Annotated in this window: 95 protein-coding genes and 3 pseudogenes (2 of these 98 only partly in view); 79 read left to right on the top strand and 19 right to left on the bottom strand. The window is 62.1% G+C overall.

What is annotated here, in order from left to right:
• The 12 genes from rsmH to ftsZ all read left to right on the top strand — a co-directional run.
• A protein-coding gene (rsmH, locus tag OJA40_RS10900) for a 16S rRNA (cytosine(1402)-N(4))-methyltransferase RsmH (RefSeq protein ID WP_208426944.1) crosses the window boundary here: on the top strand, window positions 1-389 show its 3' portion. The gene continues 619 nt to the left of window position 1, outside the view; the window shows 389 of its 1008 coding nt (coding positions 620-1008); its start codon lies off the left edge, out of view; the stop codon is at window positions 387-389.
• A 40-nt stretch (window positions 390-429) separates the two neighbouring features.
• Complete coding sequence (locus OJA40_RS10905) at window positions 430-927, top strand: hypothetical protein (RefSeq protein WP_208426945.1); 498 nt, start codon at window positions 430-432, stop codon at window positions 925-927.
• A gap of 76 nt (window positions 928-1003) precedes the next feature.
• Entirely contained in the window at window positions 1004-2950 is a 1947-nt protein-coding gene (locus OJA40_RS10910; RefSeq protein ID WP_263809165.1) for a penicillin-binding transpeptidase domain-containing protein, read from the top strand.
• A gap of 4 nt (window positions 2951-2954) precedes the next feature.
• Window positions 2955-4493 carry a UDP-N-acetylmuramoyl-L-alanyl-D-glutamate--2,6-diaminopimelate ligase gene (locus OJA40_RS10915; protein ID WP_263810628.1) on the top strand — a complete coding sequence of 513 codons (1539 nt, stop codon included), beginning with the start codon at window positions 2955-2957 and terminating at the stop codon, window positions 4491-4493.
• Window positions 4494-4550: 57 nt separating this feature from the next.
• A complete protein-coding gene (gene mraY, locus OJA40_RS10920; RefSeq protein WP_208426816.1) occupies window positions 4551-5708 on the top strand; it encodes a phospho-N-acetylmuramoyl-pentapeptide-transferase in 1158 nt (385 codons plus the stop codon).
• 74 nt (window positions 5709-5782) lie between these two features.
• The gene (gene murD / locus OJA40_RS10925; RefSeq protein WP_263810629.1) at window positions 5783-7150 is read left to right on the top strand and encodes a UDP-N-acetylmuramoyl-L-alanine--D-glutamate ligase; all 1368 of its coding nucleotides are present in this window, start codon (window positions 5783-5785) and stop codon (window positions 7148-7150) included.
• 73 nt (window positions 7151-7223) lie between these two features.
• Window positions 7224-8393, top strand: a complete 1170-nt coding sequence (locus tag OJA40_RS10930; protein WP_208426814.1) for an FtsW/RodA/SpoVE family cell cycle protein — start codon at window positions 7224-7226, stop codon at window positions 8391-8393.
• Between the two features lie 61 nt (window positions 8394-8454).
• The gene (murG, locus tag OJA40_RS10935; RefSeq protein ID WP_263810631.1) at window positions 8455-9567 is read left to right on the top strand and encodes an undecaprenyldiphospho-muramoylpentapeptide beta-N-acetylglucosaminyltransferase; all 1113 of its coding nucleotides are present in this window, start codon (window positions 8455-8457) and stop codon (window positions 9565-9567) included.
• 79 nt (window positions 9568-9646) lie between these two features.
• The gene (gene murC, locus OJA40_RS10940) at window positions 9647-11074 is read left to right on the top strand and encodes a UDP-N-acetylmuramate--L-alanine ligase (protein ID WP_208426812.1); all 1428 of its coding nucleotides are present in this window, start codon (window positions 9647-9649) and stop codon (window positions 11072-11074) included.
• 147 nt (window positions 11075-11221) lie between these two features.
• Window positions 11222-12001, top strand: a complete 780-nt coding sequence (locus tag OJA40_RS10945) for a cell division protein FtsQ/DivIB (protein WP_263810632.1) — start codon at window positions 11222-11224, stop codon at window positions 11999-12001.
• 130 nt (window positions 12002-12131) lie between these two features.
• The gene (gene ftsA / locus OJA40_RS10950) at window positions 12132-13391 is read left to right on the top strand and encodes a cell division protein FtsA (RefSeq protein ID WP_208426810.1); all 1260 of its coding nucleotides are present in this window, start codon (window positions 12132-12134) and stop codon (window positions 13389-13391) included.
• A 207-nt stretch (window positions 13392-13598) separates the two neighbouring features.
• Window positions 13599-14918 carry a cell division protein FtsZ gene (gene ftsZ / locus OJA40_RS10955; RefSeq protein ID WP_263810633.1) on the top strand — a complete coding sequence of 440 codons (1320 nt, stop codon included), beginning with the start codon at window positions 13599-13601 and terminating at the stop codon, window positions 14916-14918.
• Between the two features lie 468 nt (window positions 14919-15386).
• On the opposite strand, the gene OJA40_RS10960 is transcribed toward ftsZ, so the two are convergent.
• Together OJA40_RS10960 and OJA40_RS10965 are read right to left on the bottom strand one after the other, a co-directional pair.
• Window positions 15387-17081 (bottom strand): S8 family peptidase, encoded by a 1695-nt coding sequence (locus tag OJA40_RS10960; RefSeq protein ID WP_263810634.1) that lies wholly within the window; start codon window positions 17079-17081, stop codon window positions 15387-15389.
• Between the two features lie 38 nt (window positions 17082-17119).
• Window positions 17120-17731: a hypothetical protein gene (locus OJA40_RS10965; protein ID WP_263810635.1), complete on the bottom strand. Its 612-nt coding sequence runs from the start codon at window positions 17729-17731 to the stop codon at window positions 17120-17122.
• A gap of 167 nt (window positions 17732-17898) precedes the next feature.
• Here OJA40_RS10965 and OJA40_RS10970 point away from each other — a divergent pair, with 167 nt between their 5' ends.
• A complete protein-coding gene (locus OJA40_RS10970) occupies window positions 17899-19101 on the top strand; it encodes a glycosyltransferase (RefSeq protein WP_263809170.1) in 1203 nt (400 codons plus the stop codon).
• Between the two features lie 33 nt (window positions 19102-19134).
• The gene (locus OJA40_RS10975; protein ID WP_263810636.1) at window positions 19135-24195 is read left to right on the top strand and encodes a C25 family cysteine peptidase; all 5061 of its coding nucleotides are present in this window, start codon (window positions 19135-19137) and stop codon (window positions 24193-24195) included.
• On the opposite strand, the gene OJA40_RS10980 is transcribed toward OJA40_RS10975, so the two are convergent.
• Entirely contained in the window at window positions 24185-25333 is a 1149-nt protein-coding gene (locus OJA40_RS10980; protein ID WP_208427080.1) for a glycosyltransferase, read from the bottom strand. The two genes, OJA40_RS10975 and OJA40_RS10980, sit on opposite strands and share 11 nt — an antisense overlap.
• Before the next feature lie 203 nt (window positions 25334-25536).
• On the opposite strand from OJA40_RS10980, the gene OJA40_RS10985 reads away from it, so the two are divergent.
• Window positions 25537-26496, top strand: a complete 960-nt coding sequence (locus tag OJA40_RS10985) for a glycosyltransferase family 2 protein (protein ID WP_208427081.1) — start codon at window positions 25537-25539, stop codon at window positions 26494-26496.
• Between the two features lie 57 nt (window positions 26497-26553).
• Here the strand turns inward: OJA40_RS10985 and OJA40_RS10990 are convergent, their stop codons facing one another.
• Window positions 26554-27291 carry a glycosyltransferase family protein gene (locus tag OJA40_RS10990; RefSeq protein ID WP_208427082.1) on the bottom strand — a complete coding sequence of 246 codons (738 nt, stop codon included), beginning with the start codon at window positions 27289-27291 and terminating at the stop codon, window positions 26554-26556.
• A gap of 418 nt (window positions 27292-27709) precedes the next feature.
• On the opposite strand from OJA40_RS10990, the gene OJA40_RS10995 reads away from it, so the two are divergent.
• Window positions 27710-28780, top strand: a complete 1071-nt coding sequence (locus OJA40_RS10995; RefSeq protein ID WP_208427083.1) for a mannose-1-phosphate guanylyltransferase — start codon at window positions 27710-27712, stop codon at window positions 28778-28780.
• A gap of 18 nt (window positions 28781-28798) precedes the next feature.
• On the opposite strand, the gene otsB is transcribed toward OJA40_RS10995, so the two are convergent.
• The 5 genes from otsB to OJA40_RS11020 all read right to left on the bottom strand — a co-directional run bounded on the left by otsB (window position 28799) and on the right by OJA40_RS11020 (window position 34849).
• Window positions 28799-29497: a trehalose-phosphatase gene (gene otsB / locus OJA40_RS11000; protein ID WP_208427084.1), complete on the bottom strand. Its 699-nt coding sequence runs from the start codon at window positions 29495-29497 to the stop codon at window positions 28799-28801.
• A gap of 97 nt (window positions 29498-29594) precedes the next feature.
• Window positions 29595-30959, bottom strand: coding sequence for an alpha,alpha-trehalose-phosphate synthase (UDP-forming) (locus OJA40_RS11005; protein ID WP_208427085.1), 1365 nt, complete (start codon window positions 30957-30959; stop codon window positions 29595-29597).
• 206 nt (window positions 30960-31165) lie between these two features.
• Window positions 31166-31486, bottom strand: coding sequence for a hypothetical protein (locus tag OJA40_RS11010; protein WP_208427086.1), 321 nt, complete (start codon window positions 31484-31486; stop codon window positions 31166-31168).
• Between the two features lie 54 nt (window positions 31487-31540).
• Window positions 31541-32497, bottom strand: coding sequence for a glycerophosphodiester phosphodiesterase family protein (locus OJA40_RS11015; protein WP_263810640.1), 957 nt, complete (start codon window positions 32495-32497; stop codon window positions 31541-31543).
• Window positions 32498-32509: 12 nt separating this feature from the next.
• Complete coding sequence (locus tag OJA40_RS11020; RefSeq protein ID WP_263809515.1) at window positions 32510-34849, bottom strand: S9 family peptidase; 2340 nt, start codon at window positions 34847-34849, stop codon at window positions 32510-32512.
• Between the two features lie 279 nt (window positions 34850-35128).
• Between OJA40_RS11020 and alr the strand changes: the two genes are divergently transcribed.
• The 4 genes from alr to OJA40_RS11040 all read left to right on the top strand — a co-directional run bounded on the left by alr (window position 35129) and on the right by OJA40_RS11040 (window position 41232).
• Window positions 35129-36307, top strand: coding sequence for an alanine racemase (gene alr, locus OJA40_RS11025; protein WP_263810642.1), 1179 nt, complete (start codon window positions 35129-35131; stop codon window positions 36305-36307).
• Window positions 36308-36473: 166 nt separating this feature from the next.
• A complete protein-coding gene (locus OJA40_RS11030) occupies window positions 36474-37187 on the top strand; it encodes a response regulator transcription factor (protein WP_112903136.1) in 714 nt (237 codons plus the stop codon).
• Window positions 37188-37239: 52 nt separating this feature from the next.
• Window positions 37240-38700, top strand: a complete 1461-nt coding sequence (locus OJA40_RS11035) for a sensor histidine kinase (protein WP_251941221.1) — start codon at window positions 37240-37242, stop codon at window positions 38698-38700.
• Window positions 38701-39000: 300 nt separating this feature from the next.
• Window positions 39001-41232, top strand: a complete 2232-nt coding sequence (locus OJA40_RS11040; protein ID WP_263810645.1) for an alpha-ketoacid dehydrogenase subunit alpha/beta — start codon at window positions 39001-39003, stop codon at window positions 41230-41232.
• Window positions 41233-41248: 16 nt separating this feature from the next.
• Here the strand turns inward: OJA40_RS11040 and OJA40_RS11045 are convergent, their stop codons facing one another.
• The 6 genes from OJA40_RS11045 to OJA40_RS11070 form a co-directional block, all read right to left on the bottom strand.
• The gene (locus OJA40_RS11045; protein ID WP_263809511.1) at window positions 41249-41851 is read right to left on the bottom strand and encodes a DUF2231 domain-containing protein; all 603 of its coding nucleotides are present in this window, start codon (window positions 41849-41851) and stop codon (window positions 41249-41251) included.
• A 260-nt stretch (window positions 41852-42111) separates the two neighbouring features.
• The gene (locus OJA40_RS11050; protein WP_263810646.1) at window positions 42112-43677 is read right to left on the bottom strand and encodes an SDR family NAD(P)-dependent oxidoreductase; all 1566 of its coding nucleotides are present in this window, start codon (window positions 43675-43677) and stop codon (window positions 42112-42114) included.
• Between the two features lie 56 nt (window positions 43678-43733).
• On the bottom strand, window positions 43734-44948 hold the full coding sequence (locus OJA40_RS11055; RefSeq protein ID WP_263810647.1) for a glycosyltransferase family 4 protein: 1215 nt from the start codon (window positions 44946-44948) through the stop codon (window positions 43734-43736).
• Between the two features lie 9 nt (window positions 44949-44957).
• A complete protein-coding gene (locus OJA40_RS11060; protein WP_263810649.1) occupies window positions 44958-45596 on the bottom strand; it encodes an acetyltransferase in 639 nt (212 codons plus the stop codon).
• Window positions 45589-46209 carry a sugar transferase gene (locus OJA40_RS11065; protein ID WP_263810650.1) on the bottom strand — a complete coding sequence of 207 codons (621 nt, stop codon included), beginning with the start codon at window positions 46207-46209 and terminating at the stop codon, window positions 45589-45591. Before OJA40_RS11065 ends, OJA40_RS11060 begins: the two co-directional genes overlap by 8 nt.
• Before the next feature lie 5 nt (window positions 46210-46214).
• The gene (locus OJA40_RS11070) at window positions 46215-47378 is read right to left on the bottom strand and encodes a DegT/DnrJ/EryC1/StrS family aminotransferase (protein ID WP_263810651.1); all 1164 of its coding nucleotides are present in this window, start codon (window positions 47376-47378) and stop codon (window positions 46215-46217) included.
• Between the two features lie 442 nt (window positions 47379-47820).
• Between OJA40_RS11070 and cysD the strand changes: the two genes are divergently transcribed.
• The 4 genes from cysD (at window position 47821) to hepT (ending at window position 51779) form a co-directional block, all read left to right on the top strand.
• Window positions 47821-48732: a sulfate adenylyltransferase subunit CysD gene (gene cysD / locus OJA40_RS11075; protein ID WP_183957174.1), complete on the top strand. Its 912-nt coding sequence runs from the start codon at window positions 47821-47823 to the stop codon at window positions 48730-48732.
• 209 nt (window positions 48733-48941) lie between these two features.
• Window positions 48942-50861, top strand: a complete 1920-nt coding sequence (gene cysN, locus OJA40_RS11080; RefSeq protein WP_263810653.1) for a sulfate adenylyltransferase subunit CysN — start codon at window positions 48942-48944, stop codon at window positions 50859-50861.
• Between the two features lie 92 nt (window positions 50862-50953).
• A complete protein-coding gene (gene mntA, locus OJA40_RS11085) occupies window positions 50954-51373 on the top strand; it encodes a type VII toxin-antitoxin system MntA family adenylyltransferase antitoxin (RefSeq protein ID WP_251941211.1) in 420 nt (139 codons plus the stop codon).
• Complete coding sequence (gene hepT / locus OJA40_RS11090) at window positions 51366-51779, top strand: type VII toxin-antitoxin system HepT family RNase toxin (protein WP_263810654.1); 414 nt, start codon at window positions 51366-51368, stop codon at window positions 51777-51779. Before mntA ends, hepT begins: the two co-directional genes overlap by 8 nt.
• A gap of 46 nt (window positions 51780-51825) precedes the next feature.
• On the opposite strand, the pseudogene OJA40_RS11095 reads toward hepT, so the two are convergent.
• A pseudogene (locus tag OJA40_RS11095) lies at window positions 51826-52565 on the bottom strand (IS1 family transposase).
• Between the two features lie 134 nt (window positions 52566-52699).
• On the opposite strand from OJA40_RS11095, the gene OJA40_RS11100 reads away from it, so the two are divergent.
• From OJA40_RS11100 to OJA40_RS11270, 34 genes and pseudogenes are all read left to right on the top strand, one after another.
• Window positions 52700-54535 carry an SLC13 family permease gene (locus OJA40_RS11100; protein ID WP_263810655.1) on the top strand — a complete coding sequence of 612 codons (1836 nt, stop codon included), beginning with the start codon at window positions 52700-52702 and terminating at the stop codon, window positions 54533-54535.
• Between the two features lie 108 nt (window positions 54536-54643).
• Window positions 54644-55006, top strand: a complete 363-nt coding sequence (locus tag OJA40_RS11105) for a nucleotidyltransferase family protein (protein ID WP_251962928.1) — start codon at window positions 54644-54646, stop codon at window positions 55004-55006.
• The gene (locus tag OJA40_RS11110; RefSeq protein ID WP_251962927.1) at window positions 55003-55491 is read left to right on the top strand and encodes a ribonuclease toxin HepT-like protein; all 489 of its coding nucleotides are present in this window, start codon (window positions 55003-55005) and stop codon (window positions 55489-55491) included. Before OJA40_RS11105 ends, OJA40_RS11110 begins: the two co-directional genes overlap by 4 nt.
• Window positions 55492-55630: 139 nt before the next feature.
• On the top strand, window positions 55631-56659 hold the full coding sequence (gene rfbB, locus OJA40_RS11115; RefSeq protein WP_263810656.1) for a dTDP-glucose 4,6-dehydratase: 1029 nt from the start codon (window positions 55631-55633) through the stop codon (window positions 56657-56659).
• Between the two features lie 227 nt (window positions 56660-56886).
• Window positions 56887-57819, top strand: coding sequence for a glucose-1-phosphate thymidylyltransferase RfbA (rfbA, locus tag OJA40_RS11120; RefSeq protein WP_263810657.1), 933 nt, complete (start codon window positions 56887-56889; stop codon window positions 57817-57819).
• Between the two features lie 29 nt (window positions 57820-57848).
• The gene (gene rfbC, locus OJA40_RS11125; RefSeq protein WP_263810658.1) at window positions 57849-58409 is read left to right on the top strand and encodes a dTDP-4-dehydrorhamnose 3,5-epimerase; all 561 of its coding nucleotides are present in this window, start codon (window positions 57849-57851) and stop codon (window positions 58407-58409) included.
• Between the two features lie 12 nt (window positions 58410-58421).
• Window positions 58422-59330: a dTDP-4-dehydrorhamnose reductase gene (gene rfbD / locus OJA40_RS11130; RefSeq protein ID WP_263810660.1), complete on the top strand. Its 909-nt coding sequence runs from the start codon at window positions 58422-58424 to the stop codon at window positions 59328-59330.
• 196 nt (window positions 59331-59526) lie between these two features.
• Window positions 59527-62619 (top strand): SLBB domain-containing protein, encoded by a 3093-nt coding sequence (locus OJA40_RS11135; RefSeq protein WP_263810662.1) that lies wholly within the window; start codon window positions 59527-59529, stop codon window positions 62617-62619.
• Window positions 62620-62812: 193 nt separating this feature from the next.
• Window positions 62813-63817 carry an NAD-dependent epimerase/dehydratase family protein gene (locus OJA40_RS11140; protein ID WP_263810663.1) on the top strand — a complete coding sequence of 335 codons (1005 nt, stop codon included), beginning with the start codon at window positions 62813-62815 and terminating at the stop codon, window positions 63815-63817.
• 133 nt (window positions 63818-63950) lie between these two features.
• Window positions 63951-65849 carry a hypothetical protein gene (locus OJA40_RS11145; RefSeq protein WP_263810664.1) on the top strand — a complete coding sequence of 633 codons (1899 nt, stop codon included), beginning with the start codon at window positions 63951-63953 and terminating at the stop codon, window positions 65847-65849.
• Window positions 65850-65900: 51 nt separating this feature from the next.
• The gene (locus tag OJA40_RS11150; protein WP_263810666.1) at window positions 65901-67346 is read left to right on the top strand and encodes a nucleotide sugar dehydrogenase; all 1446 of its coding nucleotides are present in this window, start codon (window positions 65901-65903) and stop codon (window positions 67344-67346) included.
• A gap of 319 nt (window positions 67347-67665) precedes the next feature.
• Window positions 67666-67983 (top strand): DUF4258 domain-containing protein, encoded by a 318-nt coding sequence (locus OJA40_RS11155; protein ID WP_263810667.1) that lies wholly within the window; start codon window positions 67666-67668, stop codon window positions 67981-67983.
• On the top strand, window positions 67980-68207 hold the full coding sequence (locus OJA40_RS11160) for a DUF2283 domain-containing protein (RefSeq protein ID WP_183956682.1): 228 nt from the start codon (window positions 67980-67982) through the stop codon (window positions 68205-68207). The genes OJA40_RS11155 and OJA40_RS11160 overlap by 4 nt, the downstream gene beginning before the upstream one ends.
• 641 nt (window positions 68208-68848) lie before the next feature.
• Window positions 68849-69079: a DUF2283 domain-containing protein gene (locus OJA40_RS11165; RefSeq protein ID WP_162891514.1), complete on the top strand. Its 231-nt coding sequence runs from the start codon at window positions 68849-68851 to the stop codon at window positions 69077-69079.
• Window positions 69080-69135: 56 nt separating this feature from the next.
• Complete coding sequence (locus OJA40_RS11170) at window positions 69136-70380, top strand: Wzz/FepE/Etk N-terminal domain-containing protein (protein WP_263810670.1); 1245 nt, start codon at window positions 69136-69138, stop codon at window positions 70378-70380.
• 67 nt (window positions 70381-70447) lie between these two features.
• Window positions 70448-72247 (top strand): ABC transporter ATP-binding protein, encoded by a 1800-nt coding sequence (locus tag OJA40_RS11175; protein WP_263810671.1) that lies wholly within the window; start codon window positions 70448-70450, stop codon window positions 72245-72247.
• Between the two features lie 123 nt (window positions 72248-72370).
• Window positions 72371-73810 carry a nucleotide sugar dehydrogenase gene (locus tag OJA40_RS11180; protein ID WP_423816493.1) on the top strand — a complete coding sequence of 480 codons (1440 nt, stop codon included), beginning with the start codon at window positions 72371-72373 and terminating at the stop codon, window positions 73808-73810.
• Complete coding sequence (locus OJA40_RS11185; protein ID WP_263810672.1) at window positions 73807-74802, top strand: NAD-dependent epimerase/dehydratase family protein; 996 nt, start codon at window positions 73807-73809, stop codon at window positions 74800-74802. Before OJA40_RS11180 ends, OJA40_RS11185 begins: the two co-directional genes overlap by 4 nt.
• Window positions 74803-74836: 34 nt before the next feature.
• Window positions 74837-75994 carry a LegC family aminotransferase gene (locus OJA40_RS11190; RefSeq protein ID WP_263810673.1) on the top strand — a complete coding sequence of 386 codons (1158 nt, stop codon included), beginning with the start codon at window positions 74837-74839 and terminating at the stop codon, window positions 75992-75994.
• 49 nt (window positions 75995-76043) lie between these two features.
• Entirely contained in the window at window positions 76044-76919 is an 876-nt protein-coding gene (locus OJA40_RS11195; RefSeq protein WP_263810674.1) for a GNAT family protein, read from the top strand.
• An 11-nt stretch (window positions 76920-76930) separates the two neighbouring features.
• Window positions 76931-78091 carry a UDP-N-acetylglucosamine 2-epimerase gene (gene neuC, locus OJA40_RS11200; RefSeq protein WP_263810675.1) on the top strand — a complete coding sequence of 387 codons (1161 nt, stop codon included), beginning with the start codon at window positions 76931-76933 and terminating at the stop codon, window positions 78089-78091.
• A gap of 16 nt (window positions 78092-78107) precedes the next feature.
• A complete protein-coding gene (locus OJA40_RS11205) occupies window positions 78108-78371 on the top strand; it encodes a phosphopantetheine-binding protein (RefSeq protein WP_263810676.1) in 264 nt (87 codons plus the stop codon).
• On the top strand, window positions 78368-79759 hold the full coding sequence (locus tag OJA40_RS11210; RefSeq protein ID WP_263810677.1) for an ANL family adenylate-forming protein: 1392 nt from the start codon (window positions 78368-78370) through the stop codon (window positions 79757-79759). Before OJA40_RS11205 ends, OJA40_RS11210 begins: the two co-directional genes overlap by 4 nt.
• Window positions 79759-80505, top strand: a complete 747-nt coding sequence (locus OJA40_RS11215; protein ID WP_263810678.1) for an SDR family NAD(P)-dependent oxidoreductase — start codon at window positions 79759-79761, stop codon at window positions 80503-80505. Before OJA40_RS11210 ends, OJA40_RS11215 begins: the two co-directional genes overlap by 1 nt.
• A gap of 14 nt (window positions 80506-80519) precedes the next feature.
• The gene (locus OJA40_RS11220; protein ID WP_263810679.1) at window positions 80520-81200 is read left to right on the top strand and encodes a PIG-L deacetylase family protein; all 681 of its coding nucleotides are present in this window, start codon (window positions 80520-80522) and stop codon (window positions 81198-81200) included.
• 3 nt (window positions 81201-81203) lie between these two features.
• Complete coding sequence (gene neuB, locus OJA40_RS11225) at window positions 81204-82280, top strand: N-acetylneuraminate synthase (protein WP_263810680.1); 1077 nt, start codon at window positions 81204-81206, stop codon at window positions 82278-82280.
• Window positions 82277-83266 carry a methionyl-tRNA formyltransferase gene (locus OJA40_RS11230; protein ID WP_263810682.1) on the top strand — a complete coding sequence of 330 codons (990 nt, stop codon included), beginning with the start codon at window positions 82277-82279 and terminating at the stop codon, window positions 83264-83266. The genes neuB and OJA40_RS11230 overlap by 4 nt, the downstream gene beginning before the upstream one ends.
• 10 nt (window positions 83267-83276) lie before the next feature.
• Window positions 83277-84326, top strand: coding sequence for a nucleotidyltransferase family protein (locus OJA40_RS11235; RefSeq protein ID WP_263810683.1), 1050 nt, complete (start codon window positions 83277-83279; stop codon window positions 84324-84326).
• Window positions 84323-85036, top strand: a complete 714-nt coding sequence (locus OJA40_RS11240) for an acylneuraminate cytidylyltransferase family protein (protein ID WP_263810685.1) — start codon at window positions 84323-84325, stop codon at window positions 85034-85036. Before OJA40_RS11235 ends, OJA40_RS11240 begins: the two co-directional genes overlap by 4 nt.
• Window positions 85037-85134: 98 nt before the next feature.
• Window positions 85135-86029: pseudogene (locus tag OJA40_RS11250) on the top strand (transposase).
• A gap of 27 nt (window positions 86030-86056) precedes the next feature.
• Window positions 86057-86884 carry a sulfotransferase family protein gene (locus OJA40_RS11255; protein WP_263810689.1) on the top strand — a complete coding sequence of 276 codons (828 nt, stop codon included), beginning with the start codon at window positions 86057-86059 and terminating at the stop codon, window positions 86882-86884.
• A 21-nt stretch (window positions 86885-86905) separates the two neighbouring features.
• A complete protein-coding gene (locus OJA40_RS11260; RefSeq protein WP_263810690.1) occupies window positions 86906-88297 on the top strand; it encodes a CDP-glycerol glycerophosphotransferase family protein in 1392 nt (463 codons plus the stop codon).
• Window positions 88298-88313: 16 nt separating this feature from the next.
• Window positions 88314-89471 carry a glycosyltransferase family 4 protein gene (locus OJA40_RS11265; protein WP_263810692.1) on the top strand — a complete coding sequence of 386 codons (1158 nt, stop codon included), beginning with the start codon at window positions 88314-88316 and terminating at the stop codon, window positions 89469-89471.
• 352 nt (window positions 89472-89823) lie between these two features.
• The gene (locus OJA40_RS11270) at window positions 89824-90828 is read left to right on the top strand and encodes an IS110 family RNA-guided transposase (RefSeq protein ID WP_263810694.1); all 1005 of its coding nucleotides are present in this window, start codon (window positions 89824-89826) and stop codon (window positions 90826-90828) included.
• A 78-nt stretch (window positions 90829-90906) separates the two neighbouring features.
• On the opposite strand, the gene OJA40_RS11275 is transcribed toward OJA40_RS11270, so the two are convergent.
• The gene (locus OJA40_RS11275) at window positions 90907-91845 is read right to left on the bottom strand and encodes a transposase (protein WP_263810695.1); all 939 of its coding nucleotides are present in this window, start codon (window positions 91843-91845) and stop codon (window positions 90907-90909) included.
• A 182-nt stretch (window positions 91846-92027) separates the two neighbouring features.
• On the opposite strand from OJA40_RS11275, the gene OJA40_RS11280 reads away from it, so the two are divergent.
• Window positions 92028-93311, top strand: a complete 1284-nt coding sequence (locus OJA40_RS11280; protein WP_263810696.1) for an IS110 family transposase — start codon at window positions 92028-92030, stop codon at window positions 93309-93311.
• A 413-nt stretch (window positions 93312-93724) separates the two neighbouring features.
• On the opposite strand, the pseudogene OJA40_RS11285 reads toward OJA40_RS11280, so the two are convergent.
• Window positions 93725-94814, bottom strand: a pseudogene (locus OJA40_RS11285) (IS701 family transposase).
• A 118-nt stretch (window positions 94815-94932) separates the two neighbouring features.
• Here OJA40_RS11285 and OJA40_RS11290 point away from each other — a divergent pair.
• From OJA40_RS11290 to OJA40_RS11380, 19 genes are all read left to right on the top strand, one after another.
• Window positions 94933-96159 carry a hypothetical protein gene (locus tag OJA40_RS11290; protein ID WP_263810698.1) on the top strand — a complete coding sequence of 409 codons (1227 nt, stop codon included), beginning with the start codon at window positions 94933-94935 and terminating at the stop codon, window positions 96157-96159.
• A gap of 44 nt (window positions 96160-96203) precedes the next feature.
• On the top strand, window positions 96204-97781 hold the full coding sequence (locus tag OJA40_RS11295) for a right-handed parallel beta-helix repeat-containing protein (protein WP_263810700.1): 1578 nt from the start codon (window positions 96204-96206) through the stop codon (window positions 97779-97781).
• 26 nt (window positions 97782-97807) lie between these two features.
• Complete coding sequence (locus OJA40_RS11300; protein ID WP_263810701.1) at window positions 97808-98644, top strand: glycosyltransferase family 2 protein; 837 nt, start codon at window positions 97808-97810, stop codon at window positions 98642-98644.
• 107 nt (window positions 98645-98751) lie between these two features.
• The gene (locus tag OJA40_RS11305) at window positions 98752-99786 is read left to right on the top strand and encodes a glycosyltransferase family 4 protein (RefSeq protein ID WP_263810703.1); all 1035 of its coding nucleotides are present in this window, start codon (window positions 98752-98754) and stop codon (window positions 99784-99786) included.
• Complete coding sequence (locus OJA40_RS11310; protein ID WP_263810705.1) at window positions 99783-100553, top strand: class I SAM-dependent methyltransferase; 771 nt, start codon at window positions 99783-99785, stop codon at window positions 100551-100553. Before OJA40_RS11305 ends, OJA40_RS11310 begins: the two co-directional genes overlap by 4 nt.
• A 77-nt stretch (window positions 100554-100630) precedes the next feature.
• A complete protein-coding gene (locus tag OJA40_RS11315; RefSeq protein WP_263810706.1) occupies window positions 100631-101566 on the top strand; it encodes a sulfotransferase family protein in 936 nt (311 codons plus the stop codon).
• A gap of 1550 nt (window positions 101567-103116) precedes the next feature.
• Complete coding sequence (locus OJA40_RS11320; protein WP_263810707.1) at window positions 103117-104331, top strand: alginate lyase family protein; 1215 nt, start codon at window positions 103117-103119, stop codon at window positions 104329-104331.
• A 4-nt stretch (window positions 104332-104335) separates the two neighbouring features.
• Window positions 104336-105310 carry an NAD-dependent epimerase/dehydratase family protein gene (locus OJA40_RS11325; protein ID WP_263810708.1) on the top strand — a complete coding sequence of 325 codons (975 nt, stop codon included), beginning with the start codon at window positions 104336-104338 and terminating at the stop codon, window positions 105308-105310.
• A 7-nt stretch (window positions 105311-105317) separates the two neighbouring features.
• On the top strand, window positions 105318-106559 hold the full coding sequence (locus tag OJA40_RS11330) for a glycosyltransferase family 4 protein (protein ID WP_263810709.1): 1242 nt from the start codon (window positions 105318-105320) through the stop codon (window positions 106557-106559).
• 27 nt (window positions 106560-106586) lie between these two features.
• Window positions 106587-107435, top strand: coding sequence for an XrtA system polysaccharide deacetylase (locus OJA40_RS11335; protein ID WP_263810710.1), 849 nt, complete (start codon window positions 106587-106589; stop codon window positions 107433-107435).
• The gene (locus tag OJA40_RS11340) at window positions 107432-108211 is read left to right on the top strand and encodes a methionyl-tRNA formyltransferase (RefSeq protein ID WP_263810711.1); all 780 of its coding nucleotides are present in this window, start codon (window positions 107432-107434) and stop codon (window positions 108209-108211) included. The genes OJA40_RS11335 and OJA40_RS11340 overlap by 4 nt, the downstream gene beginning before the upstream one ends.
• 27 nt (window positions 108212-108238) lie before the next feature.
• Entirely contained in the window at window positions 108239-109348 is a 1110-nt protein-coding gene (wecB, locus tag OJA40_RS11345; protein ID WP_263810712.1) for a non-hydrolyzing UDP-N-acetylglucosamine 2-epimerase, read from the top strand.
• 39 nt (window positions 109349-109387) lie between these two features.
• Window positions 109388-110371 carry an NAD-dependent epimerase/dehydratase family protein gene (locus OJA40_RS11350; protein ID WP_263810714.1) on the top strand — a complete coding sequence of 328 codons (984 nt, stop codon included), beginning with the start codon at window positions 109388-109390 and terminating at the stop codon, window positions 110369-110371.
• A 202-nt stretch (window positions 110372-110573) separates the two neighbouring features.
• Window positions 110574-110819, top strand: coding sequence for a type II toxin-antitoxin system Phd/YefM family antitoxin (locus OJA40_RS15510; protein WP_118840772.1), 246 nt, complete (start codon window positions 110574-110576; stop codon window positions 110817-110819).
• Window positions 110816-111256, top strand: coding sequence for a type II toxin-antitoxin system VapC family toxin (locus OJA40_RS11360; RefSeq protein ID WP_263810715.1), 441 nt, complete (start codon window positions 110816-110818; stop codon window positions 111254-111256). Before OJA40_RS15510 ends, OJA40_RS11360 begins: the two co-directional genes overlap by 4 nt.
• Before the next feature lie 250 nt (window positions 111257-111506).
• Window positions 111507-111794, top strand: coding sequence for a nucleotidyltransferase family protein (locus OJA40_RS11365; protein WP_118838278.1), 288 nt, complete (start codon window positions 111507-111509; stop codon window positions 111792-111794).
• The gene (locus OJA40_RS11370) at window positions 111791-112138 is read left to right on the top strand and encodes a HepT-like ribonuclease domain-containing protein (protein WP_103016365.1); all 348 of its coding nucleotides are present in this window, start codon (window positions 111791-111793) and stop codon (window positions 112136-112138) included. The genes OJA40_RS11365 and OJA40_RS11370 overlap by 4 nt, the downstream gene beginning before the upstream one ends.
• A gap of 208 nt (window positions 112139-112346) precedes the next feature.
• Window positions 112347-112484, top strand: a complete 138-nt coding sequence (locus OJA40_RS11375; RefSeq protein WP_013061245.1) for a hypothetical protein — start codon at window positions 112347-112349, stop codon at window positions 112482-112484.
• 651 nt (window positions 112485-113135) lie between these two features.
• The gene (locus OJA40_RS11380; protein WP_162862918.1) at window positions 113136-113519 is read left to right on the top strand and encodes a type II toxin-antitoxin system VapC family toxin; all 384 of its coding nucleotides are present in this window, start codon (window positions 113136-113138) and stop codon (window positions 113517-113519) included.
• A 63-nt stretch (window positions 113520-113582) separates the two neighbouring features.
• Here OJA40_RS11380 and OJA40_RS11385 read toward each other — a convergent pair whose 3' ends face one another.
• Window positions 113583-114779, bottom strand: a complete 1197-nt coding sequence (locus OJA40_RS11385) for an RNA-guided endonuclease InsQ/TnpB family protein (RefSeq protein WP_263810717.1) — start codon at window positions 114777-114779, stop codon at window positions 113583-113585.
• A 329-nt stretch (window positions 114780-115108) separates the two neighbouring features.
• On the opposite strand from OJA40_RS11385, the gene OJA40_RS15515 reads away from it, so the two are divergent.
• A protein-coding gene (locus OJA40_RS15515; protein ID WP_118838283.1) for a UPF0175 family protein crosses the window boundary here: on the top strand, window positions 115109-115343 show its 5' portion. It continues 23 nt past the right edge of the window; 235 of the gene's 258 nt are visible here — the first part of the coding sequence; the start codon lies at window positions 115109-115111; its stop codon lies off the right edge, out of view.

The following is a 115343-nucleotide window of genomic DNA, read 5'->3' on the forward strand; positions in this document are numbered from 1 at the left end:
ATTGCGTGCCGCCCCCCGACGTGGTCAAGACCCTGACCCGCGTCTTCCAGGCGCTCCGCATCGCGGTGAACGCCGAGCTCGACGAGTTGGAGCACGTGCTGGAGCAGGCCACGGAGGTGGTCCGCACGGGGGGGCGCATCGCGGCCATTAGCTACCACTCGCTGGAGGACCGGCGCGTGAAGCGGTACCTCCGCTACGGCAACTTCGAGGGCAAGCCGCGCCGCGACCTGTACGGCACCCTCGTGGCGCCCTGGGCCGAGACGCCCCGCGGCCCCATCGAGGCCGGCGAGTCGGAAGTGGAGGCCAACCCCCGGGCGCGAAGCGCGCACCTCCGGGTGGCCGAGCGACAAGACGACGAGGCGGGGGCTCCGCTCCCGCCGCTCTCTTGAGGCGGACCCGCACCCGCACCATTCGATCCGATACAACATCATGAGCAGACGAACCGGCTCCTCACATGCAGGACGATCGTCCACGGGCGCCCCCCTGCGGCCCGGCCGCGGGGACGGGGCCCCGAGGGATGCCGCCGCGCCGAATGCGGCCTCCGGCAGCGCGTCCGACGGGTGGGTGCGGCACGGCACGGCGCTCCCGAGCTGGACCGACCTCGAGCCGTCGCGGAACCGGCGCCGCAAAACGCCCCCGGGCGCGTTCCTGGAAAACGTGTCGACCCTTCGCTTCTCGCTCCTCATCCTCGCGGTGGCGGCGGTGTTCACCCTGTACGTGGGGCACGTGCACGCCACGACCGACCTGTACAACCGGCTTCAGCAGGCCCGGACCGAGAACCAGCGCCTGCACCTTAAGCACAACCGCCTCCAGGGCGAGTTCGGTCGCCAGGTGGGCCCGTCGGTCATTTACGAGCGCGCCCGCGAGCTCGGGTTGAAGGGGAGCGTCACGTACGGGCCGCCCATCACTGTCGAACCGGTCGAATAATGTCGAATAGTTCTGTCCAGCGCGCAGGGGCGTCCCGACGTGCCGGCGCCCATTCCCACTCGAACCACACACGCCCATGAAGCCCAAAGACCAGATTCTGGCCCGGATGTACGTGGCGCTGACGCTGCTGGGCCTCGCCCCGCTGGCCGTCGCGGCGCAGATGGGCCAGATTGTGGTGACCGAGACCGACGCGCTCCGCGACCAGGTGCGGGCGCAGGCCCGCTCGTCGGTGACGATTCCGGCCATGCGCGGCGCCATCCGGGACCGGGACGGCCGGGGCCTCGCAACGAACACGGCCCGGTACGACCTGGCCGTGGACCCGACGGTGGAGGGGTTTCGGGGGCGGGCGGGGACGTTCTTTGACAAGCTGGCCGGCCTGACCAACGCGTCGGCGTCGCAGTACCGGCGGCGGGTGCGCGGCCGGCACAGCCCGCAGTATGTGAAGCTGCGGGAGGAGCTCACGCCCCGTCAGTACGAAGCCATTCGGGGGTGGGAGGTGCCGGGCGTGATCCTCACGCCGGAGTTTGGGCGGCGCTACAACTACGGGTCGACGGCGGCCCACGTGATCGGACACGTCGGGAGCAGCGGGAACGGCCTTGCCGGGCTGGAGCTGGCGTACGACGACACGCTGACCGGCACGCCCGGACGGCGCATCGTGCGGCGGGACCGGAGCGGGCGCATCGAGGCGTACGTGGGCGGGAAGGTGGTGCAGCCGGAGCGGGGCGACGACCTCGTGCTCACGATCGACCTGACGCGGCAGGCGGCGCTCGAAAACGAGCTTCGCCGCGGCGTGCGGGAAAGCGGGGCCGAGTGGGGAACGGCCGTGGCGATGGACCCGAGCACCGGTGCCATCCTCGGCATGGCCAACGTGCCGACCTACAATCCCAACCGACCGGGCCGGGCCCCCAGTGAGGCGCGGCGCAACCGGGCCCTCACCGATCGCTTCGAGCCGGGGTCCACCTTTAAGCTCGTCGGGGCCGTTGCGGCCATCGAGCAGGGCCTCGTGTCGCTCGACGACTCGGTGGAGACCGGCGACGGGTGGGCCGTCTTCCACGGCTACACGATGAAGGACGTGCAGGCGCACGGGACGATCTCGTTCGCCGACGTCATTGCGAAATCGAGCAACGTGGGCATGGCCAAGACGGTGGACGAGCTCGACCGAGGCACCTACTACCAGTACGCCCGCAACATGGGCTTTAGTCAGCCCACGTGGATCGACCTGCCGGGGGAGGTGGGGGGCGTACTGAAGCGCCCGCCCCAGTGGAGCGCCACGACCCAAACCTCGATGGCCATCGGCTACGAGGTGTCGATCACGCCGCTGCAGCTGATTACGGCCTACAGCGCGCTGGCGAACGGCGGCCTCCTCAAGCGCCCCTACGTCGTCGCCGAGCGGCGGGACGTGACGGGGAAGACCCTCTGGGAGAACGAGCCGGAGACCATCCGGCGGGCCTTTCGGGAAGAGACGGCCGATACGCTCCGGTCTGCCTTTAAGCGCGTCGTCGAGACCGGGACGGGCACCAACGCCCAGATTGACGGACTCCGCGTGGCCGGCAAGACGGGCACGGCGCTTCAACTCGCGGGCGGGGAGTATTCGGCGGACGAGACCCGCGCCTCCTTTGTGGGGTTCTTTCCCGCCGACGCGCCGGAGGTGGCGCTGCTCGTGGTGCTGGGATCGCCCCAAGGAGGCCCCCACGGCGGGGAGGTGGCCGCGCCGGTGTTTCGGCGGGTCGCGCGCCGGTGGGCCGGCACGTTCCCCGCGGTGGTGGACCGGATGACGCCGGAGTCGCCGCCCGCACCGACCGGGGCGCCGACGGGGCCCCGTCCGCCGGCGGACACGCTTCCGTCGGGCCGGCCGGACGCGATGCCCGACCTGACGGGACTCAGCACGCGCCGGGCGGTGGCGTGGTTGCGGGGGCGAGACATTGAGCCACAGCTTCGCGGGGCGGGCAAAGTGGTGCGCCAGCGGCCTCGTCCTGGGGCCCCGCTTCCAGAAACTCGTGCCCTTCTCACGGCGGCCCAGTGAGCCGATGCCAGGCCCTACGTCTGCACACACCGAGCGGGTTTCGGAGTGGGAGCCCGATCCCCTCCCCTGGGCGGCGCTCCGGCGTCGGCTGCGGACGGCGGATTTGCTGGACGAAACGATAGCGGGGGCCGAAGCCCCCGATCCCGACACCCTCGCGATCGGCGGCCTGACGGACGACAGTCGGGCGGTCACGCCGGGCGGCGGCTTCGTCGCGATTCGCGGCGTGGACGCCGACGGCCACTCGTTCATTGACATGGCGGTAGACAACGGCGCGCGCCTCGTCGTGTGCGAAGCGCTGCCGACCCGAGCGCGCGAGCGCTTTCCCGGGGTCGTGTTTGCGCGTGTGACAGACACGCGGACGGCCCTGGCCGAGGGCGCCGCGGCCCTGCATGGGGACCCGGCCGACGAGCTGCGTCTCGTGGGCGTGACGGGGACGAACGGAAAAACCACGGTGGCCTACCTCGTCCACCACTTGGTGGAGGCGCTGGGAGAGACCGCTGGGCTGCTCAGCACGATCGAGGTCCAGGCGGGCGGCGAGACGACGGCCCCCGCCCTCACGACACCGGGGCCGCTGGTCCTGCACCGCACGCTGCGACGCATGGTGGACCGGGGCTGCACGGCCTGCGTGATGGAGGTGTCGTCCCACGCGCTCGACCAGCACCGTGTGCACGGGCTCGACTATGAGGTGGCCATCTTCACCACCCTTTCGGTCGATCATCTCGACTACCACGACACGCTGGACGACTACCGGGCGGCGAAGAAAACCCTGTTCGACGCCCTCGGGCCCGACGCGACGGCCCTCTACAACGCCGACGACGAGGCCGGCCCCACGATGGTGGCCGATACAGAGGCGCGGGTCGTGTCCTTCGGGCTCGACCGAGACGCGGACATCGAGGCGGCTGTGCTGGAGGCGCGGCTCGACGGGCAACGGGTGCGGCTCGACGGCCACGAGCGGGACACCCGACTGGCGGGGCGCTTCAACGCCTCCAACATGGCGGCCGCCTACGGGACCGGCACGGCCCTCGGCCACGCGCCGGAGGCCGTGGCCGACGCCCTCGCCGACGCGCCGCCGGTGCCGGGCCGGGTCGAGCCGCTGCGCTTCGGGGACGGCACCACGGTCATTGTCGATTACGCCCACACGCCCGACGCGCTGGAGAACGTGCTCCGCACGGTGCGCGACACGACCCCGGCGAAGGCCGCGCTCTGGTGCGTGTTTGGGTGCGGGGGAGACCGCGATGCGGGCAAGCGGCCCACGATGGGCCGCATCGCCGAGCGGCTCGCGGACCGCGTGATCGTGACGAGCGACAACCCCCGCACGGAAGCCCCGGTGGCCATTCTGCGGGACATCCGCGACGGGGTGGAGCGGCCGGAGTCGATGCGCTGGATTGTAGACCGGGAGGAGGCCATCCAGGCCGCGGCCGACGAGACGATGCCGGGCGACGTGGTCGTGATCGCGGGCAAGGGCCACGAGACGACACAGACCATTGGCACCGACACCCGCCCCTTCGACGACCGCGAGATGGCACGACGATACTTTGGCTGACGACGCGTCCGGGCGGGTGCGATCGAAGTTCGATCCCCGCCCGGGCGCCCACACACAATGCTCTACTACCTCATCGACTACATTGAGCGGCTGTACCACCCGCCGGGGTTTCAGGTGATCCGGTTTATCACCGTGCGGGCGGCGCTGGCCTCCATCACGGCGCTCGGCATCGCGCTGGGGGCGGGGCGGGGCATCATCCGGTGGCTGCGGCAGCAGCAGCTCGGGGAGCAGGTGCGGGAGGGCGAGGCGGCCGGGGCCATCAGCCACGCCCACAAGGCGGGCACGCCCACGATGGGGGGCATCATCATCCTGCTGTCTGTGGGCGGGGCGACGCTGCTCTGGGGGGCCGTCGCCAATACGTACGTGTGGCTCTCCCTCGTGGCGATGGGTGGGCTCGGCGTGGTGGGCTTCGCCGACGACTACGTGAAGACGGTACGGAAGCAAAAGGACGGCCTCAATGCCTGGTACAAGGTGGCGGGCCAGGTTGCCGTCGGGCTTTTCGTGGGGGGCGTGCTGTACTTCCATCCCGACTTTGCGGCCTACAATACGTTCACGTTCATTCCCTTTCTGAAAGATCAGGTGCTCGATTATGACCTCTTTCGGTTTCTAGAGCTGGGGGTCGACCTCGGATGGCTCGTCTACCTTCCGGTGGTCGTCTTCATTGTGACGGCGGTCTCCAACGCCGTGAACCTGACCGACGGCCTCGACGGCCTGACGACCGGCGTCACGGCGTTCGTGTCGCTGGGGCTCGTCGCGCTGGTGTATGTGTCCGGCAACGCGGAGTTTGCGACGTTCCTGAACGTCATGCACCTGCCGGGCACCGGGGAGCTGACGGTGTTCGTGGCGGCCGTCACGGCGGCCTGCTTCGGGTTTCTGTGGTACAACGGATACCCGGCGACCGTCTTTATGGGCGACACCGGCGCCCTCGCCCTCGGCGGGGCCGTGGGGAGCACGATCCTCATGGTGCGCAAGGAGCTGCTGCTGCCGCTGCTTGGCATCGTGTACTTTGCCGAGGCGCTCTCGGTCATCGTGCAGACAAGCTACTTCAAATACACCCGACGCCGCACCGGCACCGGAAAGCGCGTCTTCCGGATGGCGCCCCTGCATCACCACTACGAGGCCCGCGGCCTCCACGAGGCGAAAATCGTGACGCGCTTCTGGATTGTGACCGCCATCACCGTAATCGCCGCCCTGCTCATCCTTCGCATTCGCTAGCACAGCCCCCGCCGCGGCGGGGAAGCGACCTGTTTCCACACTCACTCTCACCCCCTGAAATGACACCGGACGAGGTGCGCACAAAACGAGCCACCGTGGTGGGCGGCGCCCGCAGTGGGCGGGCCGTGGCCCGGCTGCTGGCGAAGGTGGGGGGCGAGGTGTTTCTCACTGAGCAGGACGCCCCGTCGGACGGGGCCGCGGCGGCCCTCGACGCGGCCGGCGTCGAGTACGAGTTTGGGGGGCACACGGCCGCGGCGCTCAACGCCGACGTTCTTGTGCTCAGTCCCGGGGTGCCCACGCAGTCGAACATCGTGCAGCAGGCGCTGCGGGCGGGGCTCGACGTGTACTCCGAAATTGAGGCGGCGTCCTGGTTCTGCGACGCGCCCATCGTGGCCATCACCGGGACCAACGGCAAGACGACCACGACGAGCCTCACCGGGCACGTCTTCCGAACGGCCTTCGCGGACACCCCGGACCGCGAGGCCCTCGTGGCGGGCAACATCGGGTACCCGTTTTCCGACTACGTGCTCGAGACGGAGCCGACAGACGTGGTGGTGCTGGAGGTGTCCAGCTTCCAGCTCGACCACGTGGAGACGTTTCGCCCGCGCGTGAGCGTGCTACTGAACATCACGCCCGACCACCTGGGGCGCTACGACCACGACTTCGAGGCCTACGCGCAGGCCAAGCACAACATTTTCCGCAATCAGGGCGAGGGCGACGTGGTGGTCTACAACCGGGACGATGACGACGTACGGGACGCCGTGGAGGAGGCGGCCGCGGAGCAGGGCGTCCGCCCGATGGCCATCACCAGAGAGGGGGTGCCGGCGGCCGGGGCCGGACTGCGAGACGGCCGCATCGTGCTTCGAACCGACGACGAAGACGCTTCGCTCATGCCTCAGGACGAGCTCGCCCTTCGAGGGCGTCACAACATGTACAACTCGCTTGCGGCCGCCGTCTCGGCCCGTGTGATGGAGGTCGAGAACGACGTCATTCGCGAGAGCCTGTCCGGCTTCGAGGGCGTGCCGCACCGGCTGGAGGCGGTGCGCACGGTGGACGACGTGCTGTACGTCAACGACTCGAAGGCCACCAACGTGAACGCGGTCTGGTACGCCCTGGAGAGCTTCGACCGGCCCATCGTCCTGATTGCCGGGGGCCGAGACAAGGGAAACGACTACACGGACCTCAAGCCGCTCGTTCGCGAGCAGGTGCGGGCGGTGGTGGCCCTCGGGGAGAGTGCCGAGACGGTCGGCCGGGCGCTCGGGGACGAGGCCGGCCGGCACCGCCGGGCCGACACCATGGAGGACGCCCTGAGCCAGGCCCAACGCGCGGCCCAGCCGGGCGACGTGGTGCTGCTGAGCCCGGCGTGCTCCTCCTTCGACATGTACGCAAACTACGAGGAGCGGGGCGACACCTTCCGCCGCCTCGTGGAGACAATGCTATAGCCATTACGCGTTGCGTACTGCGTAGCCGATCGTCCCGACGACTCAATTTTTTTCGACTTCACACTGACGCTCGATGAGCATCGTCCAGTCCCTCACACAGAAAGTGACCGACCGCGCCCCGGCGGACAAGTACGTGGTGTGGGTCGTGTTGGCGCTGTCGTCCGTGGGCGTGGTGGCGGTGTATAGCGCCGTCACGTATCTGGCGGAGGTGCGGGTTGGAACCGAGCCGGTGCACTTCCTGCTTCGCCACCTGGCCCGCGTGGGGATTGCCCTCGGGGCGATGGGGGTGGTGAGCCTCATCGACTACCGCACGCTGGCCCGGTACAGCCGGCTGGCGCTCGTGGGCACCCTGCTCCTGCTGGTCGCCGTCAAGGTCGTCGGTCTGTTCTCGGGCGGGGCCGACCGCTGGCTGCAGATTGGCGGGGTCGGGTTTCAGCCGTCGGAGTTCGCGCGGGTGGCGCTCGTCTTTTACGTGGCGGTGCTGTTGGTGCAGAAGCAGGACTACGTGAAGAGCTTCAGCCGCACGTTCCTGCCGGTGCTGTTTTGGGTGGGGCTGACGGTGGGGCTCATCGCCCTTGACGACCTGTCGACGGCCCTCGTGTTGCTGCTCGGGGTGCTGCTGATGAGCTTCGTGGGGCGCGTGAGCGTTCTGCAGATCGGTGGGCTCGCCGTGCTGGGGGGCGTGATGGCGTTCGGCGTGCTGTCGACATCGCCCGACCGGGCCGCCCGCCTAGAGGCGTACCTCGGGATGGACTTGTTTCCGAACACCGACACGGAGCAGGTCATGGACGCGCGGGGGGAGCAGTATCAGTCCCGGCAGGCCCGGATGGCCTTCGCGGTGGGCGGGTTCACCGGGGTGGGGCCGGGGAAGAGTGTCCAGCGCGACTTCCTTCCGGAGCCCTATAACGACTTTATTTTCGCCATCATCGCGGAGGAGTACGGCATCTTCGGGGCCCTGGCCCTGTTGGCCGGGGTCTTCGTGCTGCTCTTTCGCGGGTACCTCCGCATTGCGCGGGACGCCCCGGACCCGCTCGGGCTCATTCTGGCGGTGGGGATGACCACGCTGGTCGTGACGTACGGGTTCGTGCACGCCGGGGTGGCCAGTGGGCTGTTGCCGGTGACGGGCCTGCCCATGCCGTTTGTCTCGTACGGAGGGACGTCTCTGCTGGCCAACGGCATCATGATTGGAGTCCTGTTGAATATCTCCCGTCACGCGGGACAGCGTTCCGCCGAGCGGGTTTGAATTGCTCCCTTGTGAAATTCTTTCGGGTCTTCGGGCCCGTTGATGACGTTCTTGAGCTGCCATGAGCACGCGTGCGCCACACATACTGATGGTTGGGGGCGGCACTGGGGGACACGTGTACCCGGCCATCGCCATTGCCGACGCGGTGCGGGCCCTTCGTCCGGACGCCCAGGTTGTGTTTGTGGGCACGCAGGACCGGCTCGAAGCGCGGGCCGTGCCGGAGGCGGGGTATGCCCTCCACCCGATTACGGCGCAGGGCCTTCAGCGACGGGCCGTGGCGTCCAACCTGCTGCTGCCGTTCCGCGTGGCGCAGGGCCTGGTGCAGAGCTGGCGCCTCGTGGGGGCCATCGAGCCGGACGTGGCGGTGGGCACGGGCGGGTACGTGGCCGCCCCGGTGCTGATGGCGGCGTGGCTGCGCGGGCGGCCCCTCCTGATACAGGAGCAAAACGCCTACGCGGGCCTCACCAACCGGGTGCTCGCGCGCCTTGCGCTGCGCGTCCACCTCGCCTTTCCCGAGGCGAAGGACTGGGTGCCCTCCGAGCACGCGGTGGTGAGCGGAAACCCCACGCGCCAGTCGTTGCGGGACGCAGACCCCGACGCGGCCCGGGCGGCCTTCAACGTCCCGGAGGACGGGCGTGTGCTGTTGGTCATGGGGGGGTCGCTGGGCAGCGCCGCGATCAACGGGGCGATCCAGCGGATCCTGGATCCCCTGCTGGCCGAGGGCGACGTGTACGTGGTCTGGCAGACGGGAACCCGGTACTACGACGACCTGACGGCGGACCTCGACGAGCACCCGCGACTTCGCGTCGTCGAGTACATCGACCAGATGGGACACGCCTACGCCGCGGCCGACCTCGCGGTGTGCCGGGCGGGGGCGCTCACCTGCAGCGAGCTGACGGTCACGGGCACGCCCGCGGTCCTCGTGCCCTCGCCCAACGTGACGGCCGACCATCAGACCAAGAACGCACGGAGCCTGGAACGGGCCGGCGCCGCCGTGTGGCTGGACGAGGCAGACCTCGACGCGCACCTGGAGACGGTGCTGCTCGACCTGCTCGGCAATGCCGACCGGCGCGCCCGGATGGCCGAGGCCGCCCGCGACCGGGCCCGCCCCGACGCCGCGGAGACCATTGCCCGCGACGTCCTGGCCCTTGCCGATCGCTACCGCACGAACTGATTCTGAATTTCTCTTCTCGGCCCGCGGGCACCGGCCCCGGGCCCCGGAGACGACCCCCCGACTGATCCGAACGTTCTCGATGGCTGAACTCCGTACACAACCGGCTTTGGGCCGCATCCGCCAGGTCCACATGGTGGGCATCGGCGGCATCGGCATGAGCTCCATCGCCGAGGTGCTCCTGAACCGCGGCTACACCGTGACGGGCTCGGACCTGGAGCGCAGCGACGTCACCGAGCGCCTGGAGGCGGAGGGGGCCACGATCCACGAGGGGCACGCCGCTGAGCAGGTGGGCACGGCCGACGTGGTGGTCTACTCCAGTGCCGTCGACCCCGACGAGAACCCGGAGACCCGCGAGGCCGAACGCCGCCGCATCTCGCTCATCCCGCGCGCCGAGATGCTGGGGGAGCTGATCCGGATGAAGTTTGGCGTCGGCGTGGCCGGCACCCACGGCAAGACGACCACGACCTCGATGGCGGGGCTCGTGGTGGCCGAGGGGGGCTTCGATCCGACCGTGATCGTGGGGGGAAAGGTGACGGCCTTCGGCTCCAACGCCATCACGGGGGAGGGCGATGTCCTTGTGATTGAAGCCGACGAGTACGACCGCACGTTCCTGCGCCTGACGCCGTCGCTGGCGGTCATCACGAGCATCGAGGAGGATCACCTCGACGTGTACGAGGACCTGGCGGCCATCCAGGCGGCCTTCACGCAGTACGCCAACAGCGTGCCGTTCTTCGGGGCGGCCATCCTGTGCCTCGACGACCCGAACGTGCAGGCCATCGTCGGCGACGTGGAGCGCCGCGTCGTGACCTACGGCACGACACGCCAGGCGGAGGTGCGGGGCGAGAACGTCCGGCGGGAGGGCATGACGACCCGGTTCGACGTGGTGGTGCGCGGAGAGCGCCTCGGCACCCTCGAGCTGCACGTGCCGGGCCTGCACAACGTGCGCAACGCGCTTGCCGCCGTGGCGGTGGGCCAGGAGCTCGAGATTTCGTTCGAGCGGGTGCGCGACGGGCTCGGCACCTTCACCGGCGTCCGCCGCCGGTTTGAGAAGAAGGGAGAGGTGGGCGGCATCACGGTGCTCGACGACTACGCCCACCACCCAACCGAAATTGAGGCGACCCTGGACGCGGCCCACCAGGGCTTTCCCGACCGCCGTGTCGTCGCGGTCTTTCAGCCGCACATGTACTCCCGCACTCAGAACTTCATGGACGAGTTCGCCCGCGCCTTCTTCAACGCCGACATGCTCGTCCTGACCGACGTGTACGGGGCGCGCGAGACGCCGATCGAGGGGGTGAGCGGCGGGCGCCTGGCTGAGCGGGCCGAGCAGTTTGGGCACCGGGCCGTGCACTACGTGCCGGAGAAAACCGACCTCCCGGGCCGCCTGCAGGAGCTCGTGGGGCCGGGCGACGTCGTTCTGATGCTGGGCGCGGGCGACATCTGGCGCGCGAGTGAGGCCTTCGTGGAGCTGCTTGAAAACGGTGGTGAGACAGAAATTGAACGCGACTGAATTTTGATTGACGGTGTGATGCGTGAGGCGTGACGTGTGAACCACGATGCGTGAGAACAGGGCGTTCGCCCCCTTCACGCTTCATGGTTCACGAATCACGAATTCCCCGGCCGTTTCAACAAGCACGACGACCATTTTTCGACACTCATGACACGGGACCAAACTGCGACATTTGGACGCCATGCCCTCCGCCTCGCGGGGAGCGGGCTCCTCGTGGCGGGCGTCGTGGCGCTGGGCCTCCTGGGCTGGCAGTGGCGGGCGGACGTGACGGTGGACCGGGTGGCCGTGACCGGGGCGCAGCACGCCCCGCCCGACACGCTGCGCCGCCTGGCCCGGGTGGGCCGCGGCACGGCGATGAAGGCCGTCGCGCCGATGCTCGTCGCCGACCGGGTGGCCCGCCACCCGTGGGTGAAAGAAGCGACCGCCGAGACGCAGTGGATGCAGGGCGCCCTGAGGATTGCGGTCACCGAGCGCACCCCCGCGGCCCTCGCGGTGGACGCGCAGGGCCGTCCGGCCTACTACCTCAACCGGAGCGGCCACGCGATGCCCCTGCCCGACCGTGCTGGGTACGACGTGCCGCTCGTGCGGGGCCTCGAGGCGGAGGCCCCCTGGACGCAGCCCGACACCGCACAAACCCCGTCGTCGCTGCGTCGGGTGCTTCGGGCCCTTCCCGAGGCGGGGGTATCCAACCTCGTGGCCGAGATTGAGATGCAGCCCGACGATGCGATCGAACTTACGACGACCCCGATCGGCCCGCACGACGCCCTGCCGGTGCACCTCGGGAGCGGCAGCGTGTCCCGAAAACTGCGCACGCTCCGCGCCTTTGCGCGCCAGGTGCTCGCGTCGTCGCCGGACGAGCCGATCGAACGCATCGACCTCCGCTTCGATGGACAAGTGGTCACCCGAACGCGCCCGCTCGACGGATGATGCATCCGATCCGGTCTTCATCGTGCGCTGTGATCTGCTCAGTGATGAGTGACGCGCGAGCCGCGGGACGGCACGCGCCATCGCGCATCACGAATCACGACTCAGCCTGACATTGATCCCCCAAACTGCCATGAATGAAAACATCGTCGTAGGAGTCGACATCGGCACGACCAAGGTCTGTGCCGTCGTCGCCGGCAAGGATGACCTCGACCGCGTGAACATTCTTGGGGTGGGCATGGCCCCCTCCGACGGCCTCAACCGCGGGGTGGTGGTCAACATCGACCGCACCGTGGCGGCCGTTCGGGAGGCGGTGGAGGAGGCCGAGCGGGCCGCCGGCGTGGAGGTGCAGAACGTGGTCGTGGGCATCGCGGGCGACCATGTGCAAAGCTTCCAGACGCGCGGGGTGGTGACGATCAACGCCAACGAGATTACGCAGAACGACGTGCAGCGCCTCCTCGAGGACACGACGCACGTGGCCCTGCCCGCCGACCGCGAGATCCTGCACGTCATCCCGCAGGAGTTCATCGTGGATGGGCAGGACGGCGTGGCCGACCCCGTGGGCATGAGTGGGGTGCGCCTGGAGGCGGACGTGCACATCATCACCGGGCTCGTCTCCGCCGCCAAGAACATCTACCGGTGCATCGAGAAGGCGGGCTTTCGGGTGTCCGACCTGGTGCTGGAGCCGCTCGCCTCCTCGTTTAGCGTGCTGCACGAGGACGAGAAGGAGGTGGGGGTGGCCCTCATCGACATCGGCGGCGGCACGACCGACATTGCCGTCTTTGAGGACCACACGATCCGCCACACGGCCGTCATCGCGGTGGCCGGCGACAAGGTGACCGACGACATCCGAAAGGGCCTCGGCGTGATGCGAGACCAGGCCGAGCAGCTGAAGCGACAGTTCGGCGTGGCCCTCGCCGAGGAGGCGGACTCGGACGAGAAAATCGAGATTCCGGGCATCGGCGGGCGGGACGAGAAGACGATCGGGCGCGACGCCCTCGCCCAGATCATTCAACCGCGCCTGGAAGAGATTCTGGAGATCGCGGCGATGGAAATCAAGCGCAGCGGCTACGGCCGGCACCTGGGCGTCGGGACCGTGCTGACCGGGGGCGGGTCGCTCGTCCCCCACACCGACGAGCTGGCCGCCGAGGTGCTCGGCATGGAGGCCCGCGTGGGGCGCCCCATGGGCCTGAGCGGCGGGCTCGTGGAGGAGGTGAGCGACCCCAAGTTCTCGACCGGGGTGGGCCTCGTCCTCTACGGCATGCGCCCCGACATCATCGGCGGCACCACGCTCTCCGAAGAGGTGCGGGCCCACCAGAACGGGCAGGCCGGCGGCGACACGCTCATGGCCCGCATCGCCAACCGCATGAAGGCCTGGTTCGACGAATTGTAAATCGGCGGTGACGGGCAGGGGGAACGCCCAACCGTTCCGCCAACCTGTTCCCACGCCGCCCGCCGTCTACGGTCAGACCCACACGCCATACCCACTTAGCACAACACCACTTCGACAGGCCGGCACGCACGCGCTTGGAGCCGCTCACTTCAGGCCCGCCGGGCTGTGCTCTCATACTCTCAACACCACAGACCCACTGGAGGGACCATGGACCAAGACTTTAGCTCAAAATTTTCGTTCGACGATGCCGCAAACGAGGAGGCCAAGATCTGCGTCGTCGGGGTCGGCGGCGGGGGCGGCAACGCCATCAACAACATGGTGCAGAAAGGCATCCACGGCAGCGTGGAGTTTATTGCCGTCAACACCGACTCGCAGGCGCTTAGCGAGAACCGCGCACCCCAAAAAATTCAGGCGGGCCAGGACCTGACCAGTGGCCTGGGGGCCGGGGCGCGGCCCAGCGTCGGGGCCGAGGCCATCGAGGAGAGCAGCGAAGAAATCCGGCAGGCCCTCGACGGCTACGACATGGCCTTCATCACGGCCGGCATGGGCGGCGGGACCGGCACCGGCGGCGCGCCCGTGGTGGCGGCCATCGCCCGCAGCCTCGACATCCTGACCGTCGCCATCGTCACCAAGCCCTTCGACTGCGAAGGGTCGCGGCGCATGAACACGGCGCAGGAAGGCATTGAACTGCTGCGCGAAAATGTCGACACGCTCATCGTCATTCCCAACGAGCGGCTGCTCGACATTGCCGACCCGGACACGAGCCTCATCGAGGCGTTCGAAAAGGCCGACGAGGTGCTCTACAACGCCACCCGGGGGATCAGCGACCTGATCACGGTCCACGGCCTGATCAACCTCGACTTCGCCGACGTGCAGACAACGATGAAGGACGGCGGCACGGCCCTGATGGGCTCGGCCACGGCCACCGGCGAGAACCGCTCGGAGAAGGCCGCCGTGCAGGCCATCAGCAGCCCGCTGCTCGACGGCCTCTCCATCGCCGGCGCCACCAACGTGCTCGTCAACATCACCAGCGGCCCGTCCCTCGGCATCCGCGAGGCCACCCAGGCCACGAGCGTCATTCAGAAAGAGGCCGGCGAGGACGTGGAGGTCATCTTCGGAACCGTCATCGAGGAGGACATCGAGGACAAGCTCCGCGTGACCGTCATCGCCACCGGCTTCGACCGCGACGAGGAGCCGGCGGACGCGGGCGACGACGGGCGGCGCACGGTGCCGCTGGAAGACCAAAGCGAGGACGACGACCCAGCGGACTACAAGGGCGAAACCAACCTCCGGCAGCTCGACACGCCGGCCTACGAGCGCCGCAACGCGCCCCTTCGTTCCGAACCGTCGGAGGACGAGCCGACCGACGAGACCGGCGAGGAGAGCGGGGACGACACTCCCAACATCCGTCGCCTAGAGGCCGACGACCTGAACGAACGGACGGACCGCGACGAGCGCTCCCGCTCCGACGAGGAGACCGACGACGACACCGACACCCCGGCGTTCCTCCGCAAGATGATGGACTGAGTAGCGCCGGAGCGCATGCCTCGAGCAGAAGGGGACCGCCGTGCGAACCCCGACTCGATCCGTTATGTCTTCGTCGAAAGCCGACCCCCAACCGCATCGAAAAGTGGGCCCTCCAGCCCCACCACAGGCCGTCCGGCGCCGCGGCGGGACACTGTCCTCGTTTGGGGCAGACCAGGTCCTGTCGGGTCTCGTCCCGTCGGCCGCCCGGATGCCTGATCGCAGCGTTTGAGCAGCGTTGCGGTGCTGTGGTTGTGCACGAGAAGTCCTGGGAGGTCCCCAGCGGCTTCTGTGTCGCACGCGAGAGCCACGCCCGGCCCTGCGCCGGCGCGTGGCTTTTCGTGTTTGGGAGGATGGGGAGGGGGCCGGCCGAGCGGAATCCCGGCCCCGTCCCGCGGAACGCGCTTTCGCGGAACGTCCTCTCGCAGAAGGGCTCTCGCCAGCGGCTCCCCCCCGGACGGCCGCCGCAACCTACTGTGCGGCGACCCGGTCGGCGGCCCGGCGGAGGGCCGCGTGGGCGTTCACGACGGCACCGGTGTCGGAGAGCGTGCCGAACGGAACGGTCTCGCCGTCCCCGGGACGAGCGACCGTCCGGTTTCGGTAGGGGGTCGCCGTCTCGAGGATGATGGTGCGGACGTCCGTGGCGGTCAGGGACGGGTAGTGGGCCATGATCAGGGCGGCGAGGCCGCTCACCATGGGGGCCGCCATGCTCGTCCCGTCGTTGCGCTCGTACGCGTCGTCGGGGACGGTCGAGTAGATGGAGTGGCCCGGGGCAAAGACGTCCACCCGCTCCGCGCCGTAGTTGCTAAACGAGGCGGCCAGCGTTTCGCCCCCTTCCCAGGAGGAGGCCCCGACTTCGATCCATCGCTGCGCCCGGCCGCCGTCTGCGTAGTAGGGCGACGGGAAGTTGTCGGTCGAGTCGACGTTCGCCCCGTCGTTGCCGGCGGCGTGGACCATGAGGACGCCCATCGAGTCGGCGTACTGCACGGCGGCGTCGACCACGCCTTTGTGCGGGGAGTACGACTTGCCGAAGCTCATGTTGATCACGTCGGCCCCGTTGTCGACCGCGTAGCGGATCGCGTTGGCGACGTCCTTGTCGCGCTCGTCCCCGTTCGGCACCGCACGGACGGACATGAGGCGCACGCCCCGGGCGACGCCGTCGATGCCGATTGAATTGTCGCGGGTGGCGCCGATGATGCCCGCCACGTGCGTGCCGTGTCCGGGGTCGGGGCCCTCCGCGTCGTTGTTTCCGTACCGCCGTTCGGTCTTGTCCGCGTAGTCGTCGCCCACGATGGGGCGCGGATTGAAGTCGGGATTGTAGTTGTATTCGACCTGGCGCTCCAGCTGGTTTTTGTAGTCCTTGAGGTCGGAGGGGGAGAGGTCCTGATCGTAGAAGTATTGCAGGGTCTGCTGCGCCCGACGCACATCGCGGCGGGAGCTCGTTACCGATCGGACGGCCGACTGGGTAAGGCTGTCCGTGCCGAGGTGGGACTTGAGCACGTCCACGGACGCCTGCACGGCCTTCTGGGCCTTTCCGACCTTTGCAAGCCGCTTGCGGGCCTCGCGTCGTTTCTTCCGAAACGTGCGCTTGATGTCCTGATACCGGCGGTACCGGTCCCGAGCGTCGGGGCCGACGCGTGCCGAGTCGACCCCGGCGAAGCGCTCCTGAAGGTTCACGTAGATCCGGGTGAGCTCGTACGTGTCCTGCTCTACGTTCTTGCCGTCGGGGCCGCCGATGAAGTTCCACCCGTGCACGTCGTCGACGTAGCCGTTGCCGTCGTCGTCGACGTCGTTGCCGGGGATTTCGTCGGCGTTGGTCCACAGCTTGGCCGCGAGGTCCTCGTGGTCGGTGTCAAGGCCGGAGTCGATAACGGCGACCTGGACCGTGTCTTGGGGCGGCCGGCCCTGAAGCACGTCCCGGTAGGCCGCCCGTGTGTCGAGGCCGGGCCCGCTTCGTGGAACGCGGTCGAGGTGGTACCAATCCTGCGGGGCGCGAGAGGGGGCCGGCGGCGGGGAGTCGGCTGCCTGGGTGGTCGTGTCCGGGGCCGCCGAGTTGGATGGCGCAGGGGAATCGGAGGTCGTCGGCGTGGTGGGGGGGCGGCTCCCGGCGCAGCCAATCAGCAAGAACGCGAGAGCAAGCGTCGAGAGGAGCGCGGTGGGCTTCATGGAGCGGAGGGTCCTGACGAGATGGAGGGGACGGGGGGCTACGCGACGATCGGGCCCTGCAGGTCGCGCTTCAACTCGGGCGGGAGGCCGAGGTGCTCGTCGCGGAAGCCGCCCAGGTCGTCGAGCGTTTCGCTGGAGAGACGCTGCGCGAGGGCGTCGATCGCGGGGCCGCCCATCAAGAGGGGGAGGTGGGTAAGCAGCAGCTCGTCCCCTTGGCAGTGCGCGATGACCTGATACTCCGTAAGCTCGTCCCGGGGCGTGCCGTGCACCACGCACTGGCGCGTCCAGTCGGCCGGGTCCCGCGAGTCGGCGTCGAGGAGCCGCCCGGTGCGGGCGGCCAGGTCCACGTGCTCGGACAGGTACGCCTGACACCGGCGCTTCGAGGGTTCGGAGAAGGACTGCCGCATGTCGGCGTGGCAGTCCATACAGATGGCGTACTCGAAGACGGTTTCCTGCACGTCGTAGGCCTCGTACTGGCGGTAGCCCTTTTCGACCAGGTACTCGGTGGGCCCGTCCAGCAGGGGCGCATCGCAGGCGAGGCACGTGGCGATCGGGTCCCCGGTCTCGATGGAGTGAAGGGACTCGGGGATGGGAATCCGTTCGGGAAGCACAGTCGAGGCCCGGTGCGTGGGGGGAGCGTACGAGGGCACCGCCTCGCTTGAGGCAGTGCTCCCTTGTAAATGCGAGCGTTCGGGAAGGTTCAGCGGGGCTCCCGCCGCCCTGAATTGAGCCCCGTGGGCTTTTGTTGAGGAGACCGAGCGCCAGAGGGCGATCCGAACACCGAAGAGGGCAGCGTGTAATTTCATCGCTCGTCCACATGGAGGGATCTGTAACGGACCGCCCAATCCTCATGCACGTCCTCGTGGTTCCGTCCTGGTACCCCACCACGGAGGCGCCCCTGAACGGGATTTACTTTGCGGAGCAGGCCCGTTGCCTGCAGTCTCGTGGAATGAACGTGGGGGTGGTCTACCCGGAGCACCAAAGCCTGCGTCGATGTGCGGCGACCACGCTCCGGCGCAAGCACTGCCAGACGGAATGGACGACGGACCACGGGATTCCGACCCTCCGCCGGTACGGGTGGAACGTATGGTGGCGTTTCCCGCCCGGCCTGCGGTGCCGGATCCGCAGCGCCGTGCGGCTCGCGCGCAGGTACGTGGAGCGGCGCGGGGTTCCGGACGTGATTCACGCCCACAGCGCCCGGTGGGCCGGTGCGGCTGCAGCCCGGATGAGCGATGCGCTCGGGGTGCCGTACGTGCTGACCGAGCACTTTAGCGGCTTCCAGCGGGGAAGCATTCTGCCGTGGCGTCGGCCGCTCGTGGACCGGGGACTCCGCCACGCGAGGGGCCTCGCGGCCGTCAGTACAGGCCTCAAAGAGGCCCTCACGGCCCGAGACGGCATCGAGTCTCAGAACGTGGCGATCCATCCGAATCCGGTCCGTGCCTCGTTCTTCACGCGGCCCCCCGAGGGGCGTCCGTCGAGCCCGCCGTTCCGATTCGTGACGGTCGCGGGGCTCAATCCGCGAAAAGACATAGGCGGACTGCTCGAGGCCTTCGCGCAGGCCTTCGGGGCCTCGAACGGAGCCTCCCTCACCATCGTGGGCGAGGGGCCGCGGCGGGCGGCGCTGGAGGCGCGGGCGCGCAGGCTCGGCGTTGCAGACCGCGTTGCTTTTCGGGGACGACAGGGCCGCTCGGGCGTGCGGAGGGCACTCTGGGACGCCCACGCCTTCGTGCTGCCAAGCCGGCACGAGACCTTCGGCGTGGCGCTCGTGGAGGCGATGGCGACGGGGCTGCCCGTTGTTGCGACCCGGTCTGGAGGGCCCGAAGACATCGTGACGACGGAAACGGGGCGCCTCGTTCCCCCTGACGCGCCGGCCGCCCTCGCCGGCGCCCTCCGCTCGATGCGGATGCGGTCGGGCGCACACGATGCCGGGCGCATCCGGGCACATGCGGTGAACCACTACGGGCCGGCGCCCTTCGTCCGGCGCACGCACGCATTCTACCGCCGCGCCTGTGCTGCCTAATCGGGGCGGTTCCGCTCCTCTTCTGCTTCTGTCATGGTCGACCTTCGTATTACTTTGTGGGGGGCGGTGGTCGGGGGACTCTTGCTTCTGGCCCCCGTGGGGGCGGTCGGGCAGGTGGGCGATGGCTTTGATCCGGGGTGGTACGACCCCGGAGCCCCCCATCTCCAGATTGGCGTTACCACCGACGGGGTGTACCGCGTCCCGGCGGAGGCGCTGGAGGGGGCCCTCCCGGACGGGACGAGGCTGGCCGACATTTCTCCGGGGACCATCCGGCTCCTCGAAAACGGGGAGGAGATTCCGATCCAGGTTGAAGGGGCGGCGGACGGGACCCTTGATCCCTCGGACACAATCACGTTCGTGGGCCATCGAAATCGGGGCACGGATGAGCTTTGGGCCTACGACGGAGACGCCGCGGCGCAGAGCAGCGCCTACCGCAGCCTCTACAGCGACACGACCCACTACTGGATGACGTGGGGCGGGAAGGAGGGGCGTCGGTACGCGGAGGCGTCGCCGGGCGCGTCCCCCACGACGACGGCCCTCCGCGACACGGCGCGCATCGAGCGGGACGAGACGTACTACTTTGGGCGCCCGGGCAGCACGGGCAATCCCCTCTACACCGAGTCGGAGGGGTACTACTGGCGCCAGTTTCGGCACAACGACACGTCGCCCCGTTCGGCCACCTATGCCCTGCCGGTGGGGCGGCGGGCGGGCACGGGCGCGTCGCTCGACCTGCGTCTTCGAGTGGACGGCGCGTCCAGCTCGTGCCATCGCGTCGAGGTGGAGGGGCGGCTCCGGCAGCCGGGCGGCTCGCGCGCCTTCGAGTCGATCGCGACCGTGGAATGGAAGAACCTCGCCCGGCGGACGATCGAGGCGTCCGTCGCGCAGGACCGCATTCCCGACGGGGGGCTGGAGCTGCGGCTCACCTCCTACAACGACGGCTTCTCGGGCGATCTCGACTGCCCCGACCCGTCGAGCACGCCCAACGTCGTGCTGTTCGACTGGGCGGAGGCGGCCTACACGCGGACGCTCGCGGCCCGGGCCGACGATGCGCAGCGCTTCGTGCCCCCCACGGCCGATGCCCGGACCGTCGCCCTGACGGGCCATTCGGGGGACACGGTCCACGTGTACAGCCCCGCCGGTGCCCGCCGGTACGCGGCGCCCGTGGAGGGGAACACCGCGTTCGTACGGGCGAATCCGTCGACGGCCCGAGCGCCCCACTGGGCGGTGGGGGCGGACGGCTACAAGGCGCCCGCCGCCATCCAGTCGGACGCCCCCAGCAACTGGTCGGACCCCGACGCCCACGCGGCCGACTACCTGCTCCTCACGACCGAGGCGCTGCTCCCCGCCGCCCAGCAGTTGGCCGACTACCGCCGCTCGCACGACGGCTATGAGGTGGAGGTGGCCCTCGTGCAGGACATCTTCGACGAGTTCGACTACGGCCGGCCCACCCCCATCGCCATTCGGCGCTTCGTGCGGTCGACGCAGGCGTGGCCCACCGCGCCCGAGTTCCTTTCCATCTTCGCCGATGCCCAGTACCCGATCCGCGACGGCTCGGTCGGCACGCTCTACCCGGAGTGGAGCGTCCCCTCGTTTGGCTACGCGCCCTCGGACGGCTGGTTTGCGATGCAGAGCGACGGGCCCGACGACTGGTCGGAGCTCCTCGCCGTGGGGCGCATCCCGGTGCGCTCGGTGGCGCAGGGCGAGCTCTTCGTGGACAAGCTCCAGACCTACGAGGCGGCGCCCCTGCAGCGGTGGCAAAAGCGGATGCTCCTCCTCGCGGGGGGGACCACCGAACGCGAGCAGGATCGGCTGCAGAAATATTCTGACTGGTGGGGGGAAATCGCGTCGGACACCGTTGCCGACCCGGAAAACCGGAGCTACACGGGGCCCGTCCACACCGGGGCGGACACGCTCCGGTACTACAAGAACGTCAACGATCCCCTCGACGCCAGCTTTCAGGACTCCCTGGCCGTCGATTTGGAGCGGGGGGCCGGGTGGCTCAACTACTTCGGCCACTCGGGGGCCCAGACCTGGGAAATCGTGACGGACCCGCCCGCCGAGTTCGACAATGCCGGCCGGCTGCCCGTCGTCGTCTCCCTCGGCTGCCGCACCGGGTCGTTTGCGGGCGGGCGGTTTGAGGAAAAAAGCGCGCCGTCCCTGGGCGAGCAGCTCGTCGTGGGGGCCGTGCGGCCCGACGGCACCCCGCGCGACGGGGCCCTGAACGGCGGCATCGCCCACTTTGGCGAGTCGGCCCTGGGCAACCTCGTGCCCTCGGCCCGCCTCAACGACGCCCTCGTGCAGCGCGTCTTCGTCGACACGATGCGCGTGCTCGGGGAGGCCATTCGCGCGGCGAAGGCGGAGATTGACGCCGACTTCGGGAGCAGCGACTTCTACGTGAAGCACCTCCTGCAGTACGGACTGATCGGCGACCCGGCCACGACCCTCGCCCTGCCTGCCAAGCCCGACCTGCACGTCTCGCCCGACCTGATCGCGACGGAGCCCACGGCCCCGGTGCCCGCCGACGAGCTCACCACCACGGTCCGGGTGCAGAACCGCGGGCTCATTCCCGACGACAGCGTCAGCACCCGGCTGACCTGGGAACAGCCGGACGGACGCACGACCCGGCGCACGCGTCGCCTCGATCGGTTTGCGCTTGAGCGGACGCTGTCGTTCTCGGACTCTCTGGACGAGCGGGCCGTCGGAACCAATACGTTCCGCGTTACGGCCGACCCGACGAACGAGTACGAGGAGGCCAACGAAACGAACAACACGGCCGAACGGAGCCAGGTGGTGTTCGACGCGGGCGTCTCGCTCCTCGCCCCAAGCGATTACGGGACGGTGGATCCCGAGCAGCCGTCGCTGGAGGTTGTCGTCTCCGGCCCGGCGACCGATCGGGAGACGGTTGTGCTCCAGCTCGATACGGTGCCCGACTTCTCGTCGCCGGCCCGGCGGGCGGCAAGGCGGGCGGTGGACGGGCTGCGCGGCACGTGGGCGCCCTCCGGCCTGGCTGCCGGCACGACCTACTACTGGCGCGCCCGGCTGGCCGGGGGCGACGCGGAGGCGTGGCGCACGGCCCGATTCACCGCGGCCCCCGACGGGGGCGACGGCGCCTGGCTTCAGCGCGGCCAGTTCTTCGCAACAAATGAAAACACCCGGCTCCAGCGCACAGATCAGTCGTGGCAGTTTGGGACGTATGCCCGAAATGTGCTGGTCTTCTCCGAACGAGGACAGGGATCCAGGACAGACGGATTTGTCGTTGATGGGACCTCCGACTACGAGTATCTGAAGTTCGGATTCGGAGTGCTCGTCGTCGATGGCCTCACGGGCGAGGTGCGGGGAAGCGAGTCGTTTCCGACCTATGATCTCCCGACGCAGTGGGAGGACTATCTGAAAGAGAGGGGAGAATTTATCGGTGATCAGCAAGAGGCGATCGACGCCCTTGCCACCTTCCTCGATCAAGTGCCCGACCAAGGGGATTACATATTCGTCCGTACCCGACACCTCGCTCGACAAAGCAACGCATCGATTCCGCAAGAGGTGAAGTCCCTCTTCCAAAACTTGGGATCGTCGGCCATCGACACCCTCACGTACAACCACGTTTGGGCGTTGAAGGCCCGAAAGGGAGAATCGGGCGAAACCGTCGAACGGGTCTCTCCACCCTCGGAGGCGGATGAGGTAAATGAGATTGCAATCGAAGCAGAACCGGACTTCCCCCATGCCTCCGGAGCTACCCTCTCCCCCCGGATTGGGCCCGCCAGTGAATGGGGACTGGTTCAGTGGGACGGAGCAGTCTCGGACGCGGCGGACGCACTTGAGATCGACGTGCTCGCTGCGGACTCGACCGTCCTCCTCGACGATCTCACCGGGGGGGCGGGGGAGCAGTCCCTTGAGTCGGTTGACGCGACGGCGCACCCCTACCTGTACCTCCGCGCTACGCTGTCGGACACGACGGCCCGGACGGCCCCGCAGCTCGACCGGTGGGGGGTGTCGTACACGGGCGTTCCCGAGCTCGTGCTGGACCCGTCCGGCCTGGCCGCGCTTCCCGACACGGTTCGGCAGGGGGAGCCCGCCACGGCCGCCCTGCCCGTCGTCAACGTCGGCCCGGTGGAAAGCCGCCCCGTTCGCGTCCGCGCACTCTTGGAGGACGCCTCGAATGTCGCCACCCCCGTGCTCACCGACACGCTTTCGGCCCTCCCCCCCAATGGCGGCCGGGATACAACCGCCCTCGACGTGTCGAGCACGGAGGTTCCGGGCGACAACGTGCTCCGGGCCGAGGCGACGACCGACGGGCCGCCGGAGCGCCTCCCGAGCAACAACACCGCCGTCCGAAACCTCTACGTGCGAGCGGACGAGGAGCCTCCGTCCCTCCGCGTGCTGGCCAACGGGCGAGAGCTCCCGCCGACCTCCGACGACGTGACCAACCTCCAGGCCCCCGAGCTGCCGTTTGTCTCGACGGAGCCGACGCTCGAGGTGCTCGTGCGCGACGACAATCCCTACCTTGCCCTCGACGACACGAGCTACGTCGACGTGTACCTGAAGGGCGGGCTGCCCAGTCGCGGGCCGGGCCTGGGCAGCGACTTTCGGCGCATTTCCTTTGCCGACGACGCCCTGACGCTCGTGCCGCCGGACTCCGGCACCGCCGACCCGCTCCGGCTCCAGTTTGAGCCCAGTCTGGCCACGCGGGACTCCACGTACACCCTGAAGGTGGAGGCCGAAGACACGCGCGGCAATGCGGTGGAGCCCTATCAGGGCAGCTTCCGCGTGCAGCAGGCACAGGTGATCCGGGACGTGTACCCCTATCCCAACCCGATGAACACCCACACAACATTTGCTTTCCGGGTGGAGGGCGGGCGGAACGAGGCGCTTCGCGACTTCGCCCTGCGCATTTATACCCTGTCCGGCCGCCTCGTGCGCCAACTAGAGGCCCGTCACCTCGACAGCCCCCTGCGTGTCGGGTGGAATACGCTGCGCTGGGACGGCCGGGACGAGGACGGAGACCGGGTGGCGACCGGCGTGTATCTCTACCGGGTACGCATCGAAGGCGACGATCAAACGTTCCGGGGCGATGTCGAAAAAATCAGCGTCATCCGGTAGGGGGCGCCCTGTGCGCGCTGCCGCGAAGCACGTCACGATAGAGTTTCGTGAGGCGCTCGCCCATCTCGGCCCAGCGATACTGCGACGCGGCGGCGCGGGCGTTTTCGGCGCACCGTCGGTATCGCTCTGGATGGGCTTGCCATTCGTCGAGCACGTCGAGCACCGCCGCCGGATCCCCCGGTGGCACCACGGCGCCGCACCCGTGCCGCTCCACGAACCGCCGCCACAGCGGAATGTCTGAGCAAATCAGGGGCAGGCCGTAATGCAGGTATTCGTAGAACTTCGTGGGGATCGAGCCCGCGTGGTTGGGGTGCTGTTCGAAGAGGGCGAGGCCCATGTCGGCCCGGCGGCGATGAGGGGGCATGGCTGAGGGGGACACGTAGGTGTCCCAGCCGACGCGCTCCATCACGGTGTGGAGCCCTTCGTTCCGAATCTGGGCCTCTGCTCGGGCGCGCTGGTGCTCATAGCGACAGATGCCGACGAGGTTGATCGTCTCCGGACGTCCCTGGCGTTTCACCATGGCGGCCAGATCGGTCATCGTGTGGAGGCCGCGTCGGGCCGAGAGGGTGCCGGTGTAGAGCAGGCGCGTGGGGGACGTGCGGATCGGTGCGGCCTCCTCCGAACGCTCGTCCCCCCTCGGGCGGAAATAGTTGGCGATGTAGGTGTGAGGCACCGCGTAGCCGTTCAGGATGGACCGGTAACTCGCCTCCGCAATCAACACATGATCAAGCCACCGGAAGGCCCAGCGCTCCAGGCCGCGAAGCGTCCGGCCCAGCACGGCGCCTTTCGAGCGGTAGTTCTCGTGCATGTCGTAAACGATCTGGGCCCCGGTCGTCGTTTTCAGAAGGAACGCGAGAGGCAAAAGCTCCGGGTCGTGAACCTGGTACAGATCCGCGTTTAGCGCCTGCGCCATCCGGAAGGCAGTGGGATGGAGTGCAATCCGCCGCCAGCGGGCCGGGGGCCGGGGGAGGGCGTGAATCGAGATGCCCTGCACCTGTTCGGTGCGGCCGTGGGGAGCAATGAGATGCGTGTCGAAACCGGCGTCGCGGAGTGAGGCAAGCTGCTTGTAGAAGATGCGCGGGTCGAACGGCTGGTGCACCGTTGTGACGTGCACGATGCGGTCCGGCTGTGCAGTCATGACCGTGACGCTCTCGCTGAGTGGGCGTCGAAATACGCTGTCCCGTGCCTAGGCCTGTGGACAAGACGCGGGAGTGTGAGCCTTTCGGTGGGCGTCACTATGTTACCTGCCCTATGTTATTCGCATTCCCCCAACGCCCCGTTCTCTGTTCGTGTTCGAGTCCCTGGGACAGGTCACGGTGACATTGTTTCTCCGTTTGCAGCATGGTCATGACTCTTGAGCACACCGACGCCTTCGAGGCAGTCGTCATCTGCACGCGAAACCGCCCCGAAGAACTGGAGGAGACGCTCGATAGCATTGCGGCACATCCCCCGTCGACCAATCTCCTGCTTGCCGTAATGGACGCGAGCGACGCCGAGACGAAAGCGCAGGTCCAGTCGGTCGTCGAAAACTTCGATGTGGTTCCGAGTGTGCATTGGTCGTACACGGACCCTCCGTCGCTGGCCCGGCAGCGCAACGCCGCGCTCGACCGCCTACCCACCGCCGTCGAGGTCGTGCACTTTATCGACGACGACGTGACGGTGCACCCTGGCTACTTTGAGGCGCTATCGGCAGTGCTCCGCACAAGGCCGGACGTAGGGGGGGCGGGCGGCCTCGTCCTGGAGCCCTCCAAGGACGCCCCCTCGGCCCGCAACGAACGACTCCAGTCTTTCTTTTTCCTGAGCCACACTGAGGACGGACGCGTACTGCCGTCCGGCTGCACCACAAGTGCACAGCAGCCCACCCGACACGATACGTCCGGTCTTTGTGACACGGAATGGCTGAACGGGTGCTCCTCGTATCGCCGCTCCATTCTGGATCAGCACCGCTTCGATGAGGTGCTCACCGGATACTCGATGCTCGAAGACCTCGACTTGTCGTACCGAATTCATCGGCAGGCGCGACTCGTCGTCCAGCCCGAAGCCCGCTTGACGCATCGACGGTCCCCCAGCAATCGCTTCGGTGCCGAGCGGTACAATCACGCCCTCACTGTGCACCGCCGCTGGTTTATCGAGAAGCACTTTGGCGACGTGACGTCTCGGCTGGCATACTGGTGGAGCCTCGTGGGTCGTCTCCTCGCCACCACGGTGTCATCAGACCCGCCTCGCCCCGCGGCTCGACGCGGCCTGCTACACGGTCTACAAACGGTTCTCACACGCAATCATCCCCTGCTCTCCGACTGAGCCCCCGGGGCCTGCAAACGGTGATCCTGCTAAGCTGCTAAGCCCTGGATACACATTCTAGAGCATCGGTAGTCTTTGCAACAGTTTTTTTGCTGCTTTCGCGAGCAGTCCGCCCGTTCCGTGCTGGCGTGCCATTAAACGAATCCATGTTAAGATCCTTGTCAAGAACGGCGGCTTTGGATCGACAAACAGTGCACCTCCCCACCTGTAGTGTAGTCGCACTTCGTGAGAACGGTTAAGCTTCGAAGTCGCCTCGTGGAGATCAATGCTCTTCGCCGCTCGGTCAACGAGCGGACCGTGGAAGATTTTCACCGGTCCGTCGACAACGTTTTTCCAATGAAACTGGCAGTTGTACCGATTGGGGAGGGGGGTAAACCGGACCTCGCTATGATACAATGCCGGGCGCAGGGAGCGTTGATCAAACTTGTCGGTGGGACGACAGCGTCGCTCCCAATCTTCGAGCATGTCCATAACGCCCCCTGTAGACTGGTAAGCAATCACCCCCGAATTGAATTGAGGGAATGATCTGGGGAGCTGGCTACTTTCGGGGACGTGGCTCTGGCCTTGGTCGCGCCGAACACCGAGCTCGAATGCGTCGAGGATGTCAAAAAGCCCATCGACACTGTCGGCGAGATAGGTATCAGTGTCAAGGTAAATTGTCTGCCTGTAGGGGGTTTGCTGCAGTGCCCGAGGTTTATCGCGCTTCTGGAATGACGATTTATCGATGATCACCGTATCGAAGCAGTCAGTGTCGGGCTCACGATCGGTAACGATGGCAATCGGATACTCAGGCATAACTGTCGCCGTCTGCTGGGCCGACCGTTCCGCTTCGGTAACGAAGGGTTCCCCCTTTGCAAGATACAGAAGACCCCGATTCATGAGAGACCACCAAGATGCTTGTTTGTACGGCGAATTGAGAAAAGATCCGCGAGGAGTCTTTGTCCCCCGTCAGTCGTCTTCAGTGGAGAGCTTGGTTCGTCCTCCCGTGTCCCGAGAGCCGCTCCGGCGGATGTCCACTTTAACGCTCTCCGACCTGATCGATGGAAGTTCTGATGCAACTGGTACCGTTGGGGGGCTCTGAAGGGGAACTGAAAGATAGTTTTCGGTCTCCAAAATCACCAGACGCGCACAGTGGATCGGGTTCTTCACTCTTCCCAGTCCAGTCGCTATGTTGGAGACGATCACTCGATTCCAGATTCAACTCCTCGCTAACATGAAGTACGCCGTCATCATGGCCGGGGGCATCGGCACCCGCTTCTGGCCCGTCAGCCGCAAGGAGCACCCCAAGCAGTTCCTGGACATCTTCGGCGACGGGACGCTTATCCAAAACACCATTGCGCGGCTCCAGGGGCTCGTGCCGCCGGAGCGGTGCCTGGTGGTGACCCACGACCGGTATGTGGAGAAGACGAAAAAGCAGCTTCCGGCCGTCCCGGAGGCGAACATCCTCGCGGAGCCGATCAGCCGCAACACGGCCCCCTGCATCGCCTACGCGGCCACGACGCTCGCGAAGCGGGACCCGGACGCGACGATGGCGGTCCTCCCGGCCGACCACGTCATCGGGAACGTGGCCCGGTTCCACGACACGCTGGACGTGGCGTTCGGCGCCGCCCAGGAGCGCGACGCCCTCGTCACCATCGGCATCGACCCCACCTACCCGGCCACCGGGTACGGCTACATCCAGTACGACGGCTCCGGGGCGGACCCGCCGGCCCTGGAGACGTATCCGGTGCGCACCTTCGCCGAGAAGCCGGACCAGTCCACGGCCGAGCGGTTTATCGACGCCGGCGACTTTCTGTGGAACAGCGGCATGTTTATCTGGCGGGCGGACACGATCCTCGACCAGATTGAAACGCATCTGCCCGACGCCCACGAGGCATTCGCCCCGGTCCGTGCGGCCGACGGCGCCGCCGACTCCGAGACGCTTACCGAGGCCTTTCGGGAGAGCCCGCGCATTTCCATCGACTACGGGGTGATGGAGCAGGCCGACACGGTCCGCGTGGTGCCGGGCACGTTCGACTGGAACGACGTCGGCGACTGGCGGGCCGTCTACGACCTGAGCGAAAAGGACGAGCACGGCAACGTCATCGAGGGGGAGGTCATCATGCAGGACTCCAGCCGGTGCTACGTCCAGACCGAGGACCGGCTGGTGGTGCTCGTGGGCATCCACGACAAGGTGGTCGTCGATACCGGCGACGCGGTGCTGGTCTGCAACCGCGAGAGTGCCCAGCAGGTGAAGCAGGTGGTGGAGTACCTCCACGCCCACCAGTTTGAGGAGTACGTGTGACCCGGGCGGCGGCCGGGCCTACACGTACCGGCGCAGGTACGCCATGACGGCGTCGGGGCCGTCGAGCCGGGCGTTGGCCCGCGTGTCGCCGGGGCCGACCTTAATGGTGACGGCGTCCCGGTCCATCCCCTGGAGCGCCGCGAAGGCGTCTTCGTCCGTTACGTCATCTCCGATGTAGACGGGCACACGATCGGGGTGCTGTGCCGCGATGCGGCGCACGGCGGTGCCCTTCGTCAACCCGTCCGGCCGGAGCTCCACCACTTTCTTGCCCCAAATGGCGTCCAACACGTCCGGCAGGTCGGCGAGCCAGCCCTTGAGCTGTTCCCGTGCGCCGGACTCGTCCGTGGCCTCGCGGTAGTGCACCGCGAAGGAGCGCGCCTTGTCCTCCACCCGGAGCCCGTCAACCGACGGCACGGCTTCGCGGAGTTCCATGAGGGCCGCGGCGGCGGCGTCCGACATGCGGCTGTGGGCGTCGCGGCCCACGACGCCCTCCTGCGCCCCGTGCAGCCCGATCGCCGAGTACGGGCGGTCGAGAAACGAGGAGAGGGCCTGCAGGTCGCGCCCCGTGACGATCCAGAGGGGGAACTGCGCGTCGAGGTCGCGGAGCAGGCCCGGGGCCTCGGGGTGGGGCACCGCCGCGGCCGGGTCGTCCACGATGGGGGCAAGGGTGCCGTCGTAGTCCAGAAAGAAGAGCGGGAAATCGACGACGGGCGGCATGGGAGTCCGTTCGTATTTCGTATTGCGTATTTCGTGTTTTCCACAAACTGCCCTGTGCATTGCGCAATACGCGCTACGCAATACGCGTATTCACGCCTCACTCCTGAATCGAGTCCAGGAAGTTGCCCGCCCAGTTGTGCACGTCGAGGGTCTCGATGGTGTCCTTGAGCCCGGCGAGTCGCTCTTCGCGCTCGCCCGTCGGCATCTCGAGGGCGGTGCGGATGGCGCCGGCCACGCCGCCGTGGTCGTAGGGGTTGACCTGCACGGCCTCCGGCAGCAGGTAGGCGGCCCCGGTCAGCTCCGAGAGGATGAGCACGCCGTCCTGCGAGGCGGTGACGAACTCTTGAGTGACCACGTTCATGCCGTCCCGGAGGGGCGTGATGAGCGCCGCGTCGGCCGCCCGGTAGAAGGCACACAGCTCGTACTGCGTGTACGTCCGGTAGCGGTAGTTGACGGGCACCCAGCTGTCCTGGGCAAAGCGGCCGTTGATGCGGCCCACCACCTCGTCCACCTCACGTCGGATCTGCTGGTACGACTCCAGCTCCGTGCGGCTCGGGGTGGCGATCTGAAAGAAGCTCACGTTGCCGTGGTACTCGGGGTTCTCCTCTAGGAACTTCTCGAAGGCCAGCATGCGCGACCGAATGCCTTTCGTGTAGTCGAGCCGGTCGATGCCGATGACGATGTGGTCGGAGCCGAGGCGCTCGCGGAATTTCTGGGCGTCCTGCTCGATGGAGTCGTCCCGGGACATCTCCTTGAAGCGGTCCACGTCGATGCCGATGGGGTGGGCCTCCACCCGGGTCTCGTGCCCGTTGTGCCGGACGCGGTGGCCGTCGACCTCGGCGCCGAGCAGCACCGCGGCGCTCTCGATGAAGTTGTCGACGTACTCCTGCACGTGAAAGCCGATCAGGTCGCAGCCGAGCATGCCGCGCAGCAGCTCGCGCGACCACGGCAGGATGCGGAAGATCTCCATGGCGGGCCACGGAATGTGCCAGAAGTGGCCGATCGTGGCGTCCGGGCGCTCCTGCCGGATGAGGGTGGGCGACAGCATCTGGTGATAATCCTGGATCCAGATGACGTCCTCGTCGCCCGTCTCGGTTTCCGCGAGGACGGCCTCGGCGAAGCGCTCATTTACCTGGCGGTACGTCTCGATGAACTGGTCGTCCAGGTTGAGGTGCTGGATCAGGTAGTGCGACAGCGGCCACAGGATCTGGTTGGCCATGCCGTAGTAGTACCCCTCAAGTTCCTGCGAGCTCAGGGGCACGCGCCGCACGAGAAAGTCGGGATCGTCGGCCGGGTACTCCTGGCGCTCGGGCAGGTCCGGGTCTTCGCCCATGCCTACCCACATCCCCCCTTCCTCTTCGAGCACGGGAAGGAGGGCAGTGGTGAGGCCGCCCACCGACGTTTCCCAGCCGTCGTCGGTCTGTCGAATGGGGACACGGTTCGCGACTACAGTCAGGCTCAAGGCGATGGGGGCTGCGTGGTCAGAGAAGCAGTGATCAGGCCCCGGACCCGCCCGCCCGAAGCGACGGTCGGGGCGCGCGTGGGCGTCACGCACGGCGACAGGGCGCTACCAGCATACCGGTGCGGACGAACGAAGGCAAGGCCCGTGGCGGGTGCTTTTCCGCCGCGGTCGACGTCCCCTGGCGGATCCTCCGTCCCGTCGTCTCCTCATTGGAGCCCCTCCGCACGCCCGGCATCGTCGGCCGCGGCCTCCTGCTCGTGCGCCCATTCGTAGAGCGCGCGGTGCTTGATGGCGTCGCCGAAGAGGCACAGGCCGGCGTTGAGCGCCACGAGGCTGGCCGTGCCGGCGGCCACCCATTTCCAGGTTGGCGCGCCGCGGCCCTTGAGGAGGGTTGACTGCCCAACGCCGCTGGCGCCGAGGCCGGTGGCCAGGAGGCCGAGCGGGGCAAGAACCGTCCAGGTCCGGTAGTGTCGCTCGGCGGACGTGTCCGTGTCTGGGGCGTCCGTGTCTGGGCCGTCGCGTGTCATGGAAGAAAGGGGGAATGAATTAGAAATGGGGAGCGCCGGAAGGCCGGAAGAGGGTCACTCGCCGGCGGACATGGCCTCGACGACGTCCATGCCGGTGTCCGGGTAGTCGGTAATGAGGCCGTCGACCCCGAGGCGAATCAGGCGGCGCATCGTATCGCGCTCGTTGACGGTCCAGGGGACCACCCGGAGCCCGCGGTCGTGGGCGGCCCGCAGCAGCCCCGCGTCGACCGCAGTGTGGGCGGGGCTGTACACGGCCGGCACGAAGCCGAGGGCGTCGAGTTGGTCCGGGAGGGCGTCCGCCGTGCCGTCCGTTGCCAGAAGGGCAAGCTCCACGGCCGGGTCCGCGTCCCCACGCAGGCGCCGGGCCGCTCGGAGGGCCCGTTCGTCGAACGACTGGATCGTCGTCCGGGCCGCGACGCCACGCCCACGCACCACCTCGAGGACACGCTGCGCGAAGGCCTCCGGCTCGGGATGAAACGTTCCGTCCCACGCGGGCCGCGACTTGATCTCGATGTTGTAGAACGCGGGGGGGCGGTCGTGCTCCACCACGTAGGTCTCCGCCATTTGAATCACGTCGCGGAGGCGGGGCTTGACGGCCGGCTGGGGGGCCTGCCGGGGAAAGTCAGGGTGTCGTCGCCGCCCGCAGTCGTACCGTGTGATGTCGACGTACGGCATTTGGTAGAGGTTGTGCCCGCGTGCGTCGCCTTCAGGCACCGGGGCCCCGGACGGGAGCGTGCAGATGTCGGGGTGCATCCACGGCTCGTGCGACACGACGACCGCCCCGTCGGCACTGATCACAACGTCCATCTCCAGCGTCGTCGCGCCGACTGCCAGGGCCCGACGGAACGCCGGAATCGTGTTTTCGGGGGCGAGGCCGCGGGCGCCCCGGTGGCCCTGCAGGTCGAAGGCCTCTGGCGGGGCCACCGAGTCGGGGGGAGGGGCGGCGCCTGCGGGGGCGGGCATCCCGATCCCGACTGTGGCGAGGAGGGAGAGCAGTAGGGCCGGCGTCATCGTGGGGGGAGGCTATTTCGCGTGTTGTTGGGCTTGTTGGGCGGTTTCGTCGGAGGACAGGTGTTCGGTGAGGTGATTGGTGATCATGGTGAACAGGTGCAGTCGCGTCCGTCCCCCCGCAATGCCGTGCTCGTGGGTCGGGTACATCATAAACCGGAACTGCTTGTTGGCCGACTGCAGCTGGTTCACCATCTGGACGCTGTTTTGGAAGTGCACGTTGTCGTCGTCGTCGCCGTGCACGATCAGTAGGTTCTGGTCCTCGCGCAGGCGGTCGGCGTAGGCCTGTGGGGCGCCGTTCTTGTAGCCGTCTGCGTTCTGGTCGGGCGTCGACATGTAGCGCTCGGTGTAGATGGTGTCGTAGAGCCGCCAGTCGGTGACGGGGGCCACCGAGACGCCCGTATCGAACGTGGAGGGGCCCTCCTCGGTCAGCATGGACATGAGGGTCATGTACCCGCCGTAGCTCCAGCCCCAGATGCCGATGTTGGCGTCGTCGACCCACGCGGAGTCGGCCAGGGCCTGTGCCGCGCGGATCTGGTCGGCCGCCTCCGGCTGGCCGAGGCGCTGGTACGGCACGTCCTGGAACGCCTTTCCACGCCCGCCGGTGCCCCGGTTGTCGACGCTGACGACGACCATGTCGTGCGCTCGGGCCAGGTACTGGTGCCACAGCTGCCGGCTGCTGCCCCACTGGTTGGTGACCGTCTGCACGCCGGGCCCGCCGTACACGTACATCAGCACCGGGTACGTCCGGGCGGGGTCGAAGTCGTTGGGCTTGATGATGGACGCGTTGAGGGCGGTGCCGTCGGCCCCCGGGAGGCGCGTGAACTGCTTCGGGGGAAGATTGAGGCTGTCAAGGCGCTCCGCGAGCGTGTCGTTGGCCTGGAGCGTCGTGAGGCGGTCGCCGGACGCCTCGTGGAGGGCCCAGGAGGGCGGGGTGCCCGCCGCCGAGTGCCGGTCAATGTAGTAGTCGCGGTCCGTCGACAGGTTGATGGCGTGCCACCCCGGTCGCGACGTCACCTTGCGGGCGGGCGGGGCCGCCTCGTGCGGGTCGAACGACACGTCGGTCGCGTAGAGGTGCCGCTCCAGTGACGTGTCGCGGGTGCCGCTGACGTAGGCCGTCGAGGCCTCCGTGTCCACGCCATGGAACTGCGTCACCTCCCACGCGCCCCCGGTGATTGGGCCCAGCTCCGTGCCGTCGGTGCGGTACAGGTAGGCGTGGTTGTACCCGCTCCGTTCCGACAGGAAGACGAAGTGCTCGCCGCCGTCGAGGTAGGTGAGCTTGTCGTCCGTGACGTCGATGTACGTATCCTGCGTGTCCTGGAGGACCGGTTCCGTGCGTCCGGTCTCGGGGTGGCCGTACAGGAGATCGAGGACGTTCTGGTTCCGGTTGAGGCGGTATATCCAGACCCGGTGTGTGCCGTCGATCTCGGGGGTCCAGCCCATGCGGGCCAGGTACTCGTGCGTCCGCCCCCCGGCGTTCCACGTATTGGTGTCGAAATACCGGATCGCCTGCGGCTGGCCCCGGGCGGTGGTGTCGACTGCCGCGAGGTCGACCACCCCGATCTTGATCTCGCTGTTCTGTTCGCCCGCCTTCGGATAGCGAAACGTCGTGAGGTCCGGGTAGCGCGCGGTGCTGTTCATCAGCGGAAACGAGCGGGTCCCGGACTCGTCGAGCTTGAAGAACGCGATGCGCCGGCCGTCTGGGCCCCACTGCCAGCCGTCACGCACGCCAAACTCCTCCTCGTAGACCCAGTCGAACGTGCCGTTGATGATGGTGCCCTCGTCGCCGTCCGTCGTGAGGGCCGTCTCCGTCCCCGTCGTCAGGTTCACGACGTGCAGGTTTCGGTTCCGGACGAAGGCCACCTTCGTGGCCGACGGATTGAACTTCGCGAACATCTGGTAGCCCGCATCGCGGTCGGAGACCGGCGTGAGCGTCTGGGTTTCCAGGTCGTAGACGTAGTAGTAGCCCTTCGTGTTGGCGCGCCACACCTCCTTCGAGTCCGTGTAGATCAGCACCTTGTCGCCCGCCGGGCCAAAGGTATAGTCCTCAATCGGCACGACCCGGTCCACATCGCCCGCGTACAGGGTCGTCCCGTCAATCACCCGCGTCTGCTCGTCCGTCCGCAGGTTGTAGCGCATGAGGTGCGTCGCGTCGGCGGAGTCGGCGGCCTCAATGTACGTGATGACCGGGCCCTGGTCCGCCCATTTCCCGCCCTGAAAGGTGCTGGCGCGGAGCGTAGCCGAGGCGTGGATGCTTTCGAGGGTAAACTCGGGGCCGTCCTGCCCCTGCACAGGACCTGTGGGGGCGGAGAGCACCAGAAGAGCGACGAGCGAAAGGGCGATGCGGCGCATCATCAAGGAAGGGCAACGGGTGAGGGAGAAATGACCGGCACGACTGCCGAGAACATATTCGTCTCGTGGGGCATTTGCAACGCCGGTTGACTCAACTGGTCGGCGCCCTGTGGGTTGCGAGGCCGGCGGCCGCGGCGAACACGTCCGTCGGGCCATCGGGGCTGGGAGCGTTGGGAACCATCGTCCGGGTGGACCCCTATCATGCGTCTGCTCGCTCATTTTCGCGCGCAGCCCCGCCCTTTTGCCATCGATCGGTCGTCCCACACAGTCGGAGCCGCGCCGGTGACCGCCACCGTAGACCTGGCGGCCATTCGGCACAACGCGGGCGTGTTGCAGGAGCGAGCCGGTGGGGCCGACGTGATGGCCATCATTAAGGCCGACGCGTACGGACACGGCGTGCGCCCGGTGGCCCGGGCGGCCCACGAGGCGGGGATTCGTCACTACGGCGTGGCCCGGCTGCCGGAGGGCGTGCACCTGCGGGAGGCCGGGCACAGGGGACGCATTCTTGTTCTGGGGGCCCCGGCCCCCACGCAGCTGCCGCGGTACGCCGAATACGACCTCGACCTGACCGTCCCTTCGGCCGATATTGCGGCCGCGGTCGTGCGGCACGCGTCGCCGGAGGCCCCGCTCCGGGTCCACGTGACGGTCGATACGGGCATGGGGCGCCTCGGGCTGGCCCCCGACGACGTGCCGGCGGTGATGAGGCGCCTGGCCGACGCCCCGGGCGTCCGCCTTGCCGGGCTGTGGACCCACTTCGCGACGGCCGACGCCCCCGGCAGTTCGTTTGCACAGACCCAACTCGATCGCTTTCGGGCGGTCGTCGACGCGGTCGACGTGGACGTCGAGCACGTGCATGCGGCCAACACCGGGGGGCTCCTCACCATCGGGGCGCCCACCCACGACTTCGACGCGTCCCTTGTCCGGAGCGGCATTGCGCTGTACGGCCTGGCGGCGACCCCGGAGCTGAGCGCCCGCCTCGACCTGCGTCCGGCGATGCGGCTTGCGGCCCGGGTCACCCACCTCAAGACGGTCCCGGCCGGCACGCCGATCTCCTACGGGGCGCAGTGGGAGGCCCCGCGCCGGACCCGCATCGCGACGCTAGGCATCGGGTACGGCGACGGCTACCCGCGCCGGTGCTCCGGCCGCGCCTCGGTGCGGATTGGGGGCGCCTCGTGTCCCATCGTGGGCACCATCTGCATGGACATGTGTATGGTGGATCTTGGGCCGCCAGACGAGGCCCCGGCCACGCGGGTCGACCGGGGCGACGAGGCCGTCCTGTTCGGCCCCGCCGGGCCCACCGCGTACGACGTGGCCCAGTGGAGCGACACCATCCCGTACGAGATTCTGTGCGGGGTGTCCCCCCGTGTGCCCCGACGGCACGTAAATTGCATCGACGAAAATGGCACCGACGACATGCGGGCTCCGTCCCGTCTGACACGGCCCACCGCGTCGGGGGGCTGAACGATACACGCTATCGTTACATTTAAGTCGGCAGTCACAATGCAGATGCTGCATCCCATCCTGTGGCTGTCGCATAGGATGTAAGGCGAATGAATCGTTCGTTCCCGATCTGCGATCAGAACGATCTATAAAAGTTTATTTCTACTCATTAATCCCCTTATAACCAATGCCCATTACTGCCGACCCCAGCGACATCGATGTTCTCGTCGTTGACGACGAAAAAGATGTCGTCGAAGTCGTAGGTCATTTTCTTGAGGAGGAAGGATATACTGTTCACACGGCGTTCGATGGGGAGGAGGCCCTCGAGACGGCCTCCGGAAAAATCGACCTGATCGTCCTGGACATCATGCTTCCCGGCGTGGACGGCTACGAGGTGTGTCGAGAGCTCCGAGACCGCGTCGAGACCGAAGAGATTCCCATTGTCTTTTTGAGTGCAAAGACCGAAGAGGAGGACCAGATTGAGGGCCTGATGCTTGGGGGCGACGACTACCTCACCAAGCCCGTCTCGCCGCAGGTGCTCGTGGCGCACGTGAAGGCCGTGCTCCGGCGCTCCGGCGTGGAGGAGAGCAGCATCCTCGAAGTGGACGGCCTCAAGATCTACGAGGACGAGTACCGCGCGGAACTGAACGGGGAGGACCTGGGCCTGACCCTGACGGAGTTTGAGCTGCTTCGCTACCTGGTGCGCCATCCGCGCAAGGCCTTTACCCGCCAGCAGCTGCTGGAAACCATCTGGAAGGACGCGATGATGGTGACCGAGCGGACCGTGGACGCGCACATCAAGAACCTGCGCGAGAAGCTGGGCGACTTCGCCAAGCACATCCAGACGGTTCGGGGCGTTGGGTACCGGTTCGTGCAGGAGGAGGAATCGGCCGAAGCGTAGTCCCATCGGGGTTCGCCTGTGATTCGCGGGAGTTGGCTCTTGCCTGCGCCGTATGTCTTTCGTTCGGTCGATTCGGGACGCGCTCCTGCCCCGCCGGGCCTCCACGCAGACCTGGATGGTCTTGACGTTTGCCCTGTTCGTGGGCACGGCCGTCGTGGGCGTGGGGCTGTACGTGATGCTGGTCCTCCGGGGAGAGATGCGGACGGCCATGCAGGAGACGCTCCACGACCAGGCCGACCGGATTGCGGTGCAGGCGGAGCAGGAGCCGGACCCGGTGCGGCGTGGGCGCATCGTGGACAACCTGACGGAGCTGCAAGACCTGCACGTCGCCCTCGTTACCCCCGACACGACCTACCGCCTCTCCCCGCAGACGGCCCCCCCGTTCCCGGCCGACACGCTGGTCGAGGTGTCGGCCCTCCGGAACATGACGGAGGAGACGGTCCGGTTTGCACGGCACAACCCCGACGACGGGCAGCAGTTCTTCCTTGCGGCCCTCTACCGCCCCTCCGCGAACCTGATCGTGCAGGTGGGCCAGCCGCCCCCGCCGCTGTACTCGCTGGCCCAGCGCTCTCAGGTCGTGCTCGTGCTGGGGATGATTTTGGCACTCGTGCTGGCCCTCATCGGCAGCTTCATCGCGGCCTACCAGGTCACAACCCCCCTCACCCGCATTAGCGAAACGGCCCGCCGGGTGGCGGATGGAAAGTTGACCGGCAAAATTCAGGTCGAGTCCCGCGCGGCGGAGTTTCAGGACCTTGCCGAGAGCCTCAACCGGGCCTCCGACACGTTCCGGGAGAAGATCGAAGAGCTGGAGCGCATGACCCGGCTGCAGAGCGAGTTCATCGGCAACGTCTCCCACGAGGTCCGCAACCCGATCTTTTCCATCAGTGGGTACCTGGAGGCCCTCGGGACGCCCGGGCTCGACGACGAGCAGCGGAAGATGTACTCCGAGAAGGCGCTCACCAACCTAAACCGCCTCCAAAACCTCTTCAACGACCTCATCGACATTGCCCGCCTTGAGTACAAGGAGGACCTCATCAACCGGTCGGTGTTTGACCTGAAGGACCTGGTCGACGAGGTGGCCGAGATGCTTCGGCCCAAGGCCGAGGAAAAGGGGCTCGACCTGGAGGCCGACGTGTCGCGCTTCTTCGTCCACGCCGATCGCTCCCGCGTCCGCCAGGTACTGACCAACCTCATCGAGAACGGGATCGCCTACACGGGGGGCGGGTCGGTGCGGTGCCGGGTGCAGCGGCGCCTCGACAAGGTCCGCGTGGAGGTCGTGGACACGGGGCAGGGCATCGACGAAGACCACCTCGACCGCATCTTCGAACGCTTCTACCGGGTGGACCCGGACCGCTCCCGCGAGAGTGGGGGAACCGGGCTCGGGCTCAGCATCGTCAAGCAGATCCTGCAGGCCCACGGCGAAGACATCCACGTCGAGAGCACCAAGGGACGAGGGACCCGATTCTGGTTTGAGCTTCCTTACGAGCCCGAGCCGGAAGCCGTTGAGGCGTAGCCCGACGTGTGGCCTGCGGCCGTCGTTGCGCGGTCGCCCTGCCTTCCCGACCGGCCGCCGCAGGGGGCTTTTTGGAGTCCCGAGAATTTTGTATACTCCAGGAGATGGGGGACTTGCCCTCTCTCCCCCGGAGAACGGACGCTCCGGAAGCGCTTTCAAGTGGGGGTGACGCAGTACGCGCCCCCATGGCGGTCATGGCGTCCTAGAGAACGCATGGGCGGGAGGCAGGCGGGGACGAACGGCGGAAGGGGATCCTTTGGCGCTCGACGCCGTGTCGACTCATCCAGCTGGCTTCGACCAATGGCTACACCCGAGATGCAAGACACGAACGACTCGGACCGTGACACTCAGACGAATGCATCGTCCTCGCCGTCCGGCGCGGCGGGGGGCGTGGAGACGGCCGCGGAGGAGATTCCGGCCGAAAACCTCATGCACGGGGACGGCCACGCGGCCATCCCCCAGATTCCGTCCATCACGTCGGACGGATCGATCGAGGTCGACGAGCTGTCCCCCGCCGATTTTGAGCCCGACGACCTGCGGCAGCGGCTCCGCACGATGATGCTCTCGCGGCGGCTCGACGAAAAGATGATGACGCTGCTCAAGCAGGGGGAGGGACACTTCCACATCGGGTGTGCCGGGCACGAAGCCGTGCAGTCGGCCCTCAGCCGCTACTCCCGGCCCGGCGAGGGCCCCGGCCACGACTGGTTCTGTTTCTACTACCGGGACCTGTGCATGGCGCTCTCCCTCGGGATGACGACAAAGGAGGCCCTGCTGGCCCACCTCGCCAAGGCCGACGACCCGAACTCGGGGGGGCGTCAGATGCCGGAGCACTTCGGCCTGAAGCACCTCAACGTCATGACGACGGCCTCGTCGGTCGGGGCGCAGTTCAACCCCGGGGTCGGGTTCGGGTTTGGGATTCAGCAGCGTGGGGAGGACAGCTACGTGTACATCTCGTGCGGCGACGGGGCCACCTCGCAGGGCGACTTCCACGAGGCCCTCAACTGGGCGGCCCGCGAGCAGGCGCCCGCCCTGTTTCTGGTGCAGGACAACAAGTACGCCATCAGCGTCCCCATCGAGGAGCAGACCGCGGGCGGCACCCCCTACAAGCTGGCCGCGGGCTACGAGGGGCTCAGCCGGATGCGCGTGGACGGGACCGACCTTTTCGCCAGTGCCGCCGCCGCGCAGGCCGCCATCCAACACATCCGCGACGGCAAGGGGCCGGTCTGTCTCGTGGCCGACGTGGTGCGCCTGCTGCCGCACTCCTCCTCGGACGACCACACCAAGTACCGCACGCCCGACGAGCTGGAGGCCGACCGCAAGATCGACCCCATTGACCGCCTGGAGGCGGCCCTCATCGGCGAAGGCATTCTGGCGGAGGCGGATGCCGAGGCCCTGCAGGAGGAGGTCCACGAAGAGGTCGACGAGGCGACCGAGTGGGCGAAACGGCAGGACGACCCCGCCCCGGAGACCGCCGGCGACCACGTCTTCTTCGAGGGCGACCTCGGCCTCGACTACAATTCCGAAGACGACCTCGACGAGGACGCCGAGCCGATGGTGATGGTCGATGCCATCAACCGCACGCTCAAGGAAGAGATGGCGCGTGACGAGTCGGTCATCGTGTACGGCGAGGACGTGGCGGGCGACAAGGGTGGCGTCTTTACCGCGACCAAGGACCTCACCGACGAGTTTGGCGGGGACCGCTGCTTCAACTCCCCCTTGGCGGAGGGGTCCATCATTGGCACCGCGGTGGGGTACGCCGCGAGCGGCTTCACGCCGGTCGTCGAGATCCAGTTTGCCGACTACATCTGGCCGGCGATGCAGCAGCTGCGCAATCAGGTGGCGCCCTTCCGCTACCGCTCGGACGGGGAGTGGAGCTGCCCGATGGTCGTCCGCGTGCCCTGCGGGGGCTACATCCACGGCGGCCTGTGCCACTCGCAGAACATCGAGTCCATCTTCGGCCATACGCCGGGCCTGAAGGTGGCCCTCCCCTCCACGGCCGCCGACGCGAAGGGCCTCCTCGCCACCGCCATCCGCTCGGAGGACCCGGTGCTCTTCCTGGAGCACAAGGCGCTCTACCGCGCCGCGTCGGCCCGCACCCCCACGCCGCCGGAGGACTACACCCTGCCCTTCGGAAAGGCGCGCATCGCCCGCGAGGGCTCGGACATGACGATCATCACCTACGGCATGATGACCCAGAAGTCGCTCAACGCGGCGGAGGAGCTGGCGCAGGAGGGCGTGGACGTGGAGGTCGTCGACCTGCGCACCATCGTGCCGCTCGACTCGGAGACGATTCTGGAGTCGGTCCGAAAAACGAACCGCGCGCTCGTCGTCTACGAGGACCACGAGTTCATCGGCTTCGGCGCCGAGCTTTCTGCTCAGATCGCCGACGACGCGTTTACGTACCTCGACGCCCCCATCCGCCGCGTCGCCGGCGAGTTTACGCCCATTCCGTTCGCTCACTCCCTGGAGCGGAGCGTGCTGCCGAGCGACGAGGGCATTCTGGAGGCGGCGCGTGACCTCGCCGCGTTTTAAAATCCGTTCGGCGGGGCTACGGGGCCCCGGCGCCGGGGGCGGATGAGCCGCCTGCTGCCGGCGCGGGAACCCGCACCGTGTCCCGGTGCACCGTGTCCCGGCGCGTGGAATCCGGGGCGGGAGAAGACGGGGCCGGTATTTCCTGCGTGCGCGTGACGCCGACGCCCCGCTTGTACACCATAGCCCCGCCGTTCTCCCCGGTCTCGTGCATCGGAACCAGGGTCCCCAGCCCGAGGAGGAACAGGACGGCATGGGCGGCGCGCCGGGTCCGGACCCAGGGAATAAAGAGCCCGGCGGCCCGAAGGAGGGCGTACCCGCTCGTCGAGACCATCGTGTACCACGCCCAGAACGAGTGCGCCGACAGGGTCTGGGCGGCGCCGGGCGTCACGATGGAAACCGTGTCGATCGCCCAGGTCCCGCTGTAGTAGCTTACGACTGCGCTCAGCCCCGTCGCCGCGTAGAGCCCCGTCGCCACCTCCTGGCCCGTCTCCCAGCGCTCCCCAAGCCACAGGGCGAGGGCGTCGGCGGCGATGGCCACGAAGATGAGGGCGATGGGGAAGTGCACGATGAGCGGATGTGCGTTGGGCACCCACTCGGGCAGTAGAAAGTCGGGGACCACGGCGGGATGAGCGGATTTCAAAGGTGGCGCTAACGCTTCTGAAAACCCGCCGTCGCGAAAACATGGTTCCCGCAGATCGTAATCAACTCGACATTGTCCGGCCGGAGCGCAACGGGCCCGGACTCCGTGACTGCCCTGGGCTCCCCCGGTAAAAACGGCCCGCGTCGAGACTCGGGGAAAAGGGGTGCTCGCGACCGGGTTGACGTTCGGGCCCGGCGTCGGTGAAAGCCGGCGACGCGGCGGAGCAGTGCGCTCGGCCCCTACGACCCGAGGGGGGACGACGGCGCGCCGTTCGTTTGGCGCCGGCCGCCGGGGCAGGTGTCCAGAAGCAGGTGCCGCAGCCGGGCCCGTGACTCGTTGGCCGCCGCGGCCCGGAGCCGCTGGAGGTGGGCGTCGAGCACGGCACGAGTGTGCGGCGCCGGCCCGTCCAGGCCGAGGATGTTTGGGTGCTCGGTGGGACGCACCGTCTCGTCGTCCCGCACGAGCTGTTCGCTGAGCTTTTCGCCGGGGCGCCGCCCCACGTACTCGATCATCGTCTCGGGGTCGACGTGCGGGTGGTGGCGCTGGATCAGGCGCTCGGCCAGCCACTGAATGCGAATGGGATCCCCCATTCGAAAACTGTAGGTGGGGACGGCGTCGAGGAGGAGGGTGTGCAGGATAAGGCCGCAGGCCTCCTCCGGGCTCATGAAGTAGCGCTCCATGTCCGGGTGGGTCACGGGGAGCGGCTCGCCCGCGGCAAGCTTGTCTTCGAACCGGGGCACGACGCCCCCCTCCGTCCCGAAGACGTTTCCGAAGCGGACCGTCGTGCACCGCGTCGAGGCCGGCCCCGTGCGCATGTACCACTCGGCCAGTTGCTTGGTCGCCCCGAGGATGCTCGACGGGTGGACGGCCTTGTCGGTCGACACAAAAACGAACCGGTCCACTGCGTGCTGCTCGCAGAGCTGAAGGAGCTGGACGGAGGCCTGCGTGTTGTTGCGGAACGCCTCGGCGGGATGGCGCTCCATGAGGGGGACGTGCTTGTAGGCCGCCGTGTGGATCACCACGTCCGGCGGGTGGTGGGCCAGAAGAGCGTCCATCCGGGGGGCGTCGCGCACGTCGGCGATGCACAGGTCCAGGTCGCCGCCATAGCCGTCGGCCCGCAGGGTCTGCTCAAGCCGGTAGAGGTTGCGCTCGCTCACGTCCACGAGCACGATCCGGAACGGCGCCAGGGCCAGCAGCTGCCGGCTCAGCTCCGCCCCGATGGACCCGCCCGCCCCCGTCACGAGCACGGTGCGGTCGGACAGCGCGGCGCGCAGGGCGGCCCGGTCTATGGCCACCGGGTCGCGGGGCACGAGGTCCTCCAGGCGCGCGGGGGAGGGGGACACGCCGAGCACCGAACGGTCGGGCGGGGCGGACCGCATGGCGAGAAGCCCCCGATACCCCACCCGAACGCCCGGAATGCCGATGAGGGCGACGGCGCCCAGCACCGCAAGGACGCTGCGGGGCGGCACGGCGGCCGGGTCGATCACGTAGGTCAGCGCGACTGTCCCGCCCCACGCGCCGAGGAGCGCCGCCCCCAGGCGCAACAGGTCCGACACGTCCGTCTGCCGGGGCGACAGGCGGTAGGCGCCGCTGCCCACCAATGCAGTCCCGTACACGCCCAGGACAGCCGCCGTGCCCCATTCGGTCCCGTGCGGGAGCGCCTCGCCCCCAGAGCAGGCGGCGTACCCGAGAACCAGCCCCCCACACAGGAGCAGTGCATCCGGAAGGGCCAGCAGGAGCGGCCCCCACTGGTGGGACCACGCCCCGACGGCGGTGTCGTCTGTGTCCGGAGTGAAGAGAGGCATCAAACGAGCAGGCGCTGACAGTTTTGAGGGTTGCCCTGGTTCTCGGCGGGGTGAGGCTACGGCCGCTTTGAGGAAACACCGGCGACACCTTCCAGCAGGGCCGTGTACCGGTCGAGCATGCGGGTCCGATTAAAGTGCCGCCGGGCCGCCTCGCGGGCATTCTGTGCGGCCCGGGCGCGGGCATCGGGGGCTGCCAGGACGGCCCGTGCGCGGTCGGCGAGGGCGCCGGGGGCGTCGGGCGGGACGAACCAGCCACAGCCGTGCCGCTCCACAAACCGCCGCGTCCACCCAGGGTTCGTCACCACGACGGGCGTTCCGGTGGCGAGGCTGTCGAAAAATTTGCTGGGCGCGTTGGCGGCCAGCACGGGGCGATCGAGGAAGGGGACGAGCGAAAGGTCGGCGCGCTTGAAGAGCGCGAGGGCGTCGGGGTAGGGAAGGGGCGGGAGCCGACGGATGGCGTCGTGCCGGCGGGCGGCCTGCTTTACCAGCGGGGCGTGGTGGCCCCGCCCGGCAAGGGCCACGAGCACGTCCGAGCGGGCGTCGACGAGGCGACGGGCCGCGTCGAGCAGCGTCGGGATGGCGTTGGCGCGGCCAAACGTGCCGGCGTAAAGCACGAGGAAGCGTCGCGTGGGGGACAGGTGCTCTGCCAGGGCCCGGCGGGCCTCCTCGTCGACCGTTTCCAGAACCGTGGGAGCGGCCCCGTACTCCAATGTCGTCACCGACGCGTCGGGCGCCCGGACGCGGACGTGCCGCTCCATGTCCGGGGAGGCCGTCACGACGTGCGCCGCGCTCCGGTACAGCGCCGCTTCGCCCCACCGCAGCAGTCCGTGCAGACCGACGTCCGGCACCGCGCCCATCTGGAGGGGAAAGGCGGGCCAGAGGTCGCGCACCTCGAAGACCCACGGAACGCGGCGCACCCGGGCCACGAGGCCCGCAGCGGCCGCCGCGGTCAGGGGCGTCGAGGACCCGAGAATCACGTCCGGTCGGGGCATCTGCAGGCCATGCCGGACGGCCCGGGCGGCGTAATGCAGAAACGACACCAGTCGTCTCGGGGCCGACATCGCGTTGTCGTAGGGCACGTCGAACCGCACGAGGTCGACGCCCGGCGGCGCCCACGGAAACCGATGGGCCGTCCGCGTCCCCTCCCAGGCCCGGGTCGTGATCACGGTAACCTCGTGGTCCCGGCCCAGCCGCTCCACCAGCGCGTAGGGCCGCCCCGCGGTGGGGCAGTCCGGAGTGTGGTAGTGCTGGAGGAAAACAGCTATGCGCATGGGGCACCTCTATTGGGGACGAGCGGGGCGCCCGACGGCGGTGCAGTCGGGGGGCAGGTCCTCGGTGACGACCGCCCCGGCCCCCACCGTCGTGCCGGCGCCGATGGTCACGTCGGGCAGCACGACCGCCCCTGCTCCCACGGTCACTGCCTGCTCCAGGTGGGCCGATCCGGAAATGCGGGCCCCAGGGCGAAGCGAGACGAAGGCGTCAAGCACCGCATCGTGGCCCACAGTGCAGTGCTGGTCCAGAACGGCGTGGGGGCCGATCTGCACATCTACGGTCGGGGCGGCCCCCTGGCAGAGAATGGTGCCGGGCCCGAGGCGGACGGTACGGTGTACAGAAACCGTGGGGTGGACGAGCGTTGCGGGCTGGAGGTCGGTGGCGGTGAGGCGGTCGGCCACGGCCCGGCGCGCCGACCCATCCCCAATGGTGAGGGAAACAGAGAGATCGGTCTGACGAGTGAGCCAGTCGACATCGCCCCGAACCGGGATCTCCATCACGGTGGCGTCGCGGAGGGCCGGGTCGTCGTCCACGAAGCCGCGCAGATTCCACGTTAGGGCCTGTTGGTTCAGGGTCTCGACAAGCGCGGCCACCTCGCGCCCAAATCCGCCCGCGCCGACGAGGAGGAGGGGAGTAGGGTCATGCATGCAGCTGGGAGCCCGGAGAGAACGAAGGGTTTTTCGCGTCGGCCCCGTACACGCCCACGCCCCGCACCAGAATGAGCGGCGTGCGGGCCAAAATCTGCAGGTCGAGCCGGAGGCTGCGGTTCCGCACGTACCACACGTCCCGGTCGATGCGCTCGGGCCACGAGAGGGCGTTGCGGCCGTGGATCTGGGCCCAGCCGGTGAGGCCGGGGCGCACCCGGAGCCGCCGCCGCTCGTGCGGGCCGTACCGCGCGACCTGATCGGGAACGGTGGGCCGGGGGCCGACGAGGCTCATCTCGCCGCGCAGGACGTTCCAGAGCTGCGGCAGCTCGTCGAGGGCCCAGCGCCGGAGGACGCCGCCGACACCGGTCGTGTGGGCCGCCGCCCGCGCAGGATCGTCCGGCTCGTGCGTGAGCGTGCGAAACTTAAACAGCCGAAACGGCACGCCGCCGCGCCCGACCCGGGTCTGGGCGAACAGAATCGGCCGACCGTCGTCCAGCCAGACGCTCAGGGCGACGAGGCCGAGCAGCGGGGACAGCCCGATGAGAAGAAGGCCCGCCCCGACGAGGTCGAGGGCCCGCTTGGCCGTCGAATGCACAGAAGGTGGTTCAGGCATGGGCGTCAAGACTGGCGGGGGAGGGTTGGACAGATCTCGGCGAGGGCCTCGGCCACGCGGTGGACGTCCGCGCGGGTCATGTCGCCGAAGAAGGGCAGGGCCAGCGTCCGCGCCGAGACCGATTCGCACCCCGGAACGTCGCCCGGCGCGAAGCCGAACCGGTTCCGGTAGGGGGGCTGCAGGGGGATCGGGGGAAAGTACGGCGCGCAGCCGATCCCGCGGGCCTGCAGGCGATCCATCAGCTGGTCGCGAGCATCCGGGGCGAAGTGGTCGCGCAGGCGGACCACGTACACGAACCAGCTTCGCTCCGCGCCGGCCGGGTCCACGGGGCGCGCCACGTCGTCGGACAGGGGCGCGAGGGCGTCCGCGTACATCGCGGCGACGGCGGCGCGGCGGTCGAGGAGCGTGTCCAGGCGGTCGAGCTGGGCACAGCCGAGGGCGGCCGACATCTCGTCGAGCCGGTAGTTGTAGCCGAGCCGGTCGTGGCGCATGCGGCCCGACGACTGTTGGGACCGCCCCTGGTTGCGGAGGGCGCGGCAGTGGCGGGCCAGGTCGGCGTCGTCGGTCGTGATGCAGCCGCCCTCGCCGGTCGTGACCTGCTTGTTCGGGTAGAACCCGAAGGACGCGGCGTCCCCCCAGGCTCCGACGGGCTGTCCCCCCACCGACGCCCCGATCGCCTCGCAGGCATCGTCGATGAGCCGGAGGTCGTGCGCGTCGGCGAGCGTGGCGAGCGCGGGCCAGTCGGCGGGCACGCCAAACACGTCCACCGCGAGAATGGCCTCGGTCTGTGGGGTGAGGGCCTCCGCCACACGGCTCGGGTCCAGGTTGTAGGTGGACGGGTCGATGTCCACGAAACGGGGCCGCAGGTCCTCGTACAGCAGCACGTTGCTCGACGCGACGAAGCTGAACGGCGTCGTCAAGACCTCGGCGCCCGGCGCCAGGTCGAGGGCCGATACGATACAATGCAGGGCGGCCGTCCCGCTGCTGACCGCGACGGCGTGGGCGGTGTCGCACCGGTCGGCCATTTTGGCCTCGAAGGCCTCAAGGGCGGGGCCGCGCGAGAGGCGGCCCGAGCGCAGCACCTCCAACACCCGCTCTCGCTCGTGACGCGTCACGTCCGGCCGGGCAAGCGGGAGTGTGTCTGTGGAACGGGCAGTGTCTCGGGGCACGGGCCAGTCGGTACGACCAAGAAGATTGGGTTTTGAACATCTGAATGTAACATAAAAAGGCGCCTGGCAAAGTCGAAATTGATAGATGTGACTCCTGCCGCGTGAAAAAACGACGGATCAAGCTCGGTTCGGCCCGCGTCGTGGGGATTGTGAGGCACCAATGATTCGGTTCGGGCATTGCTTTTCCGGTTCGTGTTTCCGACGTTCACGCGTGGTTTGTGTCATTTCCAACGATGTCACGTCCTGCGCGTCTCGTATTCCGCATCCCGCGCGTTCCGTTTTGTGTTTGCGCCGCGGGGCGGCCCTACGTACCGCATCGGCCTTGACGCTTTTGGGGCGGGCAGGGCGATAAACGCCTGAACGTTGCCCCGACGCCCCCGCCCGTGTCGGCCCACTGCGCTCCCTTGCGCCAGACTTTTTCAGAATCCCTGCGCGACTCGTCATGTCCATTTCCAACGGCACCTCCGAGCACCTCGACTGGCTGGAGTCGGAGGCGATTCACGTCATGCGGGAGACCGTGGCCCAGTTCGACAACCCTGTTCTCATGTTCAGTGGGGGGAAGGACTCCCTCACCATGATTCACCTGGCGCGGAAGGCGTTCTATCCGGCGAAGGTGCCGTTCCCGATCCTCCACGTGGACACGGGCCACAACTTCCCGGAGACGATCGAATTCCGGGACAACCTAATGGAGAAGTTCGACCTGGACCTAATTGTGGGCAGCGTGGAGGAGACGATCGAGTCGGGCCGGGCAAAGGAGGAGCAGGGCCCGGACGCGAGCCGCAACAAGCTCCAGATCGTGACCCTCCTCGACACGATTGAGGAATACGGCTTCGACGCGGCCCTGGGCGGGGCGCGCCGGGATGAGGAGAAGGCGCGGGCGAAGGAGCGCTTCTTCTCGCACCGCGACCGATTCGGGAATTGGGACCCGAAGAACCAGCGCCCGGAGCTCTGGAACCTGTACAACGGCCGGAGCCGGCAGGGCGAGCACTTCCGGGCCTTTCCCCTCAGCAACTGGACGGAGCTGGACGTGTGGCAGTACATCCGGCAGGAGGGCGTCGAGATTCCGAGCCTGTACCTCGCCCACGAGCGCACGATGTTCGAGCGGGACGGTGTGCTGCTGCCCAAGTCCCCATACAACGATCTGCGGGAGGACGAGCACTACGTGGAGAAGATGGTCCGCTTCCGGACGATCGGGGACATGACCTGCACCGGCGCGGTGGAGTCGACGGCGACGACGCTCGACGAGGTGATCGCGGAGGTGGCCACGACGCAGCAGGCCGAACGCGGGGCCCGGGCCGACGACCAGCGCGCGGAGGCGGCCATGGAGGAGCGCAAGCGGGAGGGGTACTTCTAGTCATTTGGTCATTGGGGCATTGTGGCCATTTTGGCATTGGGGCCATTTTGGCATTTTGGGCATTGGGGGCCATGAACTGATTTTGGCAGTGGCTGAGTGGGGCAATGGGGGGCGTTGGGCGACTGACCCGGTTCAGCGGTCCGTGTGCGCGGCCTGTAGGCACGAATGCACAATTCGACACTCGCATCTCGAAACTCGACACTGATCTGATGGAGACGCAAGGCGTTGGCACCCAAGATATGGACGTATTGCGGTTTACGACCGCGGGGAGCGTCGACGACGGCAAGAGCACGCTCATTGGGCGGCTCATGTACGACACGCAGGAGATCTTCGAGGAGAAGATGGAGGAGATCGAGCGCAACACCCAGCGGGAGGACGAGGAGCTGGAGCTGGCGCTCCTGACCGACGGCCTCCGCGCGGAGCGGGAGCAGGGCATCACGATCGACGTGGCCTACCGGTACTTCTCCACGCCGGAGCGGAAGTTCATTATTGCCGACACGCCGGGCCACGAGCAGTACACCCGCAACATGGTCACCGGCGCCTCGACGGCGGAGCTGGCCGTGGAGCTGATCGACGCCCGGAACGGGGTGCTGGAGCAGACGCGGCGGCACGGGTTCATCACCTCGCTGCTGCAGATCCCCCACGTCATCGTGGCGGTCAACAAGATGGACCTGGTCGGCTACAGCGAGGCGCGCTTCCGCGAGATCGTGGCCGAGTACGAGGACTTCGCCGACAACCTGGACGTGCAGGACATCACGTTCGTCCCGATCTCGGCCCTGAAGGGCGACAACGTGGTGCACCACTCCGACAACATGCCGTGGTACGAGGGCTCGACCCTCCTGCACCGCCTGGAGAGCGTGCGGACGGAATCGACGCGCAACCAGGTGGACTTCCGGTTCCCGGTCCAGACCACGATCCGGCCGCACCAGGACTTTCGGGGCTTCGCCGGGCAGGTGGCGTCGGGAAAGGTGCGACCGGGGGAAGAGATTACGGTGCTCCCGTCCGGCTACACCTCGGAGGTGGACACGATTACGACCCTGGACGGGGATCTCGACGAGGCGGGGCCCGGCGAGTCGGTGGTGCTCTCGCTGGAGGATGAGATCGACGTCAGCCGCGGGTCGATGATCGTGCGAAGCCGCAACAAGCCGGACGTGACGCGGCAGCTGGACGCCGACCTCTGCTGGATGAACGAGGAGGCCATGCGCCAGGACCGCCCCTACGTCCTGCAGCACACCACGCGCCGGACGCAGGCCTACGTGTCGAAGATTGTCTACCGCACCAACGTGGAAACCTTTCACCGGGAGGAGGCCGACACCTTCGAGCTCAACGACATCGGGCGGGTGGAGATCGAGACCGCCGACCCCCTGTTCGTCGACCCGTACAAGCTCAACCGGGCGACGGGCAGCTTCATCCTGATCGACCCGGACACCAACGACACGGTGGCCGCCGGCATGATTCGGGGCGTGGCCGAGGACGTGACGCCGTTCGGCCAGCAGGCAGAGCCGCAGGCGGAGGACGAGGCGGAGAGCTCCCCGAACGTCACGTGGGAGGGGCTTCAGATCCCGCGTGAGGAGCGCGAGAAGCAAAACGGGCACAAGGCAGGCGTCGTGTGGCTGACGGGCCTGTCCGGCGCCGGGAAGTCCACCATCGCGAAGGCGGTGGAGGAGCGCCTGTTCGACGCGGACGTGCAGACGATGATGCTCGACGGGGACAACGTGCGGCACGGCCTGAGCGGCGACCTCGGCTTCACGCCCGCCGACCGCACAGAAAACATCCGTCGCGTCAGCGAGGTGGCGCGCCTCTTCTTCGAGCAGGGCAACGTGACGCTCTGCTCGTTCGTCTCGCCCTACCAGGAGGACCGCGACCGCGCCCGCGAGCTGCTGCCGGACGACGTCCGCGACCGCTTTTTGGAGGTGCACGTCGATTGCCCGCTGGAGGTGTGCAAGGAGCGAGACACGAAGGGCCTGTACGCGAAGGCCGAAGCCGGTGAGATCGCCAACTTTACCGGCGTTTCCGCGCCGTACGAAGCGCCGGCGGACCCGGACGTGGTGGTCGACACCGACGAGGACGACGTGGAGGCGTGCGTCGATCAGATCGTCGAGGCCCTCGAAGCGCGAGGCATTGTGTAGCCGACTGGGGGAGATGAACGGGGCAGTGATCTTCTTCTGGGGCGCTTCGTTCAGGCCGACAGACTCCTCTTTGTCTCAGACGCCCCGCCGTCATGCTTTCCGAGGCCACTGAGCATCGGCTCCGAAACGTCTTTGCGGATCACCCTGCCGTGCGGGCGGCGTACCTCTTCGGGTCCGTCGCGGCCGATCGCGAACGGGACCGCAGCGACCTTGACCTCGGCATCGTCGTCGATTCCGATCGGTGGGAGCCCACCGACGACAAGGTCCCGCTCATCACCGACTGCATGAAGGCGGCAGGGCGAGACTGGATCGACCTCGTCGTGCTCAACGGCGCCCCCCTCGTACTGCAGTTCGAGGCCGTGCGGCCGAATGTTCTTCTCTATGCCCGGGACGACTTCCATCACGGTCGCTTCTTTTCGAAGGTCGCTCGCATGTACTGGGATTTTGAGCCCCACTTCCGGCGGCAGCGCAAGGCCCTCAAAGAACGACTGCAAGAGAAGGCCCATGGTTGACCCAAACGTGATCCGGCGCCGGCTGCAGAAGCTCAGCGAGTACCTCGATATTCTGAGAACGACGCAACAGCACTCGCGCTCGGAATTCGTCGAAGACCCCTACCTCTACGGAAGTGCTGAGCGATTTCTACAATTGTCGATTGAATCTATCAACGATATGGCCAGCCACGTGGTCGTCGATGAGAACCTCGGGGCCGTGGAGCGGGCTCAGGATTTACCCGACATCTTCGAGTCCGAAGGACTGATCGGGGAGGAGATGCGCGAGCAATGGACCGATATGGTTGGATTTCGGAACGCGCTCGTGCACGACTACCTCGACATTGACCGTGACATTGTATACGAGGCAATTCAACACCGACTCGATGAGATTGAACAGCTCCGCTCCATCTTCTCCCAGTTTCTTTGAGAACCACACCACTTCGACCGAAAGGGTTTCTGATAGCGGGTCGATGTTAAGTGACGGCTTCGTTGTACCACTCCACGAACAGCTTTGTCGTCAAATGTAGCATTCGCTCTGACTCGGAAGCCGCTCGTGTCCGTCGAACGTACCGCGCCAGCTTCTGCCGCAGCCGCCCGAAGAAGCGCTTGTGCACAGGCCAGCTCGCCACTGGACTTTCCGACCTGCCGGTGACTGGAGTCGCCCGCAGAAACTGGGCGATAGGATTTCCAGAAGTCGCTGAAGCTTCGGCCTCGTCGGTAGTCCTTGAGCTGTCGCTCTGTTGAATCCGGCTCCAGAGCCGTGCGCAGGTCTTGGCCGAACGGTCTCCGTGCGCGTTCGCTACGACTTGCCGAGTTCGACGGGCAGAGCCCAAGCCCTGAGCCATCGTTTGTTTGAACGCTTCCGGACATATGTCCAGCATTCGTCAAGCTCAAGGACATCGTTTTCCTCAGCCGGCCTGAGCCCATCGGCTAATGAGCCCATTTCTCGTCTCTTTTTTCGAGCCAATGAGTCAATGCAACAGCGACTGATGCCGAAGATCCGACTGATTGCTCGTTTTGACCCGCGTTCGCGATAAGCCCTGAGGATTTTTTCTTTTTCCTCCTCGGAGTAGCCTCGCGGCTCCAGACCCAAGCACTTTGTGGGCCCCACAATCTTTGCAGTCCTGCTGCTGAGAACCACTGGCGCTGTGGCCGTTCTTCGGCGGCGTCCCGAAGAGCCGCATTCTCTACATTCGTGGGGCTCTTTGATCATCGGACTGGATGGACTGGTGAGCCGGACGTGACGGAATGCAAACAGAGAGCACCACTACTTATTGATCCGCTACCGGTTTTCTTACTTCTTTGAGAAACTGACCGCGTTTCACTTCTCATTCGATAGTCCTTCTCGTGGGTTTGCTTGGCAGTCTCGGCCTCAACGCCTGGATCACCGTTGCCGTCGTCATGGGAGTGGTGGGGGCGCTGATGGCGGACGTTGGGCGCCCGGACCTGGTGCTGCTGAGCGGCCTGTCGGTTCTCCTCGTCTCGGGCGTCGTATCGCCCGACCAGGCGTTCGCCGGGTTCTCCAACGCCGCCGTCCTCACCGTGGGCGCCCTCTACGTGGTGGCCGGGGGTGTGCAGCACACCGATGCCCTGTCGGAGCTCGACCGGGTGCTCTTTGCCGACACCACGCGGCTCGGGCCCGTTCTGGCCCGCTTCATGGTGCCGACCTCCGTCCTGTCCGGGCTGCTCAACAACACGCCCATCGTGGCGATGCTCACGCCGCGCCTGCAGGAGTGGGCCGACGCGCAGAACATCCCGGCGTCGAAGCTGATGATCCCGCTCTCCTACGCGGCCATCACCGGGGGCATGATGACGCTCATCGGGACCTCCACGAACCTCATCGTCGCGGGGCTGATGGAGGCGGAAGGGTACGAGCCGCTTTCGCTCTTCGACGTCACCTGGGTCGGCGTCCCCGCGGCCCTGGTCGTCATTGCCTACTTCGTTCTGGGCGGGCATCGGTTGCTGCCGGACCGCGGCACCTCCGCCCCGGCGGCCGAGCGGCGGCTGGGCCAGAACATGTTCGAGGTCACGGTGACCGCACCGTCCCCCATCGTGGGCCAGACGGTGGCCGAGGCGGGCCTGCGCGACCTCGGCGACGCCTACCTGACGCACGTCCGCCGCGGGACGGAGGTGTTGCAGGGCCGCCCGGGCCGCCCCCTCGAACAGGGCGACGTCCTGGCCTTCAATGGGAGCCTGGCCGCCCGGGAGCGGCTTCTGGAACGCCCCGGCCTCTCGCGCACCCTCCCGGCCCCGGACGGGACCCACGACGACCCCGCCCGCTACGAAACCCTGCCGCTCTACGAGGCGGTCATCGCCGAATCGTCGAACCTGGTGGGCACCACGCTGGGGGAGGCCAACTTCCGCGAGCAGTACCAGGGCGTCGTCCTTGGCATCCAGCGCCAGGACGAGCCGGTGACGAGCCCGGTGGGCACGACGGAGCTGCAGGCGGGTGACCTGCTGATCGTGGAGGCGCCCGGCGACTTCAAGAAACGGTGGAGCAGCGGGAGCCGGGAGGAATTTTACCTCGTGGCGCCCCGTGACGGACGGGCCCGCCAGGGCGGGTCGCCTGAACACGACGACGAAGAGACGGATCGGTCGGGGCGGGCGCCGATTGCCCTCGGCCTGACGGGCGCGATGGTGCTGGCCGCGGCGACGGGCCTGGCCCCCATCGTCACGGCCGCCGTGCTCGCGGCCCTCCTCATGATCCTGGCCGGGTGCATCCGGCCGGCGGAGGCCCAGCGGGCGCTCAACGTGCAGGTGCTGGTCGTCATTGCGGCAGCCCTGGGGATCGGGAAAGCCATCGAGACCACCGGCCTCGCGACGGCGGCGGCCCAGGGGGTGCTTTCCGTCGCCGAGCCGTTCGGGCCCGTGGTCGTCCTCGTGGCCCTCTACCTCTTGACCAACCTGCTCACCGAAATCATCACGAACAACGCCGCGGCGGTGCTGATGCTGCCCGTCGCGATGGCCGCGGCGTCGAGCCTCGGGGTCCCGCCCGTGGCCTTCGGGGTCCTCGTGGCCGTGGCGGCCTCCGCGAGCTTCCTCACGCCCATCGGGTACCAGACGAACCTAATGGTGATGGCGCCCGGCGGGTACCGGTTCAGCGACTACGCCCGCGTGGGCTGGCCGGTGACGCTGCTGGTGATGGGAACGTCGGTGGGCATCATTTCGCTGGTGTGGCTGTAGCCCAATAGGACCGGAAACCCTGAACGGTCCGTTGCGCATTAACACGTACTGGAAAATAGTTGCTTTCTTCCACTGATGCTCCGCGGAAATCGGAGCCGTTTCGCTCGAATGGCCGACCCGCTTGCCTCCTACCGGGACACGATGCGTCGACGGGGCGCCCAGGCCCGCCGCGAGCAAGAGCGGCGCCGCCGTCGAGCACGGAAGACCGCCCGACGGGTTGCCGAGTATCTCCGGCACGCCTACGGCGCAGCCCGCGTCGTGCTGTTTGGGTCCATGGCCGGCGACGAGGTGCCCCTCGGGCCCCAGTCGGACATTGATCTGGCCGTTCGGGGGCTCGACAAGGAAGACTATTTTGAAGCCGTCGCCCGTGTCCAAGACGAGGCGGCTCCATTTCAGGTCGATCTGGTTCGTCTCGAACAGTGTCCCGCGTCGCTCCGGGACGTGGTTCGGCGGGAGGGCCGAGACGTATGACGGAGTCCTATCTCGCTGTCGCGGGCCGCATTCGCCGAGAGGTGGAGCAGATCGAAGACGTCGTCGACCGGGCACAAGCCATCTGGGCCGACGTGGACCTCAATCGCCCGGCGGACCACCGCATCGACGCCGTCGCGCTCAACCTGCATGGGTTCTATGCTGGGCTGGAGCGAGTCTTTAAGATCGTGGCCGAACGGATCGACCAGACGGTTCCGGAGGGCGGAAGCTGGCATCAAGAGTTACTGGAGCAGATGAATACGGAGCTCAACGGGGTCCGTCCCTCGGTCCTCTCAGACGATGCTCGAAAAAAACTGGACCGGTATCGGGGGTTTCGTCACGTAGTTCGCAACGTGTATGCGTTCGAGTTCGACCCTGAGCAACTCGACCTCCTCATGAGAAAATTGCCGGAGACTGCGGAACGTGTCTTTGCGGATCTTCAAGCCTTTGCGGATACTCTTGACCGATTAGCTTCCCAGAACGAGTGATTGAGGCTTGCTAGGGGAGGGAGCCCAAAGCGTAGGAGGGCGAAGAGACGCAGACGCCTCCCGATTCTGTGGGGATTGGAGGCTTCAGCATGGGCGAAGCGCAATCGGATCTCTGAACGATCTGGCACACGACAATTCCATGAACGACACCCTCCTCGTCACTGGCGGGGCCGGCTTCATCGGCTCGGCGGTGGTGCGCCACCTCATTCAGGAGACCGAGGCCACCGTCGTCACGGTCGACGCCCTCACCTACGCCGGGCACCAGGAGAACCTGGCGCCTGTGGCAAATCATCCCCGCCACCACTTCGAGCAGGAGGACATCACCGACGCCCCGGCCATGCACCGTCTCTTCCGCGAGTACGAACCGGACGGCGTGCTCCACCTCGCGGCGGAGTCGCACGTGGACCGCTCCATCGACGGCCCGGCGGCCTTCGTGCAGACGAACGTGGTGGGCACACAGGTGCTGCTGGAGGCGGCGCGGACCTACTGGGAAGACCAGGGCCGGCCCGACGGCTTCCGCTTCCTCCACGTCTCGACCGACGAGGTGTACGGGGAGCTCGGCGAGACCGGCGCGTTCACGGAGGAGACGTCCTACGACCCGAGCTCTCCGTATTCGGCCAGCAAGGCCGGGGCCGACCACCTCGCCCGGGCGTGGCAGCGCACCTACGGCCTGCCGGTCGTCATCACCAACTGCTCGAACAACTACGGCCCGCGTCAGCACCCGGAGAAGCTCATTCCGGTCGTCATCCGCAGCGCGCTGGACGGGGAGCCGATTCCGGTCTACGGCGACGGGACAAACGTGCGCGACTGGCTCTACGTGAAGGACCACGTGCGGGCCCTGCTGCGCGTGCTGACTGAGGGGGAGGTGGGCGACACCTACAATGTCGGCGGGAACTGCGAGCGGGAGAACATTACGGTCGTCCGTCAGATATGTGACATTCTCGACGAGACGCGGCCCGCGGGCAGCACCCTTGAGACCAAGAGCCACCACGACCTGATCACGTTCGTGGAGGACCGGCCGGGGCACGACTGGCGCTACGCCATCGATCCGAGCAAGATCGAGAACGAGCTCGGGTGGACGCCGCAGGTCGGCTTCGAGGCGGGACTGCGCCGGACGGTCGACTGGTACGTGGAGCACCGGGAGTGGGTGCGGGCGGTTCAGGGGTAAGGGGGGCGTTGAGGGTTGGGGGGCTAATTTGACGGTCGGCACGCAGCACGAAATACGCAATACGAAATACGCAATATACGGGTGAGACAAAGTGATGCGTGAACCGTGAAGGGCGAAGAGGGCAGTACGGAGCAACTTGTACGTCACGCATCCCTCCTCACGAGTCACGCCTCACGCACCACGTACGTTGACGAAGCGTCTACGCATCGAAGCGCAGCTTTGACAGGATGAGCACCGACGAAACGGCCCCTTCAACACGCACCCGCAAGGGCATCCTGCTGGCCGGCGGCGCCGGCACACGGCTGTATCCGGCCACCCGGGCGGTGAGCAAGCAGCTCGTGCCCGTCTACGACAAGCCGATGGTGTACTACCCGCTGTCGACGCTGATGCGGGCGGGCATCCGGGACATCCTGCTCATCTCGACGCCGAAGGACCTGCCCCGGTTCGAGGACCTGCTGGGGGACGGCCGCCGGTGGGGCCTCAACCTCCGCTACGCCGAGCAGCCGGAGCCGAAGGGCATCGCACAGGCGTTCACGATCGGGGCCGACTTCATCGACGGGGACGACGTGTGTCTCATTCTCGGCGACAACATTTTCCACGGGGAGGGATTGGGCGAGAAGCTGCGCCGGGCGTCCGGGCAGTCGTCGGGGGGCACCGTGTTTGCCTACTACGTGAACGACCCGGAGCGCTACGGGGTCGTGGACTTCGACACGGCGGGGCGGGCCCTCGCCATCGAGGAGAAGCCCGACGTACCGCCCTCCAACTACGCCGTCACCGGGCTCTACTTCTACGATGCGGGCGTCGTCGACGTCGCCGAGGGGCTGGAGCCGTCCGACCGCGGGGAGCTGGAGATTACGGACGTGAACCGGCATTATCTTCAGCGGGACGAGCTGCAGGTCGAAACCCTCGGGCGGGGCATGGCGTGGCTCGATACCGGCACGCACGACTCGCTGCTGCAGGCGGCGAACTTCGTGCAGACGATCGAGGCGCGCCAGGGCCTCAAGATCAGTTGCCCCGAGGAGATTGCCTGGAGCCAGGGCTGGATCGACGCCGACGACGTGGTGCGGATCGGCCGGTCGATGGACAACAACGCCTACGGCCAGTACCTGCTCGACCTCGTGGCGCGCGTCCGGAGCGACACCACGCCCGCCTCCGCCTAGCCTTTTCTGTGTCCCGGCCCACCCCTCCGATGACCGTTTCCGAGACCTCCCTTCCCGGCGTGCGCCTGATCGAGCCGGACGTCCACACGGACGATCGCGGCTCGTTCGCCGAGCTGTGGAACGTACGGGACTACGGCCACCACGGCCTCGACGTCACGTTCGTGCAGGACAACCTGTCCCGGTCCCGCGAAGGGGTGCTGCGGGGGCTGCACTTCCAAAACCCCCGGCCGCAAGGGAAGCTGATCTCGGTGCTGAAGGGGGCCGTCTACGACGTGGTCGTCGACGTGCGGGCCGAGGCGGATACGTTTGGGGCGTGGGAGGGGCAGGTCCTCTCGGCCGAGAACGCGCGGCAGCTGTACGTGCCGGAGGGCTACGCCCACGGCTTCGTGGCGACGAGCGGGGAGGTGCTCTTCCACTACAAGTGCACCGACTTCTACCACCCGGAGGCCGACCGGACGGTCCGGTGGGACGACCCGGCCCTTGCTATCGACTGGCCGACAGAAGACCCGATTCTTTCGGCAAAGGACGCAGGGGCGCCTGCGCTGGACGAAATCCCCCGCGAGGCCCTTCGGTTTGACAACGTGCGATGACATCGACCCGCAATGCCCGACGCGACCGCCTCCATTCTGCTGCTCGGGGCCACCGGACAGGTGGGCCACGCGCTGAGGCGCACCCTCGCGCCGCTCGGCGCCGTGCACGCGCCGGGCCGCGCCGCAGTGGACCTGACAGACCTGACGTCCGTGCGGGCGGCGGTGCGGGAGTTGGGGCCGGACCTTGTCGTAAACGCGGCGGCCTATACCGACGTGGACGGGGCGGAGGAGGAGCCGGCGCGGGCGGCCCGGATCAACGCCGAGGCGCCCCGCGTGCTGGCCGAGGCGGCCCGGGAAGTGGGGGCCTGGCTTGTGCACTACTCCACGGACTACGTGTTTGACGGGACGAAGCGCGCCCCGTACACCGAGGCCGACGCCCCGAATCCTATCAACGTGTACAGCCGAACGAAGCGGGACGGGGAGGCGGCCATCCAGGCCGTCGGCGGGCGCCACGTCATCTTGCGCACGAGCTGGATGTACAGCCGCCGCCGCTCGAATTTCGTGCGGACCATGCTGCGCCTGGCGGACGAGAACGACCGGCTGACCGTGGTGGACGACCAGATCGGCGTGCCGACCTGGGCGGGCTGGTGCGCGGAGGCGACGGCGTCGGTCTGCGAGCGTCTCCTCGCGGACGACGACATGCCCGAGGCCGGGTGCTACCACCTCGCCGGCACCGGCCAGACGAGCTGGTACGGCCTCGCCCGGGCGGTCTTCGCGCAGTTCGGGCGCACGGACGTGACTGTCGAGCCGGTGTCGTCGGACGAGTACGAGACGGCCGCGCCCCGCCCGGCCTACACCGTGCTCGACTCCAGCCGCGCCCGGGCCGCCTTCGACCTGCCGGACGTAACCTGGACGGCGCAGCTGGCCCGGTTCCGCAAGCGCGTGCGGACTGCCGACGGGGAGCGCGTGGCGCGCGGCTAATGGGCGGGCGGGATTTCGGCGGCGTGCCGGCGAATATTCGAAAAAGTTGTCGGGGACGGGGCGAATTGATTCGCCTTTCTACCCGACGCCACTTACCAAGTACTTCGGATTATCTTTGAGGCTGCCGTAGCGATTTGCGGCGCGGCGGCCATGGCTCGACGCCTCCCGGTCTTTCTGTCATCCGATCGCAGTTGCGATGCGCTGGATCCTCTCGGTGCTTTGTGTGCTTCTCGTGGCCCTGTCCGTCGCGCCCGCCCAGGCCCAGCAGCGCGAGGAGCTTCCGGAGGAGGCGCGGCAGGAGCTGGAGGAGCGGGGCATGACGATCGAGGAGGCGCGCCAGCGCCTGCGGCAGCTCGGCATCGACCCCTCCAACCCGGAGCAGGCCGCCCGCCGGGCCCGTCAGCTGGGCGTGCCGGAGGCGCGCATCCAGTCGCTGCTCCAGGCGGCCCGCCAGCGGCAGGGCCAAGACACCACGGGGGTCGGAATGGGGGAGCGTCAGAGGCCCCGCAACCCGGCCTATCCGGTCCTGTCGGGCACCCCCGTGATTGACCCCGACAGTATTGCAGTCGACCAGCTTCCTCGTGACATTCAGGTCCGCGTGCCGCTGCGGAGCGAGAACCAGATCCAACGGGTGCGGCCCGGCTTCCTCACGGCGGACGGGGACTCGGTGCAGGTGCAAGACGTCCAGCGCGTGCGCGGCTCGGTGATCAACGGCACGTGGCGGGGCACCCTCACGGTCCCTGGAGACACCGACAATGGCACCTGGAGCCTCTTCGTGCAGGCCTCGACTCAAGACACGACCGTCACCCTGGCCACGGGCCGCCGCCTGACGATCCTCCCGGAAGGGGAGCGGCCGGAAGAGAGGCGGCAGCGGGCGGCCCGGGACACGCTCAGGTACTTCGGCTACGACACGTTCGAGACCATCCCGGAGGCCTTTACGCCCCAGCCCACCGGACTGGCCGACGGCAGCTACGTGGTGGGGCCGGACGATGAGCTGCGCCTCACCGTGTGGGGCGGGGCGGAGTTTACGTACGAGCTGCCGGTGGACCAGGGCGGGCGCGTGACGGTCCCCAACGTGGGTCAGTTCACCGTGTCTGGCAAGTCGCTCGGCGAGCTGCGCACGGAGATGAAGCAGTGGCTCTCCCAAAGCTACTCGGGGCTGACGACCGACCCGCCGACGGTCTTCATGGACCTCACGCTCACCCGCGTGCGACCCACGCAGGTCTTCGTGCTCGGGGAAGTGCCCCAGCCCGGGGGCTACATGGTGAGCGGCTACTCGACCGTCTTTAACGCCCTCTACAGCGTGGGCGGCCCGCTGCGCCGCGGGAGCCTGCGCAACATCAGCGTCATCCGCGACGGGGAGGTGGTCGAGACCGTCGACCTGTACGACTACCTCCTGCAGGGCTACAGCCCCGACCCGGTGCAGCTGCAGAGCAACGACTACATCTTCGTCCCGCCGCGCGGGGAGACGGTCGCCATCACGGGACCGGTCAAGCGCCCGGCGTACTACGAGATGAAAGAGGGCGAGACGGTTGCGGACCTGATCGACTACGCGGGCGGCCTCAAGCCGAACGCCTACACCAAGCGCTTCCAGATCGAGCGCATTGTGCCATTCGCCGAGCGGGAGGACCCGTCCGTCGCCCGCGAGGTGCTCGACGCCAGCCTGCAGGCGGCCCGCGCCGACACCGCGCAGGTGCCGCTAGCCGACGGCGACCGCGTCAAAGTCCTGCCCCTCGCGGAGGCCCAGGACCCGGCCGTGAAGGCGCGCGTCGACGCCGCGGAGGTTACGGGGGCGGTGCTCCAGCCGGGGCAGTACGAGATCGGGGACCAGGTGCGCACGGTGAAGGACCTGATCGAACAGGCCGACGGCCTGACGGGCGACGCCTACCGCGAGCAGGCCGACCTCGTGCGGATCGACGATACCCTGAGCGAGACGAGCCAGTCCCTCGACCTCCAGGCCGTGATGGAGGATCGCCCCCAGGCCAACGTCGTCCTGCAGCCGGGCGACAGCCTGCACGTGGCCTCCATCCAGGAGATGCGGGCGGACCGGCAGGTGCGCATCACGGGCCAGGTGCGCGACCCGGGGCAATATCGGTACCGCGAGGGCATGACGGTCCGGAGCCTTCTCCGAAAAGCCGGCGGCCTGACCGACGACGAGTACCTCAAGGACGTCTTCCTGGGCCGGGCCGACCTGTTCCGGGTGTCGCGTGACGGCGACGAGGAGCGGGTGATTCCGTTTCACCTGGGCGACGCGCTGGCGGGGACGGGCATGGCCGACCGCGAGTTGCGCCCCGAGGACGAGATTCGCATCTACCCGGCGACCGTCGAGCGCCTCGAAGAAAGGTTCGTGCGGATCAGTGGCGCCGTGGAAGAGACGGGCCGCTACGCGTTCCGCGACAACATGACGCTCAAGGACGCCATCCTGCAGGCGAACGGATTTGCCGAGGGCGCGTCCCTCCAGCAGGTCACTGTGACCCGGATGGTGGAACGGCGGGGGCAAGAAGGGCGGCGGGCCAGCACCGTGGATGTCCCGCTGATCGAACGGGACGTGGACCCGAAGGACGTCAACTTTTCGGTCCAGGACACGGCCCGGGCCCTGGAGGCCGCCGACAACTTTGACCTGCAGCACCGCGACCGCATCTTTATCCGGGAAAGTCCGTCGTTCCAGCCGCAGGAAACCGTCTCGGTCCAGGGGGAGGTGCAGTACCCGGGCGATTACACGCTGCTGCGCGACAACGAACGCCTCTCCAGCGTCATTCAGCGGGCCGGGGGCGTTCTGCCGACCGGTTACCTGAAGGGCGGGCGCCTCACTCGGCCGGAGGCCCAGGCCGACCAGGACTTTCGGGTGCAGCGGAACGGGGAGCAGCTCATCGTCGAGATGGAGCGGGCCGTGCGGGGGAATCCGGCGGAGGACGTCATCCTGCGCCCGGGGGACGAGATCATGATTCCGACCCAACCGAACACCGTGGCCGTGCGGGGCAACGTGGCGAACGAGGGGCTCATCAAGCACGAGGACGGGCGGCGCGTGGACTACTACCTCGACCGCGCCGGCGGCACGCGCCAGAATACCCAGGATGTATTTCTGACCCAGGCGTCCGGCGCCACCTTCGAAGTCCAGACGGGCTGGTTCCGCCGCACGCCGGTCGTGGACGACGGGGCCGTCATCCGGGTCGAAGAAGAACCCGATCAGGACCAGGAAATTAACTACTCCGAGATCGCGTCCAACGTCACGCAGGTCCTGTCGAGCACGCTGACCCTGATTGTGCTCGCCACGCGGGCCTTCAACTGAAGCGTGGAATAAATCTTGCCTGAAATTACCCTGCATGGACAGTTTGGTCTAGTTATTCCCTTTCCTGTGTGTTTTCATAGACATGGAACTCACAGGGCAGAAGCACAGCCGACGCGCTTCTTTTGCGGTAAATTCCGGGGACGTCTCTGCACGTCGTCTTCCTAGTTCTACGCCTACCTCCAAAATCTTTCGCATGACGTACCTCATCACCGGCGGGGCCGGGTTTATCGGCAGCCACTTGGCCGACCGTCTCATCGACGACGGGCACCGGGTCCGGGTGCTCGACGACCTGTCGACGGGACGCCGATCAAATATTGCCCCCCTCGAAGGCCGCGACGCCTTCACGTTTACGACCGGAAGCGTTCTCGACGAGGAGGTGCTGGACCGAGAGATCGGGGCCTGTGATCAGGTGGTGCACCTCGCGGCGGCCGTGGGCGTGAAGCGCATCCTGGACCGGCCGGTGGAAACGATCCACACCAACGTCGACGGGACGAAAAATGTGCTCCGGCGGGCCGCCGACGAGCAGAAAAAGGTTCTGTTGGCCTCCACCTCGGAGGTTTACGGGAAGGCCATGCAGGAGAACGAGGACCTGAAGGCCCTGTCGGAGACGGACAACTGGACCCTCGGCACGACCAGCAAGCGGCGCTGGGCCTACGCGTGCACGAAGGCGATGGACGAGTTCCTGGCCCAGGCCTACCACGACGAGCACGGCCTTCCGGTGGTGTGCGCCCGCTTCTTCAACACGGCGGGGCCGCGGCAGTCCGGGCAGTACGGCATGGTGATCCCGACGTTCGTGGAGCGGGCCCTGAGCGGGCAGCCCCTGGAGATTCACGGGGACGGCACCCAGACGCGCTGCTTCACGCACATCGACGACGCGGTGGCGTCGGTCGTCCAGCTCCTGCGGTCGCCGGCGGCGGAGGGCGAGGTGGTGAACATCGGGCAGCCGACGGAAATCTCGATTAACGAGCTCGCCGAGCGCATTTTGGAGATGACGGGATCGGGCGCGGCCGTCCGGCACGTGCCGTACGAGGAGGTGTACGGGGACGGATTCGAGGACATGAAGCGCCGGACGCCGGACTGCTCGAAGCTCACCGAGCTTACCGGATACGAGCCCCAACGGACCGTCGACGACATTTTGCGGGACGTCATCGCCGGGGTGCGTGCGGAAAAAGACGAAGAGGCCGAGGCCGCCGCGTAAGATCTGCGCAAATCAGAGGGTAAGATCTGCGCAAATCAGAGGGGAAGCCCCCACTTCCAGAACGCCCCCGCGTTCGCGCCCATCCTTTCTGACTGAGAACGAAAGACAGGCTGTGCTCTCGACTGCATCCCACATGCCGGTGATTGCCTGGGCGGCGGCCGCCGCGTGCCTGTCGGGGGCGGCGACGCTGCTGCTCACGCCCGCGATGATCAAGGCGGCGCATGCGTTCGACTGGCTCGACTATCCGCAGGCGGACCGCTGGCACGCCACCCCGACCGCGCTCATGGGCGGTGTGGCCATGTATGGGGCCGGGGCGCTCGCCCTGCTTCTCCTTGGCCCCCTGGCCGGAGTGGGGATTGACGTCGGACTGATTGGGGGCGGGGCGACGCTGCTCTTTGTCGTCGGCATGGTCGACGACCTGTGGGGCGTGGGGCCCACTACGAAGCTTGCGGCGCAGGTCGGGGCCGCCGTCCTCCTGATGGCCGCCGGGCATGTCTTCGGCCCCGAGTGGCCGCTTTGGGCGTCGGCACCGGTCACCCTGGTCTGGGTCATCGGCATCACCAATGCCGTGAACCTGCTCGACAACATGGACGGCCTCGCGGCCGGCATCGGGGGCATCGCGGCGGTGGCGCTGACGGCCTTCGCGGCGGCGGGCGGGGCGCTGCCGGCGGCCCTGCTCGGCGGAACGGTCGGGGGCGCGGCGCTCGGCTTCCTATGGTTCAACGCGAAGCCGGCCCGCATCTTCATGGGGGACTGCGGAAGCCTGGTCCTTGGGTACGGGGGGGCCGCCCTGGCGGTCATGGGACAGGGGGCGGTGACGGTGGGGCCCGGCGTGGCGGTCCTGGCGCCGATCTGCGCGCTGGCGGTGCCCATCCTGGACACGACGCTCGTGACCGTGGCCCGGACGCAGGCCGGCCGCCCCGTGACAAACGGGGGGCAGGACCACACGTCGCACCGGCTGGTGACGCTCGGGCTGTCGGAGAGCGCGGCCGTGGGAACCCTGCATGGCATGGGCGCGGTCGCCGGCGGGGTGGGGCTGACGGCGCTCGTCGTGGAGCCGACGCTCTTCTATGCCGCTTGTGCCTTCGGAACGGTCGCGCTGGGGGTGATTGGGGGATCCCTGGGGCGCCTCGACGTGTACCGGGCCGCCCGCGTTGGGGGCGACGGGGCGCCGAGTGAGTCGACGAGCCCGTCGTCGAATGCACAATCAGGACAGGGGCGCTGGCAAACCGTGGCGGCCTACCTGGTCGGCGACGGCCTCCTGATTGGCGGGGCGCTTGCGGCCGCGCACGCCCTCGTCGGATCGGGGAGGCTCGGATCGGGCGGACTGGCAGGGGCTGAGGGCGTGCCGATCGTTGAGAGGGTGTTGCTGGTGGGGGGGGTCCAGCTCGCCGTGCTCTACGCGATGGGGCTCTACCGGCGGCTCTGGCGCCACGCCGGCACGCCGGCCATCGCGCGGATCGTCGGCACGATCCTCCTGGCCCAGGCAGCGACCGCGGGGGGGCTGGCCCTCGTGTACGGACTGGGCGCCGTGTCCGCGCCCCTATTGATGGTCGACGGGTTGATCCTTACCCTGGGAATACTGGGAAGCCGACTGGGACTTCGTGGGCTCCAGCGGGGCGCGTCGCTCTACAGATCTCGCGTCGCGCCTGCCGAGTCGACCTCCAACGTGCTTCTCTACGGAACGGGTGAGCGGGGCATGCTTGCCCTGCGGGCGCTCCGAGACGCCGAAGAGACGGACCGCGTGCCGGTCGGGTTCGTCGATCCCGACCCATTGAAACAAGATCAGATTGTTCAGGGACTGCCGGTGTTCGGGGGCACGGGCGCGTGTGCCGACCTGTGCCGGGAGCACGACATCGACGAGGTGATTGTCGCGGTGGGCGACGCGGCCGCCGACCGCGAGCAGGAGGTGGCCCGGCAGTGCGCGGAGGCCGGGGTGGCGTGCCGCTCGTTTGATGTCCACATGAAACCGCTTGGGGCGGGGCGTGAAGACTCTACCCATGGCGAACCCACGCACGGGCCGCCTGCGTGATTGGAAAACGGTACCAGATCTTTTCGATTCCGCATCATCATTCGTCCGACCATGGAGACGCCCAACCTCGACCCGCCGCCCCGCGAGGCCCTCTCGCCAAACGGGATGGCAGAAACGGATCACGTTGAGCAGCCGGCCGCCGCACGGCAGCTCGTGGGCCGGCTCGACGCGACCGAGGCGACCATCGGGGTCGTTGGGCTCGGGTACGTGGGGCTGCCGCTCGCGGCCGAGTACGCGACGCAGGGGTTCGAGACGCGAGGCATCGACCTGGACGAGGACCGCGTCGACTGCCTCAACGCCGGCGACAACTATATCGAGGACCTCGACGACGACGCGATCGAAGGACTGGTGGAGACGGGGCGGCTGCGGGCCACCGCCCACTACGACGGGGGCGACGAGGTGGACGTGTGGTTCCTGTGCGTACCGACGCCCGTGACGGCGACGAACGAGCCGGACCCGTCGTACATCGAGGCGGCCACCCGCACGATCGCCCCGCACCTGCGCCCCGGCCAGCTCGTCGTGCTGAAGAGCACCACCTACCCAGGCACGACGGAGGACGTGGTCGCGCCGATCCTAGAGGAGGAGGGCCCCGACGACCTGACGCTCGGGGAGGACGTCTTTCTGGCCTTCAGCCCCGAGCGCATCGACCCCGGCAACGACGAGTACACGACCGCGAACACGCCGGTGGTGGCGGGGGGCATGACGGAGACCGGCACGGAGATGGCCCGCCGGGCCCTCGGGCAGATCATCGCCGACGTGCATACGGTCTCCGGCCCGAAGGCGGCCGAGATGGAGAAGCTGCTGGAGAACATCTTCCGGTCGGTGAACATCGCCCTGGCCAACGAACTGGCCCAGTTTTGCGAGCGGGTGGACGGCCTGTCGATGTGGGAGGTGGTCGACGCGGCGGCGACGAAGCCGTTCGGCTTCATGCCGTTCTATCCGGGCCCCGGCGTGGGCGGGCACTGCATCCCGATCGACCCGCACTACCTGTCGAAGGTCGCCAAGACGCACGACTTCGAGACGAGCTTCATCACCCTCTCCGCCCAGGTGAACGAGGAGATGCCGCGGCACGTGGTGGACGCGGTGATCGAGACGATCGCCCGCGAGCCGGTGCGGCTGCAGGACGCGGCGGTGCTGGTGCTGGGGGTGGCGTTCAAGGGCAACGTGTCCGACACACGCCGCTCCCCGGCCGACGAGATCATCCGGCTGCTCCGAGAGAAAGGTGTGGGGCAGATTCGGTACCACGACCCGCATGTGGACACCTACGCGGCACCGGGTGCGGACGGCGAGGATGGCCCAACCAAGGTTCCGTCGGTGGAGCTGACGCCCGAGGTGCTGCGGCGGCACGAGGCGACGGTGATCGTAACGGACCACGACGCCGTGGACCCGGGCCTCGTGGCCGAGCATGCGCCCGCCATCGTCGACACCCGCAATGCCCTGGACGGCATCGACGACCCGGCGCTGCGGGAGAAGATCACGCTGCTGGGGGCGGGGTAAGTGGTGGGGCGTGGGGGTTCAGGGGAAAGAGGATAGAGGGAAGGGGGTGAGACGAACCTGGGCGAGAGTCGACGAGCTGAGCGTTATGTCCCAGACATCGTTGCCTTAGCCAAAAGCGTTGACCTCCGTAACCTGCGCGGCGCGTCGGGGACGCTATCGCATGATTCGATGACGGCGGAGGAGATTGATCGGACCCTGTACGAAAGCAGAAAACCCGATGAATGAGGCTGATCCGGCATTAATGGACAAGTAGGGTTTGACCGGCGTTTGGACATCGGGAGGTGCCTCGTTTTTGGTGTGACATTATTCGAGTGAGAGGATGGCACCGTCGGAGCCGGGTGAGTTTGCCCTTACGGATGACCATTTCCATTCGCACGTGCGCCGCCGAATGGAACAACGGGGCGTGTCGAAAGAAGAGGTACGGGGGACGATCAACGCAGGATGGGAGGCGACAGACGCGAAACCGGGCACGGAAGGACGTACCTTGGTGTTTTCGTACGACGCGGTGTGGGAGGGAACGCACTACGACGAGAAAGAGGTCACCGTGTATTTCAAGATTGAGGAGGATGACCTGATTCTTTTGACTGTGCTCGCCCGATACGGAACCGATTTTCCCCGCGAAGGAGGTACACAATGAAGGTAGAATACGACCCGGCGCGTGATCTGCTTTATTTATGGCTGGCCGCACCTGGTACGGCGGCGGCCCGCACAGAGACCGTTTCGCCCGGCGTGCATGCGGATTTTGACCGAGATGGGCGCCTCATTGGACTGGAGGTGCTCGACGCCTCTGACGTGCTTCAGGACAACGTCCAGTTTGAGGTCGATCTCGACATCCCAACGCATGCCACACCAGCCTCCTAAACGGATGCTGAATCTCCCGACAATCGTCACAAGACGCTCATCTGGCGAAGGAGGATCGTCTGAGCGGGGCGGGGATGGTGGCGTGCGTGTCTATAAATCCGATGCAGAAACACCATGACGAAAGAGGCCCTGCGAGAAGAATTGGTTCGCGAACTGGATCATCTGTCGGTCGGGCAGTAGAAGGCGGTGCATCAGCCGATCGACACGTTCAAGGGGGCAACTGTGCAGATGATGCTCAATCAGAGGGCTGTTCGAGACATTCGAGAGTTGCTGTCATCGGTGTCCAAACTGCTTTCGGAGACGACTGAGAAGAGTCAAAAATGGATCGGCTGTAATCGATGGGCGTCTCCGGTGGGGCATCCACGCTCAAACACGTGCTGATATGGACATTGTGTGGACCAAGCACGCTGAAGAACGGCAGGAACAGTGGAACGAGAAGCGGGGAATCACCCGAAACGAGATTGAAGATGTTATCGGCGATCCAGGGCAGGTGGTTTCGGGGCACGGAGACGCCGAGGTTGATCAGAAACGACGGGGACCGGGGCTGATTCGGGTTCCGTTCGTTCGGGAGGGGTCGGAACGGATTCTTCTCACGGTGTATTGGACCAGCGACGTTGACAAATACTGGAACGACTGAGCCCATGAAGGTAACCTATGATTCGGAGGCCGACGTGCTTTGTCTCGTGTTGCGGGACGAGCCGCCCCTCAATGCCGTAGAGGAGCCGAACGGGGTGGTCGTGAGCTACGGAGAAGATGGGGAGCCTGTAAGCGTCGAGTTCTTGAACGCCGCGGCGCGAAACTTGACGACGGCCGATGAGCTGAGCGTTACGGTGCAGACATCGTCCCCTCGGCCAGAAACGACGACCTCATAACCTGCGCGGCGCGATGTACCGTGCTGCTACAGATGTTGAGTTGATTCATAATCGCGATGAGCACCGCCGACGACCAAGGCCAGACAGACGGTCCTCCGGGGACACCACCTGGTGATGGGGCACCTGCAGAACAGCCGGGCTACGGTCCTCGGCAAGAAGACGAGGTGTCGCTGCTAGACATTCTGCTCGTCCTGGCCCGCCACAGGACGCTCATCGTGCGGACGGTGCTCGTGTTCACGCTGCTGGGTGTGACGTATGCGCTGCTGGCGGAAGAAGAGTTCACCTCCGAGGCACGGGTGGTGCGGGAGGCGCAGCAGGAGGGTGGTGGGCTGCCGAGTGGCATTCCGGGTGGAGCACTCTCTGGACTGGGGATTAGTTTGGGAGGGGCGTCGAGCGGCCTCACGCCGGCGGCGTATCCGGACGTGCTGCAGAGCCGCGAGGTGCGGCTGGCGGTGGTGCGGGACACGTTTCGGTTTCCGGATGCAGAGCGGCCGATGACGTTCGTTGATTACGTGAATCGTCCGCCGGGGACGTTGAGTCAGGTAATGAAATACACGCTCTGGTTGCCGTGGACCCTGAAGGGAATGCTTGGCCGTGCCATTTCGGAAACACCCGCCCCGGCGGGAACAACGGAGGCCGGCGAGCCGCTGATCCCGAGTGAAGGAGAGGACGCGGCGCTGAAGGCTGTCGGGAGTATGATTTCAGCCTCGGTGGATGAAGAGACTGGCCTCATGACGATTTCAGTGACGGCTGGAGGTCCGCAGATTGCGGCGGAGATCACCGAAAGCTTTCTTGATCACTTCTCGACCCGGGTTCGCGAGATTCGAACGGAGAAAGTTCGGGAGCGACTTGAGTTTGTGGAGGAACGGTTTGAAGAGGCAGAACAAGAGCTCGAAACCACAGAGGACCGTCTGGCGCAGTTCTTGGAGCGCAACCAGAACCCAACGACGGCCACGCTCCAGTTCCGACGCGATCGGCTGCAGCGACAGGTGAGTTTCAAGGAGCAGCTCTACAGTGAGCTCCAGAGCCAGCTCACGCAGACGCGGCTTGACCTGCAGCGGCGGCAGCCGGTGGTGACGGTGGTGGAGAAACCAGTGCCACCGAAGAGTCGAAGTGCCCCCAATCGGACGCTGATGGTAATATTAACATTCATCTTGGGGGGGATATTGGGTATTGGGGTAGCCTTCGTGAATGCGTTTTTTCGAAATGTCCAGGAGGATAATGAGGAAAAAGAGAAGATTGACGAAATCCGTGAACATGTGATCCCATCCCGCTGGCAGAAAGAACAACCAACCACATAGACACCGATTTTCACTTGTTATCCCTGAGCAACGGATAACCTATTTCTTTGCAGGCTGGTCTTTGACCATGGACGTTATAAAAACACTTCTGAATTTACTCACGCGGCGCGAGAGACGAAATCTGTACCTGCTCTTCTGCGCCGTTGTCGTAATGGCGGGACTGGAGGTAGTGAGCGTGGCTTCTATCATGCCCTTTCTCTCTGTTGCCGCCGACCCGGCAAGCATACAGGAGAATGCCTACCTTGCCTGGACCTACGATACGTTCGACTTTACGGATCGGAATTCTTTTCTCGTCGCGTTAGGTTTGGCAGCACTTGCCGCACTTTTGTTAAGCAACGCGTTTATCGTCCTTACGACCTGGGCCCTTTTTCGGTATGCGTGGGGACGCAACCACACACTTTCGCGTCGCCTACTACGCAGCTACCTCCATCGACCTTATGAATACTTTCTTACGCGAAATAGCGCGGAATTAGGCAAAAACATTCTTCAAGAGGTGACAGAAATTGTAAATGGGATGTTGGTCCCTCTATTGAAAGGGTTATCAAGAGGAATTGTGGCAATTTTTATAATTGGATTTCTTATATTTATAGACCCCTTTGTTGCTATCGGGGCAGCAATAGTATTGGGGACGGCATACACAATAATATATTATATTGTGCGAAAACGTATCTCCAAGTACGGAAAAAAACGCGTAAAATCAAACACTCAAAGGTATAGGACAGTTGATGAGGCATTTGGAGGTATAAAAGAAGTTAAGCTTAGAGGAAAAGAAGATACATTATTAAAAAGATATAATAAACCATCGAAAGTATATGCCCGTTACCAGGCACGGTGGCGGATTGTTAAAAAGGCTCCTCGATACCTTCTGGAAGGGGTTGCTTTCGGCGGTATTATTTTGATCGCTGTGTATCAGATCGCCATCCAAAACAGCATGCAGCAGGTTATTCCCGTACTGGGACTTTACGCATTCGCTGGATATCGGCTCATGCCAGCTCTGCAACGGGCATACAAAGGAGCCGCCAGTGCCCACTTCAATGTTGCGGCTTTGCGAGCACTCAAGCACGGAATGCAGGATGAGGTCGAACCAGTTCACTCGCACAGCCACGCCAGCAGGAAGGGAAAGGGTGTGCTGACCCTTGAGAATCAGCTCTTTCTCGATGACATATCATTTACCTATCCTGGTGCGGAAGAACCTGCCATTGAAAATCTAACATTTGAGGTGCCAGCACGCTCCACAGTTGGGTTTGTCGGCAAAACCGGATCCGGAAAAACAACCACGGTGGATCTCATTTTGGGTCTGCTCAGACCTCAACGGGGAATCATTTCGGTAGACGGTACACCGATTCGTGATGAGAAGGTGCGCCAGTGGCAACGAAATATTGGCTACGTTCCCCAGCAGATTTACCTTTCTGATGACTCAATTGCCCGCAATATTGCCTTCGGGGAGCCCGAAGACGAGATCGATATGGAGGTCGTGAAGGATGTTGCGCGCCGCGCGCACATCTACGAGTTCGTAGACGAAGAACTCCCCAATCAATGGCAGACGGTCGTGGGGGAACGGGGAGTGAAACTTTCGGGAGGGCAGCGACAGCGCATCGGTATTGCCCGGGCGCTTTACCACAACCCGTCTGTGCTGGTCTTTGATGAGGCGACGAGCGCACTGGACCAGGCGACAGAGGCCAGCGTGATGGAAGCCATTTATGAGTTGGAAGGAGATCACACGATGCTTATGATTGCGCATCGGCTAAGCACGGTCCGGCGGGCGGATAACATCGTCATGCTTGAAGACGGGAAGAAGGTCGGGGAGGGAAGTTACGAAGAGCTTGAAAAAAGCCATTCCAAGTTCCGGTCGATGGCCCTTTCGTAACCTTTTGTATTAGCAAGTGGGTATGTCCTGGTGGTGAAGAGTTCTCAAGTCAAAGATTTTATAGCCTCGCATCCTGAGAAGGAGATTGTTGTGGTGCAAGGCCTTGGATATGTAGGGTCCGTCATGGCTCTCGTCGTGGCTACGGCTCCGCATGAGGACTATGCCGTCATTGGGGTTGACCTTCCGACGGAGGCGGGGCGTCGGAAGGTGGATGCGTTGAATAAGGGAACGTTTCCGATTGAGTCGACCGATTCAACAGTAGAAGAGCTACATGAACAGGCGTTGGGTCAGGGCAATTTTCTAGCGACGTGCAATGAGTGCGCCTACAATGTCGCCGACATTGTCATCGTTGACGTAAATTTGGATGTCGAAAAGGAAAATGATTCGCAGCGGACCCTGCAGGGATACGACGTGGACTTGGACCCTTTTGAAAATGCCTGCCAGACGATTGCTGAGCGATGCCCCCCGGAGACACTCGTGATTGTTGAAACGACGGTGCCGCCGGGCACGTGCCGAAACGTCGTTAAGCCGATCTTTGACGAGACGTTTGAGAAACGTGGACTTCCGAAAAACTACCGGCTCGGCCACTCCTTCGAAAGAGTGATGCCGGGACCGGACTACGTCGACTCCATTCGCAATTTCTATCGCGTGTACGCCGGGATCGACGAGGAGAGTGCTGACGCTACCCACGACTTTCTGGAGTCGATTATCTACACGGACGAGTATCCGCTCACCCGTCTGGGTAGCACCACGGCATCGGAAACGACAAAGGTGCTGGAAAACTCGTATCGGGCCATGAACATTGCGTTTGTACAAGAGTGGACAGAGTTTGCTGAAGAGGTGGGCGTGAATCTTTACGAAGTCATTGAGGCCATTCGGAAGCGCCCAACACACCAAAACCTCATGTTTCCGGGGCTCGGTGTGGGCGGCTATTGCTTAACCAAAGATCCACTTCTGGCATCTTGGGCACGCGATGCTCATGGAAATAGCGACGGGGAGGCACGTCTCCCTCAGAGTGAGACGGCCGTCGAGATCAATGACCGGATGCCTCGTCATACCTTTAATCAGCTTCGGGCGGCACTTGGTGATACGGTTGACGGACAGACGGTGCTTATGCTCGGTGTATCGTACCGGAAAGACGTGGGGGATACGCGATACACGCCTGCTGAATACCTTTACGACCTCCTGCAGGAGCACGGGGCTGAAGTGCGACTCCACGATCCGTTCGTCGAGTACTGGGAAGAGCGCAACCGCGATGTAAATCAGGACTTGGATGCTGCCCTTACCGACGAGATTGAGGCCGTCGTCTTTTCGACGCCGCATTCCGAGTACGAAGATAATGCTGAACTGCACCGCCGACTGCATGGTCTTTCCCGTGCAATTGTTGTGCACGATGCCTGGGGGGTGTTGAGCGACGGTGAGATTGGCGCGCTGCAGAGCGCGCACCGCGTGCAGGTGACGGGGCGAGGCGATCTCAATTCCGAAGAGGTCGATTCTGACAACCGATCTTCTCAGTCGGCCTCCTCGCTCGAATCCTCTTCCAATGTCTCCCTTGCATCATGAACCGCATTCTTCTGCTCGGCGGTGCCGGATTTATCGGGTGCCACCTGGCTCGTTACTTCGTGGAGCGGGGCGACTGCCAGATCACGCTCGTTGATAACTTTTTTCGGAGCAAACAGGACGAGGAACTGGACACGCTACTCCAGACGCCGGCTGTTGACATCGTAGAAGGAGACCTCACCGAACGGTCGACGTTCGACCGATTGGACGATGAGTACGACCACGTCTATGTCCTCGCCGCGGTGGTCGGGGTGGGGTACACTGAAGATATGCCGGAGGAGGTGTGGCGCATCAACACAGCGATCACGCTCAACACGTTCGAGTGGCTTCGCGAGAGCAGTGTCTCCCGTGTGCTCTTTGCCTCGACGAGTGAGACTTACGCGGGCACGGTGGAGGAATTCGGAGCCGAGATTCCAACGCAAGAGGACGTACCGCTCTCCATTACCGACATCACGCAGCCCCGCTTCACGTACGCGGTGACGAAGATGCTCGGTGAGGCGGGCATCGCACATTACGCAGAGGCATATGACTTTGAGCAGATCACCGTCCGCTTTCACAACGTATATGGGCCGCGGATGGGGTTTAAGCACGTCATTCCGCAGGTCGTGGAGCGGTTCTATGAGGAGGAGGATCCGTTTACAGTCTACGGCTACGACCAGACGCGGGCCTTCTGTCACATTGACGATGCGGTTCGCGGCGTGGCAGAGGCCATGGAGACGCCCGGGGCGGCCGGGCGAACCTACCACATCGGGGACGATCGGGACGAAATCACCATAGAGACCTTGATTCGCTACATCGGCGATCTAATGGAGTTTGACGGCGAGTACGAACAAGGACCGTCGCATGCCGGCAGTGTGTCCCGTCGGTGTCCGGATGTGGACCGGGCCCGAGAAGTTTTCGGCTATGAGCCGCAGGTGCACTGGAAAGAGGGGGTGGAGGAAACAGTTGAGTGGTATACTGACTACTTTGAGTCGGAGCGTGAGGTGTTTGAGTAAGGGGACTATTTTGTCGAACAGTGGGAGTGTGCGTATGATGATCGCGAGTGAAATTGAGACGGCTATTCGGGCGGCTATTGGACCCCAGGAGGATTTTGTGGCGCTTCACGAGCCGACATTTCAAGGAAATGAGTGGGAATACGTAAAGGAGTGCATCGACACGGGCTGGGTGTCGCCTGTCGGGTCGTATGTCGACCAGTTTGAGGAGAAGATTGCCGAATACACGGGAGCTGAGCGGGCCGTGGCTGTCAACAACGGAACGGCGGCCCTGAAGGTGGGCCTCCGGCTCGTGGGCGTGGAGGAGGGCGACGAGGTGCTCGTGCCGGCGCTCACGTTCGTCGCCACGGCGAACGCCGTCTCGTACCTTGGGGCGACGCCGCATTTTGTGGACAGTGAGCGCCGGACGCTCGGAGTCGATCCAGATAGGCTGGACACGTATCTCGATCGGACGACAGAGATGCGAGGTGAGGCGTGCTACAATCGGGAGACGGGGCGACGCATTCGGGCCGTTGTACCCATGCACACGTTCGGCCATCCCGTCGACCTCGACCGCCTGGCCGACGTTTGTGACCGCTATAAGCTGGAGATGGTGGAGGATGCCGCAGAGTCGCTGGGCTCTACTTACAAGGGCAACCACACCGGGAACTGGGGACGTTGCGCAGCGCTCAGCTTCAACGGCAACAAGACAATTACGACGGGCGGTGGGGGGGCGATTATAACTAACGACCCGGCTCTTGCAGACCGCGCCCGGCACCTCACGAAAGTAGCGAAAAAGGATCATCCCTGGGAGTATAACCACGACACGGTGGGATATAACTACCGGCTGCCCAACATCAACGCGGCTCTCGGCTGCGCGCAACTTGAACAGTTGCCCTTGTATCTTGAAAACAAGCGCCGGCTCGCTGAGCGGTACAGCGAAGAGGTAGACCGAATTGACGGGGTGACGTTCGTTGACGAGCCCGAGTTCGGGCGAAGCAACTACTGGCTGAACGCCATCATGCTCTCGGCGGAGAAGGCGCACCGGCGGGATGACGTGCTGGCCCAGTTAAACGATCACGACTTGATGAGTCGTCCCGCCTGGAAACCTATGCACTGGCTTCCGATGTATGAGGATTGTCCTCGGATGGACGTGTCGGTGGCGGAAGCCGTGTACGAACGGCTCCTCAATATTCCGAGCAGTGTATTTCTATAGAAAACATTAAGAGTTAAAAGTAAATACTTAAGAATTACTTCCTATGGTCATGAAAGAAAAAATATGGGGAGAAAAAAAGATAAAAAAAGAGGAAGATCAAATAAAGCGTTTATTTATAAAATGTTATGATAAAAAAATAAGTAAAAAAAAGTTCGATCAACTTTATAAGAAAAATCCTTACGGGGAGTCGAGAGCGATAGCTTTAAAGAAAAGTGATGAACTTATTGGGTTTTATGGGCTTATACCACAAAAAATTTCGAAGAGGTTGAATGAAAAGAAGTTATCAATGAACTATCTATTGGGAGTATCCCTCATGATTTCTCCCGAATTCAGGGATGTGAGTACACTCGCAGTAATATTGAAAAGAGTGGATAAACATATAGGAAAAACGAACTACATAACTGTCCTAGGATTTCCAAACGAGCAGTCAATCATCCCTTTAACTACTCTTTTTGGGTGGAATATTGTTGAGGAGGCAAAGTTTTATACGTGCAAAGTTAAAAATGCAAACCAGAATGCAAAAATAAAAGATATAAAAGAAAGTAAAATTTTATCAAAAAATAAGTGGTGTGTACCATATGAAGAAGAGGAGTTTATTGAGTGGAAAGAAATATGTAACTCATACAACACTGTCGAGATAAATAATGATTTAAAAGTAGTATATAAGAAATATAAAAACAAAATTGATCTATTGGATGTAAGTAGAATAAAAAATGGAAATGTAGAGAGAGAAAATTTAGAAAGTTTGGTGGAAAGAGAAAGAGCAAGTGGCTTTATAATTACAAATTACCACGCTAAAAAGATAGGTGTAAGCTTAAAAAAATGTGAGGGTTGGAATAATGGAAAAATACGATTGTGTTCTTTAGGAGATGGAGTGGAGTCGAAAAACCTACACTTAAGTCTACTCATGTCAGACGTGTTTTAGGTATTAATATAATGAGAGTATTAGGTTTCACAAGCATAAGAGCTGACTACGACCTTTTAAGTGGTCTATACAAGAAGATGGATTCAGATGAAAATATGAAATTCAAAGTTCTAGTATCTGGTGCACACTTGTCTGAGGAGTACGGGAAGAGTCTAAGTCAAATTAGAGAGGATGGGGTAAGCATACTTACAGAGGTAGAAAGCCTTATTAGCTCTAATTCGAAAAGGTCAAGACTTAAAACCGCTAGTATATTTCTTCAGAACTCTATCGATATAGTTCGTAGCTACGAACCTGACCTTCTCATATATGCTGGAGACAGAGAGGACATACTCGCTGCCTCGATGATCGGGGCGTACCTTCAAATCCCAACTGTCCATCTTTATGGTGGAGATCATGTAGTGGATGGGCATGTTGATAATCCTGCACGGCATGCGACCTCCAAACTTTCTAGTGTTCACATGGTAACACTCCCTGAACACAAGCGTCGCTTGATGGCAATGGGAGAATCTGAAGAGCGTATTCACGTTGTTGGAGCCCTTTCGCTAGATCGTATTCGAAAGCACAGCCCAATGTCACGTAAGGAGGTATTGCAGCATTTCGGACTTAGTGATCAGCCCTACGCAATTGTAATATTTCATCCTCAAGATAGAGAGCTAGGCGAGTCCTCAAAATATCTTGAACGAATTATTAACTCGTTTCATGAAAGAGGTATCTTTTGTTTCGTCGGTTATCCTAACACTGATCCTGATAATAAAAACATAATAAAATTACTAGAAAGGAAAGAAAGTAGAGGTCTCGTTTATGTATACAAAAGTTTGGAAAGAAATATTTTTCTTTCCTTGTACAAGAACGCATGTGTACAAGTTGGAAACTCTTCTTCTGGAATTATTGAGGCAGCTAGCATTCCTCTTCCCGTAGTAAATGTGGGAATGCGCCAGAAGGGGAGGAGGGCTGGCAAAAATGTGATATTTACCGGTAAAAGCCAAGATGAAATTGACCAAGCAATCGACCGTGCTTTATCTGACTCTTTTCGTGAATCGATACAGGAAATAGAAAACATTTATGGCGACGGCAAAAGCATTGGTAGAGTCCATAGTATCATCAAGAATATAAATTTCGATAAATTTTTGTACAAAACTGAAGACCCCATAGAAGTTGCAAACAATCAATAAATTTGGACATACAAGTATGAATGAAGAGGTGCGTGGAGTAATTGAAGAGATGTTCTTGTCTGAATTGGGTGATAGGGATAGAGGTGGTATGAATAGAGTGCCGGATGAATTGGTTCTTCTTGACAGTGGACTAGACTCAATCGGGTTTGCCACACTCGTTGCAAAACTGGAGGAGAAGTTGGGTTATGACCCTTTCGTCCAAATGGATGAGCCAGTTTATCCCCGTACGTTTGGTGAATTCGTTGAAATCTATGAAGAGCATGCTGATGGACAGTCATGAAGCGCCTTGTTGACCATGTTGCGACCAGATCTGGAACCGACAGGGTCTTTGTTGATGACAGACTTGAGTTGAAGGGGGGTTCACTGATAGAAGTGGTCGAGCGGACGCGTGCAGAACATTCTGTATTTCGAGGATCGTCTGTAGGAGTGTGTTTTTCGAGAGGCTATGAGACGGCACTTGCACTCGTGGCTCTTGATGGCTTTGCTGAACAATTACTGATTGTACCTCCTACCTCGAAACCTGCACGGGTCCGTGAGTTCATAGATCGAACAGATACAGAGTTTATCCTTGGAAACCGAGAGAACCTCCGGACTGGAGGACTTCGCCAGTATGATATCCGCAATCTTTGTGGCCTAAACGGAGGGTTGACCCAGAAAGAAGACGATGGAAATGCAGGTGACCGAGGAACTGTTTGCGATACTGAATGGATATTGGCGACCTCAGGGACAACAGGTACCCCAAAACTTGTCGCACATGATTTATCTTCCCTCCTCAGAACGGTAAAAACAGACACAAAGGTGGGACACACTCTACGTTGGGGGTTGCTCTACGATCTCTGTCGTTTTGCTGGTATTCAAGTATTTCTACAGAGTTTAGTTGGAGGGTCTACACTCATATTTGCCGATCACGTGGAATCAATAGACGAACAGGTAAATCTGCTTCTGAGCGGTAATTGCAATGCCCTATCGGGCACGCCAACTATGTGGCGGCGCCTTTTAATGAGTGACCAATTTGAGAACCTTTCGTTACGCATTGCGACATTAGGAGGAGAAATTGCCGACGGGCAAATATTAAAGGCTCTGCAGAGAACGTTCCCTGAAGCTAAAATCTCACATATTTACGCGTCCACGGAGGCGGGCGTGGGGTTTTCTGTTTCGGATGGGCAACCTGGTTTCCCAGCCACCTTTCTGGAAAATCCGCCGGAGGAGACTGAGATTAAGGTGAGTGATGAAGGACTCCTACATCTTCGGCCTCCCCAACCCGAACAAGAGCGCTATGTTGAAGAGGGCCTCACCCTCACAGACGGCGAGGGTTGGATTAATACGGGCGATGTTGTAGAGCGCAGCGGAGATCGATTTCTGTTTCAAGGAAGGGAGAGCGGCGTCATTAATGTTGGGGGAAATAAGGTGCATCCAGAGAAGGTAGAAAACGTGATTCAAGAAGTTGAGGGGGTTGCGCAGGTTGTGGTGCGTGCAAAAAAAAGTGCGATTACTGGCAATCTCGTAGAGGCACTTGTGAAGCCAAGCGGGAACGTAGAAGGGGAACAGGAGTTGAGATCAGCTGTCCGGGAGAGGTGTAATGCTGACCTCAACAACTACGAAGTTCCGGCAGTCTGCAAAGTGGTCTCCTCCTTAGAGATGAATGCAGCAGGTAAACTGGTCCGATAATGCAAGAACAGGAATCTGGCGAAGGGTCAACTGTACTCGTGACCGGTGCTACTCGCGGTCTGGGTCTTGAGATAGCAAGACATCTGGCGATGAAGGGGTATGAGATCGTTGGGGGAGCTCGAAAGCCCTCGGCTGAACTGGAAGCAGTGATCGAGGATTTTCCGAACCAAGTTCACTACGAGTCGCTCGATCTATCGGAGTTCGATTCCCTGCACGGTTACGTGAGGAGCGTGACGAATAAGTACGGGCGCCTTTATGGTCTCGTCAACAACGCGGCGATTGCACGTGAGGGGGTTCTCGCTACTCAGCACGACTCCGAGATTAGCGACATGATTGAAGTGAACGTAACGGGCACTATACTCCTCACGAAGTATGCAGTCCGCTCGATGCTGATCGAGGAAGAGGGACGGGTAGTAAACATTGCTTCCATAATTGCCGAAACGGGATTCAATGGATTGTCCGTATATGGGGCCAGTAAAGCCGCCCTGGTAGGGTTTAGTCGCTCACTCGCTCGCGAATTAGGAGACCGAGGAATTACGGTCAACGCTATATTGCCAGGGTACATGCAGACAAGCATGTCCTCCTCTCTGAGCGAGGAACAACTTGAGACCATTCGTCGAAGATCCGCCCTCCAGCGATTGGTGGAGGTGGACGAGGTAGCACCGAGCGTATCTTTTCTCTTATCCCCGACTGCTTCCAGTATAACCGGTACTACGCTTACGGTTGATGCTGGAAGCACGGCCTGATAGAAAGTCAGCTGATGCAGATGGAAGGAACTCAAATTGTGGTTGCTCCACATCCTGATGATGAAACGCTTGGGTGTGGTGGGACAATGCTTAGGTGTAAAGATGAGGGGGTTCCAGTCCACTGGTTGATTGTGACCCACGTTACCACAGACCTAGGCTACTCAAGCGATCGTGTAGAACAACGGGAGGAAGAAATTCGACACGTAGCCAAGCAGTATGGGATTTCGGAAATTACAAACCTGAGGTTTCCTGCAACTCGGTTGGACACAGAACCTCTTGGGGATATCGTGGAAGCAATTGGGAGAGTATTTCAAAAGCTTGAACCGGAGGTCGTCTACGTTCCGTATCGGAACGATATCCACACAGACCACGCTGTTGTATTTGACGCTGTTACTTCATGCACAAAGTGGTTCCGATATCCCTCCGTACGGCGAGTGCTCGCATACGAGACTCTGTCGGAGACCGATTTCACGATTGATCCGGACGCGACTGGGTTCCGCCCCAACGTATTCTGTAACGTAACAGGGTATGTAGAAGAGAAGGTAGAGATCATGCGGATGTACGAGAGTGAGATGGGAACGCATCCGTTTCCCAGAAGCGACGCATCCATTCGTGCCCTAGCCACCCTTCGCGGAGCTGCATCGGGATTTGAAGCGGCCGAGGGCTTTATGTTACTGCGCGAACGAATCCAGTAGACCATGTCCACGTATGTCATTGCCGAAGCGGGAGTAAATCACAACGGCTCGATGGATCTGGCTCGCGACCTCATCGCGGCGGCGGCCGAGGCAGGCGTGGACGCTGTCAAATTTCAGACCTTCCGTGCTGACGAACTGGTAGCAGAAGACGCTCCCAAAGCCGATTACCAGACCGAGACGACCGACGTGGACGACTCGCAGGCGGACATGCTGCGCCGGTTGGAGCTAAGCCCGGAGCAGCATCACACCATTGTGGAGCACTGCGCGGCGCACGACCTACAGTTTCTTTCAACGCCGTTCGACGCACAGAGCGCGCGCTTTCTGGTCGAGGAGTTCGACGTGCCACGCCTCAAGATTGGGTCCGGCGAGCTCACGAACGGACCACTGCTTTTGGACGTCGCTCGTCTGGGACGCCCGATCATCCTGTCGACGGGCATGGGGACACTCGGCGAGGTAGAACGGGCGCTGTCGGTGCTGGCCTACGGCTACACCACTGGCGACGGACGCCCTACACCGGAGGATCTGGACCGGGCGCTGGCATCGGCCGAGGCAATCCACGCTCTGGAACAGAAGGTGACGGTGCTCCACTGCGTAACGGAGTATCCCGCGTCGGTAGAAACAATCAATCTGAGGGTTATGGACACGCTGCGCCGGGCGTTCGACCTTCCGGTTGGCCTGTCAGATCATACGCCGGGCACTGCCGTACCGGTTGCCGCCACCGCGCGAGGGGCAACCCTCATTGAAAAGCACTTTACGCTTGACCGCTCGCTTCCAGGTCCGGACCACCGGGCCTCGCTCGAACCCGACGAGCTTCAAAACATGGTCCAGGGCATCCGCGATGCCGAGGCCGCACTGGGCACGGCTCGGAAGAGACCAGCCGATCCCGAATGGAAGAATCGTCCCGTGGCCCGGAAAAGTCTCGTGGCTGCTCAAGCCATTTCGGAGGGAGAAGTGTTTACGAGAGAGAACCTTGAGGTCAAACGACCGGGGGATGGCGTGTCCCCGATGCGATACTGGGAGTACCTGGGCCGTACGGCCAAGTCAAGCTATGAGCCGGATGAACAGATCAGCAAACGATGAACATTGGCTACTTTGGAGACGGCCGCTGGGCGCGTCTCGCTCTCGACAGAATTCATGAGGATCCCGAACTCGAGGTGGTGTACGTCGTCGCGCGACACGACGCACCGGACCCAGGACTCCGTGATCGGGCAAACACTTTGGACATCCCCTTCTTTGCCCCCGAAAACGTGAATGCGCCGTCGTTTCTCGAAGAGATCGGTGCGTTCGTGCCAGACATAAACGTCTCCATGTCGTACGATCAAATTCTCCAAACCGATGCCATTGAGGCTGCTCCGAAAGGATTTATTAACTGCCACGCCGGTGCGCTTCCCTTCTACAGGGGGCGCAACGTGCTCAACTGGGCACTTATTAACGGGGAGGATCGTTTTGGAGTAACGGTCCACTGCGTCGAAGAGGGCATTGACTCGGGAGACATTCTCACGCAGCGGTTTGGGGTGATCACGCCGCAGGACGACTATCAGTCTCTGCTCGATAAGGCCGTAGAACTGTGTACCGAAGTCCTTCTCGATGCACTTCACGATGTCCGCCGCGGCGAGGTGACCGTTACTCCCCAGGAGGATATTCATCCCGCCGGCTTTTACAGCAGTGCACGAGGCGAAGGCGACGAATGGATCGACTGGTCGTGGCCGACGGAACGAATTTACAACTTGATTCGGGCCATTTCCCCACCCGGACCGGGGGCTCGAACTCTTCTGGATGGGCGTCCAGTCGTGGTGACGGAGGCGGAGCGAATACCGAATTCGCCTGAATATATTGATCGGCCCGGAACCGTCGTCGGGAAGTCGAGCGATGGGATTGTAGTGAAAACGGGAGATACAACCCTGAAGGTGACGAAGATCGCCGACTGGGAGGGCGAAATTGTAGATCCGCGGGTACCCAAACACCGAATCGGCACGGTGTTTGGGCAGAATTTGAAAACCAAGGTAAAGCGATTGTCGGACCGCGTATCTGAGCTTGAGCAACGCATTTCAACTCTTGAAGAGTAGTCTCCCTCTCATGGATTGGACTCAAATCGCGATACGTCCTGATCAGACCATCCGAGAGGCGCTCGCGGTGATCGACGAGGGCGGTATCCAAGTTGCCCTCGTCGTGAACGAGCAGGAGCAGCTTCAAGGCGTGGCGACAGATGGGGACATTCGGCGAGGCATCCTCGACGAGATCGATCTCGATGCACCGGTGCGGACAGTTATGAACGAGGACCCCGTCACGGCCCGGCCGCAGGAAGACTGGCAGAGTTTGATTGACCGAATGCGAGCGCGCCGCGTCCATCAGATTCCGGTGGTAGACGACGACGGACGGATGGCGAGGATCGAAGTGCTCGACGACCTGCTCGACCCCGATGCACGCTCCAATCCAATTGTACTCATGGCCGGTGGTCTCGGCACGCGTCTCCGCCCGCTCACGGAGGATTGTCCCAAGCCCCTTTTGGAGGTTGGGGAACAGCCGATTCTCGAAACAATCCTCGAAGGATTTATCGCGCACGGTTTCCATCGCTTCTATATCTCCGTCAACTACATGTCGGGGATGATTGAAGACTACTTCGGCGACGGGAGCGACTGGGATGTTGACATCACGTATCTCCACGAGCAGAAACGCCTCGGTACGGCGGGGCCGCTCTCGCTGCTGCCGGAGCGTCCCGAAGAGACTGTAATCGTGATGAACGGGGACCTGCTCACGAAGCTCAACTTTGCCCACCTGCTCAACTTCCACCACGAGCATGAATCAACAGCCACGATGTGTGTGCGCGAGCACGAGACGCAAGTGCCGTACGGCGTCATCGAAACGGAGGAGCAGTTCATGACGGGGCTGGAGGAGAAGCCCACGGAACGCTACTTCGTGAACGCGGGCATTTACGCCCTTGAGCCCGAGACGCTCAACCTCATTCCCGACGGGGAGTTTTTTGACATGACGGAGTTGTTCGAGCAGCTCGTTGAGCAAAAGCAATCCGTGACCGTGTTTCCGGTGCGGGAATACTGGCAGGACGTGGGCCAGAAAGAAGACTTTCGCCGCGTTAATGGAGAATACGAAGAGGTGTTTGAAGAATGATTGACGGACACAGTGTCCTTGGTGTCATCCTCGCACGTGGCGGATCGAAAGGCCTTCCCCGAAAGAACGTGCGAGACCTGGCGGGGAAGCCGCTGATTGCCTGGACCATTGAAGCTGGGCACGAGTCTGAAGATCTTGACCGGCTCATCCTCTCCAGTGATGATAAAGAAATCATGACGGTCGGAGAGGAGTACGGCTGCGAGGTTCCGTTCCGGCGTCCGGATGAGTTCGCTCGGGACGACACGCCGAGCATTGACGCGCTGCTCCACGCCGTAGATCAGGTTGAGTCGTACGAGTACATTGTACTACTCCAGCCGACATCGCCGCTTCGCACAGCTGACGACATCGACGCGACTATTGCCTGCTGCCACCGAAACGGCGGCACAGCCTGCGTGACTGTAACCGAGACCGATAAGCCACCTCAATGGATGTATACGCTTGGTGAGAACAATCGGCTGGATCCAGTGATGGACCGAGACGAAGCGATTACGCGGCGGCAAGAGGCGACAACTACGTATATTCCAAATGGTGCGGTGTATGTGGCCGGAACCACATGCCTGCGAGAGCACGAAACGTTTTATACCGACGCCACCATTGGGCATCCTATGCCATTGGAGCGGTCAGTGGATGTGGACACGGCGCTAGATCTAGCGTGGTGCGATGTGTTATTGGAGAGAAATCTGCACACTGAAGTCCGAAAGCGATCATAAAATACTGATTATGCCAATCAGGGGTAGAAAAACCATGTCGCCGCAGGCAGCTTCGAAAGAGGTGTATCCAACATCTCTAACAAGCTCCCCTTGGCGACATGGGTCCTCAATATACGCTCGTTCGGATCTACCTGTTCGTTTGCCAGCACTACTGGGGTCGCCTTGCGGCCACGACCTAGCGACAAAGCAACAATGATCAGCCCGACTTTACCGACGAGGAAGTGCTGACCATCTACCGACCAAAGCCTTTTCAAAAATCGAGAGACTGTCAGCAACATTCACGAGTACGCCGAGGATCACTTTTCAGATTGGTTTCCGGATCTGCTGACGCAGAAGAGCTACAATCGGCGCCTAAACCGGCTGAATGCGGTGTTCTCCCCGCCTGTTGAGAAGGCTCTTCAGGAAATCGATGGGAAGAGAGCAAGGAAAACGATCCTCCGCATCATGGGCTCGATGCCAATTATGATCTCGAAAGGGCCGCGAGCCTCTCAAGCCAGTGTCGCTTCCAAGCAGATTGCAGACGTAGGATACTGCTCCTCGAAAGACACCTTCTATCATAGAGGGAAGCTCCACGTCGTTGCTGAGCGAAGAGACGACAAGCTTCCGGTCTCGAAACGCATTGGACTAACGCCCGCCAGCGAAAATGACCTCAAAGCGCTCAGGCGCGTCTTGCCGACAATCGAAGATAGAATTCTCTGTGGAGACAAGGCCTACTGTGACGGTCCGCTCAAGGAGCGGCTCGCCGAAGATCAAAATCTCGACTTGCTGACCCCAGTTAAGAAAGATAAAGGTCAAGAGGTCCTCTCCGCGGTAGATCGGCTATATTCGGAATCCGTAGGTCGGCTCAGGCAGCCAATTGAGTCGCTGTTCAACTGGATCAACGAGAAAACCGGCATTCAGGATGCCTCGAAGACACGTTCACACAGGGGGTTGATTGTTCATGTCTTCGGTCGGCTCACTGCTGCGATGCTGATGCTCGCTCTCAACCCCTGATTGGCATTGATTGTAGTTGTTTGAGGAATGCGTCCTGATTTTATAATTGTTGGGGCAATGAAGTCTGGTACGTCGACGCTTGCACACTATCTCCGTCAGCATCCGGAGATTTATATGCCGGACGATGAAGTCCACTTCTTTTATGAAGAAGGGAGAGGGCACTGGCAGAAGGGTGTCACATGGTACGAGGCTCAGTTCCAAGAGGCATCGGTCAAACAGATTGTGGGGGAAAAGACACCGACGTATTCGTATCTGCCCGCTATTCCCAAACGCATTCATGATCTTCTGCCCGATATAAAGTTGATCTGGGTCTTTCGCAATCCGGTCGACCGGACGTATTCAAATTACTGGCACGCAGTCTGTCAGGGGACTGAACGGAGTGGGTTTGCTGAAGCAGTCCGGCGAGAAGACGAGCGAGACAAATGGAAGGGATACGTGCGACGCAGTCAGTACTCGGATCAGGTCGACCGATATCTAGACTATTTCGACCGGGACCAGATGTACTTTTCACTGTTTGAAGACCTGAAAGGAGATCCTGAGGCTCTTTTGGAAGAGGTGTTTCACTTTTTGGAAGTTGATCCTAAGTATAGCCAACAGTCAAATAATCGAGTGAGAGAAAACGTAACCAAAATCCCACGGTTCGCTACCGCCCGTTATATAACAAGATCGATTTCAGATGAGATCCCACTGTTGGGTGCCCTAATATATTACTTAGACCAGTGCGTTAACCGACGAGGCGAGAGTGGATACCCAGAGATGGATGAAGGCATAAGAGATCACCTTAGAGTTTACTTCCAAAAATATAATGATAAACTGGAAGATCTAACTGGTTTGGATACTAGTAAATGGAATTAGGATAGGTTAAATATAATAACGATGGATCTTAATTTAAAAAATTTCGCAAAAATAGAGCAAAAGTATAATGTAACAGAAACAGTCGTAAATGGTGTATACATATGGGATTATATAAGATTCGGAGTATATAATGAGATAAGAGAAAAGTTGTCTGGTAATGTGGCACATGACAGGCCAAAGAAAACACTGACAAATAAATTGCGTAAAGTAAGTTTGTTAATCAAAAACTTAATTTACAAAAATCCTTTTTTGGAAGAAGAAAAAGGCTGTATATTGTATGGGCATGAGAGGCGGAAAAAAGAGAATGATGAGTACTACTGGGATATATATACTGATACTATACATGATTTATGCAGCATTGACGGAGTTAGTTTTGAGTCTGATCATTTGCTTAAGCACAATACACCAGCTAAGACAGATGAGTTAAGATACCTCGACCTAGTTAAGTATGGTTCATCTATATTTGGGAAATTAGCTAGACACATCCCTAATATACCTGATTCCGAGATGTCCAAGCTAGAGAGCATTGAGTATACTATTCAACGTAAGTTCGGCGTCAGTGTATCAATAGTAAATCGAATTATGCAAAAGCTAAGTCAAAGAAAATTTGAAATATTCATGTACAAATTGGTTCTTCAATCAATAAGTCCAAAAATTGCAGTAGTTGTTGTAAGTTATGGAAAAGAAACATTTATAGAGGCTTGTCAATCACTAAATATACCTGTCATAGAGCTGCAACACGGTTATATCAGTGACAACCACTCTGGATATCACTTCCCTGGTAGTCTGAAAAAGGAATATTTTCCCGATTATCTGCTGACATGGGGAAGTCATTGGTCTAATGCAGCGTCCTTTCCTATAAGTAATGAAAATGTTATAGAAGTGGGCTTTCCTTATATTGAGCAAAAGAAGAAAAAGATTGATCCTACAAATAATGAGATTATATTGTTTATATCTCAAGGGACAGTCGGAAAAGAACTTTCTAGGTTTGCTGTATCTGTCGCAAACCAATTAGATAATCGTTATAAAGTGGTATATAAATTACATCCTGGAGAGTATAAGAGATGGGAGGACGAGTATTCGTGGCTATTACATGACGAAATCACTGTCATTAGTGATGAAAAACAATCCTTGTATAGACTATTCAGTAGAGCCATTTTACAAGTAGGAGTCAACTCCACCGCTCTATTTGAGGGTACTTACTTCGATGTACCTACATTGCTTTATACTGAAACACCTTCGAAAGTAAGCTCAATATTGATTGATAAAAGTGGCGCTAAAAGAGTTACCACAGTACGCGATGTTATACGGTCTATCGGAGTAGAAAAAAAAGTTATACCAAATAAGCACATGTTTTTTTCTAAAAATGCTAAAAGTAAGATGTGTAGTACGTTGTCGTCTTTTATAGATTAGAACTGAAAAAGTACGTATGAAAGTATGTTTTGTTACGCACTATACTCACCTTTACGGTGCTAACAAGTCCCTTCTATCGCTAATCGATAAACTGCAAGATCACTCCGTTGAGCCGTTTGTTTTGGTTCCGTCGACTGGACCTATTACTGACAAACTCTCTAGTCTTGGCGTTCAGTTTTATAGCCTTCCTCATAAACGGTGGATGTCTAAGGCGCCTTGGAAAGCTCCGGCTCGTCTTGTTGCAAATGTTTCTGTACTTCCATTTGCTGTGACGAAAATCCTCAAGTGGGATATTGACCTTATTTATACTAACTCTTCTGTTATTCCCATCGGTGCCGTCCTTGCCGCACTGCTTTCACTACCCCACGTCTGGCATATTCGTGAATTTGGCCAGCGCGACTTCGGCCTCCACCATGACTGGGGGAAGTCTCTATTCCAGACGCTCATGAGTCGCGCGGATGCAAGGATTGCAGTATCGGAGGCTGTACGTCAGCGGGTGCTTTCGGACGTGCAGCCTCCAACCTATGTTGTTTATAACGGGGTGACTTCACGAGAGCGTTTGGACCAACTGAACCCGAAACAAAAGGAGTCTGGAGGGAAGCCGTTCACGTTTGCTATCGTCGGACAGATTAGCCCAGCAAAAGGACAGAAGCAGGCGCTGCAAGCCTTACATCAGTTGAGGCAAGAGGGTGTAGAAGCTCGTTTGCTAGTGGCGGGCGATGGAGCGGCCGAGCATCTTGAGTCGCTTGATCAACTGTGCCAGTCATTGGGTTTAGATGATGTGGTGACATTCTTGGGGTATGTGTCAGACCCGTTTGAGGTCTACCAGCAAGCGGATGCAGTGCTCATGTGTTCACCGCACGAAGCAATGGGGCGCGTAACCGCCGAGGCCATGGCGGCGGCACGTCCCGTTATCGGTTACAATAACGATGGCACGGCCGAACTCATTAACGATGAACAGAATGGCCTCTTGTACGATGGGACGACGGAAGGCCTGGCTGACTGCATGAGACGTCTTATAGAGGAGCCAGACTGGACGCGCTCACTGGGGGAAAATGGGCAAAAAAAGGTAAGAAGTAAATTTACAAATGAGACATATGCAAAAAAAGTATACAATGTGATAGAGGAAGTTTGGTGTAATGGGAAAAATATGACATCTAGGTCGTGCTCCTAACTACACGACAAAAACGAGCGCGGAGCGATAAGGGCCTGAATACACCGGTGCAGCTTGTCTCCTGTCCAATGCCAGTTGGCCGTAAGCTCCCGGAGACGATCCAGTCCACAAAAGAAATAGACTCTGGTATGTTGATTTTCCCTCGTGAGAGGGGCACCTTCCCGGACCAGTCGGGAGAGATCCGAGGACGCTCGGACGGGAGGTGGGACCCCTGAGAAGAGCCTTTGGCCCCGGTGTTGGAAGCACCGTTCAAAACACCGGTGAGCCCGTAGAGAAGATCAGCTCCCGCCTCCCTTTTCGGTGCATCCGACTCCGAACAGCATCTTAGGACCTAGATCCTGCATTTACCAGCATGGAAGAAGCACCGAGCAGTTCGAGCAGATTGACGTTCTCTCTGGGCATTGATGTCGGTAAGTCGGCTCTGGAACTGGCCTTGCGCGACGGGAAGGATACCGTCGCGGGAACGACGGTTTCGAACAACCCGGAGGGACACAAGAACCTGGCGGATTGGCTCCAAGATCGGGGAGCCGAGCCCGAGAATACCTGCGTATGCATGGAAGCCAGCGGGGACTTTCAGGAGGCCGTCGCCCGATTCCTCCACGAGGAGGGCTACCGGGTCAGCGTAGTCAATGCGAGGCGAATCAAAGGATATGCGGCGAGTCAGCTTCAGCGCACGAAGACCGACGCTGCCGATGCTGCCTTGATCGCTCGCTTTGGCTGGCGGGAAGACCTGAGGGCGTGGGAACCGCCTTCAGCGTCTGAGAGCCGTCTTCAGGAGCTTACGCGGGCTCGTCAAGCGCTGAAGAAGGAGAAAACCAGGACGCAAAACCGATTGGATGAAGCCGAGGATGAGGCCGTTCGCCGAGCCCACCGGAACCTACTCGACGAGATCGAACAGCAGATCGAGGATCTAGAGGAGGAGATCGAAGAACACGTCGAGGAGGATCCGGAACTGAAGGGGCGATGCTCGCTTCTGGACACGATTCCGGGAGTAGGGCTTCAAAACGCTGCGATCGTAATAAGCGAACTCGGATCCCCCGAACGGTTCGATAGCGCACGACAGGCAGCCGCCTACGCAGGCCTCGTGCCGAGTCACAGGGAGTCGGGCACCTCTGTCCGAGGCACCCCTCGAATGTCGAAGGTAGGCAACGGGCGACTGCGCCGAGCAATGTACTTTCCAGCAATGACGGCCCTTCGGTTCAACTCAGCGGTGAAGGCCTTCGGCGATCGACTCAAGGAGCGAGGGAAGGAGAAGATGGTCGTAATCGGAGCGGCAATGCGGAAACTTCTGCATATTTGCTACGGGGTCTTGAAGTCAGGACGTCCGTTTGACGCATCCCTCCATCCAGGGACCTGAAACGCTTGAAATTAACCACAGCATCTTCTCTGGATACCCGTTGGCACATTCCCGAGGGGGCCTTCTCTGGCCTCGCGGTCAATGCCGATAATCCGAGTCCAGCTGTAGGTCAGCGCCAACATTCCGAGCAGCTTCCGAATCCGATCCGGCCTGGTAATGTGGGCTTTCCTCCAGCCCAAAGCCTCTGGACTTGAGTGCCGCAAACAGCGTTTCAATCTCCCATCGCTTCCGGTAAAGGGTCATCATCGAATCGGGGCTGACCTGCCGACCGGCTAGGATCAAAAACGAGCCGTCTTCCAAGCGCTTTGTGACCACCTGGCTATCGACCGACTCAGCTCCTCCAAGTCCTTTCAGCCCATTGAGATGCGCGGCTTGTTCCGGGGCGCAAGTCCGGGCAAACATCCGGGCCGGAAGGGACCACTCCCTGGAAGATCTTTCGTTGGAGGGCGGTCCTATACGGCGATCTTTCCTCAACCGGATCATGAAGGGAATCTCCCTCTTTTTCAGTCCCTTCAGGAAGCCTGCTCCCGTAAATTTCCGATCCGCAACAAGTGCTCGAATGTGCTCCGGATCTACAATCTGGAGAAACTGCTCCAACAGGTCGGTGTGCCTGTCGGCCCCGGACCCGCTGCCGTAACCCAAAGCGCTCCACGCGACTGGAAAGGCGATTCCATTCTGTGCAATCCCAATCATAAGTACGTTTACCGGCGTCTGACCGAAGTGCCACTCGGTTCGGTCCAGAACCGCCAGATAGGGCGGACTGGTCGGAACGAGATCCAGCAAAAACCGACCGAGCGCCTCGTAGCCGAAGGCAAACTCGGCGAAAAACCGTTGGAGGCGCCGGTAGGTCGAGTCGGTCTCGACCTGCGGCTTCATCACGACGGCCAACTGGGCAAGGTTCGTGGTCGTCTGCATCGGAAGGGCCCGCATGAGCCGGGCCATTAGCTTCATCCGAGCCCGGTTCCAGCCGAGCCTCTCGGAGAGAACGCGCGTCAGCTGCTTCACGTAAGGAAGCATGGGGCTGGTTAGCGGCACTGATCGTGTTTGGATGCACGACCTTTACCGCCGCTGATCAGCCCCGGTTCATTTTTGTACCTAATGGCTAAAGCTCCCAAGCGCCGCACTTGATGCCATAGAGAAGAGGCCTCACGTTCTGGAAAGACGCGCAATCGTTAACCAGAACAGTGAGACCTCCTGCCATGAATGTACAAGATCTACCCCGCAGAATAAACGCCAACGACGAACTGGTGGTCTGCTTCGACGTCAGCAAAAAGAAACTGGACGGCTACGCGATCCACTCTCGCACGGGAGCCTCGGACCGAGAGATTACCGTCACGATCGATCGTCGGACTGACCAGATTGAAGAGCAGCTCAACGAGCTGTCCAGCTACGCCGACGAGCATGGATTGGATGGTCTTTGTGTGGTGTGCGAACCGACTGGTGGCTACGACCAGGAGCTGCTTCGCCTTGCGCGCAGGCAGGGCCACCGAACCGCCTACGTCAACACTGAGCACAGCGCGAAGATGTCAACCGTCGAGTCCGGGGACACCAACAAGACGGATCCGGCCGACGCCAGGGCGATGTCCCTGGTCGCCGAGGTCGACCGGACGCAGGCCCATCGAACACTGGAAGGGGAGTACGGATTGCTCCGCGAGCTGGGCCAGATGTATGAGGACGAAGATAGGCAGGCGGTCCAGGTCCGAACGCGCTTCCATCACGTGCTGAAAAAGCTGTTTTGCGACTACGAGAAGGACGCTGACTTTCTGTTCGGCTCAACTGGTGAGGCGGTGATGGAAGAATACGCGTGGGATCCCCAAGCGATTATTCAAGACGGATACGAGCAGTTCTGCCAAAAGGTCAAGAGCCACGTCAAAAATGCCCGGTGGGCCACCTTGGAGGCCCTCTACGAGCAGGCCCAGAGGTCGGCCCGCATGCAGTGGCCTGAGGGCTACAGGCTAGCTTGGAAGCGGCGCCTGAAGCAGCTGTGGGCCGATTACAAGCGTCACACGCACCGCAAAGAGCAGATTGGGGAGAAGATTGAACGGCTCTACCTACGGCTGCAAAAGCGAGGCGAGGTACCAGCGCCCTTTGAGCAGATCAGCTCGAAGCAACTGGGGCGTTTGGTTGGCGAACTTGGCCCAGTGGAGGACTTCGATGCCCACCAGGAGATCGAAAAATACGTCGGTCTCAATCTGCGGGAGCGTCAAAGTGGCGACTACGAGGGGGAGGTCAAGATCACAAAGAAAGGACGCCCGCTGGCTCGGAAGATACTCGGTCAAATGGCCCACCAACTCATCCCGAAGGGAAGGCTCTTTGGTTCCTACTACCGCCGGAAGCTCCAGCAGGGGATGCGAAGGGCAAAGGCGCGCGTAGCCGTGATGCGCAAGTTATTGAAACTGATCGTCGGGCTCTACCAGTCCGATCGGCCCTATGACCCAGACCGGGTCTTCACCTGTCGCTCCCAGTACGCAGGAGCAGGATAATTGAATGCAAAGCGAGCCCCCCAGAAGACGAAACCTCACCAGAATGTTGACTTCGCAACCAACTTGAAAGACCCGTGATGCTGACCTCCTGAGCGCTTTTTGCCATGCAAATTTGCCGTGGAAGACGATCGGATTTTTGTTCGGACCGGGCCGTTCCCGAGTCTCCACATGACCATTGTCGCTTCCACGCGTGCTGTCTCGGTGAAGGCGAACATGGTCGATATAGTGCGATTGCTGCTCTGCACCTGGCAGTGACAGCCGTAGTCGAGGTACACTTGCCAGTTCGTCTTCCCATTCTGAGACCCGCGGCAGACCGGCCGCAAGCGACAGATACTGGTCAGTATCGTGACCCGAAAAATTCAGGACGTGAGGCCAAGGTAGGGGTCCACTACCTCAACTCGACTTGACATTGGCTATATTGTGCGGTGCCTATGGAAGGCCTCGTACTTTCGTACCTCATACTCGTCGAGGCCGCAGACATCTTTGGCCTGCTCAAAGCCTTCTTCGATTCGCCAGCGCATGCCTGCGACCCTGACGACCGTTTCCAGCGAGGCCTTCTCCTGAGGCGCAAAAACAACGTAGTAGGCTTTCTCTTCTGGGTCTTCGATCGAACGACGAACCAAAAGCGCATGGGCTCCACCCCTGTTCTTCTGCGGTCAATTGAAGGCGCCAAAGCGGAGTCAGAGCCCAGTCGTAGAGTCGCTCTCCCTTCGATCCTTTCCCGGCTGAGAGCCGCTGGAAGGCCCCCGATGAGAGACTATCGGCGATCTCGGCGGCCGTTCGTACCTGACCCTCTTCCCAGATTGGCCCCGACCATAGCGATTCGTTGGATGGAACAGCCAGCACAAAGGGCTGCCGTTTCTCCTCAAGCCACCGCCGGAGCGTGCGGCTGCTTCCATAGACACTGTCGCCTGCGGCCCAGCACCGTGGAACTCCCTCATCGAAGGCGCGCTCCAGCATCTGCCGGGCAAGCTCAGGCTTCGTGGCAAACTCAACTTCCTCTGGGACGCCTGCTTTGCGGCGCCGCTCTGTGCCCAAGGCCCATTCTTCCGGTAAATACAACCTCCGATCGAGGAAAGCAGTCCCTGATTCGGTGGCCTGACACAGAAACACACCGATCTGACAATTGTCGATCTTTCCGGTTGTGCCAGTATACTGGCGCTTCACCCCCACTGACTCGGTTCCCTTCTTTACAAACCCGGTCTCGTCGATGATAAGCACTCCCTCGTCGCTTCCCAGGTGCCCGACGGCGTACTCACGTAGGTCATCCCGAACTGCGTCTGCGCTCCACTGGGAGCCGTTTAAAAGACGCTGCGTGCCGTAGGGAGTGGCCTCACCGAGAGCCTCGGCCACTTGCCATCCGTTTTTGCGTTTTACTTCCGAAAGCAGCCCGCGCAGGTAGCGGAGAGCCCTCTCCCGGGGCTCGGAGCGCGCAAATCGGGGCGCGATGCGCCCGTGCAGCTGCGTAAGTTCTTGGTTCCAGGCCAGAGCCGTTTCGATCATCGTCGCCGAGGGACAGAAAGTAGAAGATAGGAACCGCCAAATGTACGACACCCCCCCGCTGAAGTCAAGTGCAACTGTAGTACTAGTTGAACTTACCGCACAAGCCTGATTCTGAGTCATGGAAACCGTAGGAAGGATTTCCCGAACAGGCACGATCGGCAGTCTGGTGGTCTTCTGCGTTATATTTCTTCAGCTCAACCAGAGGCCCGCCATACTTCAGGCAATGGGGAAGGGGATGTTTCTACTTTCGTCGTCGCTACTTGCACTACTCTTCTTCCTTGGGTACCGAGCAGAACTGACAGCGAGGAAACGGGCATTTCTCGGGATTACATGGTTAGCCGCCTCTTATCTCGTCGGTCAGTCGCTTATTACGGCGGAGGGAATCTCGTTTCCCGTATTGGTAAATACGTTGTTCGTCCTTTCGGCAGGGCTGAGTGTGCTAATTATCTCTCGTGAGAACTGGAGGACGGCACTCGGTGCGTTCGTTTATCCGACACTTGTCTTTGCGCTTTCATATTTTGTGACCGCGGTCCTTGTCTTGATTATTCAGGTTCCACTTGAAAATCTTTCATGGACATCGTTCTATCTTGCGCAGGCCGGTGATCCAACGAGATATGACATCACAGTTTATTTTCCATTCTCGCTCGCTGTGGGGTTTGGAAATGCCCGGTTTTTAGAAATTCCACTTGCCCGAGCCATTGGATACTTCCGAGAACCAGGTATCTTTCAAATACTTGTCGTTATTTCTTATTTCGGAGTTGATTACCTCGACATTCAGTACAGGCGGTTTTGGAAGATCACGCTCGTCGTTACTCTCCTGCTTACGTATTCGACAGCGGGGATGGGGTGCTTTATTGCCGCTTATATGTACTATTATGTATTTGCTCATCAACCAAGCAAGACAACCCTAAAAGCATGGAGGCAGCGAATCGCGTCAATTGTATTGCTATTACCTGTCTCGTACTGGTTTATATTCGGGGAGAAGAAGTTTGCTCTACTCGAAAAGCTAACCGGCTCCTCGGGAGGAGTGCGAGTAGAAAAGACGATGAAAGGGTTGGAAGCCCTACAGGCACATCCTGTTCTCGGGGTTGGCTACCAGCATCCTGATCTCTCTGCGATCACGTTTCTCAGTGCCGCAGGAGAGATTGGAGGACTTGGAGTTTTGCTTTTTCTGTCGGCATGGATTCTGCCGAATATCGATCTTATTCGGCGGCGGGATCGTCGTCTTGTCTTCCTGGTGCCTGTGATGCTCACAACGCTTTTTGGACAGCCGCTGTTTGACAAGCCGCTCTATCTTCTGACGACTGCCCTAGTCGTGGCAGCTCCTCAGGTTGATAGAGGATAGAGACCTGGTTCGGGGATCCTTCAATATCATCTCAGTCGAAATTTATGGATCGCCGCATGTTTGCTGGACGGATATTGGCCGGACTGTGCGGTGTTCAATTACACAAAAAATATGTTTCCGGTGCCCTCGTCAATACCGCCGAGCACCCGCAGCCTAAGGACGGTTCCGTAATCGTTCGTCCGTCGATCCGAGAGCTTCGAGAACAGATTCCGGAGGAAAATCAAGTCGTGTGGGTTCTTGGGTACCACTCCCCCTTCGACGGCGGAGGCGGGCTGTTTGTTGGGCAGCCCGCTTCGGAACGAGAGCCGGATGGGGGACTCGTGGTCGAGTCAGAATCAGGGGGCGGTACGTCCGGCCGCTGGGTCCGAATGGCGAATCAGAGTTCGTACAATGGGGGATGGTGGAGGGCACATCCGTCTCAGGAAGGAGCCGTCAATGCAGATGCCTTTCAGCGATGTGTGGATGCTGTGCCAGAGGGGAGCACGATCGCTGTTCCAGAAGGGATTTACGACGTCTCCGGGCCGATTGTGATTGACGGGAAGCAGGTGGACTTTGTCGGGGCAGGGGATGGCTACTGGGGGTGGGACGACGGTGGAACGGTACTACGGGCCACAGATGAGCTCGGAGTGACCGATGATCTACTGCTTATCACCGACACGACGAGCGAGGAGGGGCGGACGAACAACGTTCGGGTTGCGGATCTACAGCTCATCGGCGGAAAGAACCGTGGAAGTACAGGACGGGACGGAATTCACGTGACGAAGGGATGGAATGTCCGGATTGAGCGAGTAACCGTGAAAGAGGCGAGTCGTGACGGAATGCACCTGCGCAGTGGAGAAGAGCAGGTGAGTAACCTTTGCATGCTGTACCACTGCCATGCCAGCAACAACGGTCAGGATGGCTATTACTTTCTTGCCCACGACAGCTGGGCGTCCTTCTGCCGTGGGAACCACAACCGGCGAAACGGCATCACGGTAGGAGCGACGAATGTGGGCTTGAACGGTTTGCGCCTCGACCTCAATGGAGGAGACGGTGCCCGCATCTTATCCAAGCACTGCCGATGTGCCAGCAGCATGGCGGATCTGAACGGAGGGCATGGATTTCACGTTACGGGACCGGGACACATCATTACAGGCAACATGAGCAGCAGCAACGGCACCAGAGAGGCTCGAATCGAAAACCCTTGCGGCTTTCGGCTCGGGGTGGAAAATAGTCCGGATGAGCAGTCCGTGTTTTCTGAGAACGTCGCACTGCGCAACCAAGGCGACGGGTTTTGGCTCGACGGAGGCGCTCATGTTTTTAAGGACACGAATACTGCGACGGGAAATCAGGGCCGGGCCCTTCGTCACGGCGACAGTCGCCGCTATCAGCTATCGGCCCGACAAACGCGGACGGACGTGGACCTCGCGGAGCGGGCGAACGACGGTGTTGCCACCTTCACGGTGCAGGTCCCGGAAGCGGCATCGGGAGATGCGGTATCGGTGCAGCCCGATCGGATCGCCGATGGACTGCTCTGGTCCGCGTTCGTTCGAGAACCGGGCCAGGTTGAGGTCCGCGTGTTTGATCCAACCGGGGAGTTTCCCGAAGGAACGACGGACTGGACGGTACACATCGACCGGTAGAACAGCTTCTGGCTCCGCCGACTCTTATGATACTGAGCATTATCACCCCGGCCTACAACGCTCGGGACACGATCGAGACAACCCTGAAGAGTGTCCTGCTTCAGGAGTCAAAGTCGAGCGTCGAATACATTGTTGTGGATGGAGGATCGTCGGACGGGACCGTGGATCTGCTTCGGGAGTACAAAAACCACCTTGAGTGGATGTCGGAGTCCGACGACGGGATATACGATGCCATGAACAAGGGCATCCGGCGTGCCAGGGGAGATTGGATTGGAATTCTGAACAGCGACGATTGGTACGCGAAACACACCTTTCAGGAGTTGGAGGCGGCGGTACAGCGTCACCCACGGGCTGGCATTGTAGTAGGGGGAGTGACACGGGTGAGTGAGGATGGCACGACCGGCAAGTACGTCCCCCCGCCGCAGGGAGCATTCACTACCCTCAATCCCAACAACCACCCGGCGACGTTCGTGCATAGGGATGTGTATGAGCGCCTGGGCACCTACCGGCTCTCGTATCCGATCTCTGCGGATCTTGATTTCATATTGCGGGCACAGAAAGAGGGATGCCCTATCGTGCGTGAGGACACCCTGTTCACGTACATGCGTGAAGGAGGGGCGTCCAGTGGATTCAAAGGCATTCTTGAAAGCTGCGCAATCGAGAACAAATACGGCCACTCCGCCCGTGCGGTCCGCGTCTTGCTCCGCAAGATGTGGCAAAAAGGACGGCGCAGTGCTCTGAAGGCGCTTCTGCCATCGTCGGCTTCCCATGCTCTCCGGAAAGCGTGGTGGAGCGTGCGCCGCGACCGACGGGCGCTGACAGAGGACGACCACTGGGTGCAACATCGGCACCTGGAGGCTTGAGTCTTCCCCAGTAATCAGCGACTGCGTTTTCGCTCTGTATGGTATCTTCGCCCCCCCAGGTCATCGCCTACGGGCCCAATCCCGATGCGGCTCATCGGACCGGGGGCGTGGCCGTCTGGCTTCGGTATCTGCGACGAATATGCGACGCTGCCGCCCTTCCGGCCCGGTTTATCTATGTCGACCAGCCAATTCCGAACCGCCTCCCCCTGCCGCGTATTTTGAAACGGGCGCTGGGAAGTCTCATTGCAGCCTTTAAGGTGCTCGGCACGCGAGGGGAAGTAGCGCCCGTGGTGCACGTCAACGCTTCACTCTATCCCTCTACGGTGCTTAGGGACCTACCGGTGGTCATAGCGGCAGCCCTCCGAGGATGTCCGATTCTCCTGCAGGTACACGGCGGCCGGCTCGCAAACCTCACACCGGGAAAGATTCCATGGCGGGCCTGGCACTGGATGTGCCGGCGGGCGACCTGCCTGGGCATCCATCCTGGTCCCCAGTGGGAAGAGTTTAAAAATGCGGGCTACGAGCGGAGGATGCGTCGGATGTACAACCTCGTGCCATCCACTGACCATCGCGCCGATCTTGCGGCGGCGCCTCATTTTCTATTTCTCGGCCGTGTAGTAGAGGAGAAAGGAGTACGGGAGGCTCTCCGGGTTGCCCTGCGTCTCCGAGATGAAGGGCACGACGAGGTGCGCATGACCATTGCAGGAGAGGGGGATCTTGTCGAGCAGTTGCGGAAAAAAATCCGGTCCTCTCCTCACTCGGAAGCCGTGTCGGTGACGGGGTTCCTGGAGGGTGATGCACTTGAGTACGTGCGGCGCCAGGCAAACATCTTCGTCCTGCCGAGCCGCCATCAAGAGGGATTCCCATTTGCATTCCTTGAATCTGCTGAGCGAGGTATGGCCTGCATCACAACGACGGACTCGGCGATTGCGGATGTCTTTGAGCCGGAGGAAGAGTTTCAACCGGTGGATATCAACCAACCGAGTGATCTCTACGACCAGATGAAACGTATGGTCACGGATCCGACCCATCGTGAACGGATTGGGACGGGAGGCTACGAGGCCGTTCAGGAGTGCTGCACGATTGAGGCGGCCGCAAATCGATTCGAAAATTTATATCTCAAATTGGCTAAACAAAAATGAATAAGTTAAAGGAAGAAAAAAGGGAACACGACAAAATATACGAAAGAGCATCGAAGCAAATTATAAATGATCCGATAAGTTGGGAAAGGTATAGAAGGAAACGGTGCGTACCACCTGAAAAAGGAGGTGGTCTCTACGGAAGAGATAATAAAATATTCTTAAACAAGGTGGAAAAGGAACTAGAAAAAAGGGATCCAAAAAATACGGTAGTATTGGACTATGGGTGCGGAATGGGGGATATGGCATTACTGGCAGCTAAGAAAGGTTTTAGGGCGAGAGGATTCGATATATCGGAAAAAGGAATAGAAAAAGCAAAGAAGTGGTCAGAAATAAGTGGTGTAAGTGATAAAACAAAGTTAGATGTAGCCAGCGCTGAAAAGCTACCATACGATAAAAAAAGTTTCGACGTAGTTTTGGGAAAAGCAGTTATACATCATACAATAAAGTACGAAAATACTGGAAGCGAGCTAGCACGTGTAATGAAAAGGGGCGCAAAAGGATTGTTCTCGGAAGGTGCTGCATCAAACCCCATTATAAGACTTTCTAGAAAAGTAACGATTAAGGAAGAAATGGGAGATGTGCCACTGAATAGAAAAAAACTGAAAAGGTGGTCGAGTGAATTCGAAAAAGTTAAAATAGATGGTTACTTTTTTATATACATGATTAAAAGATTTGGTTTTACAGGAAACTCAGACAAAAGAAGTAAAAATGTAATAGGAAAACAGAGACATTTAAAAAATTCTTTCCGCAGCGCTGAAAATAGATAAAAATACATTCAACAAGGAAACATTTGGGACGAAATGGAACGGAAGGTACATAATAGAAATAGAAAAATAACTACCCAATGTTAATTTTTATTGTGGGTGTAGGCCGGTCGGGGACGAGTTTGCTCCAGAGCATGTTGCACGCCCACCCCGAGATTGCCGTCCTTCCGGAGACACACTTTTTTCGAAAATACGTGGCGCGGCCTCTCGACCGCTGGCGACACGAACAGGCCGGGGCGGAAGCGTTTCGTCGCACGCTACTCGACGATGACGAATACCTGCGGGCCAAAATCCCTGCAGATGAGACCCTTTCCCCCTTTCTGAACGGCGGGCGTGCCCTCGACCTTTGTGAGGCGTACGGCCAACTGCTCACGCTGTATTGCAACCGGGAGGAGGCAACCGTCGTTGGCGAGAAGGATCCTCGGTTGATTGACTACCTTCCGAAGCTCAAGCGCGCCTTTCCCGAGGCCCGGGCCATCCATATCGTCCGTGATCCCCGCGACGTACTGCTCTCCCGGAGGAATGCCGAGTGGTCGTCGGGACGTCCGGACTGGATGCATGTCCTCACCTATCGCGCACAGATCACGCGTGGGCGGACGGAGGGGAGGCGCGCATTCGGAGGAGGCTACATGGAGATCCGGTACGAAGATCTGGTGACGAGTCCAGAAGAGACGCTCCGGACGGTTGCGGGGCACATTGGGGTCGGCTATACGGATGCCATGCTTGCGTTTCAAGAGTCGGCGGAGGCTCTTGTGGGGAACAAGGAGCGCGATTGGAAAGAGGAAACGACCGGCCCGTTGCTTCAAGACAACACAGAGAAGTGGCGCGGGCGTCTCTCTCCCTGGCAGATACGCCTGACAGAGCAGGTGTGCGCGCCGGCTTTCGACTGGTTCGGATACGAAACCGCCGGAGAAGACGTAGATCTGAGTTGGGAATGGGAGCACCTCCTCCGTATCGCGCCTCTCACGGGGACAGGTTTCGAATATGCTTACTCGGTCGCCCGTTATTTCCGATAACGAGTGTTGCGTGTAGTGCAGATCAGAGACAAAAATGCACCAGCGACGAAGAGCCGTCTTAGGCCGCTTTTTGTGGACGGAGAGGTGTTCTACGTGAGTAAGGGGCTTGATGTGATGGTCACAAAAGATGGTGGGGACACGTTCGAGTTTTTCGCTACGTGTCCAGGCGGCCTGGCCGAGACGTGGGGAAGCCAATTGCGGATTTTGTCCCGTTTGGGACGACTGGGGGTCCATGCCTTCCGCCCGCTACCGGATGGGGGGGGCGTTGCGGTCTTGCGCCGCCGTGTTGTGTGGTGTCCAAGCGGCGCACGTCAATTTCGGGAGGTGCTGCGGATCGACCGTGGGAGTCGCCCGCTCAATCTCTGTCGGACGTCGGGGGGGCGGATGTACTTCGGGGAGTACTTCGGGAACCCGAATCGTGATGCAGTGCACATTTACGGGAGTGGAGACGGACAGCGCTGGTCCGTAGTGCATACCTTTCCGGCAGGCGCAGTTCGACACATACACAACGTGGTAGAGGACCCGTACCGCGGTGGGGTCTGGGTGCTCACCGGCGACTCGGATGAAGAATCAGGACTCTGGTTTACGAAGGACCGCTTCCAAACCCTCGACCGCGTGTTCGGCGGCACGCAGCGAGCGCGTGCAGTGTCCCTCATTCCGCTGCGACGCGGACTCATAGTGCCCACCGACACCCCGCAGGAACAGAATTACGTTCAATGGGGGAATCCGGAGACTGGAGAATTGACGCCCGTTGCTCCTCTCCCCAACAGTGCCTTTCATGCGTCCGAGCGAGACGGAATACTTCTCGTTTCGACTACTGCGGAACCAAGTCCCTGCAACGATACGGCGGCCGCACACGTCTTTGTAAGTCCGAATGGGATCGAATGGCATCGGTTCGACTCGTTTCGGCGTGACTGGAGTTTTCTCCGGGGGCGACACTCCTTCATAGATCGGGCTGTTCGCCACCCTGAAATTGAACTCGTTCCTGGAGACAATAACACCAGCTTCATATTTGGGTACGGGCGGGGCATCCGCGGGGCCGATGGACGGCTGCTGCGCTGGACGCGGGAGCAAGTGCTTGATTGCATCCGGGAGGATGTGGAACAAGGACTGGTTAGCTGACACAGATTGGGGACGACCGGATGAGGATTCGTGATTGGCAGCTGTACTATCACACGCTCCGCCACCTGAAGTCCCGTCAGGTAATCGGTCGCGTCGCTCGGTCCGTTCGAGTACGCCTCGGTCTTCCGCGGATTCCTCGTCTCCCTGCCGATCTGGATGGAAGCTTGGAGGGGACAGAATCATTTCCACTGCACGACGCTTGGAACGAACCAGAGGACGTTCTACGCGGCCGATTTCAGTTCTTGAATCAAACAAAGAATCTGGGCCGCCCAGTTGATTGGCACCCCGATGCTCCGCTCCTCTGGCAGTTCAATCTTCATTACTTCAATTACCTGCACCTACTTGAGGAGGCGGATCAGCAGGAATTAATTCGTGAGTGGGTTTACACAAATCCTGTCGGTGCGAAGCCAGGATGGGAGCCGTATACTATGTCACTCCGCATCATAAACTGGTGCAAGGCGGGGTTTGGGGCGGAAGACCTCTTACATAGTCTGTACCGTCAGGCTGCCTATCTCTATCGGAGTTTAGAAACACATCTTCTTGGCAACCACCTTCTTGAAAATGCACGCGCCCTCGTGTTTGTTGGGGCGTTCTTTGGCGAACAGGGCGAAGCGCCACAGTGGTTGGAACGGGGAGTGGAGATCTATCGCGATCAAACCCCGGAGCAAGTCCTTGAGGACGGTGGGCATTTCGAGCGCAGTCCTATGTACCATGCGCTCATGCTGGAAGGGTACGTGGATGTGTTGAATCTTCTTCCTGAAGACCATTCGGATTGGGGCTGGCTGGCTGAAACCGTGCGGAAAATGGGTGACTTCTTGCTCTCGATGACGCATCCGCGCAACCGCATCAGTCTATTCAACGATGCGACCCGAAATGTGGCCTGTCCCACCGGCAAGCTGGTGGCGTACGCCAGGCGCGTGCTGGATCTTCAACCAGAACGCCGTTCACAATTTGAGGAAACCGGATACTACATCCACAACTCCGACGATGTCTACCTCATTATCGACGGTGGGCCCATTGGTCCTGACCATCTTCCGGCTCACGCTCACGCGGACATATTCAGCTACGAGCTGTCCGTTGGGGGAGACTTGTTTATTGTCGATACCGGGGTATACGAGTATGAAGCAAGCGACATGCGGGATTATGTTCGTAGCACGAAAGCGCACAACACGGTTTGCGTCAACGGGGTCGATCAGGCCGAGTGCTGGGACAGCTTTCGGGTTGCCCGGCGCTATCCGCCGCGTAGCGTGTCATTCACGCGTGAGGGAGGGCAGAGTCACTTTGAGGGCCACTTCGACGGCTACGCACAATTGATTGGCGATGGAATCGAGCACAGACGGTGCATTGTAGCTGACCAGAATGAGCGATGCATTGTTGTAGAGGACACCATTACAGGTGAGGGATGTCATACCGTCGAGTCAAGAATCCATCTGCACCCGGACGTTCAAGTCGAGCGGAACCGAGATCATATTTCTCTGGAACGAGGAAGCCATGACATCTGCATTTCCGCAGGGGATTCAACTGTTCGGTTTGAGAACGGGTGGTACTGTCCCGAATTTGGACTGCGAGAGTCAAATACAGTGATTGTTCTAGGGGGCGATCACCCCTTGCCAGTTCATCTACGCTATTCCATACGGTACTGATCGGATGGAGACACTCGTCACAGGATCATCGGGATTTGTTGGCTCACATCTGGTTCCCGCGCTGCAAGAAAAAGGACATCGGGTAACGGGCATCGATCGGAATCCGCCTTCCACCGGGACGGAACCGGATCATTTTATCGAAGGGGATCTCATGCACCGTGAGATTCTTGATGAAGGGTTGCAACGCGCAGATCGCGTTTTCCATCTCGCAGCGGCGAAAGATGACTGGGGCATTTCCCGTGAGGAGTACTTCCGGGAAAATGTCGGGGTCACGGAGGCTCTTTTAGAGGCAGCCCATGAGCATGAGGTCTGTGACCACGTGTTCTACAGCACGGTGGCCGTTCATGGAACGGGACCCGAGCCAAAAGCCGAAGACGCTCCGTTTGCCCCGGAAATTCCCTATGGAGAGTCAAAGGTTGAAGCTGAGAAACACTATCGTAAGTTCGCCGCCGAGCATGACGAGGCGCATGTTTTAGTATTACGACCCTCCGCAATTTTTGGGGAGGGACAACCGTGGCGCACAAACGTTCATCGTCTCATTGAAGCGATCTATCAGCGTCGATTTTTGATGATTGGTGATGGGTCGGCTCGAAAGACCACATCATACATCAAAAATCTACTGGCAGCCAACTTTTTTCTGCTCGAGCAGATGGAGGGTGAAGTGGGGACATACATTTACGTGGATGAGCCGGTCATGTCGACTCGGGAACTCGTCGATGTCATCTACGACGAACTGGGGCGAGATCCGCTACGCTGGTCGATTCCGCTCTCCATTGCGAGGCCCGTTGCGTCAGTGGCCGATGTAGCCGCCTCCGTAACAGGCATTGATTTCCCAATCACTGCGGCCCGGATCGAAAAGTTTTGTACGTCAACAATGTTTGACGCCAGTGCAATTCGGGAATTAGGCTTTGCCCAGCCTGTCGAGAACGAAGAAGCCGTCCGAAAGACGGTTCGGTGGCAGATTGATCAATACGAGTGACGAGCACATGCGCGTACTCCTTGTTTCGCAGTATTTTCCGCCTGAGACTGGAGGCCCTCCCAATCGACTTCTATCGATTGCAAACGGATTGCGTGATGCTGGGCATGAGGTCCACGTAATCGCTGAAAAGCCCAATCATCCGGAGGGGATTATTCGTGAGGGATACCGAGGAGGAATCTTCGATGAGCGCACCTATGACGGTATTTCCGTCACCTATACCTGGGTCTACACTCACCCAGAGAAGGATTTTGTAAAGCGACTGTCGTTCTATCTTTCGTTTATGGTGATGGCGATATTGGGTGCTTGGCGCACACACGGGGAGTATGACGTTGTGCTGGCCTCGTCACCGCCTCTATTTGTGGGGGTATCAGGTTGGTTGGCTGCTCAGTTGAAAGGAGCCCAATTCGTCTTCGATGTGCGAGATCTGTGGCCCGATCTGGCCGTCGCCATGAATGAACTTGACGGTCCCCTAAAAATTTGGCTTGCCAAGCGACTGGAGCACTTTATCTACCACAGAGCCGATGCCATTACGGCCGTTACGAATGGGTTTTGCGAGACAATTCAATCCGTTACCGGACCGGACACGCCGGTACAACGCGTGATGAACGGCACGGAGCCCGAGGTTTTTCAGCGGGATGAGGCCGGACGACGATTGCGGAAGGTGAGTGGATTTGATGATCGATTCGTCGTCACGTACGCTGGAAATATCGGAATTTGTCAGGGGCTTGATCACATTTTGGAGGCTGCGAGCCGCTTGGAAGAAGAGCAACCGGAGGTTCTTTTTCGATTTGTAGGAAGTGGTCCGGTGAAGGATAAGTTGCAGCGAGAAGCTGAGCGACGTAGTCTCAACAATGTCGAATTTCATCCACGCGTCTCGCTCGACGAGGCGGCCGCCCACATGGCTGCAGCGAATGCCCTTCTCGTTCCGCTGGCCGACCACGAAATCTACCGGTCCTTCATTCCGTCGAAGCTCTTCGACAGCATGGCAGCCGGCCGTCCAGTATTGCTCTCTGTAGACGGAGAAGCTCGAAGCATACTGGAAGATGCAGAGGCTGGGCGGTATTATCCAGCGGAGAATGGACAGGAGCTTGCCAATCATATTCGATGGATGGTCGATCATCCGGAAGCCCGTACACAAATGGGGGAGAACGGGCGAGCCTACGCTCAAACGCACTGCACCCGCGAAGCTCAGGCTAAGCGAATGACAGCTTTCTTGGAGGAACTGGTTGGTCAAGCCGCTAGCGGATAGATATTCACACTCACATTCAAAGGGGTCGTGTCGCACGTTTTTTCGATTGACGTTGAGGACTGGTACCAGGGAGTTGAGATTCCCATGGACCAGTGGGATGGTTTTGAGCGGCGGGTCGAAGCGAGCATGGAGGATTTGCTCGATCTTATGGCTCACTACGACGTGACGGCGACCTGCTTTGTGCTCGGGAAAGTCGCCGAGGAGCATCCAGGGCTGGTTCAGCGAATTCACGAGGCGGGTCACGAAATTGCCACACACGGGTACTCGCACGCTAAGATCTACAACCTGTCTCCGGAGCGCTTTCGTCGAGAGCTGCAGCATTCCATCAACCTGATTCAGGGTCTTACGGGGGAACGAGTCCGTGGCCACCGGGCCCCCTACTTTACCATCACAGAGAAGTCACTCTGGGCCCTCGACATCCTGCGGGACGAGGGGATTCTCTACGATTCCAGCATCCATCCGGTGTTTAACTATCGGTACGGCATCCCGAACGCAGACCGACAGCCGTCCGTGATTGAGTCGGACGACGGGGCGCAGATGCTGGAGATCCCCGTCGCGACGTATCCACTTCCCGATCCTCTCCCTGATACCAATGTTCCTTGCGGTGGAGGCGCCTACCTGCGGATCTATCCGTATCCGTTCCAGCGGTGGCTACTCAGGAAGATTGAGGAACGCGGCGAACACATCAGTGTCTACGTGCATCCCTGGGAGGTAGACCCGGGGCACCCGAAGATCGATCTTCCATTCCGTGTGAGTGCTACGCACTACTGGAATCTGGACTCCACGCTTCCAAGACTGGAACGGCTCTTTCAGGACTTCACCTTTCAATCGTACCGTGACGTCTTTGCAGACGAACTGGAGGCCCTGTCCGCATGAACCTCTTTCTCCTCACGCAGCCGGATGCGTTCTACATTCCCAAGCTGCTAGACCGGTTCATGGAGGAGAAGCCGGCTTCGGCCAACGTCGTTGGGGCGGCCGTCCTGCCGGGCGAAATTGCCGTCGAGAATGTACCCGACTATCTCCGCCTGATGGGTATGCGGGGGACGGTGCTGAATGGACTGGACTTTGTGCGGCACGAGGTCCTGGATGTGCTCGACCAAGCGGTGGGGCTTGACGATGTCTATTCCGTTCGGGGGGCGCTCCGGGCCCACGACATTCTGGAGCACACCCCAGAGAATGTGAACGATCCTGCCTTTCTCGATTTCCTGCGCGAGCAGAACGTCGATCTCGTCCTCTCCATCGCGTGCCCGCAGATCGTGCGGGAGGACTTACTAAACTGTCCACCAGAAGGCGTCATCAATATTCACGGGGCGCTACTCCCCAAGTATCGCGGAAAGCTCCCGAGCTTCTGGGTGCTTGCAAACGGAGAAGATAAAACAGGAGTGACAGTGCACTATATGAACGAAGATTTGGACGATGGACCGATTATCGTGCAGAAAGAGGTGCCGATTCGTCCCGGCGATACACTCCACTCGCTGGTGCTGCGGTCGAAGGTTCAATACGGTGCCTCGGCTCTAGCAAATGCCATCCAACAGATTGAGTCTGGAACGGTTGAGGCCGAGGACAATCCAGAGGAGGAGGCGACGTACTTCTCGTTTCCAGATGGTCGGGCTATTCGACAATTTCGAGAGCGAGGACGAAAGATTCGCTAGCCACTTCTACATAAGTAGGTATCCCCTATGAAAATTATCAGCGTCGTTGGGGCTCGTCCCAATTTTATGAAAGTAGCTCCCCTTCATCGTGCTTTTGAGGTTCAGGGCGCAATTGATGAGTCGTTCATTGTGCACACGGGACAGCACTACGACGAGCAGATGAGCGACATCTTCTTCGAGCAGCTCGAACTGCCTCGTCCGGATCGATACCTCGGCGTCGGAAGTGCCTCCCACGCCCAGCAGACCGCCCGCGTGATGACGGCATTTGAGGAGGTTGTGGAGGAGGAAGAGCCCGATCTCGTTCTGGTAGTAGGAGACGTCAATTCGACGCTGGCGTGTGGTCTCGTGGCTACGAAGATACACGTTCCCGTGGCACACGTGGAGGCAGGCCTTCGAAGTGGAGATCGAGACATGCCGGAGGAAATCAACCGTCTCCTCACGGATACAATTGCCGATTTCCTCTTTGTCACCGAGCAAGACGGCGTCGACAACTTGAAGGCCGAAGGCGTTTCCGACGACCGGATCTTCTTCGTCGGCAACGTGATGATTGACTCTCTCGTCTTCTTTCGGGAAAAGGCGGCTCGGACAGGCATCGTTGAAGAGTTGGACTTCACCTCGGGACGCTACGCTGTGATGACGATGCATCGGCCCTCAAATGTAGACAATCAAGAGGGGCTTAGGCGTCTTCTTGAGACGATCGAGCGGATCGCGGATCTCGTGCCGCTGGTGTTTCCGATGCATCCGCGCACCCGCAATCGATTTGATGAGTTCGGGCTGGCGGATCGTCTGGAGGCTGTTGAGGATCTAATTCTCTTGGAACCGCTCGGCTATCTCGAATTTCTGCGGCTCATGGAAGAGGCCGGCGTTGTAGTGACGGACTCTGGCGGCATACAGGAGGAGACGACCTTTCTGCAAGTACCGTGTCTTACGCTTCGCGATAGCACCGAGCGGCCCATTACAATCACGCAGGGAACGAACGAGTTGATGGATCTGGATCCGAAAAACGTGGGTCAGCGCGTTCAGGAGATATTGAGTGGAGACCGCCCAGACGGACAAATTCCACAGAAGTGGGACGGCAAGGCCGCCGAACGAATTGCAGGACATATCGAAAATCATCTTGCCCCGGCCACTGCATAAGATGTCCGTTTTTCTTCTCCGGAAGAGGCTTGCAGTGACATGCACGTCTGCGTCACCGGCGGTGCCGGCTTCATCGGTGGGCACCTCTGTCGCCGTCTCTTGAATGGCGGCCACCACGTCACCGCCATCGACAACTTCGACCCCTTCTACCCGCGTGCCATGAAAGAAGAGGGGATCGAGGACTTTCCCCGAGAGCGCTTCACGCTCATCGAGGCGGACATTGGCGACACCGACGCCCTCCTGCAGGCCCTCCACGCTCGGAGCGTGGACGCGATCGTGCACCTGGCGGCCCGGGCCGGCGTGCGCCCGTCGATTGAGGCGCCGATGGCCTACGAAGAGACGAACGTCGGCGGCACGCAGTCGATGCTGGAGGTGGCCCAGGAGTTGGGCATCGACACATTCATCTACGGCTCCTCCTCGTCCGTCTACGGCACCAACGACACGGTGCCCTTCGCGGAGGCCGACCCGGTGGGTGAACCGATCTCGCCGTACGCCGCCACGAAACGCTCCGGCGAGCTGCTGACGCACACGTTCCACCACCTCTACGGGCTCACCGTCCACTGCCTCCGCTTCTTCACGGTCTATGGCCCCCGCCAGCGGCCGGACCAGGCGATCCACCGGTTTGCCCGGCAGCTGCTGACCGATCAGCCCATCACCATGTATGGCGATGGCACCTCGCGCCGGGACTACACCTACGTCGCCGACATCGTCGACGGCATCGCCCGCAGCCTGCGCCGCGCGAAAGGGCTCGACAACCCCGAGTATGAGATCATCAACCTGGGCGGCTCGGAGACGACGCAGCTTAAGGATCTCATCTCCGGGATTGCGGAGGCGATGGAGATCACGCCGGAAATCGAGCAGCTCCCCACCCAGCCGGGGGACATGACACGCACGTACGCCGACATTTCCAAGGCGAAGCGGCTCCTGGACTGGACGCCCGAGACGCCAATCGACGAGGGGCTGCAGAAGTTCGCGGACTGGGTCACGGCATACTACGCGGACCGGCCGGTGTTGGAGGTGTGATTTTGGGCGTGGGCGTTTAGAGCGTGGGTGTGGAGGGCGTGGGAGCAAAGAGTGGAGGAGAATGGGGGAGAGGGAGCGGTTGTACGTTACGCGTTTTGCGTTGGGTGTTTGAAAAGAGACAGGGGGAATGGACGTACGGAGCAATGTCGGCGTGTACTTGTATGTGCTGTACTAATTACGTATACGATACCCTACCAAGAGTATGACCCAGGTCCCGCTTCGAGAAGCGCAAGACTGTCTTGAGGCCCTTCTCGCTCGTGTGGAGGAAGGGGAAATGATTCTCATTACGCGGTCGGGACGCCCCCCGGTTCGTCTTGGGCCTGTACAGTCACAAGACGAAGAGGAGAATACCTTGCCGTCGCTCCATCAGTGGCGTGAAGATCTTCAGGTGAAGGGGGAGCCCCTCAGTGAAACGATACAGCATCAGCGAGAGGAGAATCGATATTGACCCAATACGTCGACACAAGCATTCTGGCGGTGTACTACTGCCCCGAGCCACTCAGCGGACGGGTGGAGCAACGGCTTCGTGCTCTTCGACCTCCCGTCGTTAGCTGGTTGACAGACGTGGAGATGCACTCGGCGCTGGCAAAGAAAGTGCGGAGGGGCGAATTGGCGGAAGAAGATGCCGAGCGGGTTCAGGACCTCTTCCGTACCCACGTGTCCCATGCATTGTATGAGGTCGCGGCAATCGAACACGGGGATTTTGTGCAGGCCCGGCAGTGGATCGCTCGAATGGACACGGCGCTCCGGACCCTGGATGCGTTGCACCTTGCCGTGGCCCGTTGTCGAGACCGGGAGGTTCTGACGGCGGATGAGGGGGTGGCAGACGCCGGTCGCACCTTCGAGCTGGACGTAGAATTGATGCGCGCCGGTGATTCTTCGTGACCGGGAAAAGGGAGGAAGGCGGATACGTGTCGTCATCGTGTTCGACACTCCCTACTGCAGTGTAATCGGTGCCGATTTGCAGGTGCGGAGTGTCGGATCCATCACTGTTTTGGAAGAAACGACGGACTGCAGGGGGCGTACGTTGATTCCAATTGAGTAGCTGTCTGCAGACGGAACCTCTGATCCGTGATCGGTGGTGGCTCGTCTGTCGGAGACGATGCGGAACCGTATGAAAAAGTGATACGCGTTCATGACCAAGGTTGCTCACGAACACCGGACCGAGATTTTGCAGCTTGCTCGCGAGCACGGGGCGTACGATGTCCGGCTCTTTGGGTCGGTCGCCCGCGGTGAGGATCGGCCGGACAGCGATCTCGATCTGCTCGTTCGGATGGAGGACGGCCGAAGTTTGCTAGATCACGTCGCTCTGAAGCAGGACCTTGAAGATCTGCTGGGACGAGATGTCGATGTGGTGACGGAAGCATCGTTGCACCCGGGGCTTCGCGATCAGGTGCTTCGGGAGGCCGTTTCCCTTCAATGAGTGCCGATGAGACGGATGAACTGTACCTTGAGCATATCCGAGAGCGCATCGGGCGGATTGAAGCATGTGCCCAAGAGGGACGAGAGGCCTTCGACGCGTCGCCCATCCTTCAAGATGCGGTCATGCGCAATTTCGAGGTGATTGGGGAAGCGGTGAAACAGCTCTCTCCCGATCTTCGGGACCGGTATGCAAGCGTGGAATGGCGCCGAGTGGCGGGCTTTCGAGATGTGCTTATTCACAATTACATGGGGGTTGACCTTGATGAAGTGTGGAACGTGATCGAAAAGGACCTGCCGCGGCTCAAACGTACGGTGACAGCCATGTTGGACGACATGAACGGATGACTCCCTTTTTTCGTCCAGGGTATCCTGATCGACGTTAGTGGCGTTTCATACCAAGTCGGTGCGCGGAGGGAAAATTGGACCTGATCCCGGTGATCAGGACGATCTGCGCCCTGAGCGAAGCGAGGAAGTGCTTTCAGAGTGCGCCCTGAGCGAAGCGAGGAAGTGCTTTCAGAGTGCGCCCTGAGCGAAGCGAGGAAGTGCTTTCAGAGTGCGCCCCTACGCGGACATTTCGAAGGCGAAGCAGCTGCTGGACTGGGAACCGGAGACGCCGATCGACGAGGGGCTGGAGAACTTTGCCGACAGGGTGACGGCCTACTACGCCGATCGGCCGGTGTTGGAGGTGTGAACTGAGCGTGGGGGGTTGTGTGTTGAGGGTTGTGCGTTGGGCGTTTTGCGTTCAGCGTTGGGCGTTTGGATAGTGAAGGAGGTGCATCCCCGCGCGAAGGGAAAATGAGTGGAGAGGCAAGCAAGCCGTTACAACGAACAGGACTGCCTACATCCAACCCGCGAAGTGAGGAGGGTTGAAACGACTTCTCATCATCCTTGAGCCGGCTATCTGGCCCTATCATCTCATCGCGAGGGCGCGGCACATGGTGAGCGAAGCGCCCGTCTCCGACTGACGGTGAGGAGACAACAGAAACGGAATGTGTTGAGGGGCGTTGGCTTCACGCAATCTATCACATGATCTTCCGATCTGTCATGGAGGTCATCAAACTCACGGCGCACGTGCAGCCGGACGGGACCCTTGAGTGGCCGGAGCCGCCCCCGAACTTGCCGGCGGGCGACGCCGAAGTCCTTTTGCTTGTCCCGTCCGCGCCTGAACGGGCGACGGCCTCTTCGGAGGCATCGTCGAGCGAACCGTCCGAAGACGTACTGGCAACGAACTGGCTGCGTCTCCGCGGGGACAGCTGGACGGGGGGTGCATTGCGGCGTGAAGACCTCTATGGTGAGGCAGGGCGGTAACGTGACTGAATCGCGAGGAAAGGTCGATCGATGTATGGTCGACACCAATATTCTGGTCTATGCGACGATCGACGAGGCCCCAAAGTGCGGCGAAGCACGCCGGTGGATGCAGCGCCTTCAGAAGGACGGCGTCCAGCTTTGTGCAACGCCGCAGATTTACCGGGAGTACCTGGTCGTCCTGACGCGCGGCAGCGTGTTTGAACGACGCTTTTCGTCGGACGAAGCGCTTGCCACGCTCAACGACACACGCCCGGCGTTTCGAACCCTTTCGCCGACGGGCGATACGTCCGAAAAGTGTACGTTGCTCCTTCAGCGCTACGGCGTCCGTAGCAAGCAGGTGCATGATGCCAATATCGTTGCCGTCATGATGACGTACGGCCTCAAGGGGCTTGCCACGTTTGACTTCTCCCCCGGATAAATCCGGGGGATTCTTGCTCACGCGGCTGGCGTAGAAGCTGTCGCTTCGTTCCAGCACTCAGAATTACTCATTCACAGGACCATGCACGTTCAGCACAAAGGCGTCCCGCGTCTTACTGTGTCCTCCAGAGTCATTGGCCTTTTGGGAGGCTCCCGCCAGCCCAGCGGTACGAATGTTTTTGGCGGCGTTGATGTCTCGGTCGTGACTGGCCTCACAACGGGGGCAGTCCCACGACCGCACCGACAACGGCTTGCTCTCGGTGACGTAACCGCATTCAGAGCAACGTTTAGTTGAAGGGAACCAGCGGTCGATTTTGACGACTGTCCGACCTGCCTCTTTCGCTTTATACTCGATCATTCGAACGAGCGTAGACCATCCAGTATCGCTTATCGACCGGGCAAGGTTCCGGTTCTGCTGCATTCCCTTCACGTTCAGGCTTTCCAGAGCGATGACTTGGTTCTCGTCAACGACCTTTCGAGACAGTTTGTGAAGAAAGTCTTCTCGTTTGTCTTGAATCTCGGCGTGGATCTTCGCTACGCGCTGCTTCTGCTTCTTCCAGTTCTCCGATCCCTTTTCCTTGCGAGAGAGACGGCGTTGTGCTTTCTGGAGTCGGTAGAGGTCATCTTCCAGATACTTCGGATTCCCCGACTTCCAACCGTCGGAGGTAACAACCACATCGGCCACGCCAAGATCAATGCCGACCGACTTATGGTCACCCTCTTTGTCAGTGACAACTGGCCTTGGCTCTGGATCAGGTAACGTGCAGGTAATACTCACGAAGTACCGACCTGCTGGATCTTTTGTGAGCGTAACCGAGGTCGGTTTGGCTTCTTCGGGCAGGTCACGGCTCCAGCGCACGTTCAGGCTTCCCGGCACTTTCGCCACCGACAGTTTCTTGCCGTGAAGCGTGAAGGCGTTGGAAGCGAATCGGGCTGCTTGCTTGTCGTGTTTGGCTTTGAAATTGGGGTATCCACACCGGCCGTCGAAGAAATTCTGAAAGGCTTGGTCGAGGTCGCGGAGCTTCTGTTGGAGTGCCACCGACGAGACCTCGCGGAGCCAAGTTTTCTCTTTCTTGAGTCCAGTCAGGCGTTTGGCCGTGTCGGTGTAGCTCAGGCTTTCGCCTTCTTCGTAGTAGGCATCGGTACGAAGCTCCAAGGCCCAGTTCCAGACGTACCGGGTGTGTCCGAAGACTTTGGCGAGAACCGCCTCCTGGTCTTCGGTCGGATAGAACCGGTACTTGAAGCCTTTCTTTTGAGCCACAGCGTTTACAGCAACATGGGTAGTAGCTGTAAGTTCCGAGGAGGAAACGATTCATCCTCACTCCGCTGGGCGAGAAGGGTCCGCTCAGCAGCAGCTTCTCCCGCCCCTAAAGGGGCGAGTTTTACAAGCCCTTCTCGCGCTCATCTCAATACTATAATCAGAGTGACTTCCGGCGCTTCGACGACGTATTTCTTCTCGATCCATAGTGGGTGGGTCTGTGCGATGAGCGTTTTGCATTGGGCGTTCGGGGCGAGGGGACGGAGCAACGTGCGCGCTCGCTGGTTTGCTCTACCATGTCCTCTGTTTTCTGAGATCTGGGGTGATCTGACATGTCCACGACCGTTTCGTTCGAGATTCCACGGGAGGTGTTGCGAGCGTCCCGAATGACGGAAGATGATCTTCGTCGTGAGTTGGCGCTTCATCTCTTCGAAGAGGAGAAGCTATCGTTCGGAAAAGCCCGAGCGCTGGCCGAAATGTCCGTGTGGGACTTCCAACAATTGTTGGGCAGTCGGGGCCTTCCCGTTCACTATGACGCGGAGGCGTACGAGAACGATCGAGAGACGC

Source organism: Salinibacter pepae (genome assembly GCF_947077775.1).
Lineage (GTDB): Bacteria > Bacteroidota > Rhodothermia > Rhodothermales > Salinibacteraceae > Salinibacter > Salinibacter pepae.

What these genes read in the sequence shown, in the direction of transcription:
- OJA40_RS10905 (WP_208426945.1), top strand. Translation starts at nt 430, where the DNA reads ATGAGCAGACGAACCGGCTCCTCACATGCAGGACGATCGTCCACGGGC.
- OJA40_RS10910 (WP_263809165.1), top strand. Translation starts at nt 1,004, where the DNA reads ATGAAGCCCAAAGACCAGATTCTGGCCCGGATGTACGTGGCGCTGACG.
- OJA40_RS10915 (WP_263810628.1), top strand. Translation starts at nt 2,955, where the DNA reads ATGCCAGGCCCTACGTCTGCACACACCGAGCGGGTTTCGGAGTGGGAG.
- mraY (WP_208426816.1), top strand. Translation starts at nt 4,551, where the DNA reads ATGCTCTACTACCTCATCGACTACATTGAGCGGCTGTACCACCCGCCG.
- OJA40_RS10930 (WP_208426814.1), top strand. Translation starts at nt 7,224, where the DNA reads ATGAGCATCGTCCAGTCCCTCACACAGAAAGTGACCGACCGCGCCCCG.
- murG (WP_263810631.1), top strand. Translation starts at nt 8,455, where the DNA reads ATGAGCACGCGTGCGCCACACATACTGATGGTTGGGGGCGGCACTGGG.
- murC (WP_208426812.1), top strand. Translation starts at nt 9,647, where the DNA reads ATGGCTGAACTCCGTACACAACCGGCTTTGGGCCGCATCCGCCAGGTC.
- OJA40_RS10945 (WP_263810632.1), top strand. Translation starts at nt 11,222, where the DNA reads ATGACACGGGACCAAACTGCGACATTTGGACGCCATGCCCTCCGCCTC.
- ftsA (WP_208426810.1), top strand. Translation starts at nt 12,132, where the DNA reads ATGAATGAAAACATCGTCGTAGGAGTCGACATCGGCACGACCAAGGTC.
- ftsZ (WP_263810633.1), top strand. Translation starts at nt 13,599, where the DNA reads ATGGACCAAGACTTTAGCTCAAAATTTTCGTTCGACGATGCCGCAAAC.
- OJA40_RS10960 (WP_263810634.1), bottom strand. Translation starts at nt 17,081, where the DNA reads ATGAAGCCCACCGCGCTCCTCTCGACGCTTGCTCTCGCGTTCTTGCTG.
- OJA40_RS10970 (WP_263809170.1), top strand. Translation starts at nt 17,899, where the DNA reads ATGGAGGGATCTGTAACGGACCGCCCAATCCTCATGCACGTCCTCGTG.
- OJA40_RS10975 (WP_263810636.1), top strand. Translation starts at nt 19,135, where the DNA reads ATGGTCGACCTTCGTATTACTTTGTGGGGGGCGGTGGTCGGGGGACTC.
- OJA40_RS10980 (WP_208427080.1), bottom strand. Translation starts at nt 25,333, where the DNA reads ATGACTGCACAGCCGGACCGCATCGTGCACGTCACAACGGTGCACCAG.
- OJA40_RS10985 (WP_208427081.1), top strand. Translation starts at nt 25,537, where the DNA reads ATGGTCATGACTCTTGAGCACACCGACGCCTTCGAGGCAGTCGTCATC.
- OJA40_RS10990 (WP_208427082.1), bottom strand. Translation starts at nt 27,291, where the DNA reads ATGCCTGAGTATCCGATTGCCATCGTTACCGATCGTGAGCCCGACACT.
- OJA40_RS10995 (WP_208427083.1), top strand. Translation starts at nt 27,710, where the DNA reads ATGAAGTACGCCGTCATCATGGCCGGGGGCATCGGCACCCGCTTCTGG.
- otsB (WP_208427084.1), bottom strand. Translation starts at nt 29,497, where the DNA reads ATGCCGCCCGTCGTCGATTTCCCGCTCTTCTTTCTGGACTACGACGGC.
- OJA40_RS11010 (WP_208427086.1), bottom strand. Translation starts at nt 31,486, where the DNA reads ATGACACGCGACGGCCCAGACACGGACGCCCCAGACACGGACACGTCC.
- OJA40_RS11015 (WP_263810640.1), bottom strand. Translation starts at nt 32,497, where the DNA reads ATGACGCCGGCCCTACTGCTCTCCCTCCTCGCCACAGTCGGGATCGGG.
- OJA40_RS11020 (WP_263809515.1), bottom strand. Translation starts at nt 34,849, where the DNA reads ATGATGCGCCGCATCGCCCTTTCGCTCGTCGCTCTTCTGGTGCTCTCC.
- OJA40_RS11030 (WP_112903136.1), top strand. Translation starts at nt 36,474, where the DNA reads ATGCCCATTACTGCCGACCCCAGCGACATCGATGTTCTCGTCGTTGAC.
- OJA40_RS11035 (WP_251941221.1), top strand. Translation starts at nt 37,240, where the DNA reads ATGTCTTTCGTTCGGTCGATTCGGGACGCGCTCCTGCCCCGCCGGGCC.
- OJA40_RS11040 (WP_263810645.1), top strand. Translation starts at nt 39,001, where the DNA reads ATGGCTACACCCGAGATGCAAGACACGAACGACTCGGACCGTGACACT.
- OJA40_RS11050 (WP_263810646.1), bottom strand. Translation starts at nt 43,677, where the DNA reads ATGCCTCTCTTCACTCCGGACACAGACGACACCGCCGTCGGGGCGTGG.
- OJA40_RS11055 (WP_263810647.1), bottom strand. Translation starts at nt 44,948, where the DNA reads ATGCGCATAGCTGTTTTCCTCCAGCACTACCACACTCCGGACTGCCCC.
- OJA40_RS11060 (WP_263810649.1), bottom strand. Translation starts at nt 45,596, where the DNA reads ATGCATGACCCTACTCCCCTCCTCCTCGTCGGCGCGGGCGGATTTGGG.
- OJA40_RS11065 (WP_263810650.1), bottom strand. Translation starts at nt 46,209, where the DNA reads ATGCCTGAACCACCTTCTGTGCATTCGACGGCCAAGCGGGCCCTCGAC.
- cysD (WP_183957174.1), top strand. Translation starts at nt 47,821, where the DNA reads ATGTCCATTTCCAACGGCACCTCCGAGCACCTCGACTGGCTGGAGTCG.
- cysN (WP_263810653.1), top strand. Translation starts at nt 48,942, where the DNA reads ATGGAGACGCAAGGCGTTGGCACCCAAGATATGGACGTATTGCGGTTT.
- mntA (WP_251941211.1), top strand. Translation starts at nt 50,954, where the DNA reads ATGCTTTCCGAGGCCACTGAGCATCGGCTCCGAAACGTCTTTGCGGAT.
- hepT (WP_263810654.1), top strand. Translation starts at nt 51,366, where the DNA reads ATGGTTGACCCAAACGTGATCCGGCGCCGGCTGCAGAAGCTCAGCGAG.
- OJA40_RS11105 (WP_251962928.1), top strand. Translation starts at nt 54,644, where the DNA reads ATGGCCGACCCGCTTGCCTCCTACCGGGACACGATGCGTCGACGGGGC.
- OJA40_RS11110 (WP_251962927.1), top strand. Translation starts at nt 55,003, where the DNA reads ATGACGGAGTCCTATCTCGCTGTCGCGGGCCGCATTCGCCGAGAGGTG.
- rfbB (WP_263810656.1), top strand. Translation starts at nt 55,631, where the DNA reads ATGAACGACACCCTCCTCGTCACTGGCGGGGCCGGCTTCATCGGCTCG.
- rfbA (WP_263810657.1), top strand. Translation starts at nt 56,887, where the DNA reads ATGAGCACCGACGAAACGGCCCCTTCAACACGCACCCGCAAGGGCATC.
- rfbC (WP_263810658.1), top strand. Translation starts at nt 57,849, where the DNA reads ATGACCGTTTCCGAGACCTCCCTTCCCGGCGTGCGCCTGATCGAGCCG.
- rfbD (WP_263810660.1), top strand. Translation starts at nt 58,422, where the DNA reads ATGCCCGACGCGACCGCCTCCATTCTGCTGCTCGGGGCCACCGGACAG.
- OJA40_RS11135 (WP_263810662.1), top strand. Translation starts at nt 59,527, where the DNA reads ATGCGCTGGATCCTCTCGGTGCTTTGTGTGCTTCTCGTGGCCCTGTCC.
- OJA40_RS11140 (WP_263810663.1), top strand. Translation starts at nt 62,813, where the DNA reads ATGACGTACCTCATCACCGGCGGGGCCGGGTTTATCGGCAGCCACTTG.
- OJA40_RS11145 (WP_263810664.1), top strand. Translation starts at nt 63,951, where the DNA reads ATGCCGGTGATTGCCTGGGCGGCGGCCGCCGCGTGCCTGTCGGGGGCG.
- OJA40_RS11150 (WP_263810666.1), top strand. Translation starts at nt 65,901, where the DNA reads ATGGAGACGCCCAACCTCGACCCGCCGCCCCGCGAGGCCCTCTCGCCA.
- OJA40_RS11155 (WP_263810667.1), top strand. Translation starts at nt 67,666, where the DNA reads ATGGCACCGTCGGAGCCGGGTGAGTTTGCCCTTACGGATGACCATTTC.
- OJA40_RS11160 (WP_183956682.1), top strand. Translation starts at nt 67,980, where the DNA reads ATGAAGGTAGAATACGACCCGGCGCGTGATCTGCTTTATTTATGGCTG.
- OJA40_RS11165 (WP_162891514.1), top strand. Translation starts at nt 68,849, where the DNA reads ATGAAGGTAACCTATGATTCGGAGGCCGACGTGCTTTGTCTCGTGTTG.
- OJA40_RS11170 (WP_263810670.1), top strand. Translation starts at nt 69,136, where the DNA reads ATGAGCACCGCCGACGACCAAGGCCAGACAGACGGTCCTCCGGGGACA.
- OJA40_RS11175 (WP_263810671.1), top strand. Translation starts at nt 70,448, where the DNA reads ATGGACGTTATAAAAACACTTCTGAATTTACTCACGCGGCGCGAGAGA.
- OJA40_RS11180 (WP_423816493.1), top strand. Translation starts at nt 72,371, where the DNA reads ATGGCTCTCGTCGTGGCTACGGCTCCGCATGAGGACTATGCCGTCATT.
- OJA40_RS11185 (WP_263810672.1), top strand. Translation starts at nt 73,807, where the DNA reads ATGAACCGCATTCTTCTGCTCGGCGGTGCCGGATTTATCGGGTGCCAC.
- OJA40_RS11190 (WP_263810673.1), top strand. Translation starts at nt 74,837, where the DNA reads ATGATGATCGCGAGTGAAATTGAGACGGCTATTCGGGCGGCTATTGGA.
- OJA40_RS11195 (WP_263810674.1), top strand. Translation starts at nt 76,044, where the DNA reads ATGAAAGAAAAAATATGGGGAGAAAAAAAGATAAAAAAAGAGGAAGAT.
- neuC (WP_263810675.1), top strand. Translation starts at nt 76,931, where the DNA reads ATGAGAGTATTAGGTTTCACAAGCATAAGAGCTGACTACGACCTTTTA.
- OJA40_RS11205 (WP_263810676.1), top strand. Translation starts at nt 78,108, where the DNA reads ATGAATGAAGAGGTGCGTGGAGTAATTGAAGAGATGTTCTTGTCTGAA.
- OJA40_RS11210 (WP_263810677.1), top strand. Translation starts at nt 78,368, where the DNA reads ATGAAGCGCCTTGTTGACCATGTTGCGACCAGATCTGGAACCGACAGG.
- OJA40_RS11215 (WP_263810678.1), top strand. Translation starts at nt 79,759, where the DNA reads ATGCAAGAACAGGAATCTGGCGAAGGGTCAACTGTACTCGTGACCGGT.
- OJA40_RS11220 (WP_263810679.1), top strand. Translation starts at nt 80,520, where the DNA reads ATGCAGATGGAAGGAACTCAAATTGTGGTTGCTCCACATCCTGATGAT.
- neuB (WP_263810680.1), top strand. Translation starts at nt 81,204, where the DNA reads ATGTCCACGTATGTCATTGCCGAAGCGGGAGTAAATCACAACGGCTCG.
- OJA40_RS11230 (WP_263810682.1), top strand. Translation starts at nt 82,277, where the DNA reads ATGAACATTGGCTACTTTGGAGACGGCCGCTGGGCGCGTCTCGCTCTC.
- OJA40_RS11235 (WP_263810683.1), top strand. Translation starts at nt 83,277, where the DNA reads ATGGATTGGACTCAAATCGCGATACGTCCTGATCAGACCATCCGAGAG.
- OJA40_RS11240 (WP_263810685.1), top strand. Translation starts at nt 84,323, where the DNA reads ATGATTGACGGACACAGTGTCCTTGGTGTCATCCTCGCACGTGGCGGA.
- OJA40_RS11255 (WP_263810689.1), top strand. Translation starts at nt 86,057, where the DNA reads ATGCGTCCTGATTTTATAATTGTTGGGGCAATGAAGTCTGGTACGTCG.
- OJA40_RS11260 (WP_263810690.1), top strand. Translation starts at nt 86,906, where the DNA reads ATGGATCTTAATTTAAAAAATTTCGCAAAAATAGAGCAAAAGTATAAT.
- OJA40_RS11265 (WP_263810692.1), top strand. Translation starts at nt 88,314, where the DNA reads ATGAAAGTATGTTTTGTTACGCACTATACTCACCTTTACGGTGCTAAC.
- OJA40_RS11270 (WP_263810694.1), top strand. Translation starts at nt 89,824, where the DNA reads ATGGAAGAAGCACCGAGCAGTTCGAGCAGATTGACGTTCTCTCTGGGC.
- OJA40_RS11275 (WP_263810695.1), bottom strand. Translation starts at nt 91,845, where the DNA reads ATGCTTCCTTACGTGAAGCAGCTGACGCGCGTTCTCTCCGAGAGGCTC.
- OJA40_RS11280 (WP_263810696.1), top strand. Translation starts at nt 92,028, where the DNA reads ATGAATGTACAAGATCTACCCCGCAGAATAAACGCCAACGACGAACTG.
- OJA40_RS11290 (WP_263810698.1), top strand. Translation starts at nt 94,933, where the DNA reads ATGGAAACCGTAGGAAGGATTTCCCGAACAGGCACGATCGGCAGTCTG.
- OJA40_RS11295 (WP_263810700.1), top strand. Translation starts at nt 96,204, where the DNA reads ATGGATCGCCGCATGTTTGCTGGACGGATATTGGCCGGACTGTGCGGT.
- OJA40_RS11300 (WP_263810701.1), top strand. Translation starts at nt 97,808, where the DNA reads ATGATACTGAGCATTATCACCCCGGCCTACAACGCTCGGGACACGATC.
- OJA40_RS11310 (WP_263810705.1), top strand. Translation starts at nt 99,783, where the DNA reads ATGAATAAGTTAAAGGAAGAAAAAAGGGAACACGACAAAATATACGAA.
- OJA40_RS11315 (WP_263810706.1), top strand. Translation starts at nt 100,631, where the DNA reads ATGTTAATTTTTATTGTGGGTGTAGGCCGGTCGGGGACGAGTTTGCTC.
- OJA40_RS11320 (WP_263810707.1), top strand. Translation starts at nt 103,117, where the DNA reads ATGTCACTCCGCATCATAAACTGGTGCAAGGCGGGGTTTGGGGCGGAA.
- OJA40_RS11325 (WP_263810708.1), top strand. Translation starts at nt 104,336, where the DNA reads ATGGAGACACTCGTCACAGGATCATCGGGATTTGTTGGCTCACATCTG.
- OJA40_RS11330 (WP_263810709.1), top strand. Translation starts at nt 105,318, where the DNA reads ATGCGCGTACTCCTTGTTTCGCAGTATTTTCCGCCTGAGACTGGAGGC.
- OJA40_RS11340 (WP_263810711.1), top strand. Translation starts at nt 107,432, where the DNA reads ATGAACCTCTTTCTCCTCACGCAGCCGGATGCGTTCTACATTCCCAAG.
- wecB (WP_263810712.1), top strand. Translation starts at nt 108,239, where the DNA reads ATGAAAATTATCAGCGTCGTTGGGGCTCGTCCCAATTTTATGAAAGTA.
- OJA40_RS11350 (WP_263810714.1), top strand. Translation starts at nt 109,388, where the DNA reads ATGCACGTCTGCGTCACCGGCGGTGCCGGCTTCATCGGTGGGCACCTC.
- OJA40_RS15510 (WP_118840772.1), top strand. Translation starts at nt 110,574, where the DNA reads ATGACCCAGGTCCCGCTTCGAGAAGCGCAAGACTGTCTTGAGGCCCTT.
- OJA40_RS11365 (WP_118838278.1), top strand. Translation starts at nt 111,507, where the DNA reads ATGACCAAGGTTGCTCACGAACACCGGACCGAGATTTTGCAGCTTGCT.
- OJA40_RS11370 (WP_103016365.1), top strand. Translation starts at nt 111,791, where the DNA reads ATGAGTGCCGATGAGACGGATGAACTGTACCTTGAGCATATCCGAGAG.
- OJA40_RS11380 (WP_162862918.1), top strand. Translation starts at nt 113,136, where the DNA reads ATGGTCGACACCAATATTCTGGTCTATGCGACGATCGACGAGGCCCCA.